General features: G+C 46.4%; 120 protein-coding genes and 2 pseudogenes (2 of these 122 running past the window's edge). 106 read left to right on the top strand and 16 right to left on the bottom strand.

All coding sequences use genetic code 11. From position 1 onward, the window contains the following. From glmM to V7R82_RS08210, 6 genes are all read left to right on the top strand, one after another. Window positions 1-1,165, top strand: the 3' portion of a protein-coding gene (glmM, locus tag V7R82_RS08235) for a phosphoglucosamine mutase (RefSeq protein ID WP_070756244.1). Its footprint begins 191 nt before the window's first position; only the last 1,165 of its 1,356 coding nucleotides appear in the window; its start codon lies off the left edge, out of view; the stop codon is at window positions 1,163-1,165. Between the two features lie 135 nt (window positions 1,166-1,300). Continuing rightward, on the top strand, window positions 1,301-2,194 hold the full coding sequence (locus V7R82_RS08230) for a methyltransferase domain-containing protein (protein WP_314393792.1): 894 nt from the start codon (window positions 1,301-1,303) through the stop codon (window positions 2,192-2,194). Window positions 2,195-2,334: 140 nt separating this feature from the next. Beyond that, complete coding sequence (locus V7R82_RS08225) at window positions 2,335-2,967, top strand: GTP pyrophosphokinase (protein WP_291427342.1); 633 nt, start codon at window positions 2,335-2,337, stop codon at window positions 2,965-2,967. A gap of 17 nt (window positions 2,968-2,984) precedes the next feature. Next, window positions 2,985-3,821 carry an NAD kinase gene (locus V7R82_RS08220; protein WP_338542477.1) on the top strand — a complete coding sequence of 279 codons (837 nt, stop codon included), beginning with the start codon at window positions 2,985-2,987 and terminating at the stop codon, window positions 3,819-3,821. 32 nt (window positions 3,822-3,853) lie between these two features. Next, window positions 3,854-4,462 carry a thioredoxin family protein gene (locus V7R82_RS08215; protein WP_338542475.1) on the top strand — a complete coding sequence of 203 codons (609 nt, stop codon included), beginning with the start codon at window positions 3,854-3,856 and terminating at the stop codon, window positions 4,460-4,462. A 2-nt stretch (window positions 4,463-4,464) separates the two neighbouring features. After that, window positions 4,465-5,394, top strand: coding sequence for an RluA family pseudouridine synthase (locus V7R82_RS08210; protein ID WP_338542473.1), 930 nt, complete (start codon window positions 4,465-4,467; stop codon window positions 5,392-5,394). A gap of 48 nt (window positions 5,395-5,442) precedes the next feature. On the opposite strand, the gene cbpA is transcribed toward V7R82_RS08210, so the two are convergent. After that, a complete protein-coding gene (gene cbpA / locus V7R82_RS08205) occupies window positions 5,443-6,078 on the bottom strand; it encodes a cyclic di-AMP binding protein CbpA (protein ID WP_338542471.1) in 636 nt (211 codons plus the stop codon). 228 nt (window positions 6,079-6,306) lie between these two features. On the opposite strand from cbpA, the gene V7R82_RS08200 reads away from it, so the two are divergent. The 3 genes and pseudogenes from V7R82_RS08200 (at window position 6,307) to V7R82_RS08190 (ending at window position 8,768) form a co-directional block, all read left to right on the top strand. Continuing rightward, complete coding sequence (locus tag V7R82_RS08200; protein ID WP_338542469.1) at window positions 6,307-7,683, top strand: hemolysin family protein; 1,377 nt, start codon at window positions 6,307-6,309, stop codon at window positions 7,681-7,683. Between the two features lie 69 nt (window positions 7,684-7,752). After that, a pseudogene (locus tag V7R82_RS08195) lies at window positions 7,753-8,268 on the top strand (zeta toxin family protein). Window positions 8,269-8,381: 113 nt separating this feature from the next. Next, window positions 8,382-8,768: a hypothetical protein gene (locus tag V7R82_RS08190; protein WP_314211472.1), complete on the top strand. Its 387-nt coding sequence runs from the start codon at window positions 8,382-8,384 to the stop codon at window positions 8,766-8,768. Between the two features lie 268 nt (window positions 8,769-9,036). On the opposite strand, the gene V7R82_RS08185 is transcribed toward V7R82_RS08190, so the two are convergent. From V7R82_RS08185 to V7R82_RS08175, 4 genes are all read right to left on the bottom strand, one after another. Further along, window positions 9,037-9,516 carry a hypothetical protein gene (locus V7R82_RS08185; RefSeq protein WP_338542465.1) on the bottom strand — a complete coding sequence of 160 codons (480 nt, stop codon included), beginning with the start codon at window positions 9,514-9,516 and terminating at the stop codon, window positions 9,037-9,039. Then, window positions 9,509-9,832 carry an ImmA/IrrE family metallo-endopeptidase gene (locus V7R82_RS09630; RefSeq protein ID WP_422388394.1) on the bottom strand — a complete coding sequence of 108 codons (324 nt, stop codon included), beginning with the start codon at window positions 9,830-9,832 and terminating at the stop codon, window positions 9,509-9,511. Before V7R82_RS09630 ends, V7R82_RS08185 begins: the two co-directional genes overlap by 8 nt. 92 nt (window positions 9,833-9,924) lie before the next feature. Further along, window positions 9,925-10,347 (bottom strand): helix-turn-helix transcriptional regulator, encoded by a 423-nt coding sequence (locus V7R82_RS08180; RefSeq protein ID WP_338542463.1) that lies wholly within the window; start codon window positions 10,345-10,347, stop codon window positions 9,925-9,927. A gap of 280 nt (window positions 10,348-10,627) precedes the next feature. After that, on the bottom strand, window positions 10,628-11,299 hold the full coding sequence (locus V7R82_RS08175; protein ID WP_338542461.1) for a hypothetical protein: 672 nt from the start codon (window positions 11,297-11,299) through the stop codon (window positions 10,628-10,630). Between the two features lie 150 nt (window positions 11,300-11,449). Here V7R82_RS08175 and V7R82_RS08170 point away from each other — a divergent pair. Beyond that, window positions 11,450-12,136: pseudogene (locus V7R82_RS08170) on the top strand (DEAD/DEAH box helicase); the annotation flags it as partial. A 110-nt stretch (window positions 12,137-12,246) separates the two neighbouring features. Here the strand turns inward: V7R82_RS08170 and V7R82_RS08165 are convergent. Further along, a complete protein-coding gene (locus tag V7R82_RS08165; RefSeq protein ID WP_338542458.1) occupies window positions 12,247-13,038 on the bottom strand; it encodes a DUF4393 domain-containing protein in 792 nt (263 codons plus the stop codon). 66 nt (window positions 13,039-13,104) lie between these two features. Between V7R82_RS08165 and V7R82_RS08160 the strand changes: the two genes are divergently transcribed. Both V7R82_RS08160 and V7R82_RS08155 read left to right on the top strand, forming a co-directional pair. Next, window positions 13,105-13,323, top strand: coding sequence for a PriCT-2 domain-containing protein (locus V7R82_RS08160; RefSeq protein WP_338542456.1), 219 nt, complete (start codon window positions 13,105-13,107; stop codon window positions 13,321-13,323). A gap of 13 nt (window positions 13,324-13,336) precedes the next feature. After that, window positions 13,337-13,531 carry a hypothetical protein gene (locus V7R82_RS08155; RefSeq protein ID WP_338542454.1) on the top strand — a complete coding sequence of 65 codons (195 nt, stop codon included), beginning with the start codon at window positions 13,337-13,339 and terminating at the stop codon, window positions 13,529-13,531. A gap of 138 nt (window positions 13,532-13,669) precedes the next feature. On the opposite strand, the gene V7R82_RS08150 is transcribed toward V7R82_RS08155, so the two are convergent. Both V7R82_RS08150 and V7R82_RS08145 read right to left on the bottom strand, forming a co-directional pair. Then, window positions 13,670-14,761 (bottom strand): site-specific integrase, encoded by a 1,092-nt coding sequence (locus tag V7R82_RS08150; protein WP_314330566.1) that lies wholly within the window; start codon window positions 14,759-14,761, stop codon window positions 13,670-13,672. A gap of 473 nt (window positions 14,762-15,234) precedes the next feature. Beyond that, a complete protein-coding gene (locus tag V7R82_RS08145) occupies window positions 15,235-15,891 on the bottom strand; it encodes an XRE family transcriptional regulator (RefSeq protein ID WP_338543768.1) in 657 nt (218 codons plus the stop codon). A 178-nt stretch (window positions 15,892-16,069) separates the two neighbouring features. Here V7R82_RS08145 and V7R82_RS08140 point away from each other — a divergent pair, with 178 nt between their 5' ends. Together V7R82_RS08140 and V7R82_RS08135 are read left to right on the top strand one after the other, a co-directional pair. Next, on the top strand, window positions 16,070-16,291 hold the full coding sequence (locus V7R82_RS08140) for a hypothetical protein (protein ID WP_338542449.1): 222 nt from the start codon (window positions 16,070-16,072) through the stop codon (window positions 16,289-16,291). Window positions 16,292-16,320: 29 nt separating this feature from the next. Next, complete coding sequence (locus V7R82_RS08135) at window positions 16,321-16,467, top strand: hypothetical protein (protein ID WP_338542448.1); 147 nt, start codon at window positions 16,321-16,323, stop codon at window positions 16,465-16,467. Here the strand turns inward: V7R82_RS08135 and V7R82_RS08130 are convergent. Next, window positions 16,464-16,910, bottom strand: a complete 447-nt coding sequence (locus V7R82_RS08130; protein ID WP_338542447.1) for a hypothetical protein — start codon at window positions 16,908-16,910, stop codon at window positions 16,464-16,466. The genes V7R82_RS08135 and V7R82_RS08130 overlap by 4 nt on opposite strands. A gap of 282 nt (window positions 16,911-17,192) precedes the next feature. Here V7R82_RS08130 and V7R82_RS08125 point away from each other — a divergent pair, with 282 nt between their 5' ends. The 10 genes from V7R82_RS08125 to V7R82_RS08080 are packed head-to-tail and all read left to right on the top strand — an operon-like array spanning window position 17,193 to window position 23,929. After that, on the top strand, window positions 17,193-17,384 hold the full coding sequence (locus V7R82_RS08125; RefSeq protein WP_338542445.1) for a helix-turn-helix domain-containing protein: 192 nt from the start codon (window positions 17,193-17,195) through the stop codon (window positions 17,382-17,384). Next, window positions 17,381-17,578, top strand: coding sequence for a hypothetical protein (locus V7R82_RS08120; RefSeq protein ID WP_338542443.1), 198 nt, complete (start codon window positions 17,381-17,383; stop codon window positions 17,576-17,578). Before V7R82_RS08125 ends, V7R82_RS08120 begins: the two co-directional genes overlap by 4 nt. Then, entirely contained in the window at window positions 17,578-17,823 is a 246-nt protein-coding gene (locus V7R82_RS08115) for a hypothetical protein (protein WP_314196762.1), read from the top strand. The genes V7R82_RS08120 and V7R82_RS08115 overlap by 1 nt, the downstream gene beginning before the upstream one ends. Before the next feature lie 29 nt (window positions 17,824-17,852). After that, window positions 17,853-18,095, top strand: a complete 243-nt coding sequence (locus V7R82_RS08110; protein ID WP_314196758.1) for a hypothetical protein — start codon at window positions 17,853-17,855, stop codon at window positions 18,093-18,095. Continuing rightward, complete coding sequence (locus tag V7R82_RS08105; protein ID WP_338542438.1) at window positions 18,095-19,390, top strand: AAA family ATPase; 1,296 nt, start codon at window positions 18,095-18,097, stop codon at window positions 19,388-19,390. The genes V7R82_RS08110 and V7R82_RS08105 overlap by 1 nt, the downstream gene beginning before the upstream one ends. A 14-nt stretch (window positions 19,391-19,404) precedes the next feature. Next, complete coding sequence (locus V7R82_RS08100; protein ID WP_338542436.1) at window positions 19,405-20,532, top strand: ATP-binding protein; 1,128 nt, start codon at window positions 19,405-19,407, stop codon at window positions 20,530-20,532. A gap of 11 nt (window positions 20,533-20,543) precedes the next feature. Then, on the top strand, window positions 20,544-20,960 hold the full coding sequence (locus V7R82_RS08095) for a hypothetical protein (protein WP_338542434.1): 417 nt from the start codon (window positions 20,544-20,546) through the stop codon (window positions 20,958-20,960). Between the two features lie 17 nt (window positions 20,961-20,977). Beyond that, a complete protein-coding gene (locus V7R82_RS08090) occupies window positions 20,978-21,724 on the top strand; it encodes a hypothetical protein (RefSeq protein WP_338542432.1) in 747 nt (248 codons plus the stop codon). An 18-nt stretch (window positions 21,725-21,742) separates the two neighbouring features. After that, window positions 21,743-22,336 carry a hypothetical protein gene (locus tag V7R82_RS08085; protein WP_338542430.1) on the top strand — a complete coding sequence of 198 codons (594 nt, stop codon included), beginning with the start codon at window positions 21,743-21,745 and terminating at the stop codon, window positions 22,334-22,336. A gap of 12 nt (window positions 22,337-22,348) precedes the next feature. Further along, the gene (locus V7R82_RS08080; protein WP_338542428.1) at window positions 22,349-23,929 is read left to right on the top strand and encodes a DEAD/DEAH box helicase; all 1,581 of its coding nucleotides are present in this window, start codon (window positions 22,349-22,351) and stop codon (window positions 23,927-23,929) included. 134 nt (window positions 23,930-24,063) lie between these two features. Here V7R82_RS08080 and V7R82_RS08075 read toward each other — a convergent pair whose 3' ends face one another. Then, window positions 24,064-24,894 (bottom strand): DUF4393 domain-containing protein, encoded by an 831-nt coding sequence (locus tag V7R82_RS08075; protein ID WP_338542426.1) that lies wholly within the window; start codon window positions 24,892-24,894, stop codon window positions 24,064-24,066. Between the two features lie 65 nt (window positions 24,895-24,959). Here V7R82_RS08075 and V7R82_RS08070 point away from each other — a divergent pair, with 65 nt between their 5' ends. The 43 genes from V7R82_RS08070 (at window position 24,960) to V7R82_RS07860 (ending at window position 60,492) form a co-directional block, all read left to right on the top strand. After that, a complete protein-coding gene (locus tag V7R82_RS08070; protein WP_338542424.1) occupies window positions 24,960-27,182 on the top strand; it encodes an AAA family ATPase in 2,223 nt (740 codons plus the stop codon). Between the two features lie 306 nt (window positions 27,183-27,488). Continuing rightward, window positions 27,489-27,713, top strand: coding sequence for a hypothetical protein (locus V7R82_RS08065; RefSeq protein WP_338542422.1), 225 nt, complete (start codon window positions 27,489-27,491; stop codon window positions 27,711-27,713). Continuing rightward, complete coding sequence (locus V7R82_RS08060; RefSeq protein WP_338542420.1) at window positions 27,707-28,120, top strand: RusA family crossover junction endodeoxyribonuclease; 414 nt, start codon at window positions 27,707-27,709, stop codon at window positions 28,118-28,120. The genes V7R82_RS08065 and V7R82_RS08060 overlap by 7 nt, the downstream gene beginning before the upstream one ends. Further along, the gene (locus V7R82_RS08055) at window positions 28,117-28,308 is read left to right on the top strand and encodes a hypothetical protein (protein ID WP_338542418.1); all 192 of its coding nucleotides are present in this window, start codon (window positions 28,117-28,119) and stop codon (window positions 28,306-28,308) included. Before V7R82_RS08060 ends, V7R82_RS08055 begins: the two co-directional genes overlap by 4 nt. Continuing rightward, window positions 28,301-28,594 (top strand): MazG-like family protein, encoded by a 294-nt coding sequence (locus tag V7R82_RS08050; RefSeq protein WP_338542416.1) that lies wholly within the window; start codon window positions 28,301-28,303, stop codon window positions 28,592-28,594. The genes V7R82_RS08055 and V7R82_RS08050 overlap by 8 nt, the downstream gene beginning before the upstream one ends. Then, on the top strand, window positions 28,587-28,823 hold the full coding sequence (nrdH, locus tag V7R82_RS08045; RefSeq protein ID WP_338542414.1) for a glutaredoxin-like protein NrdH: 237 nt from the start codon (window positions 28,587-28,589) through the stop codon (window positions 28,821-28,823). Before V7R82_RS08050 ends, nrdH begins: the two co-directional genes overlap by 8 nt. Window positions 28,824-28,825: 2 nt before the next feature. Continuing rightward, window positions 28,826-29,335 carry a DUF3310 domain-containing protein gene (locus V7R82_RS08040; RefSeq protein ID WP_338542413.1) on the top strand — a complete coding sequence of 170 codons (510 nt, stop codon included), beginning with the start codon at window positions 28,826-28,828 and terminating at the stop codon, window positions 29,333-29,335. Beyond that, entirely contained in the window at window positions 29,325-29,513 is a 189-nt protein-coding gene (locus V7R82_RS08035; RefSeq protein WP_338542411.1) for a hypothetical protein, read from the top strand. Before V7R82_RS08040 ends, V7R82_RS08035 begins: the two co-directional genes overlap by 11 nt. Beyond that, the gene (locus V7R82_RS08030) at window positions 29,513-30,019 is read left to right on the top strand and encodes a hypothetical protein (protein WP_338542410.1); all 507 of its coding nucleotides are present in this window, start codon (window positions 29,513-29,515) and stop codon (window positions 30,017-30,019) included. The genes V7R82_RS08035 and V7R82_RS08030 overlap by 1 nt, the downstream gene beginning before the upstream one ends. 188 nt (window positions 30,020-30,207) lie before the next feature. After that, window positions 30,208-30,684, top strand: a complete 477-nt coding sequence (locus V7R82_RS08025; protein ID WP_338542409.1) for a terminase small subunit — start codon at window positions 30,208-30,210, stop codon at window positions 30,682-30,684. Continuing rightward, entirely contained in the window at window positions 30,668-31,942 is a 1,275-nt protein-coding gene (locus V7R82_RS08020; protein ID WP_422388382.1) for a PBSX family phage terminase large subunit, read from the top strand. Before V7R82_RS08025 ends, V7R82_RS08020 begins: the two co-directional genes overlap by 17 nt. A 16-nt stretch (window positions 31,943-31,958) precedes the next feature. After that, complete coding sequence (locus V7R82_RS08015) at window positions 31,959-33,413, top strand: phage portal protein (protein ID WP_338542408.1); 1,455 nt, start codon at window positions 31,959-31,961, stop codon at window positions 33,411-33,413. Between the two features lie 6 nt (window positions 33,414-33,419). Next, window positions 33,420-35,141, top strand: coding sequence for a minor capsid protein (locus tag V7R82_RS08010; RefSeq protein ID WP_338542406.1), 1,722 nt, complete (start codon window positions 33,420-33,422; stop codon window positions 35,139-35,141). 371 nt (window positions 35,142-35,512) lie between these two features. Next, window positions 35,513-36,094, top strand: a complete 582-nt coding sequence (locus V7R82_RS08005; protein ID WP_338542404.1) for a phage scaffolding protein — start codon at window positions 35,513-35,515, stop codon at window positions 36,092-36,094. 21 nt (window positions 36,095-36,115) lie between these two features. Continuing rightward, window positions 36,116-37,024, top strand: coding sequence for a capsid protein (locus V7R82_RS08000; protein WP_303885439.1), 909 nt, complete (start codon window positions 36,116-36,118; stop codon window positions 37,022-37,024). Window positions 37,025-37,034: 10 nt separating this feature from the next. Beyond that, window positions 37,035-37,337: a hypothetical protein gene (locus tag V7R82_RS07995; protein WP_338542400.1), complete on the top strand. Its 303-nt coding sequence runs from the start codon at window positions 37,035-37,037 to the stop codon at window positions 37,335-37,337. Between the two features lie 61 nt (window positions 37,338-37,398). Continuing rightward, entirely contained in the window at window positions 37,399-37,632 is a 234-nt protein-coding gene (locus tag V7R82_RS07990) for a hypothetical protein (RefSeq protein WP_338542398.1), read from the top strand. 2 nt (window positions 37,633-37,634) lie between these two features. Continuing rightward, window positions 37,635-38,000 (top strand): hypothetical protein, encoded by a 366-nt coding sequence (locus V7R82_RS07985; RefSeq protein WP_338542396.1) that lies wholly within the window; start codon window positions 37,635-37,637, stop codon window positions 37,998-38,000. Then, the gene (locus V7R82_RS07980; RefSeq protein WP_338542395.1) at window positions 37,984-38,418 is read left to right on the top strand and encodes an HK97 gp10 family phage protein; all 435 of its coding nucleotides are present in this window, start codon (window positions 37,984-37,986) and stop codon (window positions 38,416-38,418) included. The genes V7R82_RS07985 and V7R82_RS07980 overlap by 17 nt, the downstream gene beginning before the upstream one ends. Further along, window positions 38,411-38,878, top strand: a complete 468-nt coding sequence (locus V7R82_RS07975) for a phage tail terminator family protein (RefSeq protein WP_338542393.1) — start codon at window positions 38,411-38,413, stop codon at window positions 38,876-38,878. Before V7R82_RS07980 ends, V7R82_RS07975 begins: the two co-directional genes overlap by 8 nt. A 21-nt stretch (window positions 38,879-38,899) precedes the next feature. Further along, window positions 38,900-40,186 carry a phage tail sheath subtilisin-like domain-containing protein gene (locus V7R82_RS07970; protein WP_338542391.1) on the top strand — a complete coding sequence of 429 codons (1,287 nt, stop codon included), beginning with the start codon at window positions 38,900-38,902 and terminating at the stop codon, window positions 40,184-40,186. A gap of 10 nt (window positions 40,187-40,196) precedes the next feature. Then, the gene (locus tag V7R82_RS07965; RefSeq protein WP_338542389.1) at window positions 40,197-40,655 is read left to right on the top strand and encodes a phage tail tube protein; all 459 of its coding nucleotides are present in this window, start codon (window positions 40,197-40,199) and stop codon (window positions 40,653-40,655) included. Window positions 40,656-40,682: 27 nt separating this feature from the next. Next, window positions 40,683-41,081, top strand: coding sequence for a phage tail assembly chaperone (locus V7R82_RS07960; RefSeq protein WP_338542387.1), 399 nt, complete (start codon window positions 40,683-40,685; stop codon window positions 41,079-41,081). 282 nt (window positions 41,082-41,363) lie between these two features. Further along, a complete protein-coding gene (locus V7R82_RS07955; RefSeq protein WP_338543764.1) occupies window positions 41,364-43,565 on the top strand; it encodes a tape measure protein in 2,202 nt (733 codons plus the stop codon). A gap of 12 nt (window positions 43,566-43,577) precedes the next feature. Then, complete coding sequence (locus V7R82_RS07950; protein ID WP_338542380.1) at window positions 43,578-44,282, top strand: LysM peptidoglycan-binding domain-containing protein; 705 nt, start codon at window positions 43,578-43,580, stop codon at window positions 44,280-44,282. Continuing rightward, complete coding sequence (locus V7R82_RS07945; protein ID WP_338542378.1) at window positions 44,279-45,259, top strand: XkdQ/YqbQ family protein; 981 nt, start codon at window positions 44,279-44,281, stop codon at window positions 45,257-45,259. Before V7R82_RS07950 ends, V7R82_RS07945 begins: the two co-directional genes overlap by 4 nt. Continuing rightward, window positions 45,259-46,488 (top strand): peptidoglycan amidohydrolase family protein, encoded by a 1,230-nt coding sequence (locus V7R82_RS07940; protein ID WP_338542376.1) that lies wholly within the window; start codon window positions 45,259-45,261, stop codon window positions 46,486-46,488. Before V7R82_RS07945 ends, V7R82_RS07940 begins: the two co-directional genes overlap by 1 nt. A gap of 10 nt (window positions 46,489-46,498) precedes the next feature. Then, window positions 46,499-46,903: a DUF2634 domain-containing protein gene (locus tag V7R82_RS07935; RefSeq protein WP_338542374.1), complete on the top strand. Its 405-nt coding sequence runs from the start codon at window positions 46,499-46,501 to the stop codon at window positions 46,901-46,903. Further along, window positions 46,890-47,942, top strand: a complete 1,053-nt coding sequence (locus V7R82_RS07930; protein WP_338542372.1) for a baseplate J/gp47 family protein — start codon at window positions 46,890-46,892, stop codon at window positions 47,940-47,942. Before V7R82_RS07935 ends, V7R82_RS07930 begins: the two co-directional genes overlap by 14 nt. Window positions 47,943-48,009: 67 nt before the next feature. Continuing rightward, on the top strand, window positions 48,010-48,453 hold the full coding sequence (locus V7R82_RS07925; RefSeq protein WP_338542370.1) for a hypothetical protein: 444 nt from the start codon (window positions 48,010-48,012) through the stop codon (window positions 48,451-48,453). 15 nt (window positions 48,454-48,468) lie between these two features. Beyond that, window positions 48,469-50,181: a gp53-like domain-containing protein gene (locus V7R82_RS07920; protein ID WP_338542368.1), complete on the top strand. Its 1,713-nt coding sequence runs from the start codon at window positions 48,469-48,471 to the stop codon at window positions 50,179-50,181. Then, the gene (locus tag V7R82_RS07915) at window positions 50,181-50,663 is read left to right on the top strand and encodes a hypothetical protein (protein WP_338542366.1); all 483 of its coding nucleotides are present in this window, start codon (window positions 50,181-50,183) and stop codon (window positions 50,661-50,663) included. Before V7R82_RS07920 ends, V7R82_RS07915 begins: the two co-directional genes overlap by 1 nt. 52 nt (window positions 50,664-50,715) lie before the next feature. Then, entirely contained in the window at window positions 50,716-50,937 is a 222-nt protein-coding gene (locus V7R82_RS07910; RefSeq protein WP_338542364.1) for a hypothetical protein, read from the top strand. Window positions 50,938-50,989: 52 nt separating this feature from the next. Then, on the top strand, window positions 50,990-51,271 hold the full coding sequence (locus V7R82_RS07905; RefSeq protein ID WP_338542362.1) for a DUF7365 family protein: 282 nt from the start codon (window positions 50,990-50,992) through the stop codon (window positions 51,269-51,271). A 12-nt stretch (window positions 51,272-51,283) separates the two neighbouring features. Then, a complete protein-coding gene (locus V7R82_RS07900) occupies window positions 51,284-51,523 on the top strand; it encodes a phage holin (protein ID WP_338542359.1) in 240 nt (79 codons plus the stop codon). After that, complete coding sequence (locus V7R82_RS07895; RefSeq protein ID WP_338542356.1) at window positions 51,523-53,016, top strand: glucosaminidase domain-containing protein; 1,494 nt, start codon at window positions 51,523-51,525, stop codon at window positions 53,014-53,016. The genes V7R82_RS07900 and V7R82_RS07895 overlap by 1 nt, the downstream gene beginning before the upstream one ends. 571 nt (window positions 53,017-53,587) lie before the next feature. Continuing rightward, entirely contained in the window at window positions 53,588-53,815 is a 228-nt protein-coding gene (locus tag V7R82_RS07890; protein ID WP_338542354.1) for a hypothetical protein, read from the top strand. Further along, entirely contained in the window at window positions 53,781-54,551 is a 771-nt protein-coding gene (locus tag V7R82_RS07885) for a hypothetical protein (RefSeq protein WP_338542352.1), read from the top strand. The genes V7R82_RS07890 and V7R82_RS07885 overlap by 35 nt, the downstream gene beginning before the upstream one ends. Window positions 54,552-54,711: 160 nt before the next feature. Further along, complete coding sequence (locus V7R82_RS07880; protein ID WP_298077864.1) at window positions 54,712-55,509, top strand: epoxyqueuosine reductase QueH; 798 nt, start codon at window positions 54,712-54,714, stop codon at window positions 55,507-55,509. Next, a complete protein-coding gene (locus tag V7R82_RS07875; RefSeq protein ID WP_338542348.1) occupies window positions 55,502-56,101 on the top strand; it encodes a GNAT family protein in 600 nt (199 codons plus the stop codon). Before V7R82_RS07880 ends, V7R82_RS07875 begins: the two co-directional genes overlap by 8 nt. Before the next feature lie 210 nt (window positions 56,102-56,311). Beyond that, a complete protein-coding gene (locus tag V7R82_RS07870; RefSeq protein ID WP_291454773.1) occupies window positions 56,312-57,361 on the top strand; it encodes a Gfo/Idh/MocA family oxidoreductase in 1,050 nt (349 codons plus the stop codon). A 42-nt stretch (window positions 57,362-57,403) separates the two neighbouring features. Then, window positions 57,404-58,879 carry an HAD-IA family hydrolase gene (locus V7R82_RS07865; protein WP_338542345.1) on the top strand — a complete coding sequence of 492 codons (1,476 nt, stop codon included), beginning with the start codon at window positions 57,404-57,406 and terminating at the stop codon, window positions 58,877-58,879. Window positions 58,880-58,935: 56 nt separating this feature from the next. Next, window positions 58,936-60,492: a ClC family H(+)/Cl(-) exchange transporter gene (locus V7R82_RS07860; protein ID WP_338542343.1), complete on the top strand. Its 1,557-nt coding sequence runs from the start codon at window positions 58,936-58,938 to the stop codon at window positions 60,490-60,492. A 37-nt stretch (window positions 60,493-60,529) separates the two neighbouring features. Here the strand turns inward: V7R82_RS07860 and V7R82_RS07855 are convergent, their stop codons facing one another. Next, window positions 60,530-61,873, bottom strand: coding sequence for an APC family permease (locus V7R82_RS07855; protein ID WP_311467316.1), 1,344 nt, complete (start codon window positions 61,871-61,873; stop codon window positions 60,530-60,532). A 295-nt stretch (window positions 61,874-62,168) separates the two neighbouring features. Here V7R82_RS07855 and V7R82_RS07850 point away from each other — a divergent pair, with 295 nt between their 5' ends. Further along, window positions 62,169-64,136, top strand: coding sequence for an alpha-N-acetylgalactosaminidase (locus V7R82_RS07850; RefSeq protein WP_338542340.1), 1,968 nt, complete (start codon window positions 62,169-62,171; stop codon window positions 64,134-64,136). 57 nt (window positions 64,137-64,193) lie between these two features. On the opposite strand, the gene V7R82_RS07845 is transcribed toward V7R82_RS07850, so the two are convergent. Next, window positions 64,194-65,027: an AraC family transcriptional regulator gene (locus V7R82_RS07845; protein WP_338542338.1), complete on the bottom strand. Its 834-nt coding sequence runs from the start codon at window positions 65,025-65,027 to the stop codon at window positions 64,194-64,196. Window positions 65,028-65,234: 207 nt separating this feature from the next. Between V7R82_RS07845 and V7R82_RS07840 the strand changes: the two genes are divergently transcribed. The 11 genes from V7R82_RS07840 (at window position 65,235) to V7R82_RS07790 (ending at window position 77,477) form a co-directional block, all read left to right on the top strand. After that, window positions 65,235-66,497, top strand: a complete 1,263-nt coding sequence (locus tag V7R82_RS07840) for a sugar ABC transporter substrate-binding protein (protein WP_338542336.1) — start codon at window positions 65,235-65,237, stop codon at window positions 66,495-66,497. A 101-nt stretch (window positions 66,498-66,598) separates the two neighbouring features. Then, entirely contained in the window at window positions 66,599-67,495 is an 897-nt protein-coding gene (locus V7R82_RS07835; RefSeq protein ID WP_268442224.1) for a carbohydrate ABC transporter permease, read from the top strand. A 2-nt stretch (window positions 67,496-67,497) separates the two neighbouring features. Further along, complete coding sequence (locus tag V7R82_RS07830; RefSeq protein WP_268442222.1) at window positions 67,498-68,325, top strand: carbohydrate ABC transporter permease; 828 nt, start codon at window positions 67,498-67,500, stop codon at window positions 68,323-68,325. Between the two features lie 12 nt (window positions 68,326-68,337). After that, on the top strand, window positions 68,338-70,677 hold the full coding sequence (locus V7R82_RS07825) for an alpha-galactosidase (RefSeq protein ID WP_338542331.1): 2,340 nt from the start codon (window positions 68,338-68,340) through the stop codon (window positions 70,675-70,677). Between the two features lie 455 nt (window positions 70,678-71,132). Then, window positions 71,133-71,534, top strand: coding sequence for a hypothetical protein (locus V7R82_RS07820; RefSeq protein ID WP_338542329.1), 402 nt, complete (start codon window positions 71,133-71,135; stop codon window positions 71,532-71,534). A gap of 38 nt (window positions 71,535-71,572) precedes the next feature. After that, complete coding sequence (locus V7R82_RS07815; protein WP_338542327.1) at window positions 71,573-72,013, top strand: hypothetical protein; 441 nt, start codon at window positions 71,573-71,575, stop codon at window positions 72,011-72,013. A gap of 205 nt (window positions 72,014-72,218) precedes the next feature. After that, on the top strand, window positions 72,219-73,445 hold the full coding sequence (locus V7R82_RS07810; protein ID WP_338542325.1) for a hypothetical protein: 1,227 nt from the start codon (window positions 72,219-72,221) through the stop codon (window positions 73,443-73,445). A gap of 114 nt (window positions 73,446-73,559) precedes the next feature. Next, the gene (locus V7R82_RS07805; protein WP_338542323.1) at window positions 73,560-74,381 is read left to right on the top strand and encodes a hypothetical protein; all 822 of its coding nucleotides are present in this window, start codon (window positions 73,560-73,562) and stop codon (window positions 74,379-74,381) included. Between the two features lie 230 nt (window positions 74,382-74,611). Continuing rightward, window positions 74,612-75,454, top strand: a complete 843-nt coding sequence (locus tag V7R82_RS07800) for a MurR/RpiR family transcriptional regulator (RefSeq protein ID WP_338542321.1) — start codon at window positions 74,612-74,614, stop codon at window positions 75,452-75,454. Between the two features lie 226 nt (window positions 75,455-75,680). Then, the gene (locus V7R82_RS07795; RefSeq protein WP_338542319.1) at window positions 75,681-76,454 is read left to right on the top strand and encodes a hypothetical protein; all 774 of its coding nucleotides are present in this window, start codon (window positions 75,681-75,683) and stop codon (window positions 76,452-76,454) included. A 123-nt stretch (window positions 76,455-76,577) separates the two neighbouring features. Then, window positions 76,578-77,477, top strand: a complete 900-nt coding sequence (locus V7R82_RS07790; protein ID WP_338542317.1) for a haloacid dehalogenase-like hydrolase — start codon at window positions 76,578-76,580, stop codon at window positions 77,475-77,477. A gap of 59 nt (window positions 77,478-77,536) precedes the next feature. Here the strand turns inward: V7R82_RS07790 and V7R82_RS07785 are convergent, their stop codons facing one another. Continuing rightward, window positions 77,537-78,724, bottom strand: coding sequence for an ROK family transcriptional regulator (locus V7R82_RS07785; protein ID WP_338542315.1), 1,188 nt, complete (start codon window positions 78,722-78,724; stop codon window positions 77,537-77,539). A gap of 210 nt (window positions 78,725-78,934) precedes the next feature. On the opposite strand from V7R82_RS07785, the gene V7R82_RS07780 reads away from it, so the two are divergent. From V7R82_RS07780 to V7R82_RS07690, 19 genes are all read left to right on the top strand, one after another. Continuing rightward, window positions 78,935-79,252 carry a PTS sugar transporter subunit IIB gene (locus tag V7R82_RS07780; protein ID WP_306486464.1) on the top strand — a complete coding sequence of 106 codons (318 nt, stop codon included), beginning with the start codon at window positions 78,935-78,937 and terminating at the stop codon, window positions 79,250-79,252. Between the two features lie 12 nt (window positions 79,253-79,264). Then, window positions 79,265-79,582, top strand: a complete 318-nt coding sequence (locus V7R82_RS07775; RefSeq protein ID WP_306486465.1) for a PTS lactose/cellobiose transporter subunit IIA — start codon at window positions 79,265-79,267, stop codon at window positions 79,580-79,582. An 88-nt stretch (window positions 79,583-79,670) separates the two neighbouring features. Further along, window positions 79,671-81,035 carry a PTS sugar transporter subunit IIC gene (locus V7R82_RS07770; protein WP_023391244.1) on the top strand — a complete coding sequence of 455 codons (1,365 nt, stop codon included), beginning with the start codon at window positions 79,671-79,673 and terminating at the stop codon, window positions 81,033-81,035. Then, window positions 81,032-82,834, top strand: a complete 1,803-nt coding sequence (locus tag V7R82_RS07765) for a beta-galactosidase (RefSeq protein WP_338542308.1) — start codon at window positions 81,032-81,034, stop codon at window positions 82,832-82,834. Before V7R82_RS07770 ends, V7R82_RS07765 begins: the two co-directional genes overlap by 4 nt. Beyond that, a complete protein-coding gene (locus tag V7R82_RS07760; RefSeq protein ID WP_338542306.1) occupies window positions 82,831-83,760 on the top strand; it encodes an aldo/keto reductase in 930 nt (309 codons plus the stop codon). The genes V7R82_RS07765 and V7R82_RS07760 overlap by 4 nt, the downstream gene beginning before the upstream one ends. A gap of 155 nt (window positions 83,761-83,915) precedes the next feature. Further along, on the top strand, window positions 83,916-85,094 hold the full coding sequence (locus V7R82_RS07755) for a nucleotide disphospho-sugar-binding domain-containing protein (protein WP_338542304.1): 1,179 nt from the start codon (window positions 83,916-83,918) through the stop codon (window positions 85,092-85,094). 171 nt (window positions 85,095-85,265) lie between these two features. After that, window positions 85,266-86,348: an ABC transporter substrate-binding protein gene (locus V7R82_RS07750; RefSeq protein ID WP_070756275.1), complete on the top strand. Its 1,083-nt coding sequence runs from the start codon at window positions 85,266-85,268 to the stop codon at window positions 86,346-86,348. Between the two features lie 9 nt (window positions 86,349-86,357). Continuing rightward, the gene (locus V7R82_RS07745; RefSeq protein WP_338542301.1) at window positions 86,358-87,980 is read left to right on the top strand and encodes an amidohydrolase; all 1,623 of its coding nucleotides are present in this window, start codon (window positions 86,358-86,360) and stop codon (window positions 87,978-87,980) included. Window positions 87,981-88,226: 246 nt separating this feature from the next. Next, complete coding sequence (locus V7R82_RS07740; protein ID WP_338542299.1) at window positions 88,227-89,078, top strand: PRD domain-containing protein; 852 nt, start codon at window positions 88,227-88,229, stop codon at window positions 89,076-89,078. Window positions 89,079-89,083: 5 nt separating this feature from the next. Further along, window positions 89,084-89,545 carry a PTS sugar transporter subunit IIA gene (locus V7R82_RS07735; protein WP_338542297.1) on the top strand — a complete coding sequence of 154 codons (462 nt, stop codon included), beginning with the start codon at window positions 89,084-89,086 and terminating at the stop codon, window positions 89,543-89,545. A gap of 15 nt (window positions 89,546-89,560) precedes the next feature. Continuing rightward, a complete protein-coding gene (locus tag V7R82_RS07730; protein ID WP_338542295.1) occupies window positions 89,561-89,839 on the top strand; it encodes a PTS sugar transporter subunit IIB in 279 nt (92 codons plus the stop codon). Window positions 89,840-89,889: 50 nt separating this feature from the next. Continuing rightward, window positions 89,890-91,242 carry a PTS galactitol transporter subunit IIC gene (locus V7R82_RS07725; RefSeq protein ID WP_070756280.1) on the top strand — a complete coding sequence of 451 codons (1,353 nt, stop codon included), beginning with the start codon at window positions 89,890-89,892 and terminating at the stop codon, window positions 91,240-91,242. Between the two features lie 3 nt (window positions 91,243-91,245). Then, a complete protein-coding gene (rhaD, locus tag V7R82_RS07720; protein ID WP_338542293.1) occupies window positions 91,246-92,046 on the top strand; it encodes a rhamnulose-1-phosphate aldolase in 801 nt (266 codons plus the stop codon). A gap of 150 nt (window positions 92,047-92,196) precedes the next feature. Then, entirely contained in the window at window positions 92,197-93,303 is a 1,107-nt protein-coding gene (locus V7R82_RS07715; RefSeq protein ID WP_338542291.1) for a competence protein CoiA, read from the top strand. 142 nt (window positions 93,304-93,445) lie between these two features. Beyond that, entirely contained in the window at window positions 93,446-95,257 is a 1,812-nt protein-coding gene (gene pepF / locus V7R82_RS07710; protein WP_338542289.1) for an oligoendopeptidase F, read from the top strand. Window positions 95,258-95,414: 157 nt separating this feature from the next. After that, entirely contained in the window at window positions 95,415-96,107 is a 693-nt protein-coding gene (locus V7R82_RS07705; RefSeq protein WP_338542287.1) for a sugar transferase, read from the top strand. Between the two features lie 13 nt (window positions 96,108-96,120). Further along, window positions 96,121-97,350: a DegT/DnrJ/EryC1/StrS aminotransferase family protein gene (locus tag V7R82_RS07700; RefSeq protein ID WP_338542285.1), complete on the top strand. Its 1,230-nt coding sequence runs from the start codon at window positions 96,121-96,123 to the stop codon at window positions 97,348-97,350. Then, the gene (locus V7R82_RS07695; RefSeq protein WP_422388381.1) at window positions 97,334-98,392 is read left to right on the top strand and encodes a glycosyltransferase; all 1,059 of its coding nucleotides are present in this window, start codon (window positions 97,334-97,336) and stop codon (window positions 98,390-98,392) included. Before V7R82_RS07700 ends, V7R82_RS07695 begins: the two co-directional genes overlap by 17 nt. A 22-nt stretch (window positions 98,393-98,414) precedes the next feature. Further along, window positions 98,415-99,608: a pyridoxal phosphate-dependent aminotransferase gene (locus V7R82_RS07690; RefSeq protein WP_338542282.1), complete on the top strand. Its 1,194-nt coding sequence runs from the start codon at window positions 98,415-98,417 to the stop codon at window positions 99,606-99,608. Between the two features lie 99 nt (window positions 99,609-99,707). Here the strand turns inward: V7R82_RS07690 and galT are convergent, their stop codons facing one another. Further along, window positions 99,708-101,207 carry a UDP-glucose--hexose-1-phosphate uridylyltransferase gene (gene galT / locus V7R82_RS07685; RefSeq protein ID WP_338543762.1) on the bottom strand — a complete coding sequence of 500 codons (1,500 nt, stop codon included), beginning with the start codon at window positions 101,205-101,207 and terminating at the stop codon, window positions 99,708-99,710. 57 nt (window positions 101,208-101,264) lie between these two features. Then, complete coding sequence (locus V7R82_RS07680; protein ID WP_338542280.1) at window positions 101,265-102,440, bottom strand: galactokinase; 1,176 nt, start codon at window positions 102,438-102,440, stop codon at window positions 101,265-101,267. A 190-nt stretch (window positions 102,441-102,630) separates the two neighbouring features. Here V7R82_RS07680 and V7R82_RS07675 point away from each other — a divergent pair, with 190 nt between their 5' ends. The 4 genes from V7R82_RS07675 (at window position 102,631) to V7R82_RS07660 (ending at window position 106,034) form a co-directional block, all read left to right on the top strand. Then, window positions 102,631-103,539 carry a magnesium transporter CorA family protein gene (locus tag V7R82_RS07675; protein ID WP_338542278.1) on the top strand — a complete coding sequence of 303 codons (909 nt, stop codon included), beginning with the start codon at window positions 102,631-102,633 and terminating at the stop codon, window positions 103,537-103,539. Window positions 103,540-103,554: 15 nt separating this feature from the next. Beyond that, window positions 103,555-104,466, top strand: a complete 912-nt coding sequence (locus tag V7R82_RS07670; RefSeq protein ID WP_070756297.1) for a magnesium transporter CorA family protein — start codon at window positions 103,555-103,557, stop codon at window positions 104,464-104,466. 27 nt (window positions 104,467-104,493) lie between these two features. Then, window positions 104,494-105,090, top strand: a complete 597-nt coding sequence (locus V7R82_RS07665; protein WP_338542275.1) for a CYTH domain-containing protein — start codon at window positions 104,494-104,496, stop codon at window positions 105,088-105,090. Window positions 105,091-105,365: 275 nt separating this feature from the next. Continuing rightward, window positions 105,366-106,034 carry a DsbA family protein gene (locus tag V7R82_RS07660; protein WP_338542273.1) on the top strand — a complete coding sequence of 223 codons (669 nt, stop codon included), beginning with the start codon at window positions 105,366-105,368 and terminating at the stop codon, window positions 106,032-106,034. A 615-nt stretch (window positions 106,035-106,649) separates the two neighbouring features. Here V7R82_RS07660 and V7R82_RS07655 read toward each other — a convergent pair. Continuing rightward, window positions 106,650-107,222: a CpXC domain-containing protein gene (locus V7R82_RS07655; protein WP_338542271.1), complete on the bottom strand. Its 573-nt coding sequence runs from the start codon at window positions 107,220-107,222 to the stop codon at window positions 106,650-106,652. Between the two features lie 222 nt (window positions 107,223-107,444). Here V7R82_RS07655 and V7R82_RS07650 point away from each other — a divergent pair, with 222 nt between their 5' ends. From V7R82_RS07650 to V7R82_RS07635, 4 genes are all read left to right on the top strand, one after another. Further along, complete coding sequence (locus tag V7R82_RS07650) at window positions 107,445-108,755, top strand: alpha-L-fucosidase (RefSeq protein ID WP_338542270.1); 1,311 nt, start codon at window positions 107,445-107,447, stop codon at window positions 108,753-108,755. A gap of 183 nt (window positions 108,756-108,938) precedes the next feature. Next, window positions 108,939-109,748 (top strand): MBL fold metallo-hydrolase, encoded by an 810-nt coding sequence (locus V7R82_RS07645; protein WP_303885549.1) that lies wholly within the window; start codon window positions 108,939-108,941, stop codon window positions 109,746-109,748. A 204-nt stretch (window positions 109,749-109,952) separates the two neighbouring features. Next, window positions 109,953-114,518, top strand: coding sequence for an endo-beta-N-acetylglucosaminidase (locus tag V7R82_RS07640; RefSeq protein ID WP_338542269.1), 4,566 nt, complete (start codon window positions 109,953-109,955; stop codon window positions 114,516-114,518). Between the two features lie 155 nt (window positions 114,519-114,673). Further along, on the top strand, window positions 114,674-115,343 hold the beginning of the coding sequence (locus tag V7R82_RS07635) for a glycoside hydrolase family 2 TIM barrel-domain containing protein (protein WP_338542267.1). 2,369 nt of this gene lie beyond the right edge of the window; 670 of the gene's 3,039 nt are visible here — the first part of the coding sequence; the start codon lies at window positions 114,674-114,676; the stop codon falls past the right edge of the window.

The raw sequence follows: 115,343 nt of genomic DNA, 5'->3' as shown, positions 1-115,343 counted from the left end.
AGCCGGCCTTTTATCAGTAGGGATTGAGGTTATGCAATTAGGCGTCATCTCGACGCCAGCAGTAGCCTACCTGACCCGTACGCAGAATGCGGCAGCAGGGGTTATGATTTCTGCTTCCCACAACCCAGCCTTGGATAATGGGATTAAATTCTTTGGTTCTGACGGTTTCAAACTTTCTGATCAACAGGAAGAAGAAATCGAAGCCTTAATTGATGCGCCAGAAGATACCTTGCCACGGCCAAGTACAGACGGTCTTGGTACCATCGATGAGTTCCCAGAAGGGGCTATCAAATACTTGCAGTTCCTGCAATCGACTATTTCGGGCGATTTGGAAGGCATTCGTGTCTGCATCGATGCAGCTAACGGGGCAACAGCACCTCTAGTTAACCAACTTTTCGCTGATTTGGAGACCGACTTCTACACCATGGGCGACCGTCCTAACGGCATTAACATCAATGATGGCGTAGGTTCTACTCATCCAGAAGGTCTGCAAGCCTTCGTCAAAGAAAAAGGCGCCATGGTTGGTTTGGCCTTCGATGGAGATGGCGACCGTCTGATTGCAGTAGATGAGAATGGTGAATTGGTTGACGGTGACAAAATTATGTTCATCTGTGGCCAACACCTTAAATCTAAAGGCCGCCTAGAAAAAGACACCATCGTATCGACGGTTATGTCCAACATTGGCTTCCACAAGGCCATTGAAGAACATGGCATGGTCGCACTGAAAGCCCAAGTGGGTGACCGTTACGTAGTAGAAGCCATGCGTGAAGGTGGTTATGTCCTTGGGGGCGAACAATCTGGCCACATCGTCTTCCTTAACTTGAATACAACTGGGGATGGCCTCTTAAGTGCCGTTCAACTCCTAGCCGTAATGAAGGAAACAGGTAAGAGCCTGTCTGAATTAGCGGCTCAAGTGACCATCTTCCCGCAAAAACTAGTTAACATTCGCGTACGAGACAAACACACCGTTATGGATGAGCCTGCTGTTAAGGCAGTGATTGAAGCGGTTGAAGCTGAAATGAACGGTGACGGACGTATCTTGGTTCGTCCAAGTGGGACTGAGCCTCTCTTACGGGTTATGGCAGAAGCCTCAACCGACGAGAAGGTTTCCCGCTATGTGGATACCATTGCCGATGTCATTCGTGCTGAACGCGGAATCGAATAAGCCTAGTATTAGGTTGGGACCTTAGGGTGCCAACCTTTCTTGTTGTTATTGACTAGCCCGATTGAAAATTCAGCGGATAAGGGCTATAATGTCCAATGACGATCATGCAATAGTATAGTGCGGAAGGAGCCTATCATGACGGAATTAAAAAGCAAGAAAGACCGGACCCAGGACTGGCTCCAAGCGCATTTGGGGCATCTAAGCTTACGCTGCCATCACTGCCATCAAGCCTTGAGCCTGGAGGGCTATAGTTTGGTTTGTCCTCAGGGACACCGAGTAGATAGCCATAAACAAGGTACCTATTTTTTGAGCAATAAGTCAGTTGATGACCATTATGACCGCCAACTATTCCAAGCAAGACGGCGGTTTATTCAAGAATCTGCTTATTACGCTCCCTTGCAGGACCTGCTAAACCAATTAGTAAGCGACCATCAAGCCAGCCTAGGACAATCAGACTTACCCTATCGTATTCTAGATGCAGGTTCGGGCGAAGGGAGTCACTTGGACTGGCTCTTGGCTCAAGATCCGAACCACCGGATTGGACTTGGTGTGGATTTGGCGCGGGCAGGTATTGCCCTGGCTACCGATTTTAATGGGCAACAACTCAATTTAGTAGGGGACTTGGCCCAGCTACCTATTGGCGACCAGACCATCGATGGCCTATTGTCCATCTTGTCGCCTTCCAATTATCAGGAATTCGACCGGGTCTTGGCTCCGGGCGGACGGGTCTTCAAGGTTATTCCAAATGCCGGATATTTGGCAGAAATCCGCCGGGCCTTAGGGCAAGAGGCGGTTAAACAAACTTACGACAACCAAGCAACGCGACAAGTCTTTGAAAGCCACTACCGCCATCATCAAACCTATCTAGTACAGGAAAAGCGTCTGCTCACAGACCAAGCCAAGGCTGACTTAGTGGCGATGACACCTTTGACTTGGCACCTAGATGCAAGTCAGGCCAGCCAATTAGTGGAGTCTCTACCGGCTGAATTCCTACTTGATGTGACGGTCTTAGTAGGTTGGAAGGAATAAGGTTTTACTTAAGGGGTTAGCCTGAGAGAGCTAGCTCCTTTTTCTATGGCATCTAGTCGCATATTAGCTTAGGTTTCTAGTAGCCGAAGGGGCTTCAAATATGATAAAATGAAGGGTGTGAGTATCAGGAGGTGGGTTGCATGATCGCGGATGATTTTATCGATGATTGGCAATTATTTTTGGCACCCTATGAGCAGGCAGTGGATGAGCTTAAGCTCAAACTTAAAAACCTGCGCAAGGAGTTTCGTATCGAGCATCGTCGGGCGCCTATCGAGTTTGTAACCGGACGGGTCAAAACGCGGGAGAGCATCTTAGAGAAGATGGAAGTGCGCAAGATTGCGCCAGAAGATGTGCTAGTAGGGGTGCAGGATATTGCCGGTGTTCGAATTATGTGTCAGTTCGTAGAAGATATCTATGAAGTGGCCAATATTTTGAAGAATCGTCAGGACTTCAAAGTACTCTTAATTCGCGATTATATTCAAAATCGTAAGCCGAGCGGTTATCGCTCCTATCATATGGTTTTGGAGTATCCTGTCCAGCTGGCTTCCGGCGAAGTCAAGCAACTCATTGTTGAGGTGCAGATTCGGACCTTGGCCATGAACTTCTGGGCAACCATTGAGCACTCGCTCAACTACAAATACCAAGGCGAATACCCACAAGAAATCTTAGAACGGCTAGAGCGCGCCTCGGAGGCAGCCTTTCGCCTGGACGAAGAGATGTCGGAGATTCGCGATGAAATTCGTGAAGCCCTCTTGCTCTTCGACAAACGCTAAGGAAGGACGGTTGACGGATGAAACAAGCAATTATGATTTATACCAATCAGCAGCCCCAATCCTTAGAAATTGAGGCCAGCCTCAAGGATAAATTGGAGCTTGCAGGCTTCCGATTGGTGGAATCTGGCCAGGTGCCTGATTACCTGATTACCATTGGCGGTGATGGCACGCTCCTAGCGGCCTTCCACGATTATCAGGACTGGTTGGATTGTGTCATCTTTATCGGGATTCACACCGGCCATTTGGGTTTTTATGCTGATTGGCTTCCACATGAAATAGACGAGTTAGTCGACAGTTTGGCTCGTTCTGGCGGGCAAGGCCATGTTAGCTATCCTTTACTTAAGGTAGAGGCTGCTTGCAAAGACGGCAAAATTCATGAATGGCTGGCCCTCAATGAATGTTCCCTGCGGACCATGGCTGGCACCATGGTGGCCGAGATTCAGATTAACGAGAAGTTCTTTGCGACCTTCCGTGGTGATGGTCTCTGTATCGCAACACCAACCGGGTCCACCGGCCTTAACAAGTCACTAGGTGGGGCTGTCATGCATCCACGCGTAGACGCCTTGCAACTAACAGAGATGGCTGCCCTTAATAATCGGGTCTATCGGACGCTAGGTGCACCTATGATTATTCCGCGTGATGAATACCTAACCTTGCTAATTCAAGAAGAAGCTCAGACCATGCTCATGATTGACCATCTCACTTGCGAGACTAAGGGCATCCAGTCAGTCAAATTCCAGTTGGCTGATACAAGGATTAAGTTTGCCAGCTTCCGCCACACCCATTTCTGGGACCGCGTAGAGAATTCTTTTATCGGCCATAAGCAGGAACGGGATGCAAATATCAAACACTAACAAGTCAGTAAAATAGAAAAAGAGGGAAACACATGCGTTTTAACCTACAAGCAATCATCAAATTCAGTCTTTTAGGACTAACAAGCTTGAGCCTAGCAGCTTGTAATTTAGGACCAGAGGCGAGTCAGCCTTCAAACAGCTCCGTGGCTAATGTGCCGGTTTCAGAAGTTGATAGAAAGGTCGAGATTCCTGAAGATACTAATATCGCGACCATGTCTGAATCTGATAAGGCGAGTTTTTACGCTAGTTTAGATCAAATTACCTTAGATACGAGCGAGGGCCATAAGGCCTCCAATTATTCCAACTTTAAGGAGATTATAAGCGAACAGGATTATAACGACTTAATTTTGTCAACGGCAGATGGGGCTAAGATTATCTATCTGGGCTTTGACGAGTGTCCTTACTGCCATGCCTTCTCTCCTAAGTTAAACCAACTGGCCAAGGAAAAGGGCGTGACCGTTTATTACTACAATACGCGTAAACACGCTAATGACAGTAACTTCGAATCTGCTATGCAAGTCTATGGTGTGAATAAAGTGCCTAATGCCTTTATTGTTAAAGGGGGCAAGCCAGGAATCAATGTTAACCACGCTAGTAAGATGGCGGAGCTAGAAGCTTTTATCAATGAGGCGGCGAAATAAGCGTGGTTCAGTTTCAATGGCACTATGAGGGGGACCATCCAGTACGGATTAAGGACTACCTTAAGCATCTGGGCATCCCTCGCAAGTTCGTATCACATGTCAAATTCGAAGGCGGTAACATCTTACTGAACGGACAAGAAGTCAATGTCCTTGCCAAATTAGAAGCAGGCGATGTCCTGACCTTGGTGGCGGCCGACGAGGGCACACATGAGACGGTGCCGCCTTCACATGTTCCCATCCAGGTCATCTACGAAGATCGGGACCTACTGATTGTCAATAAGCCGACTGACGTAGTCTCTATCCCTTCCAAACGGATTCCAGATTCCGCCATGGCCAATCGGGTTAAAGGCTATTATCAGCGCCAAGGCTACGCAGACCAGGTCATCCATATTGTCACCCGTTTGGACCGCCAGACCACCGGCCTTATGTTGATAGCTAAGCACCGTTTGGCTCACGCCATGTTGGATAAGCAGGTCCAAGGTGGACAAGTTGAGAAGTATTATTTGGCCATTTCAACAAAATCAGACTGGCCGGCTCACGGCGTCATTGATTGCCCTATTGCGCGCACAGAAGATTCAATTATCACGCGACGGGTCCATGAAAGTGGCCAGCGGGCAGTCACCGAATATTGGCTTAAGCAAGGTTTTGCTGATAGCAGTCTACTCAAGCTTCGGCTTCATACCGGACGTACTCACCAGATTCGGGTCCATATGCAAGATGCAGGTGGGGTGCTAGTTGGAGATGACCTTTATGGTGGCCCGCATTTGGAAGAGCTTAGTCGCCAGGCCCTACACTGCGGTGAACTACGTTTCACCCAGCCCTTCACTGGCCAGCGCCTAGTGCTATCGGCCCCTCTACCTGAGGATATGGCCGCCTGGCTAGCCAAAAGGGAAAGTAACTTAGAACAAAAAGAGAGCTCGATAGCTGACTAATCGAGCTCTTTTCTTATAGAAAAAGGTTGGAGTTAACTCCAACCTTACTTAATGTATACGGTAGCTTCGAATGCGGTAGCCCCGTCGCTCTAATTGCTTGACCAATTGGTTAAACTCAACGGGGTCTAGACTGCTTGGCAGAGCATAGAGGATTTGGCCCTTGGTATCCATATCGGTTTTCTCCAGGGTGGTAGCAGAGATAATGTCGCTAAAGCGATTGATTAACTTGCTGACTTGAGCCAGTTCTCCACGACTACCTAGGGTCTCGACTGATAGGGCAAAGCCTGCATTCGGCATGGCCCAGGCTTGAGCTAGCCACTGCAACATGGTGTTATGGCGAATAATACCGCTAAAGCGATTGTCACGGTCCAGAACAGCTACGTAAGGTAGGTCATTGAGGGTAAAGACCATATGATAGAAGGAGTCCTGCTCGTGCACTACGCGAGTCGTGTTTTTGAGGAAGTGAGTGACCGGCAGGCAACTCAAATCTTCATCAGGGTGATGATAGGCATATTGATAGATGTGATAGCGATAGAGATTACCGCGGTAGAGGGTCTGGGTGGCGTCTAGGACGGGCACACAGCGTAGTCCCTGATCTTCTAATAAATCCAAGGCGCTTGCGCAGTTATCGGCTTCGGTTAGATAGGTAATCTGCTGTTTGGGGACGACTAGTTGTTCAATCATAGCGGCACTCCTTTCCGGGGAACTTTTGCCCCCTAAAATGGGGCCTAATCTCATATAGTGTATCAAAAATAAGGGCAAAACACAATATTTTCTCATGGATATCTCATATAATATTAAAAATATCTAAAAGAAAACGTATTATTGGTCCCTAGCTCTTGCAATTTGAACCATTTTTACCTATTATTAAAGTTAACATTATATTGTAAAAGCAAAAGGAGATTGACGACAATGGACCCCTCGGGGAATTTAAGTACACAAATCTTATTAATCTTAGTACTGACCTTTATTAATGCGATTTTCTCGGCATCAGAGATTGCCTTCGTCTCGCTCAACCAACAAAAGATGACCCAACTGGCGGAATCAGGCAATGTCAAAGCCCAACGCGTGATGAAATTGTTGGATAAGTCGGACGACTTTTTGGCTACTATTCAAGTTGCCATCACCTTAGCAGGCTTCTTCTCTAGTGCGTCGGCTGCAACCACCTTTGCAGATCGAATTATGACTTGGTTGCCAAGTTTGCCGGGCGGAAAAGCAGTCGCGATTTTGATTGTCACCTTTGTTTTATCTTATTTAACCCTGGTTTTAGGGGAACTATATCCTAAGCAGGTCGCCCTTCAGATGCCTGAAGAGATTGCCTTAGGCACGGCGGGCTTTATCTCTGTTACTCAGTGGTTAGCCAAGCCTTTTGTGGGCTTGCTGACGGCTTCAACAGGGCTTTTGAAGCGATTGACGCCAATTGATTTTACCAAAGAAGAAGAAAAGTTCACCCGTAGTGAGATGAAGGCTCTCTTGGCCAACAGCCGCAACGATGGGGCCATTGACACGGATGAGTTTGCTATGATGCAGGGTGTGCTATCGCTTGATAGCAAGTTGGCCCGTGAGGTCATGGTGCCTCGGACAGACACCCAGATGATTGATATTGAAGATCCGCTAGAAGAAAATATCAATGCCTTATTAGATAGTCCTTTCTCGCGGATTCCACTCTATGAAGGTGATAAGGACAATGTGATCGGCGTGATTCACGTTAAAAACCTCTTGCGCGCCTCACGCCAACATGGATTTGATAACTTAGACTTACGTGAGATTGCCAATGAGCCAATGTTTGTGCCCGATACCATCTACACAGATGACCTACTCTTAGAGTTCCGTCGCGAACAAACCCATTTGGCCATCCTTAAGGATGAATATGGCGGTGTCGAAGGGATTGTCACCCTAGAAGACTTAATTGAAGAAATTGTCGGGGAAATCGAAGACGAGTCCGACATCAATAGCGAGTCCTTCCAGGCTATTGACGATACCCACTGGGAAGTTGACGGCGGGGTTACCCTAGATAAGTTTAATGCGACCTTCAATGAGTCTGTGCGATCAGAGGACGTGGAAACCATTGCCGGCCTCATGATTCAAATTATCGGCTATGTGCCAGATGATGATGAGCGTTTGTCGGTGCGGGTTAACGACTATGTCCTGACCACCACGCAAATTGAAAATGGCCGTATTCGTTGGGTGCTGCTGACACTAGATGCAGAGCGCACACTGGCAGCTGATTTTGACTACCAAGACTTCGAAGAAGAAGAATTTGGTGACGAAGAAAACGAAGAAAACTAGACTTTTAAAGGGGTAGAGACGGAGCGTCTCTGCCTCTTCTGCTATAGAATTTGAGAGGAAGGAAAGAGTATGATTATCTTAATTACGGGGGCGTCTCATACAGGAAAAACACTACTCGCGCAGAGACTATTGGAAAAATATCATTATCCCTACCTATCCATCGACCATCTCAAAATGGGCTTGATTCGGAGTGGGCATAGTCCCCATCATGCCATGACGGATGATCAGACCTTGACCGAATTTCTCTGGCCGATTGTGCGGGAGATGATTAAAACAGCCATTGAGAATGGGCAGAATTTGATAGTAGAAGGCTGCTATATCCCTTTTGATTGGGCCAAGGACTTTGAAGCAGACGAACTTAGCTAGATTAAGTATTATTGCCTAATCATGAGTGAGGATTATATTAGAAAGCACTTTGCCGATATCAAAGCACATGCCAATGCCATTGAACAAAGGGTAGATGACACTTGGTGTACCCTTGACAGCGTCTTGAGGGACAATGCAAGGCAGCTAGCTCAGGCTAAGCAAGCAGGCGCCAACTATCTTCTGATTCAAGACGGCTACCAAGTAGAAATCGACTTATAAAAGTTATGGGGCACTGCTGACGCGGTGCCTTTTACTGTGTCTTGCTTTCGCTAAACTCGCAATGTTTGAAGGTAATCTTTATGATATAATAGGCTTAATTAAGGAGCGATAGCATGGATTATCAACTTAAAATACCCGATTCTATTTTAGCGATGGCGCAGCTAGAGCCTAGTTCTAAAACCCTGACAGTGTCCGAAAAGGCCCTACGTAAGCATATGCATAAGCATCATCATGCCAATTGTCTAGATTATGTGACTCGTATTCCAGAGATGATTGCCCATCCAGATTTTGTCGGGCGCAATAGGCGAGTGGACCAACCAAGTTTTGAGTGCATCAAGTGCTATCGGGACAATATCCTACTAGCAGTCAAACTTGCCAAAAAGGAAGGTCACTACTATGTTGCTTCTCTCTATGAGGTCACAGACGACAAGCTAGAAAGTATGCAACGAAGTGGCCGCATTCGAAGGCTTGACAGCCCTTCTTCGAGAGTGGTAAAATAATAGTGTAGAATAACAACGAGGTCAGAAAGGCACCTGACGCACCTCTTAGAGGTAACTGAGATGTTGGATACGCCGCCCAACCGTTTGTTATGATATACCCGTCGAGACATCGGTTTACCGGTGTCTTTTCTTATATATTGGACCTGTTAGATGGGCATGATGAACGATAAAAATAAGAGCCAAGTCTTTGAACTGCACCCCATAAGTTGGATTTTTATTGTCCAACTTATGGGGTGCAGTTTACTTCAGGACGTTTTTTTATTTTCCACTAATCTCTGTAGATATATTCAATCGTTCCATCCCTACCAACTAGCATGACGGATTTATGCTTCCTCACAATGTCTTGGTGGCTATCGATAATGGTGCGACCGGCATCAGTCAAAGAGTTATCCTCTGATAAGTATCCTCGCTCTATGAGCCGACGTCGACTGACTTCGGCGTTCAGGCCATACTTCCTTTGATAATAAAGAGGGTATGGGAAGATATTCTTACGACTTGTTAGCCACCAAAGCAGTACCACCTCTCCAAACATCAAAGGGGTGTGATCATCCACTTGTGCCTTCATGTATACCTTAGGAACAAGCACAGCAGGGAAGGAACTTGCGTTTTCGATGACGTATCTAGCCCCTTCCTCGTCAGGCAACTCTGGTAGAACTTCATAACCTCTGTTCTCATAAAGCGTAGCAAGCCGATCTAGGTAGGTCCCGTGGTCAGGACCTGGGTCTCCATCAGCAAGTGAATTAAACATTGATATTTACCTCCTTATGTATAAATCGCTCCATCCCAGTTGGAAGTCCATAGTACTTCAGTACACCGCCAACGGTTTCGATTGAGTATTCTTTGTGGCTATCATCAATCAATAAGTGTGTGGCGAATTCATTAGCCTCTCGTTCAATCTTGAGTTTGGATGTCAGACTTAATGTGGACAGCCTTGGCGCCTTCTCATCTGGGTGGAGCAGAGCGCGTCCCAATTCATGCGCGCAAGTAAAGCGGTGTTTATGGGAGCACAGGTTTCGATTAAGAACAATCAATTTAATTCGTCTGACTCTGGTGTAATAGCCCATGACTTCTCCCAAGTCAGTTTCTAATATGTAAATTCCCTTGGACTCATCAATCTTAAATAGAGTTCTCGACTTCAAGGATCTAATAAAGCGTTTTAACGCCAATCATGATCAATCTCGATATTTCTTAGGCGTATACTTACGTTTAGCTTCATTTTAGCAATACGTACAGCCTGTTCTAATGATGCAATTAGTAGCTCTTTGGGTTCCTCACTAAACTCTGCCATTTTCTTTGAGTATTTGAAGCCATCCAGCTCTTCTATCAAGCGTTCAAGGTCTGCCTGGATAGATGGTTCGTCTTTTTCCTTAAGAGCATAGTATGGCGTTTCTGTTCGTCCTAGCAAATAGTCAGTACTGACCTGGAAGTGGTCAGCAACTTTTTGAAGACGTTCGCTGGATGGGGATGAGGCATCCCATTTTCTAATAGAGCTGTTAGCCAGACCAAGCGCTCGTTCCAATTCTGCAAAGGTCATCTTTTTGCTGACAGCAAGGCTTTTTATTCGTTCTACTAAAGACATCCGTATCAACTCCTAAGAGCTTACCAAAAAATAAAGAGAAAAATTTCCGTTCGATGTCAACAAGAACGGAACCTAAACTCAGAATATTTTCTATAGAAAAGGCGGGTGAATCATGAAATAAGTACTAAAAGAACTCCTCGCAGAAATTAAAATCATCAGCGATAAGTTGGAAAGGATTGAGAAACATGTGGAACCAATTAGCTTCAAAGTAGATGTCACTACTGAGTTAGCCGAAATCAATGCTAAGAAATATCTCCATGAAGGCCAACCAAGGATAAGGTTAATCTCTACCAAGAAGTAACTTTATGCCGAATATAACAGGGCCTAAAATGGCTTTTACTGGGTCTGACTCAATTTGACCGCTAGCAAAATACCAAAGTACTCCTAGAACGATATTAATCAACATATCGGCAATGTACGTTCGGATTGCCTCCGGAACCTTTTCAATATATGACTTAATTACAGAAGGAGACACGCCATCGTCAATATCATCAAAAAATTTCTCAATAAGCTTTTCAGATTCTTCCTTATAAGCGTCGTTTTCATTTTCATCTATGTATGTATGGTTTTGATAATTTTCTTCAACTTCAAGCACGACGTTGCTCGCGAGATTATAAAACAGCTCGGGCTCGATTTCACTGTTGAAGACAGACAGAAATTTCTCAGTGTTGGGGAGATTAGCGAGGATGCTGCTGATACCGTTCAATTTTTCATTTATCTCAAGAGACATTTTTCCAACTAAGTATAGTGACGGTTGAGCTGCCTCGTATAAGCGTTCAGATGCAGTTGCAATTACTCGTGAAGCTTCGTAAAATCTATCGAAAATTTCATTTTGTTTTTGGTAGATAGGCTCTGCAATCTTACTAATCCGAACCATAGAATCTGTTATCTCTTTAGTAAGTTGGTTAAGACGATACACAGATTCTGATAGGTTAATGTTTTCATCTGACATTATTATCACCTCCCACCGACTAAGATTCCCGAATGAGGGTACAGTCATCGTTATTCTAACAGTTCGGCTGGTGGGGGGATATATAGAAATCGAAATTCAGCAAGAAACCTAAAACATATAACAAGAATCTTAAACTTTAGAAAAGAGGATGACTGTGTTGTGGTCCTCAGATCGACAAAGGTTAGAGCCCTCTATAGCCAAATGGTAGGGCGTGGCACTCGGTTATTTCCAGGAAAAGAAGAGTTACTGTTACTAGACTTCCTGTGGCACACAGAACGTCACGATTTATGCCGGCCAGCAAGTATTATTGCAACCGACGAAGCCGTTGCTAAAGCGATGACTAAACGTTCAGAAGAAGCAGCTAACGTGGCCCTGGACATCATGGACTTAGAAGAAGTAGCAGTTAAGGATGCAGTCGCAGAACGTGAAGAAGCACTTGCTAAGAAATTATCTGAGATGCGTAAACGTAAGCGGTCCTTGGTCGACCCGCTCCAGTTCGAAATGAGTATCCAAGCAGAAGACTTGGCCAATTATGTTCCCGCCTTTGGCTGGGAAGCTGGTCCACCGTCTGAAAAACAACTGAAGGCACTAGAGAAATCCGGTATCTTCCCAGATGAAGTAGAAAATGCCGGTAAAGCCAAGCTTATCCTTGATCGCCTCGACAAGAGACGAAGCGAAGGCCTAGCTACACCAAAACAAATAAGATGCCTAGAGCGGTACGGATTCCGCAACGTAGGCATCTGGAAATTCGATAATGCTAAGCGACTGATTGACCGGATTGCAGCCAACAACTGGCGTGTTCCTCGTGGTGTCGATGTCGCTAGTTATGAGGGGTGAGAATTATGTTATTAGTATCAGTAATCATCAACCTGGTAATCCTATATTTTTACTCATATTACCTAGCGATAGAACTGGGTAAGATGGAAGATAGGCTAGACGAGAAGCTTTTATTGCTCAAAGACTATATCACAAAAAACTTTCCCAATGGGAGTTAACTCGTAAATACTCCGAACGAATCTTATCTCTTGATCTGCGTTTATTTTCAAAGATGAGACATCAGGATTCTGATCAACTATTTGAGATAAGATTCTTTCACCTGTTTCATACCGACTAACAAAGTACTCGGAACTTAAAGATGAGTCAGTGGTGTGCTTGATTAGATTTTCTGATTCAAGAAGGGATAAATCTAATTCCGCTCCTTGAGTATTCGATTCATCTAGTAATAAAAGCGCGAGACCAGGGGCGTTGGTAACACCCGAAATTTTATTAACTATTGTCAGTTCTACGTATGGAGTTAGTGACAATTTATTTGTGTATAGTACCTTCAGAAGTTTTGCTTCTGAAGAAGTCATATTCGAAATGATTGTACTAAATATCGGCAGCACTTTACTATTTTTCCGATTATCTAAGGTGGAAGTAATCAGCGTGGTGAACATATCACGAATTTCTTCTTCGTTTATCTGGTATCTTAAATCCTCAATCGCCTTAATCGTCAGATTGATTTTAGAATCATCGCGATTTGCCTCTGGTATATCATTAAAGTTTTTATAGAGGTCCTCTTGAAACTTCTCAAGGTTAAAATTTCGTTGAATATTAAATTTTCTAAGTGGATCTAAAAAATAATGGAATATTGCTTCAACGATATCTTTTCCTGCATTCCCAACTGATTCAGCAATAGGTTTGGCTAACGCATCGCCTGTCTCTGAAGAGATTGGAAGTTGTGGGAGATTTGAATCCATACAAGACACATCCTTATACGTGTATTTTTAATCACATTATATCACACAGAGAAAGAAGGTGATACCTTGTCAGAAATTAAATTAACTGAGCTACTCGAATATGTCGACCCTGCACTATGCTCCTATCAAGAATGGGTCAACGTCGGGATGGCACTCAAACATGTAGGCTACACAGCCATGGACTGGGACTCATGGTCCAAAGGAGACCACGCTCGCTATCACGCAGGTGAATGTTTTAAGGAATGGGCCTTCTTCGAAGGCAGCAACACCCCAGTTAACCGGTAGGCCCATTTATCAAATGGCAGTCGATGGTGGCTATGAACCGCCGCGGTCATATGATGATGGCCGAGAAGAACTCAACTGGGACGGTATAATCAAGTATGACAACGACTATAAAATAATCGATAAAGGCTGGGTAGAAGCCAAAGAAATTAAAGAGTCTGATCATTGGAACCCAGTGGAGGTCTTTTTAATTTTTACTTCTGCCCCCTAAAATTCAGAAAGAGGCCAGAACGGAGTCTTTTTTTGCGCAATATGAATAATAGGAATAACGTAAAATAGCCAATGCTATTTATTCGGCATTTATGGTATAACCAATAATTATGCCAAAAAACACCGTCAAAACGGTGTTCTAGTTTTCTTGTGACCCCCGAATGACCCCTTCCAATTTATCAGCTATATCGCCATGACGGCTAGGGTATAGGTGGCTATAAATATTGAGGGTAGTATCCACTCGCTCGTGGCCTAATCTCTCACTAATGGCCAAAGGTGAGACGCCTAATTCAATCAGCATAGAGGCGTGACTATGGCGAAGGTCGTGGACCCTAATCCTTGGTAGCCCAGCCTTGTCTGCTCCCGTTCTAAGCGTCTTACCATAACTATATACCCCTAGGGTAAATAATCGCTCTGTAGGCTTGTAATAGGGCAATTTAGAGGTGTAGTCATTCAGTAGTTCGAATATTGAAGGGGGCAAGGTAATGATGCGATTAGATTTAGGCGTCTTTGGCTCGGTGATCATATCGACGCCGTCAATCTTAACATAGGTCTTAGATATGCTGACAGTCTTTGATTCCTGGTCGAAGTCCGATAAGGTCAAGGCCTGCAGCTCTCCAATCCGCATGCCGGAATAAAATAAAAGAGAGAACGCCAGCTGGTAGTAGATATTGTCCTCTACGGTGGATAGGAAGGTATCGAATTGGTCCTTGGTCCAGAATGCTACCTCACCGTTCCTGGTGCTCTTACCAATAGTCCCTGCCACTCTGACAGGGTTATTTTTTATGCCATGGAATTTGAGTGCATAGTTAAAGATAGCGGATAGGTTGGCATTGACTGTCCTTAAGGTGGTCTGGGCTATCTTTTCGCCTCGGTTAGTTGGTTGATTCATAAGCCAGTTTTGCCAGCGTCTGACTGTCTTAGCATCTATATCAAGCATGGATTGATGTCCGAAAAATGGGACCATCAGCCGATAGATTATCTTACGCTTGTTTAGCATGGTGACTGGCTTCAATCGATGAGAGCAGTCTTCCAGGTAAAGTTCGACGAAAGACTCGAAGGTCATATCAGAAGCGCCAGATACCTTCTTCTTATATTCTTGTTCGAATGCCATGGCCTCTCGTTTGGTCTTAAAGCCCCGCTTTGTCTTATAGCGTCTTACGCCAAGGTCGTCCATATAGCTAACCTTGGCCATCCAGGTCTTCCTGGCTTTATCCTGTCTTACGCTCATTGTAGTACCTCCTTCGTTGTGGTACAATAAGGGCATAGCAAATAGCCCCATTGTGGGTGTTTTGTGGTAGCTCCACCCTGGCTCGCCAAAGTTCAGGGGTGGGGCTTTTATTTTTTTCTAACCGATTGGAATTCCAACTGTTTTAAATCACCAGCTTTTCTTTTCCAAGTAAATTACGGTGCTTATAAAAACGTCGTCACGTAGGGATTAGTTTATTTTCCTCTGTTTATACAAAAATGGACGGATACAAAGTACCCGCCCTAGCCCTATAGGCAATATCTGATAAATAGTCCTAAAGACTCTACATATATATTATCAGATTTGGGTACTTTAGTCAAAATACATAAAGCACAAAAGACCGCAGATACTAACATCTACGGTCTTTCGGTTGGCAGAACCTCTGCCCTTCAAAGATTAACCGTAGTATAGTACTATTTTTTAGGTTTGTCAATCAATCCCCGCTAGTTTCTCCTCTACAAATCCACACTCACCTGAACGGCCTTTCCGATGATCCGTGCGGGGTTGTCGTCGGTAATGATATAAGGCGGATAGTCCGGATTGTCAGCAATCAACATGACGATGTCACCTTGTTTCTTAACCCTCTTTAGTGTTGCCTCAGTGTCACCGTTAACGAGCACCGCCGCTACTTCGCCATACTCAACTGTTGGCTGCTCACGAATGAGTACCAGACTCCCCTCTGGGATAGTAGGAACCATTGAATCACCTTGGGACTTCAAGTAGAAAAGATTCCCAGACGGTAAACGGTCCGATAGTTCCTCACGGTAACCGGTGATGTTATCCTCTGCTAGGATTGGTTGGCCGCATTTGATGGTTCCTAGGATGGGAACCCGGACAATCGATGTTCGGTCTACTTTGATGAGGTTGGTGGGGTGGTCTGATATCCCTATAAGAGTATTAGGTGATACGCCAAATGTGGCGGCAATAAGTCGGACTGTATCCATCCGAGGCTCTGCTTTTCCATTCTCCCACTTAGAAATGTTTGTCTTATTAAACCCGTCCGGGTAATCAGTATCAGAGGACGAGGCGAAGCGGTTCATCCGCTCTGCGAATTCTTCCTGGCTAAGTCCTAGCTCCAGTCTTAACCCTTTGATTATAGTTGCGAAGCTCATTGCTCTCACGCCTTCCTTCATATTATGTAACCTCATTATACCGCTACGTTGCGAAAGGAACAACAGAAAAACTAAAAAAGTTTATCTTTTTTCGCTTTTTTTGTTGACACTGAAAATTCAAAGGTGTATTATATGGTTACGGTTGAAACAAGATAAACCGAGAGAGGAGGATTAAGTAATGGCAACGGTTAGAAAACGACCACCTTACAAAGGCTTCATGGCCTGGATGCTAGTCAATGACGTGAGTCGGAAGGACATTATCGAACTACTATCTCTTAGCGATTCGACACTCAGTCATCGACTCAACGGAACAGGAGCAGACTTTAGTATTGAAGAAGTGCGGAAGCTCATCGCCACATACGGTGACAGCATCAGCGAATTTTTTTTGATTCAAGAGTAGAAAAAAGATAAACACAGGAGGGAGCACCAATGAACGAATTGGAGCTAAAAGAAAACGACAGACTAATTTTGAATGGCCTGCCGTTGGATGGAGTTGAGAAGTACAGTATCGAGAAAAGTGGAGCAGATGACTTCACTCGCCTCAATGTGACGCTTCTCGTTAAAACTAAAGGCTAGTTGAATATCAAGTCAATTGCTGTGAGTATCACTCGCACACCAATTAACATCGCATCGTACTCTACATGACCAGTACAAAGTTGATAGATTTTGGAAACCAATGCATAGCAAAGTATGGTTCCAGCATACTTTAGGACTGGTTCAGGTATTTTATAGACATAAGATTTAACAACATCAAAGGGGGTAACATTTTGAATATCATTAAAAACTTTTTCTATAAGATTCTCTGCTTCTTGGGCTTCACTGTCATTTCCATAATCCTCTATATCTGGCAGTCCTTGACAATACTCTTCGGTCTCAAGAATGACCGCATTTATAAGATCGTCAGAATATTCGGGAAGGGCCTCGCCGTCGAGAAGAGAGAGAAATCGGCTGGTAGCGGGAAGATTAGCGAAGATAGAACCGAATCGATTTAGTTTATATGTACTATTCGCCAATGCCATCGATACTGCAACAAAATCGGGCCCATTTTCTCATTAAGTCGGCTCACAACCTCTGCTAATTTCTGGGAGGTTTGACTATGACGATATAGGGCCTCTGGAGGTGTTGGAATTTCATTTGACACTTAACTCACCTCCCACCGACTAAGATTCCCGAATGAGGGTACAGTCATCGTCATTCTACCACCTAGGTAGGCTGGAGGGGATAGAGGAATCGCAACTTAGCAAGAAACCTAAAACATTTAGCAAGAATCTTAAACTTCAGAAGAAAGAGGAGGAATCACAATGTCAACAGTAGTCAAAAGCCAAAATTACACAGTGCAAGAAGTGGCTGACTTGCTCGGATGCAGCAAAAGCCACGCTTACAAGCTAGTACGCCAAATTAACAAAGACTTGAAAGAGAAGAATTTCTTGGTGCTATCAGGAAAAGTAAACAAGCTAGCGTTCCATGCAGTAGCGGGAGGAGCACCGGAATGAAATTATCAATGAGAAACATACATATATATGCCTGTATCTTCTTGTATATCATGTGCTTCTTCACCGCTATCTGGGCGTGGTGGTGCAACGGCTGTCAGCCAGGTGGAGATCCAGTGGCTAATGGAGTCATCATCATCGCAATGATAATTGGTGGTATTGCAACAGGACTGTATGAAGAAGGGATGAAAAAATAGTGCATTATGATGATTTGCCACGTTTCGCAAAATTGAACGCGATTAAGCAGGTGCCAAACGGCTATAGCGTGTACGACTATCGTTACACAGAGGAAGGTTTAATTATGACCTGCATCCGAGAGAAACGACATGAGACGGCGCTAGAGCAGTTGGAGCATTCTGTTGAAGAATACAAAAAGTCCCGCGAACACACGCATATTAAGGACATCGTGGAGTTCGCGAGACTATTAGAGAAGACCTTATAAAGGTCACCCATAGATAAGGAGATTGTAACATGAAATGTGTAAAAAAAGAAGAAAGAATTTATGTCGGAGAATACACTACAGCCAAGTACCCACGGGTCCGCATTGAACGTGAAGCCTACGAAAAATTGTGCTTCATTGCAAACGAGACCGACCGTACATTGAATGATATCGTGACGACCTGCATCGATTTCGCTATTAGCCAAATGTCTTGCGAAGTTGAAGAAATCAAAGTCGAGCGTCGTGTGTTCCGATTAGCTGGGGAGGAAGTCTAATGACAATTAAAATTGCATCACTCACTACCGAAAATGTAAAGCGCGTTAAATCCGTACACATTGAGCCTAGTCCAAATGGATTAACAATTATCGGTGGTAATAACAACAATGGTAAAACGAGTATTTTAGACTCAATCGCTTGGGCCCTTGGCGGCAACAAATACCGTCCTAGCAAAGCGCAACGTGAGGGGTCAGTAGTTCCACCAACAATTAACCTTAAGCTATCGAACGGACTTATCGTTGAGCGAAAAGGAAAGAACAGCGACCTGAAGGTGACAGACCCAACTGGCAACAAAGCAGGTCAAAACTTATTGGATAGCTTTGTCGAAGAACTGGCTATCAATCTGCCTAAGTTCATTAACTCTAGCGATAAGGAGAAGGCTAACACCTTGCTCGAAATCATTGGAGTTGGCCAACAATTGTACGAGTTAGAATGCCAAGAAAAAGAAAAATACAACATGAGACGGTCAATTGGTCAAATAGCCGACCAAAAAGAAAAGTTTGCGAAAGAGCAGCCGTTCTATCCGGAGGCTCCGAAGACCTTAGTTTCTATTACGGACCTCATCACGCAACAACAAGATATTCTGGCCAAGAACGGCGAGAATCAACGTAAGCGTGATATGACCGACCAGCTTCATCGCCAAGCTACTCAATTGATGGCAGAAATTGAGCGGCAAGAAGCTACCTTAGCTAATCTCAAAGAACAATACCAAAACGTCCTACGAGATTACGACGTGGCGCAGAAGACATCCGAGCAACTCCAAGATGAATCAACCGAGGAACTCGAAGAGTCCATCGCAAATATTGAAGCTATCAACATTAAAGTCCGAGCTAACCTGGACAGAGAGAAAGCCGAACAGGATGCCGCAGAGTATCGCACGCAATACAGTAGCTTGACCACAGAGATTGAATCGCTTCGCAAACAACGTATGGATCTATTGCAAAACGCAGACCTACCGCTAAAAGGCCTCTCGGTTGAAGATGGCGAGTTACTTTACAACGGACAACGTTGGGATAACATGTCAGGTTCTCAGCAACTCATGGTATCAACCGCTATTGTCCGTAAGCTGAAACCAGAATGTGGTTTCGTCCTAATCGACAAGCTCGAACAGATGGATATGCAGACGCTCAATGAGTTTGGCGCATGGCTCGAACAAGAGGGTCTTCAAGCCATCGCAACAAGAGTATCCACTGGCGATGAGTGCTCTATCATCATCGAAGATGGATATGTTAAGAATTCGGAATCAGCACCTGCTGCCCCACCTACACCTAAGTGGGAAGCCGGTAAATTTTAGAAAGGGGAATGACAATGAATATTACAAGAGGAGTTCAAGCTAGAGCCCAGAAGACAGTTATCTACGGTCCCGAAGGGGTCGGTAAATCAAAATTAGCAAGTCAGTTTCCAGAGCCTCTCTTCATCGATACAGAAGGGTCCACAGGCAACATGGATGTGGCACGATTGGATAAGCCAACAAGCTGGACAATGTTAATGAATCAGATTGCTTTTGTCAAAAGTAATCCGACAGTTTGTAGGTCACTAGTTATCGATACAATCGACTGGGCAGAGCGTCTTTGCATCGAGCACATCTGCGCTAGCCATAACAAGAAAGGGATTGAAGACTTCGGTTACGGCAATGGCTACACCTATGTATCAGAAGAGTTTGGTCGCTTGCTGAATCGGCTTCAGGAGTTAGTAGACATCGGTGTGAACGTGGTTTTAACAGCGCATGCCCAAATTAAAAAATTTGAGCAGCCAGATGAAATGGGAGCCTATGATCGCTGGGAATTGAAACTAGGTAAGAAGACCACCTCTCAAACAGCGCCGTTAGTGAAAGAATGGTGCGACTTACTTCTATTCTGTAACTACAAAACGCATGTTGTGGCTTCTGACGACAAAGGCAAGAAGCATAAGGCCCAAGGTGGGACCAGGGTCATGTACACTGAGCACCATCCAGCGTGGGATGCTAAGAACCGCCACGGATTACCATTCGAAGTCCCTTTGGCATATGGTTCAATCGCCCACATCTTCGAACGTCAAGCGCAATCGCCACAGTCAAATCCAACGCCTGTACAACCGGCTCCTAAGCCAGCACAAACTGTACAAGTAGTGCAACAAACACCGCCTGTCGCTCAACCACAACCAGTACCTATGCAAGCTCCTACTGCGGAACCTGTATTAGCTCAAGCAGTGGCCGAGGCTCACGAAGCAGAGCAAACAGCACTCTTTGGCGAAGGCATCCCAGATGCTCTCCGAGATCTAATGAGAGCTAATGCAGTAACCTCTCAAGAGATTGAACGTGCGGTGGCTGAAAAAGGCTTCTACCCATTGGGGACGCCGATTGCTAATTATGACCCTGGCTTTATCGAAGGTGTCTTAGTAGCAGCATGGGACCAAGTATTTGAACACATCAAGAAAGATAGAAAATTACCATTTTAGGAGGAAGTGTAATGAGCCAAATCAACTTAAATCTATCTCAGTTAGCAAACGGAGGTATTCAGGAGAAGATAAACTCCGAATTAGAAAAAGTTTTAGATAACATCATGGACCCAAATACTAGCCCTAAAGAAAAACGAAAGCTTGTCATCACCTTAACCTTTTCGCCTAACGAAGACCGCTCACTCATCACAACGGAAGCTAATATCAAGCCTAGCCTGGCAGCGCAGACCAATGTATCTACGATGATCATGGCTGAGAAAGATTGGAAAACAGGTGAAATATACGCTAATGAACTTCAAAGTGGAGCGAAGGGCCAAACTTTCTTCGATAATGACGGTTACCTTCGGACCGACACCGGCGAGTTAATCGAGGATAAGGCGGAAAATTCAACAATCGTAGACTTTAATAAAAAACGTGCCTCTAACTAAGAAAGGAAGTAAAAATCATGTCAGAAAATATTAAAGAAGCTTTAGAATACGCAGTTGACTTATCAAGAGATGCTGAACCTATTTTAGTAGATGACGCAGGCGATGAGTGGTACGACGGAAATCGCTATAACATGAAACCATTGGAGTCGCCGGTTTACCTACCTAAAACAATGGAGCTTAGCACATTGACTGGTTTGGTAGACTATATCAAATCAGGGCTCAATGAACTCAGCGAGCAAAATCTAATTGTTCAAGTCGCGGGGCCTCGCCTGGTTAATGTTTATGCAGAAGATGAATGCATGTATAAAAAACGAGCTCATCTTGTTGAGGTATCTGCAATTGGCTTGATTCCAAACCTTACACTGGACTATTACATGGATCAAGAGACATTCAACATTGAACTGCAATCTAAGTATGAAGATGCGAACGACCGTAACCTGCTCCTTGAATTCACCTCTAAAGTAAAAGTTGAATCAGGAAGCGAAACGACCGACAATGGCGTGTCTCAAATCACGACAATTAAGAATGGCGCTGCCAGCTTAACAAAAGCCGTAGTTCCTAATCCAGTTAACTTGAAGCCTCGACGGACTTTCTTGGAAGTAGAACAACCAGCTAGCTTATTCGTTTTCCGCATGAATAAGCAAGGCGAGCTAGGTTTATTCGAGGCAGATGGCGGAGCATGGCGCTTAGAAGCAATTCAAAACATTGCTAACTATCTCAAAGAACAATTAAAAGACCACGAAAATGTCACTATCTTAGCTTAATAACAGGAGGAAATAAAAATGACAGAACAATACAACAACTTCGAGCGTGAATTAGATTGGAACGACCAAATTACCCAGGACAGCGAATTCGTTATCCTAGAGCCAGGCGAGTATTGGTTCAAAGTTGAAAAGTTTGAACGCGGCCGACACACCCCTAACCCTCAAAACCCAGGTAAATTACCTGCCTGCAACAAGGCAGTCCTGACCTTGGAAATCGCAACAAATGATGGACAAACCAAGAAGTTGACCCACAACCTATTCTTACACTCACGCACAGAGGGGATGTTATCAGCCTTCTTCGGCGCAATCGGCCAGAAGAAACACAAGGAACCTCTCCAAATGAACTGGAACCTAGTCCCTGGCGCTATCGGCGTTTGCTCCATTAAGAAAGGCCTATCTCGCAATGGCAACGAGTTTAACGAAGTCGGCTACATGATTTATCAAGACGATGTCGACCCAACTAAACAGTTAAACCAACGACCAGGGATGGCAGCAGCACAACCTATGATGCAAGTACAGCCTCAATTCCAACAACAACCACCTGTGCAGCAATATCAGCAACAACCATTACCTACCCCTCAGCCTCAACAATGGCAACAAGGTAGCTTCTAATAGGTGACTCGAATGGAATTACGACCTTATCAACAAGAAGCCCGTGAGTCCATTCAAAAAGAATGGGAGAACGGCAATAAGAAAACCCTGCTGGTATTACCGACAGGGTGTGGGAAGACAATCGTCTTCTCCAAAGTAATCGAAGACCGAGTGAGAAAGGGCGAGCGAGTGCTCGTCCTAGCTCATAGGTCAGAGTTGCTAGAACAGGCAAGCGACAAGCTTAAACAATCAACAGGCCTCAATACGGCCACAGAAAAAGCAGAAGAAACAAGTATCGGTAGCTGGTTCCGCGTAGTAGTTGGTTCAGTCCAAACGCTCCAGCGTGACAAAAGGCTTAGAAAATTCGCCAAGGACCATTTCGACACGATTGTGGTTGACGAAGCGCATCACTGCATATCAGACGGCTATCAACGTGTGCTCGGACATTTTGACCAAGCGAATGTGCTAGGCGTGACAGCAACGCCTGACCGTGGAGATATGCGTAACCTAGGGACCTATTTCGAATCATTGGCTTACGAATACACCTTGCCCAAGGCGATAAAGGAAGGGTACCTGTCTAAGATTAAGGCACTCACAATTCCTTTGACCTTGGACCTTTCAGGTGTAGGTACGCAAGCTGGGGACTTCAAATCAAGTGACCTAGGCTCTGCGTTAGATCCATACCTTTACCAAATCGCCGATGAGATGGCTAAGCAATGCCAGGATCGCAAGACGGTGGTATTCCTACCGCTCGTTAAAACGAGCCAAAAATTCCGCGATATTCTCAACGAACGTGGCTTTAAGGCTGCAGAGGTGAACGGTGAGTCCAAAGACCGGGCAGAGGTCCTAAAAGACTTCGAAGATGGCAAATACAATGTGCTTTGCAATTCGATGCTGCTAACTGAAGGTTGGGATTGTCCATCAGTCGACTGTGTGGTGGTCTTACGGCCTACAAAGGTTAGAGCCCTCTACAGCCAAATGGTCGGGCGGGGAACTCGATTATTTCCAGGTAAAGAAGAGTTACTGTTACTAGACTTCCTGTGGCACACAGAACGTCACGATTTATGCCGGCCAGCAAGTATTATTGCAACTGACGAAGCCGTTGCTAAAGCGATGACCAAACGTTCAGAGGAAGCAGCTAACGTGGCCGTAGACATCATGGAACTAGAAGAGGTAGCTGTTAAGGATGCAGTCGCAGAACGTGAAGAAGCACTGGCTAAGAAATTATCTGAGATGCGTAAACGTAAGCGGTCGTTGGTAGACCCTTTGCAGTTCGAAATGAGTATCCAAGCAGAAGACTTGGCCAATTATGTTCCCGCATTTGGCTGGGAAGCTGGTCCGCCGTCTGAAAAGCAACTCAAGGCACTAGAAAAATCCGGTATCTTCCCAGACGAGGTAGAAAACGCCGGTAAAGCTAAGCTAATCCTTGATCGCCTCGACAAGAGACGACATGAAGGCCTAGCTACGCCAAAACAAATAAGATGCCTAGAGCGGTACGGATTCCGCAACGTAGGCATCTGGAAATTCGATAATGCTAAGCGACTGATTGACCGGATTGCAGCCAATAACTGGCGTGTACCTCGTGGTGTCGATGTCGCTAGTTATGAGGGGTGAGAATTATGGAAATCATCTTACTATCAATCATCACATCTGGCATCGTATCGTTTCTGATGATGAGATTTCAGATGAAGATGATAGAAATTTGGATGGATAGATTTTTCGAAGAAGAGTCCAGAAGAATAAAAAGATTACTCAGATAAGCAGATTTGACAAAAGTGATTCCCTAGGCTAGTCAATTCGATTTTTCCTCTATCAAGCTCAATTTTATCAGGTGTTAGTATTTGATACGCTAGCCGTCTGGCTGCAATTTCTTCTTGAGAACTAGCGTTCTCCTCAGGATTTTCGAGAACTTCAAGTAGTTTTTGGTAACTAATGAACTGGTTGGATGAGTATATCTTATCATAAGCGTTCTCGTGTGTTAAAAATCTGTCGAATGATATCGTCACTAAATTTAGTCTTGCTAAATTATCTATTGAAGAGGCAAGTGAACTTGCAGTAGCCTCAACTTCATCGTTGATGAATATAAAATCTGATACAAGACGAAATTCCCCTAATTTATTTATCTGCATCACTCGTCCAATAACTTGATTTCCTAAAAAAACAGATTTTAAATTGGCTGCATCTAGAGGTGTCATTTGTTTTACTATATCAACAAATGCTGGATGCAAAGTTTCTGTTTTGGATTTATCCATGGAAGAAGCCATTAACTTAGCGAACATTTCTCTAAGTGATTCCTCTTCTATATAAAAGTTAGTTGCTTCTAAAGCTGGACCTAAAATTTGTAGCTTCGGTTTCTGTATATTTTCTGGCTCAATTTTGGATACATGATTAAGAGTTCTGTCTCTTAGATCTGAAATTTTAGCTTCTTGCTGAACACGAAGCATCTCAGCTTGTTCAGAAGCATGATGGCCAAAATGTATATACCAATAATCTTGAAGAGTCTGGACGGGGCCTTTGAAAAGCCCTGCTGCAGCAGCACCGCTTATAGCACCTGTAATCATTGGAAGGAAGTCTTGCATGTCAATTACTCCTTATACGTGTATTTTTAATCACATTATATCACACAGAGAAAGAAGGTGATACCTTGTCAGAAATTAAATTAACTGAGCTACTCGAATATGTCGACCCTGCATTGTGCTCTTACCAAGAATGGGTCAACGTCGGGATGGCACTCAAACACGAAGGCTACACGGCCATGGACTGGGACTCATGGTCCAAAGGAGACCATGCCCGCTATCACGCAGGTGAATGTTTTAGAAAATGGGACTCCTTCGAAGGCAGCAACACTCCAGTTACCGGTGGGACCATTTACCAAATGGCAGTCGATGGCGGCTATGAACCACCAAGGTCATACGACGATGGCCGAGGAGAACTCGACTGGGACAGTACAATCAAGTATGACAACGACTATAAAATCATCGATAAAGACTGGGTAGAAGCCAAAGAAATTAAAGAACCTGATCACTGGAACCCAGTGGCAGAAATTACCAGATACCTCGAAATCTTATTCGATAGTACCGAAAACGTCGGTTATGTGACTGAGACCTGGGAGAAAGATGGCAAGCATCTACCGACCTCTGGTTCATACGACCGAACAGCAGGTGAGCTAATCCAACTCCTAAATCGATGTGAGGGGGACCTAGGAAGAGTATTCGGGGACCCGAAAGAAGAAGCCGGTGCTTGGATTCGATTCAACCCATTGGATGGTAAAGGCGTCAAAAATGACAACGTGACCGATTATCGGTACGCCCTGGTCGAGTCAGACAGTACCGACCTAGCAAAACAAAACGCCATCATCCGAGAGCTAGAGCTCCCTGTTGCCTGCTTGGTCTATAGCGGTGGTAAGTCCGTACACGCAATCGTCAGAGTCGAGGCAAAAGACTACAACGAATACCGGACTCGTGTTGATTATCTGTATAGCATCTGTAAGAAGAACGGCCTAGCGGTCGACTCTCAAAACAAGAACCCTAGCCGACTTAGTCGTATGCCAGGGGTTATCCGGAATGGCCACAAGCAATTCCTTATCGATACCAACATCGGTAAAGCAAGTTGGGATGAATGGTACAAGCACATCGAAGACTTAAACGATGATTTGCCGGACCCAGAGGGGCTAGAAGATTTCTGGAATAACATGCCAGACCTTGCACCGGAGTTAATCCATGGCGTATTACGTCAAGGACACAAGATGCTAATGGCGGGGCCGTCTAAGGCTGGTAAGTCATTCGCGCTCATCGAGTTATCCATCGCTATCGCAGAAGGTAGCAAATGGCTTGGATGGCAGTGTGAAAAAGGGCGCGTCCTCTATGTCAACCTAGAGCTGGACCGAGCATCTTGCTTACACCGGTTCAAAGACGTTTATCAAGGCCTAGGAGTTGCGCCGCATAATCTAGGCAACATCGATGTTTGGAACCTCCGGGGTAAGACCGTGCCAATGGATAAATTGGCACCTAAGCTTATCCGGCGAGCAGCTAAAAAGCATTACACAGCGGTCATCATTGACCCGATTTATAAAGTCCTGACAGGCGACGAGAACAGTGCTGATCAGATGGCACACTTTACCAACCAGTTTGACAAAGTGGCCACAGAGTTAGGCGCATCCGTTATCTACTGCCACCATCACTCAAAAGGGTCGCAAGGTGGGAAAAAGTCCATGGACCGTGCAAGTGGTTCTGGGGTATTTGCCCGCGACCCAGACGCCCTAATTGACCTGGTAGAACTTGAAATCAACGAAAGTCTAGCTACTCAACAGTTAGATAAGGCCAAATGCCAAATCTACAAAGAGAGCATCTTAGATCTCAATAAGCGATACTACGAGAAGTATATCGGCCTGGATGACCTAGAGTCGGCTTATCAGATGAAAGAACACGCGCTCAAGGCAATCACCACTTCTCAATACTACGACGTCAACCAACGCATTAAGGCAGCTGAACGTGAGCAGAAACAACGGACTGCATGGCGTGTGGAAGGTACACTCCGAGAGTTCGCGAAGTTTGAGCCAGTCAATATCTGGTTCGGTTATCCAGTGCACACAGTCGATGATTCAGGCGTCCTAAATGATGTCGAGCCAGAGGATGCTCAACCGACCTGGAAGAAGAATTTCGACAAGAGAAAGTCTCCTGATGAGAAGAAGGAAGAGCGCAAGCATTCGTTCGATACGGCTTATAGCGCACTCAATGATGGCATCGAACCGGTCACGATTGACGGCCTGGCAGAGTACCTAGGTATCTCAGATAAGACAGTTAGACGTCGTGTGAAGGAAGCAGGTAGTTATAAAATTGAAGGAAATTCAGTTATCAAAGTAGACTAGAAAAAACAGGCATGGACAAGACAAAATCGAGGACATTTTTCGAGGACGTCCTCGATGGACATTTTCGATTTTGTCCGTGTCCGAAGCTCGAAAATGACCTTTGGACAAACTCGAGACATTTTCGATTTTGTCTCCGGGACAGACACGCTATACCTCTTTCGAGGGTAAATAAGCGGGTGTCCCTGGCAGGTCCAAGGCAAGAACAGGAACAGGAACAGGGGGCTAAGGCTCCGCCCCCTGTAACCCTGTCCGTGTCTGTCCTTGCCAAAGCGCGAGAAAAAGAGAAAAAAATTTGAGGTGAAAAATATGCGGAAGAAAAAACAACGTTCAAAAAAACTGGATGTGGCGAAAAAAATGCCGCCACTTTATCACACCCTTCCAGGCAAGCCGTTCTCGCTGGAAGAATCCGAGGTACTAGAGTGGCTATCGAGTCAAGGCGAGTTGCAACTGTGGTTATTCAATCAGCTGAGCTATGCTGGATACATCGAATACGACCCAGAGACTGGACTATGGAGTGGTATCGAATGCTAGAGTTCTTCATACCGCTCAAAAAGATTCCGACTGTCACTCATCAGCAAAAGAAGGCAGCAGTCAAAAACGGCAAGCCTTTCTTCTACGAGGACGAAAAGCTCAAGCAGGCAAGAGAGTTATTCATGGCCCATCTGTCGAACTACAGGCCTGATACAAAATTAGAGGGGGCTATTCGGCTCACGACTAAGTGGCTATTCCCTCTGACTAAAGGTAAACGGAATGGCGAGTATAAAGTTACTAAGCCAGACACCGATAATCTCATCAAACTCTTTAAGGATTGCATGACGAAGCTTGGCTATTGGCATGACGATGCTCAGGTGGCTAGCGATATCATCGAGAAGTTCCACAGTGAGGTGGTTGGGATCTATGTAAAAATTGAATCATTGGAGATGGGGACATGGACATGAACACGACCATTCGGATAATTATAAACACTGTTATTTGGGCAACCACCTGGACAGTAGTGGAAATGATGATTAAAAAAATCATCAAACGAAGACGCGAGAAAAGACATCTTGGAGATCAAATTGATGAGTTAATTAAAGGTCTTCATAAATTAAACGAAATCTTAGAAGAGGAGATTGACAATGAATGATTTAATCGAAAAAGTGAATCAATGGTTCTTTGACCGAGACCTTGCCGAAGGAGATGGCTTAGGTCAACTACAAAAACTGCATGAAGAGATCTATGAGCTGGCCGAAGCTCGTATAGTCAATGATTTCTCTGCTGAGGTGGATGCAGTTGGAGACATCACTGTCGTGCTAATTGGTTACTGTTTACAACGTGGTCTGACCTTGGAGCAATGCCTGGCATCGGCTTATGACGAGATTAAGAACCGTACCGGCAAAGTAGTGGATGGGGTGTTCGTTAAAGATGAGTAATATTACCGTATATTCAAAGCCAAACTGCATGCAGTGCGAGTTTACTAAGCGCTGGTTACATGAAAACGGCATTCCGTATACCGCCTATGACGTCACGAAAGACGAGCTTAGCTTGGATTATATCAAGCGCCTAGGCTATCAAAATCTACCTGTGGTAGTAGTGGACGATGGCGACAAGCACTGGTTCGGATTCCGACCAGATCTGTTAGAAGAATTGAAGGAGAGATAAAAATGGCTGAATATAAAATTTGGTATTGCGAAAACTTTGAACAGTATACATATTTGATGCAACGTCTTGAAGAGAGGGGTTGGATTTGGAACAACCGTAATCTTCCTACTGAATGGACTCCTAGAATCGTCGTCGACGTAACAAAAGAACCTGTCTACATTGTTGGGAATACCGGCTATAAGTGCATCTCGTTCTCTGAATCGTTGGAATCCATTGGCTTGGCAGTTGATGTCATTCGTGTGAAGATACCTAAGGCTGATAAGGTGGATGAGGAAGCAAAGACTGAATCCGACGTAATCCAGCCAGGACATTACAACCAAGGTGACATGGACCTTTTCGAGATTTTCTATCACCAGTATCCGTTCAACGAGTTTAGAACAGGTATGCGGATGATTGCTGCTCGTTACTATCACAGATACCCTGACAAGAACGGACTGCAAGACTACGACAAAGGCGATGAAGTGATGCGCCGACTACGCGAATACGAGGAGCGTGAAGCAAATGGCAGATAAGTTAGAAACTAAGGTCCGTAAAGAGCATCGAGACTTCCTTAAGAGAAAGGCTCAACAGTACCGTAGACAAGCGATGAAGCACGCCTATGATAATCCTAAGCGGTATAATGAGCTGGTATACGAAGCCCGCCAATTCGACCTCTGTGCTGGGTTGATTTATAGCGAGGAGGATGATTGATGGAGCATCTTACTAAAGAACAGCTTACCGTCATCTCTCAGGTAGTTAAATCTGAACTCGATAAGGACCAGAAACGTAAAGCCAAAGAGTTGAAAGATTACCGCTTACGGAATACAACGCTATTAGTCAAGAACTATCGCATGCTGAGAGTGCACTGCGATACAATCGTGGAAGATTTAGAAGTCTATGAGGATTCCGTCTATGATCCACAGGAGCTGACACTGAACACTCTGATGAAGTACAAGGCCCGGACAGCTAAAATGCTGGACTACTTCGATAGCATCTTCCGGGCCTATCACGAACTGGCTGAACGAGATACCGAAATGATGCTAAGACGATGGAAGACCGTCTATCAAATGTATGTCGGATCAGATAAGCACACTGCAGTCGATATGGCTGAATATTACGGTGTGGACGAGCGGACAGTATATCGCTATCTCAATAAAGCTTTCGATGAGCTATCGACGCTGCTATGGGGCATCACTTCATTCGATGATTTTGAATGAGGGGTGTCAAAAAGGTGTCTTGAAGCTGTCATCCTAAAGGTGATAGAATGATAGTGTGATAAATTGGAAGTTAGCCTACTTGATTCTAATTTGTCTTCCTTTTTCTTCAAGGAGAATTCCTGACGCAGAAAGCCGAGCTGACCCCTATCAGCTGGGCTTTTTGTTTATAAATTCGGAGGTGATGGAAAATGACGGAATTATCGCTTAGGCAAAAGAAATTCGCCGATGAGTACATCATCAGTGGTAATGCTACTAAATCGGCTATTGAGGCTGGTTATTCGAAGAAAACCGCCGAGAGTATCGGAAGCAGATTGTTGAGAAATGTTAAGGTTTCTGAATACATCAGCAAGCGAGCTCAAGAAGTCTTCGAAGAACGAGCAATGAGTGTCGCCGAGGCCTTGGCTATTTCTGCCAGTATTGCCCGAGGGGAAATTCAGCAAGGGCAGACTAAGAAGAACGTGAAGGTGTATGTTGGTGACCAGGTCGAAGAAGAGACCGTCACGGAGACAGTATATGAATTCACACCGACGATTGAAGAACGTCAACGGTCGCTAGATCATATTCTCAAGGTCAACGGGGCTTACCTAGACCGGAAAGAGATTGACGTTACTGGCATGGTTCAATTCATCGACGACATTGGAATCGGTGATGATGATGGCGAATAAAAAGCGGATGAGCGACTTTATCCCAAAAGCCTTTCATTCGGTTTGGCGTGCGGCCTTTGACCCTGCCAAGCTACACGTTGTGTGTAAGGGTGGTCGTGGCTCCGGTAAGTCGTCTGACATTGCGCATATCATCGTCCAAATGATAATGCGATACGCGGTGAACGCCGTCTGTATTCGTAAGGTGGACCGCGACCTGCAAGAATCTGTGTTCGAGCAAATCATGTGGGCCATTGAAGAACAGGGCGTGAGACACCTGTTCAAAATCAACAAGTCCCCGCTCAAAATAACTTATGTACCTCGCGGGAATCAAATTATCTTCCGAGGCTTGCAAGATCCTAACCGGCTCAAGTCCTTGAAGTCCAGCCGTTTTCCTTACGCCATTGCTTGGGTGGAAGAGTTGGCCGAGTTTAAGGCTGAGGATGAAATTAAAATTGTGACTAACTCTATCCTTCGTGGCGAATTGCCTGAAGGTCTTTTTTATAAGTTTTTTTACACGTACAATCCGCCCAAACGAAAACAATCCTGGGTTAACAAGAAATACAACACCGCGCTGCTGCCTAGCAATACGTTCGTGCACCACTCGACCTACCTGGACAATCCTTGGATAAGCCAAGCCTTTATCGAGGAAGCGGAGGCCACAAAGGAACGCTCGCAACGTGCCTATGACTGGGAGTATGGTGGAGAGGCAGTCGGGTCAGGGGTATCACCATTCGAGAACTTGGTATTCCAAACCATATCCGACGAGCTATACAATTCGTTTGATAATATCCGCCAAGGTGTGGACTTTGGTTATGCTAACGACCCTCTGGCCTTTGTAAGGTGGCACTACGACAAGAAGAAGCGTCGTATCTATGCCATGGACGAACATTATGGCGTTAAGATTAGCAACCGTGCTCTTGGTGAGTGGCTGAAGAGCAAAGGCTACAACCAGGTCGAAATAACTGCGGATAGTGCCGAGCCAAAGTCCATAGATGAGTTAATCTATGAGCACGGCATATCGCGCGTCAGAGGTGCTAAAAAAGGGCCAGATAGTCGAGAGTATGGTGAACGCTGGCTTGATGATCTGTACGAAATTATCATCGACCCAAAACGCACACCAAACCTCGCAAGAGAGTTTGAGTCTGCTGATTACGCAGTCGACCGAGACGGTAATCCTAAATCTAAACTAGAAGAAGTAAACGACCACACGATTGATGCCACAAGATACGCATTCGAAAACGATATGCGCCAACCTAGCATCTCGACCTCGTGGGATTAAGTAAAGGAGTGAAATAATGGCGAAATGGTTTGACTGGCTCAAGGAGCGAATGTTAATTGCACTTGATGTGGATGAGAAATCCATCTTAGAAATAGAGGTCAATCGTCACCTTGGTAGCGAACGGTATAGATTGCTGCACAAAGCGAATGAATACTATCGCAATCACACCGACATCGAGCGGAAGATGCAGGATGTGTCTTGGAAATCGAACAGTAGACTGCGCCTGGGGCTTTTTAGAAAACTGGTGGACCAAAAGGTTGGCTACTTGCTTTCGAAAGCACCTAGCGTAATGTACGGCAACGATTCGGAAGAAGAATTGAAGGTCAAAGAGTTTATTGACGAGTTCTTCGATGAGCACTTCCTTCGTAACCTAAAATCAGTGGGACGCGATGCTGTTATTAAAGGTGTATCTTACGGCCTGGTCTATTATGACGAGGAAGGCTCACTTCGTATGACTAAGATTCCTGGTGAACAGGTGATTCCTTTCTACGCTGATGAAAGGCGAGAGGTAGTGGACGCTTTCTTGCGAATCTACAATCAAGAGGTCTACACCTTGCTAGGTAAGAAACAAGAGATTCACGTTGAGTATTGGGATACCGAGGGTATCACCTATTACAAATGGGAGTCAGGGCATTTGCAACCTAACAAGGCGTATGACGGCATTCAGCCTCATTTTCGCTACATGGATGAAACTGGACAGGTTCATAATTACAACTGGGAACGAGTGCCGCTCATCGTGTTCAAATACAACGAGAACGAGCAATCGTTCTTGGACCAAGTCAAGTCTATCATCGACAACCTAGAGCTGCAGGCGTCGGTCAATGCGGACTTGCTAGCGGATATTCCTAAATTCATTTATGTGCTAAGAGGCTATTCTGGTGAGCCTTTGAAAGAGTTTCTTTCTAACCTCAATATATACAAAACTATCAAAGTTTTAGACAAAGGCGGTGTTGATAAACTCCAAGCAGACATTAACACAGAGGCCGTTGAGTCAGAAATCGCGCGTAGTCGTAAGATGCTATACGAGGCCGGTCGGGCTATCGACACTCAAGACGAGAACTTAGGTAACGCTAGTGGCCAGGCTCTAAAATGGCGATTTACAGACCTTGATTTAGATGCTAACGATTTTGAGAATGGTCTGCAGAGTGCGATTATTCATTTGATGTGGTTCGTGGTGAATCATATCAAGAACCGGACAGGGCTAGTAGTGGATATGAAGTTGTTCCATTACACCTTCAACCGAGATGTGATCACAAACGAGTCAGAGGCTATTCAAGACGCACAAAACTCTGTTGGTATCTTAGACGCTCGCACGATTCGAGAGCAGCATCCATGGTACACGCCTGAAGTTGAGGCACGACTGGAAGAAGAGAATAAGCAGAATGCTGAGAAGCAGGACGATTATAATTTCAATAGCCATGGACACGACCACCCGCCGGAAGAGGACGAGAAGTCAAAAGAAAAGGAGTGATAATCGATGGTTAGCCATAATTACTGGCTGAAACGAGCGTCACTCCAAGACTCTCTTATGCGAGCAACCGAAGACGAAACGATTAAGCGAATCAATGATCAGCTGGCCATCCTTGAAGATGACCTGGTCAAAGAGATTCACACTTTCTATTCACGGTATGCTCAAGATAACCGGATGACTCAAGCAGATGCGATGAAGTATCTGACAGATGACGAACTGAAAGAATTTCAGAACGTCAACCTGGCACGGTTCAGAGAAATGGCCTTAGATCCAAAGACTGACCCTGCGTTATTAGACGCCTTATCTTATCGTCACCGCATCTCTCGCAAGCAAGCGATGATTCACGAGATACAGCGCAAGACGAGGGAAGTTTATTCTAGCTCTGGGGCAATCTCAGCAACGGTTGGAAAAGGGCTCGCTAGTGGCTATATCAAGACCTCTGCTCAGGTGGGTAAGGATATGGCGCAAGCTGGCATATTATCTATCAAACCTGCTATCAAACTTAATGATGACCTGATTCTTCGTCGGATGTCGTCTAAATGGTCAGGGAAAGAGTTTTCTAGCCGGGTATGGACCCAAGGGCAAGAACACTTTAATTCAATTCGAGAAACATTGGATAAGGCGTTCACTGGTGGCTGGAGTCTCGATAAGACGGTCCTGGAACTTCGCAAACGGACAGGTGTAGCAAGACATAATGCTGAGCGCCTGGTGCGAACTGAAATGACTGCTTACAACACCATGGCGAACTATGACATGTATAAGGCGCTAGGAGCCAAGACATACAAGATTGAAGCTATCCTGGACTCCAAGACGTCAGCTATTTGCCGACATCAAAACAACAAAGTCTATCTCATGGATGATTTTGCACCAGGCACCACCGCACCGCCTTTCCATGTGCACTGCCGGAGCAAGATTATACCGACAACTCCTGAGGAAGAGACAAAATTCTTGGAATCTCACGGCTATGGTTCGCCTGATGATTCTAGCAGCGATGCAGACCAGGATGGTCAATCTGCCTCTGGTCGCAAGCCGTCTCTTGACGAGGTCGTGCAAATGTATGCAGACCGGGCTAGAGAGTTAAGCGAGAAGTATGGTCTACAAACCGTGGAACAGGTGCAGGCTATACGTAATTCGCCATCCGAACCCGACAAACACCAAGCGGATTCCTTGAGTAAAGAAAAATTGGCTGAGATAGCTAAGGTTGAGAGGGCCATAACTAAAGATATGAAAAGGATGGCCAAGGAGTCTGATGGTTATCTGGCCGGGCTCGAATTTCGTCTGAAGTCGCAGGAATCACTGGCTCGTAAAATTATTTCTGATTCAATAAGCGAAGGAATAAGTTTGAGAAGAGCTGCTGATAAAATAAATGATATCCTAAGGTATACCACTATTTTTGATGATGAATCGTTTGTAGAAAACTATGAAACGATGAATAAGCTTTTAAATTCTGGAGAATATGGTATAATCAAAGTGAAAAATACTTGGCCTCTGCCAGTCCCTTATAAGGGGGTCAATACGACCCTGGAAAAGGATGGAGTTTCGTTTGAGATGCAATACCATACCAAGGAAAGTTTCGACCTGAAGAACGGTGAATTGCATAAGCTTTATGAAAAATCTCGAAGAGATGGAATCAGCGAGGAAGAGAAGCTGAAGATTGATAAGGAAATGTTTGAACTTAGCAAAAAACTCAAACCGCCTAAGGGCATAGATAGAATCAAATCGAAATAAGGTGATTTAAGTGAAAGCATACTATGTAACCACAACTGAAAATCCTAAGGTACTCAAATTTGATGTTGATACTATGTACGTTTATGAGAATGGATGGAAGCCAAGCATATACTGGAGAGACAAGATTCTAGTAAGTGACTATGTCCATTTTGAAGAAATAACAGAAGAAAAGGCCTACGAACTCATTGGTCGTATGGTCGCCTAATTCTAGCACCTTTCGAGGTGCTTTTTCTTTGCCCCAAAAACGGAGGTGATCCAATATCTCGCAGACCAGCGTTACGGTCAACCGTCCTGAGCATGACGGCATAAACTGCTTATTTTTTATTTCTCCGGTGCCGTAACACCGAATAAAAACGAAGGGAAGATGTTTTATGAAGCGTGAAGAATTACGCGCTCTAGGCTTGACCGAAGAGCAGATTGAGAAAGTAATGGCCGAGCATGGCAAATCACTAACCGAGGTAAATGCTAAACTGTCCGCTGCAGAGGAGAGCAAGAAAGCATTAGAGACCCAGTTGGCGGCCCGCGACAAGGACATTAAAGAGCTCAAGAAAGGCTCGGAAGACAATGCCGAATTAACTAAGAAGTACGAGGAATTAGAGTCCAAGTACAAACAAGAGAAAGCTGACTATGAGCAGCAAATCAAGGACACAAACCTAAATCATGCAGTAGACCTGGCCCTTGCTGGCAAGGTGCATGACACCAACATTGTCCGTGGCTTGTTAGACCGTACAAAGCTGACTATCGATGACAAAGGCACACTTGGTGGCTTAGAAGAGCAGCTAAAGGGCCTGCAAGAATCTAAATCGTTCTTGTTCGTATCAGAGCCAAGTCCGGCTACCAAACAAGAACCGTCGTTCAGTGGAGCCACTCCGTCAGGCACAGGTGGAACAACTCCTTCAAGCGGGCAAGCGTTCATTGACGCATTCACCGCGGACCTGCCTACCACTAAATAATAAGAATTGAGGTAAAAATTTATGGCAATTAACTACGCAACAGACTATCAACAAGCCCTACAAGCACGATACGCGCAAAACGGCTTGTTATATACTCAAAAACTTTGGAATTCCCCAAGCAACTCTCTTTTGAAATGGGTTGGCCACAAGACAGTCAAAGTACCTAAATTGACTATCACTGAAGGCCGTCAAGACCGTGCTCGTCGTACCATCACAAACGTAACTGCGAACTACGAGAACGAATGGGAAACTTACGAACTCACCAACGAACGTTACTGGAGTACATTAGTTGACCCATCCGACATCGACGAAACAAACTACGTATTGTCTATCGCGAACATCACTCGCACCTTCAACGACCAAGAGAAGATTCCAGAAATGGACAAATTCATGATTTCTAAACTCTTCAGTCGCAAGTCTGCTTTGGATACTCAGAAGAACCAAATCAAGGAAGTTGAATTGACCGAAGACAACTTCTTGGCAACATTCGACGCTCTTATGGAACAAATGGACGAAGCTGGTGTGCCTGCAGAAGGTCGTGTATTGTATGTGACCCCTGCGGTAAAACGTATCATCAAGAACATCAAGCAATTCGGTCGTACCGTAAACATTCATGGCCAAGGTCAAGTAATTGACCGTAGCATCGGTCGTTTAGACGACGTAACAATTGAGCCTGCTGTTCCTTCTGACCGCATGAAGACAGCCTTCAATTTTACCAAGGGCGCTAAAGCTGAGTCTACTGCTAAGCAAATCCAAATGTTCTTGATTCACATCCCATGTATGGCTGCACCACAAAAGTATAGCTTCGTTGGGTTAGATCAACCGAATGCAGCAAACAGCGGCAACTTCTTGTACTACGAACAATCACACGACGACGTGTTACTCTTCAATGTTAAGCACGAAGGGTTAGCATTCGTAACTAAGCCTTAGGAGGTAAATTATGGTTAAAGTTAGGAAAGAAAACCGTGTCCTGGACGTCTTCGAAGACGAAAAGGAAGTCTACAAAGCTAAAGGTTATGACGTCATCGACTCAGTGACCGGTGAGGTTTTGGAACACGCTACGGGCGGCCGTACATTCACGACAGAAGAGTACAATGCTATTTTGATAGAGTTGGCTCAAGTCAAAAAAGAATTAGACGAAACCAAAGCTGCGTTAGAGTCAGCAACGAAAGGCAAGGGTGGTAAGAATGGAAAAGCTAGCGACCCTAAAGGCGCTGACGCAGAGACGCCTGAGGCTGAATAACAATTTAGACTTAGCAGACAACGAGCACCTGGACTATCTCCTCGAAGAGGTAGTCCGCAGGGTGCTTAATTATTGTAATTTGGATGCTATCCCAGACGAACTCGATTATACGATTGCCCGCATGACAGACTTGGCACTCAAGCAAGCACTGGGTCAACTCGATGGCGAGGCAAAAACAATCAAAGTTGGCGACACGTCTGTTAGCTTTGATACCGACGCTGCGACCAAGGCACTTAATAATCTCATGGGAGATTTTGAGGGCGAGCTTAACGAGTTCCGTCGATTGAGGTGGTAGCCATGGCTAAGATTAACCATGTCTTATCCAAGGCGCGAGGCTCTATCGAGTGGACCTATGACAAGCTAATGTCGGTAATGGAACAGACGTCTTATCGCAAGCCGAATGGCGCCACAGGCTCTAAATTCGGACCAGTACAAGGCAAGGCCAACATACCTTGCCGAGTATCTGTCCAAAGGCTAAATAACACGACGACCGAGGAGGCTAATAAGCTTGAAGTAGTCGAGAAGTTGTTCTGCCAGCCAGATGTCGAAATCAAAGCCGGAAGCCAGCTATTGATTGGCGACGTTAAGTACACCGCCACAAACGAGCCTTTCGTCTATCCAACTCATCAGGAAGTGGTGATAGAGCGTGCCAGATGGGTATGATTATTCAGAAATCATAGAATTCAACAATCGAGTAGATAGAGCGCAAGAAATTGTGGACGAACTTATCCGAGAAACTATAAAGGAGATTGCGTTAGATTTTCTCACAGTAGTAAAGGGAAAGACGCCTGAAAAAACTGGGTTGCTCAAAGATCGTTGGAAATTTGGTGAAATACAAAGAAAAGGCGACGATTACGTGATTGAGGTATTCGATAGCGTAGATTATGCCAGCTTTGTTGAAGATGGACACCGAACCCGGAAAGGGCAAGGCAAAAAGAGTTCTCGTATTAACTCAAAATTTTGGGTCGAGGGACGCTTTATGATGAAGCTGACCGAGGACGACATAAGGGAGAAGATGCCGAGATATCTTCAAAAAATGGAAAAAAAACTAGCAGAGGAGTTGTTTAAGAACCTTGGATAATGTAAAGAGACTCTTAATCGCTCAACTGCGCGAGCGATTTTCAGAAACGGAGGTATACGATGAGCCAGTACAACAAGGCTTGTCGTTACCTTGTTTTATTATCAATGCAAAAAAAGCCACTCACAAGCGCCTGGTGGGCGACCAAATGCTAACCCATCTATTCCTATTCCTTACCTACTATCCGCGTCAGAGCGAGGATAAGAGAGCGGAAATGGAAGGCGTTATGGCAGAGTTCTATTCTGGAGCGTGGAAGTATCTCCAAGGCAAGCACCATATCCACAACCTGGACATGGAGCACAACGACGAGGTGCTAACCATTAGCTTTACCATTGACGTTCATCACTCCATGGCTAAACCAGACGGAGCGAAAATGGACGCCTTGGCCGGTACGGTGGCAGTTAAAGCAGAGGGTGACAGCCCTCAAATCAAGAACCTGGAGCGAAAACTCAAGGTCAAATAAACAATAAAGGAGTAATGATAAATGACGTGGACAACACAAAATAAGCGTCTGCCTGGCGCATACGTCAATTTTAAGGCTCGCAAGGAGCAAAAGGCCCTTGTATCGGGCGAGGGTATCCCGGCCTTAATGCTGCAAGGTCAAACTTTAGCAGCGCCTGGCTTCCACACAGTGGCACAAGGCACAGACCTAGCTAAGTTATTCGGTACGACTGCTAAGATTGGCTTGGTAGCCGAGGCATTGGCAGTGGCTAGCAAAGTCTTAGTATATGTACCTGCTAGCACAGGCGGTACAAAAGCGACCGGCACAGAGGGCGGCTTAACCGTAACTGCGGTCAAAGAGGGGGCAGAGGGCAACAAGTTGGTTGTCAAAATTATCAACAATGGTCCAAACGTGACCGTGACAACAGTCCTGGACAATGCTCAAGTTGATAGCCAAGACGTGCAAGCTAACCAGTTGCCAGCAGCTAACGACTACGTGACTTTCTCCGGTACGCTTCCTAGCGGTGGTGGCTCACAAGAGCAAATTCAACTGTCCGGCGGTGCTGACGGCTCTATCGACAACTCTGTTGATAAGTTTGTCGCCGAGCTATCCAAGCAAGACTTCCGAGTTGTGGCCTACGGAACTGACGTGGCCGACGACAAGAAGAAACTTGTAGCGGCAGTCAAAGAATGGCGTAACGAGGGTCGCGCGATCGTGGCGGTAATTAACAACTATGCGGAAGCAAACAATGAGGGTGTTATCTCTGTTGATAATGGCGTAACCTTGGCCGACGGTACTAAGCTAACCGCCAAGGAGGCTATCTATCGAGTGGCTGCTTTATCTGCCACTGCCGGTTCTAAGAGCCTCACACACGCGGAGTATGTAGGGGCTATCGACTGCGACGCTAAGACACCGCAAGAAATTGCTCAAGCTATCGAAAAGGGCAACATTGTATTCCGAGTGTTCCGCGGTCGCGTATTGATTGCTCAAGACGTCAACACGCTTGTAACGCCTGCGGACGGTCAAAACGACGACTTCAAAAAGAACAAACTAGTTCGGACCATGGACATTATCGGCGAGGCCATCCAAGCAGTATTCGTCGAAAACTTCGTCGGTCAAGTAGTCAATGACATTGACGGACGCGAGTTATTCAAGCAGCACCTGATCGTGCGAGTACTTGACCCGCTCGTGGCACAAAGTGCATTGACATATAGCGCGGACGACATCAAGGTAACCGAGGGGAGCCAAAAAGAGGCTATCCTGGTAACTCTTGGCGTCAAATTAGCCGATGCTATGGAAAAACTCTATGTCACAGTAGAAGTAAAATAGGAGGTAAACTATGCCAAATTTAATGAACCAAAACGACACTATCTCTTCCAAGGAAGGGACAGTGTTCGTTACCGTTGATGGTAAGAACATTCCATTCGCCGAAATTATCGAAATGGAAGCCAAGGTTGAGTTAAAAACAACCGACGTTACACCGCTCGGGCAACGTATGACGAGCAAAAAGGTAACTGGGGCAGAGGGTACAGGGAGCGTTAAGTTCTACTATCAAAACCCAGCGGTACGCAATATCGTCGCGAACTATGTCAAAGAGGGTAAAATTCCGGAGGTATCTATCAAGTATGCCAACGACGACCCAACTTCTCACGCTGGCAGAAACTCGGGTGTTCTTAAAGGCGTCATCTTCGAGAAAGCCTTGTTATTTAAGGCGTCAGGCGAAAACAACGTCCTAGAAGATGAAACTGACTTTAGCTTCAACGACATCGAGATTTTAGAGACATTTAAGCAAGCCTAGACTAACCGAAAAAGGAGATAATCAATCATGACATCTATCAAGTCATTCTTGAAAAAGAACAAGAAGAAAACCGAAAACATCAAACTGAAGCTAGAAAGCTTTGATGAGCATATCGAGCTTCGTATCATTTCGGGCCGAGAGTACGACGCTATCCAGGACAAATGCTATGTCAACAAGCCAGGACGTAAAGGACGTCAAGAGCGCGTGCTTGATATGTCCAAGTTTAACAACCTGCTATGTAGCGCGTCCGTTGTCGTTCCTGACTTGCAAAATGCGGAGCTACAAGAGTCTTATGGGGTCCGTGGCGAACAGGACCTCTACGGCGAAATGTTCACTTTCGCGGATCACCTGAAAATCTTAGAGGCAATCTCTAACGCTAGTGGCCTAGATAACTTTGACGATTTGGTGGATGAGGCAAAAAACTAATCAGAGAGGACAGTGAGAGCGGCCTAGCTCATGCTGCCCTCCATAAATTTCATGTGTTGCCTAGTCGATGGGTGTCAATGAGCCGTGAGGAAAAAGCATTCCTCGCGGCTTCTTTGGTTATCTACGGTGAAAGTCTGGACGAACAAAGAAAAGACATCGAAAGAAAGAGGAGGTGAGTAAGTGGCCGGTATCAATACAGCAATTAGTCTTACGGACCGCATAACTGGGACGCTCAATAAGGTAGCTACTACACAAGAGCGCGTAGCTAGGACTGCTGAGAGAATGAACCAAAACACGCGAAGAATCGCACCAGCGCAAATCGAGATGGGGAACTCCGCTCAGACGGCCGGAGGTAAAGTCGCCAATATGTGGAACAAATTCAAAGGCTATGTCATTGCCCTGTTCGCAATACAGGCGGTCACTAGGGCGCTTAGAGCGCTATTCGGGGCCTCCGATACTTTCTCAAGTATCCAGGCCAGGTTAAACCTCATAAACGACGGTTCACAGACAACCGCACAACTGAACGAAAAGATATACAGGACCGCGCAAAGGTCGCGAGCCGAGTATACTGCTATGGCGTCCTCGGTCGCCAAGCTAAACATGCTAACTAATGGCGTGTTTAAGAATAATGACGAATCTATCCGATTCTTGGAGTTAGTCAACAAGTCGTTTACTGTTGCCGGGGCTAGTGCCGAGGAACAAAAGAGCGCAATGCTACAGCTCACACAGGCCATGGCTAGTGGTCGCTTGCAAGGTGACGAACTCCGGTCTATTTCCGAAAACTCGCCAATGATTCTCCAAGCCATTGAGAAGTACGCCGGCATTAGTCGAGCGGAACTACGGAAGATGGCCGCTGAAGGCAAGATTACCTCGGAATTGATTAAAAACTCTATCTTTGCTGCCGCCGAGGATATCGAAAGCAAATTCTCTAAAGTGCCTATGACAATAGGACAGGCATGGACGACGTTCTTAAACTACTTGCAAATGAGATTGCAACCTATCTTCCAAATGCTCCAGGATGCTTTGCGGTCTGACGAGTTTAAGCAATTCGCTGCTGCCGCTACAGTAGCGATTGACGCGCTAGTTTGGAGCGTCATGTTCTTAGCACAGTTGCTTGGTATTGTTTGGAACACAGTCGTTAGCATTTACCAATTCTTCGCTAACAACTGGAGCACGATTGGACCAATCGTAACCGGTATTGCTGCGGCTTTAGCGGTCGTATATGGCTATATGCTAGCTATGCGGATAATCGAGGCTATTAGAGCCGCCTGGGAAGCATTAAATGCGACAGTACAGATATTCAACATGCTAGTTGCGGCTAACCCTATCGTCGCTATCGGTATGATCGTCATAGCAATTCTGATTGGCATTGCGGTCGCAACTATCGGAGTTGGTGAGACAGTCGAGTTAGTATTCGGCATTATCGGCGCTGCCTTATATGGTCTAGCGGCGATAGCCTTTAACATCTTTGTCGCTATCTGGAATATCGTCATGACGGTAGTCGAGGCCATTGTCAATGCCTTTATCATGGGCGTTGACTTTATCAAAACATTGTGGTGGGGCTTCTTGGTCGTCATAGGCACGATAGCCGAGACGATAGCCAACATCTTTATTGACGTTATTAACTTTCTGCTTGAGAAGTGGAACGACTTTGGCCATGGTATGAACGAGCTATGGTACAACATAGGCAAAGGCGTTGCGAAGATGGCCGAGGCTGCCGGAGGTGTCGTTGACGGTCTGATTAACGCGGTCCTTGGTGGTATCGAGGACATGATTAACAAGGCTCTCGGCGGTATCAATAGCATGATTGAGGCGGTCAATAAGATACCTGGCGTAAACATCGGAACGCTATCCAACGTGACACTAGGTCGGTCTAATATCGCCGGTGCTGCTAAGGCGTGGGGCGATAGCATGGCTGCTCCAGTTAAAGGGGCAGTTGCTAAGCTAGAGCGTATGCAAGGCCTAGCCAAGGGCCTAGCTGGCGACAAGCCACAAGGCTCGCAATTATGGACCGCTCCAAGAGGCTCGTTTGCCGACGTGGGTGCTGCGGTCACTGACGGTTACAATGCCGGTAAAGGATTCGGAAAAGGTATTGTAAATGGCGTCCAAGGTATCTTGGATAAGGTTAACAACGCCATGAATATCGGCGCTCACAACCCGCTTAACCCAGGCGACCCTGGGCTCGGTGGTATTGGTGGAGCGACACCATTCGACCCGTCTATGTTAGGCGGAGGCGGTGGCAAAGGTCCTAAAGGTGGTAAGCTCGATAAGGTCGACGAGGTTGGCCTAAGCGACGAGTACATGAAACTGATTAGGGACGTTGCTGCTATGAAGTGGCAGCAGACCTTTGTAACCCTTAAGCCGGAAATCGTCAATAACCTGGAGGTTAAAGACGACCGCGACACGCAAGACTTTATTGCTAAGTTCAACGACCAACTGCTTGACGTTGTTGAAAACCAAGCGAGCGGTCTGCTTCATAATTAAGGGAGGTAGGCCATGAAACTATACATTAAAGGCGAGGACGGAACACTCTTTGAGTTGCCTGTCCTCCCCGAAGAAATCGAAGTGGACGAGAATCAAAAGATAGAGACCGTCGAGGTATTGAGTGCCGGTGAGATTCCTATCCCTGGCTATCAAAGTCTTGTAAAGTTCTCTATCTCGTCATTCTTGCCAACGGTCAAGGACGGTAACTATATCTCTAACGGAGTAGACGCCTTGACAATCATTGACAAGCTACGACGTTGGAAAAAGTCGAATACTCCGGTGAGGGTTGTCCTTACCGGCCTATTCGGCGCCAACATGAAGAACGCCAATGTCAACGAGTTATACTTGATATCTGACTTTAAGACGTCCTCCGCTTTCGGATATGAGACAGATATCAAATACTCAATTACATTTATCGAGTGGAAGAAGCTAGCACCTCGAAAACTCGAAGTGCCAAAGCCTAAACCTACTGAACCGGAGAAGAAACCGCCGGCTATTGTGACGCCTCCGCAACCACAACGGCCGCCAACTACTCCGCCAAAGCCAAAAGAAGCGCCTAAACGCTATCATACCGTAATCTGGGGCGACTGCCTCTGGAAGATAGCGCGCAAGTATTATGGCGACGGTGCACAATGGCGAAAAATCTATGAGGCTAACAAGTCCAAGATTAAGAACCCTCACTGGATCTATCCTGGACAGGTGTTCTTGATACCATGACGGCATCCGAAAAGATTAGCCTAGTCACTCAAAACATAAGCGGAGGCGAAATTTACGACTTAGCACCGGTCACTAAGTCTATCAACTGGAAAACCAAGCGAGCCGGAGCACCGGCAAGCCTGGAGTTGGAAGTTATCACTGATATTCCATTTGATTATGGCTCGGTCATTGTCTATATGGCAGATGACTATAAGCTATTTGCCGGTAAGCTATTCAAAATCAAAAAGGCCAAGAATAAACAAGTAACCTATGTCTTTTACGACCAGTTAAAGTACTTGCTCCGCAATAACTCCTACGTTATCAAGGACAAGACCTTAGCCGACGTCGTTAAGATGATAGCGAATGATTACAGCCTGGACATTGGCGCGCTCAATGCGCCTAATATCAAGCTGCCTACTCTGCTTAAAGAAGATAAGTCGGCGATTGATATTATCCAAGAATGCCAGGACCAAATCATGGTAAACACTGGCCGATTGACTGTATTCTGGGACGACGTTGGCAAGCTCCGGCTAGATATACCGGAGAATTTACGCATACGGACCGTCCTGGCCGACGCCTCGATTATCTCCGACTTTTCATGGGAGGGGTCTATCGAGGACTCCGCCAACCTGGTTAAACTGGTCCAGGACAACAAGCAAGCCGGTCGGCGTGACGTCTATATCCAGTACGATTCCAACCTTCAAAAGAAATGGGGTATTCTCCAATTCTACAAGAAGGTTGACGAGAAGATGAACGAGGCACAGATTAAGCAAATGGCCGAAATGTACCTTAAGCTAAAGTCCAAGCCGGCCGAAACGGTCACGCTATCGTTTTCAGTCGGGGACTACGACTTTAGAGCCGGTCGAGCAGTCTATGTGGATGTCAAGGAAATCAATTTACATGGTTGGTATCTACTAGACGAGGTAACGCATAAGGTAGACGCTACCGGACATAGCATGGAATGTAAGCTATTTATTCCAAGGGAGGGGGCTAGCTAATGGCAGAGTTCGATATTGAGTTACTCAAGAAACTCATTGAAAAGACGGTTGCTAATATGCAGCCGGCTTCTATGGCTACTGGCACAGTGGTTAGTATCAACCCTCCTAGAATAGCTATCGACAACAAGAATAACCTTGTGATACCAGAGGAGCTATTTACGATTACCTGGGGAGGCAAGCTGACCTCCGAGTATCTGAATAAAAAGGTCTTTATGATGCGCCAAGACGGAGGGGGTCACTACTACGTTTTAAGCGGTGGCTACGAATACCAGAAAGTGGGTCAAACCATTTACGGTAACTTAGGCACGACAGTTAACTTTGACGTGCCGGACCGCCTTAAGTTTATGGAGCAGATGATTAGGCTCTGTGTCAAGTACGCGCGTAATCTAAAGGCCTCGGTATCTATCGCCCAGGCCATGCTTGAGAGTGGCCTAAGCCCTACTAATAAAGGTAGCGGCCTAGCCCTCAAGTATAATAACTGGTTCGGTATCAAGGCCGGCAGTTCTTGGACTGGTAAAGTGACGACCCTATCGACGCAAGAGGACAATGGGAGCGGTGGCCTCTATACCATACAGGCCGGTTTCCGTTGGTATGACTCAATGGAGGACTCCGTAAAGGACCATGAGGCGATTTTCGACTCCGCCTGGGCCAAGAGCCATTATGCTCGCGTGCTATCCGCTACGACCGCGGAGGCTCAATGCTATGGCCTCCAGGGGACCTACGCAACCGACACCGCCTACGCCGGCAAGTTGATTAGGATAATCAACTCCTACGACCTTAAGAAGTTTGACGACCTCAAGCCAGCCAATGCCACAGGCACGAATGAGAAGCTAGAGGCCATGATTGCTTGGTTCCAGTCGAAGCTAGGCAAGGTGTCTTACTCCATGGCCGCGCGAGGTGGCCCTTACTCCTATGATTGCTCTAGCGCGGTATTCAGTGCCATGAAGCATGCCGGTATCGTGCCGGCCGGTACGCCATTAGGCTCGACCGAAACGCTATTCGGTATGAGAGGGCGACTACTAAAGGAAATTAGCCGGTCAGAGGTTCGCCGAGGCGATATATTCGTCTCCGGTGTACCTGGTTACTCCTCCTATGCCGCCGGCCATACTGGCGTGTTTATCGACAACCAAAGAATTATCCACTGCACCTATTCAAAAAACGGTATCGCAATCACGCCGGCCGCCGGTTGGATGGGTTCGCCACCTCATTATTACCGGCTTCAAATTTAGGAGGTGCACAATGGCAAATGATATTAACCGATTGCTTAGTCAAGTGACCGAAGTAATCAATGAAAAGCCGATAGAACCGTCTTTGACTCTTGACGAGACTAATATCTTTAGAGAGCTAGACGGCCTGGAGGCTTTGCAGCAAACAATCAATCATATCTTAACCACAGAGCGGTATTCGCTATCTATCTATGATCATAGATACGGCGTCGAGTTCGACCAGTACATCGGCCAGCCAATGGACTTTGTAAAGGCCGATATCAACCGGACAATCAAAGAGGCGCTTATGGAGGACGATCGAATTAACGACGTCCATAGCTTCGAGCATGACGTGCAGGGAGCCGAGCTGCGCGTTTCTTTCGTGGTTGAGAGCAAATTAGGAACTTTAACTGGGGAGGTGCAACTTGCTAAAGATTAAGACTTATGACGACATTATGGCGGACGTCCTCGGCAGATTTCCGGATAAATTCGACAAGCGCCAAGGCTCAACACTTTGGAACTTATGCGCTCCTCTAGCGCAAGAACTAGCTATTCAGTACGCGCAACTAGAGGACATGGAGCGCCAGTTCTTTCTAGATACCTCAGAGGGCGACTTCTTGACACGTCTAGCGGCTCAGTTTGGCGTGACTCGCTTGCCGGCTACATCGGCCATTAGAGAGGTCCACTTCCAGGAGCCAGTGCCAATTGGTACGCGCTTCTCAGTGGTAGACAGTACGCACAACTTCCGCGTCTTAGAGCACAAGCCAAGCGGTGAGTACCTGCTAATTGCAGAAACGCCTGGCAAGGAGGCTAATAGCGTGGATGGGTCGCTTATTAACATTGACGTGCTCCAGGAGTTCTCCGGCGCCATTCTTGGCAACGTGGTCGTGCCTGGTGAGGATATCGAGAGCGACGACGCCTTAAGAGTTCGAGCGACCAAGTACATTAAGACGCCAACTCTGAATGGTAATCTAGCCCAGTACGAGAAATGGGCTGACGAGTTCGAGGGCGTCGGCTCCGTATTTATGCAGCCACTCCATGCCGGACCGAACACGCTCAAGCTATCCATTACAAATGCCAATGGCGAGGAAGCTAGTCCAGAGTTAGTTAAGAGGTTTCAGGACTTCTTGGACCCAGAGCCTAAAGGCCATGGCAAGGGTGTCGCGCCAATCGGTGCTTATGTAACCGTCGAGTCAGTTGCTGGCCTTGGCGTTCGTATCGTTGCGGACATCAAGATTAGAGATGATGCGGACATTGAGGCTATCCGAGGGGCTGCACGTAAGGCGCTAGCCGAGTACCTCAAGACCGAGGCATTTCAAGAAAAAGAACTTCGCCATTACAAGATTGCGACCATTATTGACCGCTTAGACGGAGTTAAGGACGTAGACAATCTGACCATCAACGGTTCTAATACCTCAGTCGAATTACAAGCCGAAATCTTGCCGAAATTAAGCGAGGTGGTCCTCAATGTCGGATAGCAAACTTGTCAAGGATAGGATGCTAAACGCTAGTCCTATCCGAGATTCTAAAGTGGAGGCTCTTATCATGGCTCAAGTGCCAGAAGCGGAGCTTATCACTGACATAATTGAGGCCGAGCAGACGCTCTTATTTCTGCCATATGCAGACGAGGGCCATATTGCTCGTTGGGAGGCCTCGCTTGGCATGAAAGCCGTATCTATCGACCTTGAGGAACGACGCCGGTATCTAATGACGATTATCGGCTCGAAGCTAAAGGTATCGACAGACACGCTATCCGAACTATCCAAGCGGTTTACAGGCGTTCAGTCGTTTGTGACCGTTGAGGGGTCTAATATCAAGATACGGTTCCTGGGCGAATTACCAAAGGTATCGCTTAACCGATTCACTAACTACATTAAGACCATGGTGCCGGCCCACTTAGGCGTTGGCATGAATGTCGAGGCTCCGATGCAGAGCCATGTATACACGTATGCTAGCGTGCCAAGCCACAATAGCACACTCAAACTTTAAGAAAGGAGCCAATCAATGAGTAAATACTTTATTCAACCGGTCATTACAAAAGCCGGAAATGACGAGCTTGCGGCCGCTATCGGTAGCAACTCGCCTATCACTTTTACGCGTGTCGTCCTCGGCTCTGGACGCCACACAGGCGACCTAAAGGCTATTACCAATGTCAAGACGCCGGCTATTACTTTGCCGGCCTTACAGTCGGTATTAGCCGGAGCAACTGGCTTTCATGTCCTCGGTCGCTTAGATAACTCAAACGTCACTGCCGAGACTACCATAACCGAAATTGGCGTCTTTGCTAAAGTTGGATCGCGAGCGGAAGTGCTCTATATGTACACGAGCGCTGAGGCCGGAGACCTTATTCCACCTCGCCGTGAGGCTGTCCTGGTCCGAGACTACGAATTTGACGTTCGTATCGCCGACAATGGACAGCTAACAGTCCAATACTCCAATGACACACAAGCTATTTATGCCAAGCGCGCTGAATTAGACGCGGTAAGAGAAAAGGTTGACGAGGTAGCCAAGGCGTCTTATGGCAAGGCGGAGGGCCAGGCCTTAGCTGCTAAAGCTGAAAAAGTCGGCCAAGACCTAACGACCCACAAAGGCGATAAGTCTAACCCTCATGGCGTGACTAAATCGCAAGTAGGCCTAGGCAACGTGGATAACGTCAAACAGGCTAGCAAAGCCGAGTTTGATAGCCATGTTCTTAGTGCCGGTATTCACGTCACGACCTCGGATAAGGCTTTTTGGAATAGCAAGGCCAATGGAGCAGACCTTGACGGCCATACCAACAACAAGAACAACCCTCACGAGGTCACTAAATCTCAAGTGGGCCTATCTAATGTCGATAACGTTAAACAAGCGAGCAAGGCAGATTTTGACGCTCACGCCGGCGACAATAACCGCCACGTGACAACTGCCGAAAAGGCGAATTGGAATAGTAAGGCTAGCGGCATACACTCGCACCCTACTAACCAAATTGTCGGATTAGACCAAAAGCTAGCTGGCTACGACGGTCACATTGGCAACAAAAACAACCCTCATGGCATAACCAAGGCTCATGTAGGACTTGGCAACGTGGCGAACGTCGAACAAGCGTCTAAAGTGGACTTTAACGCCCTCAAGGCTAACTATGACCGCGAGGTTGGTTCACTCAATCGATACCGTATCAACAATGGTGGTGCTGCCAGATACGAGTGTCCTAAAGGAACTGACCTAGGCGCGTTTCTCAAAGGTTCGACCATCCCTGTTGGTCTATATGTCATTAAGGACCTCAACACGAACCGCTATCTGCGAGTAGTGAAGCAAGACGCATCTAACATCTATTGTGACTCCATCATGGGAGAGGGTCATTACATCTACGTAATCCACAACAACCAGGTGCTAGGCTGGCAACAAGACGGACCGGTTTCAGGCGAAAACAGCAATGGATACTGGACCAAGTTCCCAGACGGCACTTTGATTTGCTGGGGTCTGCCTCGTATTGATTATGGTGGTGCAGTCTACTCACCAATCAATACGATTACCTTCCCTGTGGCATTCGTAAAGCACCCAGGAATTAGCGTGACGCCTTATTTGCAACCGGCGTCAGAGTCGTACAAACGTTTACCGGGGGTCAACTTGGTAGACCAAAATTACAGGAACTTTAGCTTCACTGTAGGGGATAACTCCGGCGGTCGTGCCGGCTCTTACATGTGGGCCTATTGGATAGCAGTCGGGAGATGGAAATAATGAAGATTAGATTTACAGAGCAAATCGGCAATGGCGAGCGTGTTGCCTACGAGATTAACAACGCGCATGTCCTAAAGGTCTCTATCGCTTTGCCAGGGCAAGAGACGAGCGTCCAATTTATTGATTTATCCAAGATTGACCTGGATAAGAAGTGGTACTGCTCGGAGTTAATCCAGTCGGTCGAAAAAGTGGGGGACGACATTGGTGTGATACTTGTTCATGTCATGGCTGAGACGGACCCACCGCTTGAGAAAGCTATGACGGAATGGCACGAAGCTAAGACGTCAGACTTCGTTATCGACCAGCCTGTTAAAGAATTACAAGGACAGACCCAGGGTACGGAGGAGAGCCAAAGCGCCGGCCTCGTCACCGTCGAAGAAATGGAGCGACAAATCGCCATGGCGGTTGCTCGCTCTACTAAAGATATCTTAGAAACGGTGAACGCCATGATAGGAGAGGATAAAGATGAAGAAACTGCTTAAAGTCCTCTCTCTGCCAACCCTTGCTTATTTAATTGGAAAGGGGGTGAAAACTATGGCTAAAACACGTAAGAAATACCGTCTCACAGCAGATAGTCCTAATGTCAAAGGTTGGGTTTTTATGATTCAATCTGGGCTAGCGACTATCGACGACGTGCCGGACATGCTCAACTTGATTGAGTTAGTTGCTTCTATCTTGAAGTTGGAAGAAGTTAACGAACCAGTAGCAGAACCAGGCACAGAGCCAGGCCAAGAGGCTCCACAGCCTAACATCTAATTATTAAGGGGCCTATATGGCCCCTTTTAATTTTTAAGGAAGGGGGAAAAGTATGCCTGGGAGCACAAGTATCAGCTCTGAGGTGTTAGGATACATCATTGGCGTGCTAATTCCGGTTGCGGGTCTGTATCTGAACAACAAAAGCAAAATCACTGAACAGGAACACCGCATGACGATGATAGAAGCTGGTCAGAATTACATCCAAAAACTATCAGAACAAAACAGTCGTCGTCTCGATGATCATGATGAGCAGAACAAAATTACTTATCAACTAGTCGAGCAGATGAAAGCAATGAAAGAAGATTTAACTGAAATCAAGCAAAAGTTAAACTAGGAGGAATTTTTTATGAACATCAATCTAAAACTACGTTTGCAGCATAAGGCTTTTTGGGTCGCTTTAGTCGGCCTAGTTGTCTTATTAAGCCAACAATTAGGCGTTAAGATTTTCCCAGACAACATCGCAGACATCACGAACACAATCCTTGCAATTGGGGTGTTAGTTGGCGTTATCAATGACCCAACCACTGCCGGCCTTGGCGACAGTAACCAGGCTCTAGGCTATGACAAGCCAAAGGAGGATAACTAATGGCTAACTCGTTTATCGAGCAAATCGCGCCATTAGTCCAAAAATATCCGTCTAAGATATTCAATAGCATCACGATTGCCCAGGCTTGCCTTGAGTCGGCCTGGGGCCAATCTGACCTGGCGCGAGGCGGTAATAACTTATTTGGTATCAAGGCTAGCGCGCCTTGGACAGGGCCGGTATTCAACAAGGATAGCCTGGAGGAGCGGTCTGGCGTACTCAAGCCGGAGAACTCCGACTTTCGTTCTTATGCCACAATCGAGGACTCTATCGCGGATCATGCTAGCTTCTTCGAGAGTACTCCGCACCGTAAGGACTACTATAAAAAAGTCCTCAACGCGACAACGCCGGAGGAGCAAGCGCGCGCTCTTACAGGTACTTACGCAACGGACTCACGCTATGGCGACAAGCTCATTAAATTTATCAACGATTACGACCTTAAGCAATACGACGAGGCAAAGCCGGCCGTTGCGCCACAGGTCCAAGGAGGTTATACAAACATGCCAACTATCTTATTTGTAGCCGGTCATGGCGAAAAGCCAGACGGTAATTTCGACACAGGGGCCATTGGCTATATCGCACGAGGCGAGCATAAATACATGGAGGATATCTTCTTTCCGGCCATTAAAAACGCTCTGCCAAGCGGTGCTAATGTAGCGTTCTTCTCCGAGCATGACTGCTACACTTATGGCGATATCGCCAACCAAGCGGCTAAATATGGCTCTGATACCATTGTCGTTGAGTGCCACTATGACGCGGCTAATAGTAGTAGCGCGACCGGCGGACATGTCATTGTCTATAAAGGCTTTGACCCAGACGAGTATGACATTAAGCTCCGCGACGCATTGGCCGAGACTATCGGCGTGTTTCCTTACAATCATAAAGGATACAAAGGTATCTCCGGCCGCGACGACTTAGCCAATGCTAACCGGACCGCTAACTCTGGCACTAACTGGCGCCTAATCGAGCTTGGCTTTGGTACTAACCCAGACGACGCCGACTACATGATGAACCATGCGGACGAATTGGCCGGCGCTATCGTTAAGCACTTACTCGGCTCTACTAGCGGCGCAACTGCAGAAAAGCAACCAACCGGCTGGATCAGCAAGATTGAAAACGGCGTTAAGCGTTGGTGGTTCCGGAATGATGGCGGTTCTTACAAAAAGTCCGAGTGGTATGAAGAATACGGCAACGAATATTACTTCGACGAAGAGGGTTGGGCCGCTCAAGACGGTATTAAGGAAATCAAAGGTAAGAAGTACCACTTCAAGCCAAACTGCGTAATGTCAACTGGCTGGGTCCAAGTCGACGGCAAGTGGTATCACTTTAACGGTCGTGACGGTTACATGGAAACTAAGACCATGGTTGAGGGCAAAGACGGCCGCCTCTATTACTTAACCGAGGACGGTTCTATGTTGTCTAATACCGACGTCAAAGTTGCCGAGGACGGTTCGCTTATCGAGTCTGCTACCGGAAAACCAATCGGCACAATGTAGGTCTGGTATTTTGGACCAAACTAAATAAGTCCGGAAAACCGGACTCTCTTTTTATGACACCTCCCTAGGCTTCGGCCTGGGGGCTTTTTTTATTTGTCTTCAACCATTGCATATTTTGCAACAGTTGATTTAGTTTCTATTTTCGGTTTTGGGACGAAAAGTGTATTTTCATGTCAAAAAAAGTCGGCTAAATACATAAAAAAAGTGAATAAAAGTGTTGACTACCGCATAATAATGCGGTATAATTAAAACATAGAAAGGAGGAAAACGATATGGAAAGAAAGGAGGAGCCTGATGGCTAAGCACGACAAAAAGCCACTTGATAAAAAGTACGAGGTAACCATTGAACTAAACCTATACATACTTAAAATCAAGTGGACCATAAAGTGGGAAGCGTAAGCTTCCTACACCCCTCCGGGGGTTATGCTTAGTATATCATAAAAAACAGCGAAAATGAAGAACTTCAAAGTAGAATTCAAGATAGAGCGCACGAAGCCAGATTGGAAGGCTCTAATCGGATGGATTATCGTTATCGGCGCTTTGTGGCTAACGTTTAAGTAGGAGGTACAAAATGAAAGCAGAGCTGGAAAAAATCGAGTGGTTATTAGCTAACCACTCGGCCTATTCCATCAGCAAGGCGACAGGGATAGGCGACACTACCATCAGCCGATGGGTTACAGGTAAAACGCCTGTTGACGGAATGAGCTTAAGGCACGCAATAAAATTGACAGAGTACGCCAATCAATTATTAGGAGATGACAACAATGTGGACGACAGAGGAGCAAGCAAGACTAACTAAATACATGGATGGCGACTACGCTGACATATGCGAATGGTCCGCTTATATAGCTACTCCTAACGCGTTCAAATTGCCACATCCGGATTGGACTGTAGATAGCGTGAGCAGCGACGATAAAGCACTTGTGGCTAAAATCCATGATGCTATTGCTAGCCAACCAGTCTCAACGTCTCCGCTCTATCGTTTTGAGCGAGCATTCCACAACGAAGACTTATACACCGGAGGCCAAGAAGGTGACCTCATCACATTGCCCATCCGCTCAACTTCTCGCATTGACTTAATGGCCAAGATTGACCGTCAAGAAGGCGTTCAAGGACTGGAAAAGGACGACTACTACACGAATCCAAACGGAAACGACTATCGATTCATCGAGTACCGTTTCTTATCGTCTAAGAGCTTGGACATCTCAGCATACGCGCCGGAGGTTTATGCTGATCAGGCGGAAGAGTTAGTGGCTGGCACATACCGAATTGTAAAAATAGAAAATAAAGCGCGTCGTTACGGCGAGTTCGAAGAAACTCGTGTAAGCTATTCTGAGCTTGTTGAGCGCGAAGGTCTAACAGTTGAACATCGTGTGAGCAAGAAGGGAAACGAGATTGCCGCTTTCGAATACAACGGCAAGCCAATGACATGTCCTGCAGATAAGATGGACACAACCTTCGTGACTGAAGTAAAGGCTATCCCTAACCAGTTGCCACGCAAGGTCTTTTATCTCGAGTGGGTAAGTGACCTATAATAATATGACCCCATTTTGACCCCTGAAATTTAGAAAGAGGTCAGAATGGGGTCTTTTTTTGCGCATTATGAATAATAGGAATAACGTAAAATAGCCAATGCTATTTATTCGGCATTTATGGTATACTATAGGTAGATAAAGGCGGAAAGGAGATGAGGCCATGCACGCTAAGATTAACGCAGAAGAAGTCTTACGACGTCTGAAGAATCAGACCATTAACTATGACAAGGTCTTACGCAAAATGATTGTTAAATGGGAGGCCCAAGAAGACAAGCCAACCATTCTCTTGCATTCTTGCTGTGCACCTTGTTCGACTTCCACCCTAGAATTCCTCTGCCAACACGCGGAGGTGACCATCTTCTTCTCTAACTCCAATATTCATCCTAAGTCTGAGTATCAGCGCCGGGCCCATGAGCAGAAGCGCTTCATTGATCAATTCAATGAACGGACTGGCCATCAGGCGGGCTTTATTGAAGATGAATATCGGCCAGAAGTCTTTACGCGTATGGTCATGTTCCATCAATTGGCTGAAGAAGAAGAGGGGGGCGAGCGTTGCTCGGCTTGCTTTAATATGCGACTAGACCGGGTAGCTCAAGTGGCCCAAGAATTGGGCTTTGACTACTTTGGTTCGGCTCTGACCCTATCCCCTAAGAAAAACAGTCAGCTCATTAATGAATTGGGGCTAGAGGTTCAACAACTCTATGATGTTAACTACTTACCAAGCGACTTTAAGAAAAATAAAGGCTATGAGCGTTCAATCGTCATGTGCCGCGAATACGATGTCTATCGCCAGTGTTACTGTGGCTGTGTCTTTGCAGCCAAGCAACAAGGGGTGGACTTACGGGAGGTGAATAAGGAAGCCTTGGCTTATCTCAAGGATAAGCACGAGAATTGGGACAAGATTTCATTTAACTTTGGCAGGAGCAAGGCGAAGGAGGCCAAAGAAAACCATGATTAAGATATTTGGTGGCGTGGTGGACAACCACTTGCCGCGCGTGGAGACCAATCGCCTAGTCCTGCGCAAGCGGACCTTGGCGGACGCGGAAGACATGTTTGCATACGCCCACTTGGATAGTGTGGCTCAGGCGGCGGGGTTCCCGCGCATTCGGAGTCTAGAACAAGAAATTACCTACTTTACCCAAGTTTTTCCTCAAGAAATGAGTTATCGCAGGGTGCCGATTGGTTATGGCATTACCCTCAAGGGCATTGACCGAGTGATTGGCTCCATTGATTTTATTAATCGTCTGGGGCCAGATATCTTAGAGATTGGCTATGTACTGCATCCCACTTATTGGGGGCGGGGCATTGCACCAGAAGCTGTTTCGGCCTTTATCGAGGTGGCTTTTGGCCTACTGGATCTCTACAAATTAGAGGCATCCTGCTATAGCAGTAATGAACAGAGTCAGTCGGTTCTACGCAAATGTGGCTTTTCCCTAGAAGCATGTTTGCGGGGCAGACATCAGTTGGATGATGTCCGTATCGATGATTTACGTTATGGCCTACTTAAGTCAGACTGGGCTCGTCGTCGCGAGCGCGCTTCTTATGCATAGGCTAAAATGGAACCGGTACTGTCTGGTGGCGCGTTACCAGACAGGAAAACCAGGCTAGAGTTCAAGCTCTAGCCTGGTTTTTGTCTTTTGGGACAGAGAATAGAAAGCGCTTGTCGGTAGCCCCAATCATTGCGTATAATAGAAGTAATTAGCAACTTATGTCAGCTTAGAAAATACTATTTCTCGTCACTAGCAAAAGGAGGCAATGCTATGACCACTCAGCCCCTCACTCTGGCCTATATCGGCAATGGCAAGAGCACCAACCGCTATCACCTACCCTTTGTCGATCAACTGCCCCATTTGTTTCGGGTCAAAAGCGTCTATGTTCGGCACTTTAATTTTGCTTGGCCTAAGCGTCAAGGTATCCACTATAGTCAAGACTTAGCGGCTATTTTAGCAGACCCTGAAGTGGACTTAGTAGTCATCACGACGCCCTTGGACTCCCACTATGACTATATTAAACAAGCTCTCCTAGCAGGCAAACACGTTCTGTGTGAGAAGCCCTTTTTAGCGACCGCCCAAGAGGCGCGCGAGCTCTTTGGCTTGGCGGAAGCATTAGGCCTACACCTAGAGTGCTATCAAAATCGTCGCTATGATTCGGACTACCTCACTAGCCTAGCGGTCATCGAGTCGGGCAAGTTGGGTGATTTGCTGGAAGTTGAAATGCACTTTGATTACTATCGACCAGAAGTTCCGCAAGGGCAGGAAACCTTTACTCTCAATTCGAGTTTTCTCTACAGTCATGCCTGCCATACCTTAGATCAAGTGATTGCTTATTTTGGTCGACCTGACCGGGTGGTCTACGATGTTCGATCTCTTTTAGGCCCCAATCGGATGAATGATTACTTCGACCTGGATCTCTATTATGGTCCCCTCAAGGTTTCTGTTAAATCCTCCTACTTCCGCCTAGAGGAACGGCCTTCCTTCCAACTTTATGGTAGTAAGGGCTCCTTTATCAAGGCAAGCAAGGACCGCCAGGAGGAAGACCTCAAGGCCTTCTATATGCCAGACCAGCCTGATTTTGGTTTGGATAGGCCTGAGCACTATGGCATTCTGTCTAGTCTCAATCAAGAGGGGCACCTAGTCCAACAAGCCATTCAGAGCCAAAGGGGCGATTATGGTCGCGTCTATCAGGCCCTCTATGCCACACTCAGAGAAGGAGCCCCCCGTCGCGTTCAACCGCAAGAGACCCTGCTGCAGTTAGAAATACTAGAGTCTGGTATTGCCAGTCTGAAGGCCAGTTGGCAAGCAGCCCCTTAGTATTCAGCAAATGACTTAATTTAAGAAAAGGAGTTGACGCGCATGGCCAACTTTATCTGGGACCTGGACGGGACCCTCATTAATTCCTATCCCCATACCATAGAGGCGCTAGCTCAAACCTATCAAGACTTTGGACTCAGTTTCGATCGAGACATGGTAGCATCCTATATTATTGATTATTCCATTCGTGACCTCATTGCCAATTTAGTGGCATCAGGCCAGGTGGACCGCGACCCTTTTGTGGCCAGACTTAAACAAGCGACCGCTGCTCGGGACGGGCAGATAGGTCCCATGGAAGGGGCGGATGCCACGCTAGCTGGCTTGAAGCAAGCAGGCCATCGGCATTTTGTCTACACCCATAAGGACAAGGCAGCCTTCCAAGTTCTGGAACGATTGGGGTGGTCTGACTATTTCGATGAGGTCATTACCATTGAAGCAGGTTTTAAGCGTAAGCCTGACCCTCAAGGGGTGCATTATCTCTTAGCTAAATATCAATTGGATCCGGCTCAAACCTACTATGTTGGTGACCGCGACCTAGATATTGAGTGTGCGCTGGCTGCCGGTGTAGGAAGCATTAACTTTATCGGAGCAGAGACTAGTCAGCAACGCGTCATGACGCAGTTAAAGGATATTCTAGATTGGTTTGTGCCTAGTTATGGCCCTGTTACACCGGAATTTCAGGCTAAGTTAGCGGCCTCTTTGTCAGCTCATTTGACACCCTTGGACCATCTGTCACTTAACGCGGTATTCCGGGCCGACTTGCCTCAGTATCAACGGCGCTATTTCGTCAAGGTGTATGCGGAAGTAGACAAGTTTAATCGGGATAAGCTAGGTCTTCTGGCTATCTGGCCCGATTGGTATGTTGCGGATCTGGTCTTAGAAGGACGCCATGTTCTCATTCAAGACTGGCAGGAACTAGACCCAGTGGGGACGCCAAGCCTTGAAGATTTGGGTAAGCTAGGGGAGCTCTTAGCCCAAACACATTTGAAGCTCGCGCCTTTAGCTGATCATTTGCGGCGGCAACCGCCTCTTAGTCAGCAAGTAAATAGCTGGCACCAGGATTTACTAGGCAGCTCTGAAGCGTCAAGGCTGGCACCCCTCTATGACTTTTTCAAAGCTCGTTTTGACCAAATCGATGCGGAGTATGCCAACCTTCCGCAAGCTGTTCTACATGGGGACTACTCTTGGCGTAACCTCAAGCGTAGGGGAGATGAGTGGGCGGTTATTGACTTTGAACGTCTTGTAGTCGATATTCCCTGGCGTGAATTAGGTAAGCTCTGGCTACGTGAAGTCAAGTCGACAGAAGAACGCCAAGCCTTTCTAGCGGGCTACCGCAAGATTCTGCCCCTGCAAGAGCCAAGCCCCCTGCTAGATGCCTGCCTATCCTTCCAATTGGCCCAAGGCATCTACCGTTATGTTCTCAAGGTCGATGATTGGGAGTTCCGTCAGATGGCGGATGAGGTGATTGAGGATGTTCAAGCCTGGTGCGTGAGTCAAGGATTGGATATGAGTAATTAATTTTTTACCACAGCTCTCAATTTTTTGCTATAATATTCACTAGAAGAGGTGATGGTATGCGTAGTAGATTTCAAGAATTTGCGGCTCGCCGCAATAAGACACGCTATGTCTTGGCGGGACTCTTAGTCGGGGTCTTAGTCGGGCTGATTGTGTCGGCCTTCCGCTTCCTGATAGGTTTTGTCCTGTCTTGGGTGTTATCGGCTTATCAGGCCATGCAGGCCAACCCTTGGCTGATTTTGCCTTATATTGCGGGGACCATAGTGCTAGGCTATATTCTAGGCTTGATTGTCCGAAGTGAACCCTATATCAAGGGGAGCGGGATTCCACAGGTAGAGCTCCAGCTTCAAGGGCATCTAAGCCTTAACTGGTGGTCTATTCTCTGGAAGAAATTTGTGGCAGGCGGTATTGCTATTGGGTCCGGACTCTTCCTAGGCCGTGAAGGGCCCTCTATTCAATTGGGATCAGCAGTCGGTCAAGGGGTCGCTAAGGTAACCAAGAGCAATCGTGTCCAAGAAAATATCCTGATTTCCAGTGGGGCAGGGGCCGGACTAGCGGCAGCCTTTAATGCCCCTATTGCGGGCTTGCTCTTTGTCTTGGAGGAGGTCCACCATAGCTTTAGCCCGACTGTTGCCTTGACGACTTTGACGGCAACAGTGACGGCCAACTTTATTTCCCTTCATGCTTTTGGCAATCATCCAGCTCTTGATTTAGGCAATCATCTTAAATTCCCAGTCGCCTATTACGGCTATTTGGTAGTCTTGGGGATTTTCTTAGCACTTTTTGGCTGGTGCTACCAACGCGTCACCTTTGCTTTGCCAAGGCTTTATGCAAAATTAGTGCCTTGGGTTAAACCACCATTTTATGGCATTGTGGCTGGCTTGCTTATCATTCCAATTGGATTGGTGGCACCCCACATTCTAGGCGGGGGTGGTGAGTTGATTTTAGAATTAGCTCACACTAAGACGCCACTCTTAGTGCTAGCCCTTATTCTCCTAGTGCGTTTTGTATTTTCCATGGTTTCTTATGGGACTGGCCTGCCAGGTGGGATTTTCCTGCCTATCCTGTCCCTAGGTGCCTTAGTAGGCGCCTTATACGGTCAGTTCATTATCAATGTCACCGGCATGGATCAGGAACTCTTGCTCTGCTTTATTTTCTTCGCTATGGCAGGAGGCTTTGCTGCCATCGGGAAAGCTCCACTGACTGCTCTGCTTCTAGTTAGCGAAATGGTAGGCGGCCTCAACCAACTCATGCCGCTAGCGGTAGTGGTCTTATCAGCCTTCCTTCTTGCAGAAGCCCTTAAGATGCCACCAATTTATGAGGCATTAGCTGAAAAAATGCTGCACCAAGAGGACCTAGCCAAGACAGGTCGACGGACAACCTTTGAAGTGCCAATTTTCGTTGATAGCCCATTGGTAGGCCAAAAGGTAGCCGCTATTAAGTGGCCTGAAGATGTCTTAATCGCTACTATCCGTCGAGGTGAGAAGGAATACATTACCAAAGGCAAAATGGTCCTGCAAGCAGGCGATATTCTAATTGCGTTGACGGACGAAGGCATTCTAGGCCATATGCATCAAGCTATGAACCAACTAGCTATGCCAGCGCAAGATTCATGATAATAAAAAGGCTGAGACAGCGTCTCAGCCTTTTTTGTTAGTTTTGCATTTGGCGTTTAGAGTAAAACCACCCGATTAAAATCACTAGGGCGCAGAGTAAACTGAAAACCAAAGTAGTTTGAAGGGAAGAAATCAAACTCCCACCAATGACCAGAGCAGCCCCGATAATCCCCATCACTGGAGCAAAGAGACTGGTCAGACGATTGCTAGCCAAGCCCTCGCGATTGAGTTTGATGACGCGAAGATAGAGGATGATATAGAAGATGTAGTTGAAGACAATGGTAATTTCGCTGACATCGCCCTTGCCCATAATCCCGAATTTTTGTGTTAGGTAATGAATCAAGAGCCAAACTAGCGTAATAGCAGTGAAGAGGATGGCGGAAGGTACGGATACCTGATATTTAGGGTGAATCTCTTCCAAGCGACCTTTTGGTAACATGCCTTTTTCAGCATAGGCCTGTGGTAGACGCATCCCAGCTAAGAGGAGGCCGTTGAGAACCCCTAGCATGGAGATAATCACCACGACTAGGATTAGGTTACCAGCGCGTTCACCTAAGAGTGAAGTAAGGGCGTAGGTGATGGCTTGGTCACCAGTTGATAGCACGAAAGTTGCCCCCAGAATGCGGACCATGCCATAGAAGAAGAGCAAGTAAGTCAAGAGAATAATGAGCGGTCCAATAATGAAGGCACGAATCAAATCACGTTTTGGATGTTTGAGCTCGGGTGCAATAGTCACGACATAGTTCCAACCTTCATAGGTGAAGGCCAGAGGAACTAGGGCCGATAGCCAACCTAAGCCCACATTGCTCGGTTCAATTGCGGAAATACCAGCCGGAAGATTTGGCGCGGGTGCTGACCAGAAGAGACCAGCAAAGACAATCAGGGCCAAGGGCACCATCTTGACGAACATGGTTAGGGTTTGGAAGTAACCCCCGAGGACACGAGAGAGGACATTCAAGGCCATGAAGAAGAGGGTATAGGCCATACCTAAGAGCACTTGCTGACCTAGGTTAAGGTCAAGATTGAAGAGTAAGCCAGTGTAGATGGCAGATGCCCAAGACACAACAGCAACCACACTTGGAATCATGACGAAGGCTAAGAACCAACCATAGCCAGTCGCTAAGCGAGAAGAAATAAAGCGGTCTAAGTAAGCCACAACCCCACCACTTGAAGTCTCTAATTTAGCAAATTCTGACAAGGATAGGGAACCAAAGACGATATTGCTGGCCCCAATGGATAGGACCAGTAAGCCTAAGGCTAGGCTACCACCCGTATAGGTCAGGATGTCATCAGCCTTGAAGTAAATCCCCGAACCGACCACAATCCCAATGATCATCGCTACAGCTGTTAAGAGGCCGTAGGCTTTTTTTGGTTGATTCATATATAATACCTCCTAATATCAAAGATGAATTACTCTACATTATACGCTTTTAGGCCTTGGCGCACAAGAAGAATTTGAATAAAGTGGCAAAAAAATGAGAATCAGATGAGTTTCACTCGGTTCTGAGCGTTTTTTATACTGGAAATATGTGTAAAATCTACTATAAATATGACAAAAGTCCCTTAGTGATTAATCAGCACATAGAGAAGGTAGCAAAATAAGATAGTAAAATATTTGCTAGGCGCTTACAATTATATTAGGTAAGTATGATTACTTTTATGAGGAGGAGAGGCGTATGGAACTCCAAAGCCAAACGCTTATCGGACATTTTGTCTGCAATCATCAACAGTTTTACTTAGACCGGCTGACCAATAGACAGACGGGAAAGACCTATGCATTAAGTGAGAGTGAGCCCTTTGTCATCCATTGGCAGGAGGGCGGGCAACTAGCTGCTAGCCAGATGCAAGTTCAGCTTGAGAAAGAGACCGCAGAAGCCATTCAGGTAGATTGCCAAGACGACCTAGCGCGAGTCAAGGTAGTCTATGAGCTAACAGACGGTTACCTCAAATGCAAGGTTAGCCTCTTAGAGGCTAAACAGGCGATTAATTTTCTAGACTTATCGTCCATGACCTTCCAGGAGGATGCCAAGTTTTATCCACCAAAGCAACAAGAGGCAATTCCTGAGATGGCAGGATTTAGTGGTTATTATGTGGCCTGTGGCCAGCCAGTCTACGCCAATAGTTTCTTCTTAGGGATGGAATTTCCCCTAGCAGAGAACCGCCTAGAAGAAGGGCGCTATTGGTCCCGCTACTATCTAGGGCGAAAGGTGACTTCAGATCAGCCAGTGACTTTGCATGCGACGGTTATAGGGTCAGCAGCAAGCCCTGAATTTTCAAGCATCCAACAAGCCTTTTTCGCTTATATCGATAGCATTGCATTACCCAACCACTTCCGCCTACAATATAATTCCTGGTACGACCATATGCTGGACATCGACGAGGACAAGATTATGACTTCCTTTGCTGCCATACGAGCAGGTTTCAGTGATTATGGGGTGCCACTGGATACCTATGTGGTGGATGACGGCTGGGCCAATTATGAGAGCTTTTGGGAATTCAACGAGAAATTTCCGCTTGGCCTCTCACGTATCAAGGACCAAGTAGCTAGCTATGGCGGCCAGCTTGGCCTTTGGATGGGGCCGCGGGGTGGCTATGGTGGCACGCAGCTGACCATGAGCAATTGGCTCAAGGCTCATCCAGAATTAGGACTAGGGACTAAAAATGAGCGGACTCAAGACGTCAATGTGGGCGACCCGGCCTATTTGGATGCCTTAGAAGCTAAGCTTCTAGCCTATCAGGACCAGTATGACCTGTCTTATTGGAAGCTAGACGGCTTTTTGATTGAGCCTGCTCAGGATGATGCCTCTGGTCCCCATGGCATGCACCAGATGACCGCAACCTACGAACGTTTGATTAAGCTCTTCCAGAACTTACGGTCCGCCTATCGTCAAAAACATGCCCAAGACCGTGATGAAGAAGGGGCGCAGCGAGACCTATGGCTGAATTTAACTTCTTACGTCAATCCAAGCCCATGGTGGCTAGCCTATGTCAATAGCCTTTGGATTCAAGTTTCTCAGGATACAGGCTATGATTCACTTGGGGAGACCGATTTGGCTCGCATGATGACCTATCGGGATGATCGTTATCACGCCTTCATTCGCGGGCGAGCTATCCAAGTACCACAGAAATATTTCTATAACCATGAGCCAATCTTTGCTCATCGGGCGACTGCAGGGCTCTTAGACCACCCAATTCAGGCCAGTGTCAGTGAATTCCGCGACTATCTCTACTTTATTGGGACGCGCGGCAATGCCTTCTGGGAGTGCTATTACTCCTACGACCTCTTCGACCATGAGCGTTGGCGTGCCAATGCTGAGGCTATTCGCTGGGTACAGGATAACTATGATGACTGCCTTAAGAATAGTCGCTTTATCGGCCATAAGCCGGCTGACCATACGGGGCTGTATGGCTACCGCTGCTTGAGCGATGACGGGCGTCGCGTCATTCTGTCGCTACGTAATCCGACAGCTCAACCTCAAACCTATGTTTTAGGGGATGGCGAGCTCCAGACCCTCATGCAAGTTGCAGGACGAGCAAGCTTGGAACGGACGGAAAAGCATATTTGGCAGGCTACTTTAGCGCCTCAGGAACTGGTCATCTATCAACTGACCTATGCTGATCCCATGGTTGGCTCAAGAACTTAGAATGTAAAAAATCCGCACTAATTGAGTGCGGATTTTTTTATGTTATCATACCCTCAGTTAACGATAGCGCCGACGCCATTCCATAGGTGTCATTCCCTTGACACGTTTGAAGGCCGAAGAGAAGTTGAACTGATTGCTGTAGCCGATTTGCTCGGCAATGTCGCGAATGGAACGATTGGTTGAAGCCAAGAGCTCGCAGGATTGGTTGATACGATAGGTCAAGATAAACTGCGAAGGTGTCATGTGGAGCTCTTGCTTGAAGAGACGGGTGAAGTAATTGCGGTTGAGATGGCAGATGTCTGCCAGTTGATCCACGCTGGGGTTGTCCGTATAGTGGTCCTGGATATAGTGGATGGCCTCTCTAATATAGAAGGAATGAATCTCGTTAGGACGCTGCTGAGGACTGTGCTTGGAAAAGCGAATCAGATGATCAACTAAGAGATAGAGCTGGGCAATCAGAAAGGACTCATGCTGGGAGTGGTTACGGATGATGGTCTCCAAGGTGTCTTTGATGCTAGAGATAATCATGGGCTTATGAGGCGTAAAGATTAGGTTGTTAGCATTCAAACCTGCCTGACGCATGAAATTAGCAGCCTTGAGGCCATTGAACTCAATCCAGCAATAGGTCCAGGGATCGTCTTGGTCAGCCGTATAGGAACAGACCGTGTTAGGGGGCATAAGAAAGCCTTGGCCTGGTCCCAGTTGAATGGCCTCGTGTCTCTCATTCTCAAGAAAGCTCCCCCGCCCCGACAGGATATAGTGGAAGAGGTAATTATGGGTCAGGGTGGGCCCATAATGATGCCAGGGGTCACACTTCTCCTTGCCAAACTGAATGGGGTAGAGATCAACAGAAGATATATTATGGAAAACGTAAAACTCTTGCTCGGACATGGATATCACCTCGTCTGATAGAAGTTGTAATACTATTATAATGCTAGTTAGCTCAGATAGTCAATTTAGATATGTTGAAAAGAGACAAAATATATGTTGTACGTACATGATGCGTCATTCTTAAATAAAAAACTAGGCATTATAAGATATGAAACCGCTATCTACCAGTGTATAATTTAAATATCAAATAAATAAGGAGTGTTCATCATGTTATCAGCACATAAACGTCGTTGGCCAAGCTTTATATTCAGCCTATTATTGGTATTGGGTGTAGTAACTCCAACACTATTTGTACATGATTCTGTGGCCGCACAAGGGCAGACAACAATTACTTACGGTATTTGGGACTCACGTCAAGAACCGGGGTTAAGACAGATTGCAGATGATTTTGAAAAAGCCAATCCTGATATCAAGGTTGATATACAGGTAACTGGATGGGAAGGCTATTGGACAATGTTAGAGGCTGCTGCGACAGGTGGATCACTACCTGATGTATTCTGGATGCATTCAAATGAAATCTATAAATACGGTGCTAATGATCAATTGTTGCCACTAGATGATTTAATCAAGGAATCTGACTTAGATCTTAGCAAATTCCCTCAAGGTCTAGTTGATATTTATAAGGTCAACGGTCATCAGTATGGTATTCCAAAAGACTTTGACACTATCGCATTATGGTATAACAAGAAGTTATTTGATGAAGCTGGTGTTGCCTATCCGACTGATAAGTGGACCTGGGATGACTTAAAAGAAGCTGCTAAGAAATTAACCAATAAGGATAAGGGAATTTATGGTATTGCCACAATGCTAGCAAACCAAGAAGGTTTTTATAATTTTATGTATACCAATGGTGGGACTGCTTTAACATCTGACAATAAGTCTGGTTACACGGATCCAAAGACAATTGAAGCGTTAGAATATTATTTTAGTTTTGGACGAGAAGGCCTAAGCCCAACTACAGGGGATGCGATGGATTATTTCGCCAATGATAAGGCAGCTATGGCCCTCTTTGGTTCATGGCGAATTGGGAGCATTATCAGCAATGAAGGTCTTAAAGATAAGGTGGATGTAGTGCCATTGCCTAGCAAAGATGGTAAGAGAGTATCTATTTATAATGGGTTAGCAAACGCTATCTCTGCAAAGACAGAGCATAAAGAAGCGGCTTGGAAATTTGTTAATTATCTGTCCAGCAAAGAGGTGCAAGAAAAGGCTTCTAAACTAGGGGTTGCAATCTCCGCCTATGAAGGTGCTTCTGATGTTTGGGTGGATACTAACAAGCAATTTAACCTTAAGTCATACATAGAAGAAATCAAAGACGCTCAAATCCGTCCATATACACACGAAACCACAAAATGGGAAGAAAAAGTATATGAAATTCTTAAGCCAGCATATCTAGGTGAAAAACCTGTGAAAGAAGCTGCAGAAGAAGCAGCTAAAGCCATGAACGAGCTTATAGAAGAGGAAGAGTAGTGCTTAATAAGTAATGTTTGTGTGGGGCTATCTTGAAAGGTTAGGTAGCCCCGCTCTTCAGATATGAAGATATTATAAAGGCAAGCAAGGCGGTGAAATCAATGTCAAACTCGTTTAAAAAGAAAGATTGGATATGGGCATATGGCTTTGTTGCGCCGACCATTCTGGGGCTCCTTATTCTCAATATCATTCCAATTTTTCAAACTTTTTATTTGAGCTTTCATAAGTCAGGCGCATTTGGAAAGGGCGATAAATTTATTGGCCTTAAAAATTATGCGAAGTTATTTTCGGATCCCCAAGTCTGGCAAGCAACGTGGAACACTTTACGCTATATGCTACTTGTCGTTCCACCGACTATCGTTATTTCCTTAATTCTAGCGGTTATTCTGAATAGTAAAATTAAAGGGCGAAATTTCTATCGCTCAGTTTACTTCTTGCCTATGGTTGCCGCGCCGGCTGCTATTACCATGGTATGGAAATGGCTATACAATACCCAGTTTGGTTTAATAAACCATGTATTAGGTTATTTTGGAGTTGGTCCGATTGCCTGGATTGATGATCCGCAATTTGCTATGTACTCTGTTGCCATCATTGGCATTTGGGGAAGCATTGGTTACAACATGATACTTTTGTTAGCTGGTTTACAAGAAATCCCTAAAGATTATTACGAAGCAGCCACAATGGATGGAGCAACGCCCATTAAAAAGTTATTTTCGATTACCTTGCCGCTCTTGTCACCACAGATATTCTTTGTTTTGGTAACAAGTATTATTTCATCTTTACAGGTTTTCGATACTATCTATATGATGATACTTAACACCAGTCCAGCCTATGACTCAACAGTTTCTTTAGTTTACCTTTTCTATAATAATACCTTTAAGTACAGTGATAAAGGCTATGGATCGACTATTGTCATATTGTTATTGGCGATTATTATGCTAATTACCGTGATACAAGTGCGGCTCCAGAAGAAATGGGTTAATTATATGGAGGGATAATTATGTCAAAACCGATGGTATCAAAAGGTCTAGTTCATTTATTTTTGATTCTAGTAGCTCTATCTATGTTGTTACCCTTCTTATGGATGGTTCTGACTTCCTTCAAGACGGTAACGGAATCTACTCAATTAGATCCATTTGTCTTCTGGCCCAGCCAGTGGCATTTTGAGAATTATACGCAAGTAATTCGAGATAATAACTTTGCAGTTCTATATTTTAATACACTAGCTATGATGTTTTTTAGACTAGTATGTGGCTTGCTATTTTCAGCGATGGCTGCCTATGCCTTTGCACGACTGCAATTTCCAGGCAGAGATTTGTTATTTGGATTGGTGCTTTTCCAAATGATGATTCCCTCTCAAATTTTCATTATTCCGCAATACCTGATGGTAGATGCTATGGGCATGCGTAACACGATTTTTGCGCTTGTTTTCCCTGGGATTGTCTCAGCATTCGGTACTTTTCTCTTGAGACAGTTCTTTATGGGGCTACCACGATCCTTAGAAGAATCTGCCATTCTTGATGGGGCCAATGTGGGACAAATATTCTTTTCCATCATGCTACCATTGGCAAAATCTGGTCTGGTTGCCTTAGGTATCTTCACAGCGCTATTCGCTTTTAAGGATTTAATGTGGCCACTAATCATTAATCCACAGGTAGATAAAGCGACCCTTTCATCTGCTTTATCCAAGATACAAGGCGCCTACACAGTCAACTATCCGCATTTGATGGCCGCATCAGTACTTGCAATATGGCCAATGGCGCTAATTTATGTCTTCTTCCAACGACAATTTATTCAAGGTATTGCAACAACTGGTAGCAAATTATAAGGAGGGGTTTAGATGATACATTACAACGACAAAAATAAGACCTTTCATCTTCAAAATGACCAAATTTCTTATGTCATGAAAGTTGATGAATATGGTGTGTTAAGTCATTGCTATTTTGGCTCACGATTGCCACGATATTCTAACTACTTGTCTTACCCAGTCATTCATAGGGACTTTGAAGTTGACTTTGTTGATCAAAATCAAAAGACTAAACGAGATTGGTCATTAGGAAATATCTTACAGGAATTTCCGGGGTATAATCACGGTGATTATCGTCACCCGGCTTTAATCTTACGGCAAATGGACGGAAGTAGTGTAACAGACTTTAGGTATCATTCATATGAAATTATAAAAGGGGCTTCATCTATAGATGGCCTACCGCATGCTTATGTCGATTCAAGCGAATTGGCTGAAACACTGAAAGTTCGTTTGGTTGATCCAATCCACTTATGGTTTGTAGATCTCTACTATACAGTTTTCAGGAATCATCCGATTATTACTCGCTGGGCAGTCTTTCGAAATGAAAGTGAAGAACCGGTAACGATAGAGCGTATGGCTAGTTTTAGTTTAGATCTATCACCTCGTCCATCTGAAATCATTCAACTTAATGGAGCTTGGGGAAGAGAAAGAATGCTTGAGAGAGAAGCTGTTCACCGAGGCCGTAAGGTGTATGATAGTAAGCGGGGGACTAGTAGTCACCAGCAAACACCGTTTATGGCTTTGGTATCGCCAAACACAACGGAAAATCAAGGGACAGCCCTTGGGGTTCAGTTGGTATATAGTGGTAGCCACGAACTTAGTGTAGAACAGGATCCCTATCAACAAATACGATTACAAGCAGGAATCCAATCGACAGGTTTTCACTGGAAAGTAGAGCCCGACCAAGAATTTGCTACACCACAAGTTGTGCTAGCTTATAGTGAAGATGGCCTAAATGGTATGTCACAAGCATTCCATCATTTCCTTAAAAATCATCTCATCCCAGCTCGCTTCCGAGATAAAGAACGTCCTGTACTTATTAATAATTGGGAAGGCACCTATTTTGCCTTTACTGAAGAACGTCTGCATGCAATGGTGGACTCTGCTTCAGATTTAGGTGTTGAGCTTTTTGTTTTGGATGATGGGTGGTTTGGCAAACGAGATTGGGACGATTCGTCATTGGGTGACTGGTTTGAATATAAGACTAAGTTGCCTCATGGACTTAAAGGTTTAGCGGATTATGTTCACAGTAAAGGGATGCAGTTTGGACTTTGGTTTGAACCTGAGATGATCTCAGAAGATTCTGAGCTCTATCGGCAACACCCTGACTTTGCACTCCATACACCAGGACGTGCTAAGTCCTATGGTAGAAACCAATACGTTCTAGATATGTCTCGTTCGGATGTACAAGACCATATATACCATCAAATGGTAGCTGTTATCGAGCAGACTGGATTGAATTATATTAAATGGGATATGAATCGACATTTAAGTGAAGTTTATTCAAGTGCTTTTCCTTATGATCAACAGGGAGAGATAGCTCATCGATATATGCTAGGGGTTTATGCCTTAATGTCACGTATTACTTCTCGATATCCAGAAATACTATTTGAAAGTTGTTCTGGTGGTGGCGGGCGCTTTGATTTAGGGATATTAGCTTATATGCCGCAAGTATGGACTAGTGACAATTCGGATGCGGTAGCTAGATTGAAAATTCAGTATGGAACTTCTCTTATGGTACCTACTAATGCGATGGGGGCACACGTCTCGGCTGTACCAAATCACCAAACAGGGCGTAAGACACCGCTAGCATCACGAGCGGCAGTTGCTTTCTATGGAGCATTTGGCTATGAGCTAGATTTTACTAAGCTAACAAAATCTGAGCAATCCGAAATAAAGGACCAAGTTGCATTCTATAAAAACCATCGGACTCTTTTCCAACAAGGGACTTTCCATCGTTTACTTAGTCCTTTTGAATCGGATGGGAACCTTACTGCTTGGAGTTTGACCAATGATTCTCAGACAGAATCTATGGTCATGGTCTTCCAAGTATTAAGAAAGGCTTCGCAGCCATTGCAAGTACTGAAACTAGAAGGTCTGAAATCAGAATGTCAATATCGTGTGACCCAAGTACTAGGCGAAGGTGCTTGGGGTGCCACCCTTGCAAAAGAAGAAGGAGGTCCAGAAGCTGAAGCTATGGCTTTAACTGAATCGGCATGTGATGACTCAAATTCTAATAACAGTGGAGTAGAGTCAGGCTTCCAATCATTTGAAGCAAGTGGTGCAGAGTTAATGAAGGCAGGTTTTTATCTCTGCCCTCAAGTAACGAAGGATTTTGTAGGTAGGCTCTTCTATGTAGAGGCTATAAAATAATTTAACCGAGGCTAAATTACATTGAATTTAGCCTCGGTTATTATTTTTAAGGGGTGTTTTGATGGACGAAACATTCAAAATCCGAAAGTCAGCAGAAAATTGACAAAAAGTAAGATGGGGATAGATAAAATGTTGGTTTATCAGCTTTTTTATCGGATATATAAGATGAATTCTAGCAAGAATGAATGAGGCGAAAGCTTTACCAAGCTTTGAGAACTTTGGTATAATGATGCTATATTAATAGTCTATTAATTAAAGGCCTAACGGCATTAGGTTGGTTAGGACAGACTGTAAGGTAAGGAGAATGACAGAATAAGTCAAGCAAAGCCACCAACCAGGCTTTGAAAGATACATGTCTATTTATACCGCATTAAGAGTCATTACTTTTGTGACTGGTATTATTATGCTAGTTAACTTAAATCGATACCCAGACGGAAAAGTAGGAGGTAGTCCTAATGTCAGAGAAAAAGAAGCATCATCATAAACCGCACTTTTATGATTTTATGTTTTGGTATACTATCATGAGAATCCTGACTTTTATGACAGGACATCTTTTATTCACTTTTCATCCCTTTGTTCCACTTTTTGCGACTATCTATTTTGGTAGGCTACTAGCTTTCTATTTGTTAATGAGAGGTTGGATAGGCAATAAGGATATCCATTTCAAGGCAGGCTTTCTGATAGATACGATACTGACTGGGATTGAACTTTTACCTTGGTTATTAGGATTCTTAATAATATGGCCATATGCGCTTGGAGCATTAATATCATCCTGGCAGATGCCTCTGATATTTGTGGTTCCAATCGTTATCTGGCTCGTTTTATTTGGAGCCAAGCGTCGCTTTGATTCAGACTAATAATATAAGCTTAATTGTAAGTTAAGGAGGCACATACATTGATTGACGAGAGTAAAAAGGGGCGCCAGTCCGAATTTAACCTTTACATGACCTTGTACACTGTTTTGCGAGTATTAACGCTGATAACAGGCTTAGCTTTAATGTCGATCTCATTTTTACTTGGATTTGTATATGTTGGACGCCTGTTGGCTTTCTATTGGTTGATGATTGCGTGGAAAGATCATGATACGACAATCTTCAAAAGAGGCTACCGACTGGATTTTGTTTTGACCAGTCTAGAAGTAGGCTTAGGGGTGTTTGGAATCTTATTTTTCCCATATATTTTATGGATAAGTCAAGGCCTTGTCCTGATACTATTGATCATCCCTATCATAATCTGCCTAGTACTCCTAGGTGCCAAGAACCGCTTCGAGGAAGCCAGGGCTACTTGGTTACATGAACTAGAAACTAAGAGATACAGGCATCAATCGCAAGATTAGGAGGGGCCTAATGACAGAAGAAAACAAGAAGGATCACCAAGCTGATTTCGAAGGTTTCATGATAATTCCGTTTTAAGAATTCTATCTGTCGTGCTAGTCACTTTTTATTAGAGCTACCGCAGTCTACATACAGTGCGGTCTTGCCTAGCTAGTTCTAACTAGGCAAAGCCAGTAAGATTGAATATCCCTAAGAGGAGGAAAATATATGCAAGTTAATAGGTCAGTATCTAATCAGCAACGTTGGTTACTAGAATGTCAACTGGTTTATCTTTTATTCCGGCTTAGCCCCATTATTTTTGGTTTTGCCATATTTAGTTGGGTAAGTCAGACTATTTTTGGGCACTTATTGTTAGAAGAAGCAATCTTTTTATTACCACTAGTACTGACTTGGTTAGGCTATAAGTCAAAGCAAGCCTGGTGTCATTATCTAGCTGGCGCGTTTAATACCGGTATTGTCATCTATGTCTTGGTAAGTTTAGATTTTCAAAACTTATTGGCCTTTTCGCCACTTATCGCTTTATCAAATCTCATCCCAAAACTCTTTGTATCAGTAGTTCCTATGGTTTATTGTGCCTATCAGCAATTTTTGGTCGGGCGACAATTGAATAAGCAAGGAAATCAATTAAAGCAAGTTTCAACTGAGGGGAGTAAGGCACTTAATCGTGCGTTGTTAGGCTATCTCTTCATTAAAGGATGGCAAATGCTCGTTTTACACCTGAATTATTCTCATGAGCCCCTTTACCTATTAGCTATAATCTTATGTCTTGCTACTACCTACTTAGCTTGGTGGGGTTACCGAAATCATCGCCCAAACTTGCTCAAGATAGCCTGGAACTTAGATCTAGTTTATCTCGTAATGGCTATCTTGTTTCTTATCGTTTATAGAATCGCTCTTTTGGTGATAGGGACGGTTATTTTTCAATTTCTTAATCAGGTGAGAGATTCCGAGACGTTAGCAAATGTTATCTTTAGCATGGGCTTATCTGCCCTACTCTTGATAGGGTTACCAACACTCCCCTTATTTTTCTTACGTAAGCTTAAAGCGGGTGTTCAAGGCTATGTCTTTGGCGTCACTTCCCGCTACCAAGGGGAAGAAGCCTATCAATTACAAGATTTAGACCAAGTATTGACCCAAACAGAGACCTTAAAAGACCAATCGATTGAATGTCGAATGATCATCGATGAGAAGGGCTTTTTAGGACAAGTAGGGGATGCTTACTGGTTTGCTTTCAGTCAGTCTACTGGTGGGGACGTCTCAGCTAAAGTTTTGCGAGTGCGCGTTCAGGGGAAAGTCCCACAGGCTATCAGCAGTTGGCAGGGAGTCCTAACGCTTCGTGGACAAGTAGGTTATCATGAAACAGACAGTCAGGCCATCCCAGATGGCTGGTATTTGGATGCAGATTGGCTTGCATTTGTGCCAGACAAGAATTAAGAACTGATATGAGAAAAGTGCGGGCGAGTCCGCACTTTTTTGAGCTAGTCGGTTAATGACGCCTTTTGGGGAGTCTGTTATAATAAAGAAGACTAGAGGAAAGGAGAGCCTGCCATGGAACCCATAGTAGATAAAGCACGCCAGGACCGTGCCTTTGCCTTATTTTTAGTCTTTAAGGTGCTGGCCGGTTTATGGATATACCAGAACATCTTTAACTGGGACTTCATTAACTTGCCTTTTGCTGCCTGGCTACTAGCTATGGCAGTCATCTGGCTGGCTTGGTTATACCAATCTGGGTCCAGTATGAGATGGGCCTATCGATTGGAGTGGCTAGGGCTAGTGGTGCTTTGGGGGCGTCTGCTGATGGGGTTGCTTGTGCCAGGACAAGGAAGCACAAAACTAAGGACTGCCTACGAAATCGACTTGATGATTCGGTCAGGTGTCTTCTTCCTAGCTTCACTATTTTGGAGCCATCGCCTTAAGAACTTCGCCCAAGCTTGGCCTAAACCAGAAGGGGCTCGAAACAAGAAGCAAGTAGCCTTGGAACGTCATCAGTTGGGCTTGGCTTACTTACAGACGGGGATGTTGCTCTATTTCCTAGTCCCTTTATTGAATAATTTGCGTTTTGGCTTTAACAATTTGGATTGGCGTGAAGCAGCGGTTCTCAATAGCCTATTATTCTTGGGCGCGATTCTAGCGACAGTAGCTCGTCATCGTCAGACTTGGCGACTTTATTTTGGGCTCGCCGGAGTCAATCTTCTGCTCTTCTGCTATCCTTTTCTCTATTGGCTCATGATGCGAGGCGGTGTGGGCGTCGGTCCTGCTTATTGGCGAAGCCTGGTCTTGTACTTGCCTTTTGCCTATTTGTCGGCGCAAAGCCTATGGCTAGCGAAATGTCTGGGTAAAAAGGCGCTACAAAATAAACAGTGTGGATAGAGAAGAATGCAAAGTATGTCTATGATGTAAAATTAGTCAGCTAAAAACAGGCTATTAGAGCCTGTTTTCTTTTGGATAATGACAAAAATCTCTCTCTGTTTGTGAATAAACATAGGGAAAGCTAGTTGCTGTAAGCGATTTATTGTGATATACTGTAGGCGAAAATGGGCTAGGCGTGGCTATCATGGAAAGTAGGATTCAGTGTTTGGTATAACAAAGGAGAGAATCGTATGAGTTGTATTACCAAGATCAAAAGTGCCCTAGGATCAATGACAGCGACTGAACAGATGATCGGTCGCTATATACTGGAGCACCGGCATGAAGTGTTAGATATGAATACTGTAGAGTTAGGTTTTGCTTCTGGAACATCGGGGGCGGCCTGGACTCGCTTTGCTAAGAAGATTGGTTATAAAGGCCTGCCTGCCTTAAAATTGGACTTGGCACAGGACCGGACTGATGAGGAGATGCCTGAAGTGGATCTCTTTTTAGATCCTAAAGATTGTTTGTCTAAGCTCATCCATAAGACCCAAAGTATCTTAGAACAGAATCTACGTCAGACCTATGAGCTCATAGATGAAACAGATCTTGCGCAAGCCATTGATTGGATGGCTAGCGCCCATCGTCTCTTTCTCTGTGGAATTGGAGGCAGTGGTGTAGTCTGCATGGACTTAGTTCATAAGTTGACGCGAATTAATCGTCCAGTCACCTATGATCGTGACACTCATATACTAATGGCGCAAATGGCGCACTGTATGCCTGGCGATGTGGTGCTAGTAGTCAGTTATAGTGGCAGCACCCATAGTGTCAATCAAATGGCCTATCTTGCTAAGGAGCAGGGTGCCAAAATAATCGCTATCACGGGACATAATCTCAAGGCGCCCCTCGTCAGTCTTGCTGATATTTGCCTTTTCATCCCCCAAGACGAAAAAGAAATTCGCCTAGGCTCGGTTACTTCCCGAGATGGATCTTTGATTATTACCGATTTGCTCTACTATGGGGTGGCTCAACGCCAATTCCATGCAACCAAGGAGCATTTGGTTAAAACTCGGAAGATGATTCGAAAGATGGATTAATTAGAAAGTGCGGTTCATATTGAACTGCACTTTTTTAATTAATATTAGAGAGTTGTTTTATCGCTTATAGTCTAAGCATATTTTATTATGCGAAAACATATATATGATAAATACAGCAAGAATTCTAAACTATTCAGCAAGATTGTGCAATGACTTCCAAACATGTGCATGGTACAATGCATGTCATATACTATTACTATCTAGTAAAAATAGGGGGAAGTTATTAATGGAAAATTTATTGAATTTATCGTATATCGTGATTGCGCTGGTTTTTGCAGCAACTGCTTGGGTCTGGAAAAATAAGCCTGAACTAAAAAAATATGCAATTATAGCGGTGGTAACTTCATTTGCATTTCTACTTGTAGCAAATAATATGCATGCTGCAGAAGTAAAAAGATTGGAAGAACAGTCCCGAATGGAGTCGGAATCCATAGCATTAGCAGAGTCAGAATCAGAGTCTATTCGACAATCGGAGGAAGAAAGTTCGCGGATTCTGTCAGAATCAATCAGTGAATCGAAGGTGGCTGAAAGTAAGTCGCAGGAAGAATCTCGTAGAAAAGCAGAATCAGAGAGCAAAGCCGAAGCAATAAAAAATGCGAGAGAGAAGTCCATTGCTGAGTCTAAGGCAAAAGAAGAATCTGAATCAATTGAAGAATCAAAAAACCAAGATCCTAGCAATTATTATGATGCTACTTTTGAGGAACTAATGCGTGATGAATCCGCTTGGAAAGGCTATAAGGTTAAATTTTATGGAAAGGTTCTACAAGTTCAAACAGAAGATAAATTCATAGTGTACCGTATCGGAACTGAAGGTAGCTATTATAGTCAAGGAGACTTTTATGTAGTTCTGCCAAAAGATAAAATGACTGGTAAAAGAATTTTAGAAGATGATAGAGTGACTGTCTATGGAACTTTTGTAAATGTGACAAGCTACAAGACTGTATTGAAAGCGACTAGAGAAGTTCCTTTAGTTCTTGCTCACCATATTGATATTGAATAAAGTTGAATTCGTTTACAAATGGACGCTTTCGTGCTATACTAATTAATAACAAAATGTAAACAAAAGGGCGTAATCAAAGGGTAGTCTTATCTTTATTATTATCAAAAAGAAAGAAGGATTCACATGGTAAAACGTTTGATTAGTGCCAACACGTCGGAAATTCTGGCCATGTCAGCAGCAGAACTAAAACAGAGTATTAAGGCTAGTGAAGGGCGAGTGATTTTGTCTGAGAATGTGGGCTTTAAGGAGTCCTACATTGGGGATATTACTAACTCAGAGATGGCTCGCGCTTTTGGGGCGGATCTCATTTTACTAAATGGGGTAGACTTACTAAACCCTGTTATATTTGCTATTGATCCTGATGCACCCAATTTTGTCGCAGAGCTCCATCGACTGGTGGGCCGCCCGATTGGCGTCAATTTGGAGCCTGTCGATCTTAACGCTAAGATGAATGAAGAACGGCAAGAATTAGTGACTGGGCGCCAGGTCAATGTGGCATCGCTAGAGGCGGCCGAAGCTTTTGGTCTTGATTTTATCTGTTTGACGGGTAATCCTGGGACTGGTGTGACCAATCATACCATAGCGGAGGCCATCCGACTAACCAAGCAGCACTTCTCTGGCTTGGTTATTGCGGGGAAGATGCATGGGGCAGGTGTTGACGAGCCTGTTGCAGACTTAGAAGCGGTCAGCCAATTCATTGAGGCTGGAGCCGATATTATTTTGGCGCCGGCTGTAGGCAGTGTGCCAGGCTTCGATGAGGCGGATCTCAAGGCCATTGTTCAGCGAGCCCATCAAGCAGGGGCTCTAGTGATGAGCGCCATTGGAACTAGCCAAGAAAGTTCGGATACCGACACCATTAAGCAGATGGCTATCCGCAATAAGATTTGTGGGGTAGACATCCAGCACATTGGGGACTCTGGCTATGGTTGTTTGGCTCCTGTAGAGAACATTTTTGCCCTCAGCAAGGCAATTCGCGGTCAACGACATACCATTTCCATGATTGCGCGTTCCATTAACCGCTAATTAAGGTAATAAAAAGAGCGGACCTTCTACTAGCTTAAGTAGAAGGTCCTTTTTTATTTTTATGCTGACAAGAAGCTGGCTTTGACACAGAGGCTAGTGGCTGCCCGCGCAATATTGAGTGGGCTATAGGCCAGGGGAATGAGCCGTATTTTCTTTTGCTTATGGAAGAGCGGGGTGGTAGCCGCTAGCTCCTGGTGCAAGAGGGTGTCGACTAGTGGATAGGAGAAGAACTGGCCGTCAAGGTAGATGGCGTCACTGTCAATCAGCTGACTGAGATTGGATAGGGCGATTGACAGGTAGTGACAGGCCTGCTGAATCAATTGGAGACAGCTAGTATCGCCTAAGGCGCAGGCATCCATAATGGTAGCCAGGGTGATTGCCTCTGCTTCTGCTACTAGGCTAGGCAGGAAGGTGGATTGAGCTACCCGATAGAGGGTTTGGGCCTTAGCGATTAGACTAGATTCGCTAGCATAGACTTGCAGGCAACCCCGTTTACCACAGGTGCAGGCTTCCCCTTGTGGATTTAAAATCGTATGGCCGATTTCGCCAATCAGGAAGTTCTGACGCCCGTAGATTTGCCCTTGATACATATAGGAACAATGAATACCGTTAGCGACATGGAAGACGATAAAATTATGATCGTTTTTGTCATCTTGGCCATAAAGTCTTTGGGCCAGGGTCAAGCAATGAGACTTATTGTCAAAATAAAGCGGCAGGCTAAAGGCCTGGGCTAGCTCTTCCAGATGGAGATTCTGCCAATGCTGATTGTTGGATTGAATATAGGGACTCAAGTCAAAGTCCACGTGGCCCGGTAGCCCGACGCCAATGGCGGTCAAGGGAAAGTCAGGATGTTGCGCTATAAATTGATGAATGAAGTCAGCTAAGTCAGCGCTAGTCGGGTAGTTACCTAATCGTTGAAAGGTCATGCTATAGTCGCTAGCTTGAATTTCGCCAAGATTATCTGTAATGACCAAGGCTAAGTATTTTTCAGAGATTTCGACACCTAGATAGTAGGCACGATGGGGCATAAGACTAAGTAAGGTTTTTTTCCGGCCTACAGTATCATCTTCAGCTTCCCCAACTTCATATACGAGTTCTTGGCGAATTAAATCCCCGATAATAGCCCCCGTGGTAGCAGGCGTTATGCCTGTTTCTTTGGCAATATCAATACGTGATAGTGGTGCTTTTGCATATAGTTTATCTAAGATGGTGGCCCTTAAGGCGGCTTGTTTTTTAGTTAACGTCATGGATAATCACTCCCTCTCGAATATCATAACAAAAAACAAGCATGTCCTCAAATGTAAACGTTGACAAAAAGCCCTTTCAACCCTATAATAGTAATAGAAAGTAAATAATAAATTAAGAATCGGTTTCCGTTCACGCCTGCTTGTTTACATTTTCAAAATAATAGGAACCGATTATTTTTTCTTTCGAATTATAAGGAAAGGGTGTTGTAAATGGAAACCAAGCAAATCATGTTAGTCTGTGCCGCTGGCATGTCGACTAGCCTCATGGTATCCAAGATGGAAAAGGCCGCGCAAGATCAAGGGTTAGATGCCCATATCTTTGCAGTGCCAGTGCCAGAAGCCAAGGAATATCTCCAGAACAATGCAGTAGATGTCTTATTGTTAGGCCCCCAAGTCCGCTATTTGAAGAACGAGTTTTCCGCTGACTTGTCAGCCCGTGGCATCCCAGTGGAAGTCATCCCCATGACAGATTATGGCATGATGAAAGGCGATAAGGTCCTGGCCTTAGCCGTAAGTCTCATGGAATAAAGGAGCCAGCCTATGTCACAAGAAGCCGCATTAGAAGTAGCCATGCAGTTAATTATGTATGGCGGTGAAGCCAAGTCCTGTGCCATCGAAGCCATGGCAGCAGCTAAGAAGCGAGATTTCCAGGGCGCGACGGAGCGAATGGCAGCGGCTCGAGCAGCCCTCTTAGAAGCCCATCACGCCCAGGCCGGAGTCTTGGCTCAAGAAGCGCAAGGGATTGAGCAGCCCCTCAGTCTCTTCATGATTCATGGTCAGGATCATCTCATGACCAGTATCGCCTTTGTCGATTTAGCTCAGGAATTAATCGAAGTCTACCAAGTCTTAGCCCAATAAGTGGCTGAGGAGCTGTCCGAGCTAGGTTGGTAGACATCCAAACCGTGGTTTTAATTAATTTATGTAAAAATTTTAAGGAGGAATTATCATGGCAAGTTTAGTCGATCGTTGGCAAGAGCGTCTGATGCCTATCGCCAACAAAGTCGGGAACCAACGGTTCCTTGTTGCACTTCGGGATTCCTTTATTGGGACCATGCCGGTTATTATGGCCGGATCATTCGCTCTCATGATTAATGCCTTTTTGGCGGATTTACCTGGCCAATTTGGCAATACCTTCATCCCGCAGACTTTTGGTTGGTTGATTGATATCAACTACATTCTCTTCAAAGGGTCTATCCCAATTGTTGTCTTCCTCTTTCTCTTTAACTTTGGTGTTAATATCGCCAAGATTTACAAGGTGGATACAGTCTCCGCTGGTTTGGTGGCTGTTGCTTCCTACGTCATTACCATTGCCAATACGGTAACGCAGAACTTTAAGCTAGAAAATGTTGACTCTAAGGCCTTAGCTGGACTTCTGGGCGATAAGCTACAAGGTGTAGCAGTTCAAGGGGAGGAATTAGCGGTTACGGTACGTAATGCCATTCCGCTTGACCAAATCGGGGCCAAGGGTTACTTTACAGGGATTATCATTGGTTTCGTATCGGTCATCATCTTCTGTAAGGTCATGAATCGGAACTGGACCATTAAGTTGCCAGATTCAGTACCACCTGCTATCGTTAAGCCATTCCTATCCATCATTCCGGCAGCCATTGCCATGTATGTAGTCGCCATTGCCACCTATGCCTTCAATCAATTGACCGGTGAATTGATGATTACCTGGGTTTATAAGGTCTTACAAGCGCCACTGCTTAATATGTCGCAAAGCTTCTTGGCTGTCCTCATTATTGTCATCTTAAACAAGATTTTCTGGTTCTTCGGCCTCCACGGCGGCAATGTCTTGGCGCCTGTTATGTCCAGTCTCTTCGGGGTGACCATGCTAGCCAACTTAGAAGCCTACCGCGCTGGTACCACTATTCCTTATCTATGGACAGATAACTCCTTCGGTGCCTTTGTCTGGTTTGATGCCATTGGCTTAGCTATCTCCATTCTCTGGATGGCACGTAGTCGTCATTTGCGTGAAGTGGCTAAGTTAGGGATCTTCCCTATGGTCTTTAACATTGGGGAACCTGTCATGTACGGGGTGCCAATCGTTCTTAACCCAATTATGTTCATCCCATTTGTCCTCAGCCCAGTGCTGATGGTAACAGTGGCTTATTTTGCGACAACGATGGGCTTGGTAGCACCGGTTACTCAGAACGTAACTTGGGTAATGCCACCTGTCCTCTATGGTTTCTTCGCAACAGCCTTTGACTGGCGGGCTATTGTCCTGTCCTTGATTAATATCGGGATTTCCACTGCCGTCTACTATCCATTCGTTAAGATTGCTGATAAACAACAGGAGATGGGCGCATGACACAGTTCGAAATTCGTGACCAATTCTATTTAGACGGTCAGCCCTTCAAAATCTTGTCAGGAGCAATCCAGTATTTTCGTCTGCATCCAGATCAATGGGAAGACACCCTCTACAATCTCAAGGCGCTAGGTTACAATACCGTCGAGACTTACATCCCTTGGAATTTGCATGAGCCTCATGAAGGGGTCTTTGAAGACAGCGGTTTACTGGATTTCAAAGCCTACTTTGACCTAGTCAGCCGTATGGGACTTCACTTGATTGTCCGCCCCTGTCCCTATATTTGTGCGGAGTTTGATTTTGGGGGCCTGCCGGCTTGGTTGCTCAACTATCCCGGCATGCGATATCGCACCTATGATCAGGCCTTTCTGTCCAAGGTAGCGGCTTATTATGATTGGCTTCTACCACAGCTAGTACCTTATCAGTTCACTCATGGGGGCCCCATCTTGATGATGCAAGTCGAAAACGAGTATGGTTCCTATGCAGAAGACAAAGACTATTTACGGGCAGTGGCCCAAATGATGCGTGACCGGGGGATAGATGTGCCACTCTTTACCTCCGATGGCACCTGGATTGAAGCGCTAGAGTCCGGCACCTTGATTGAAGATGATATCTTTGTCACCGGTAACTTCGGCTCGGATGCACCGGGCAATACCCAAGCCCTCCAAGCCTTCTTCGACCGTCATGGCAAGCAATGGCCACTTATGTGCACGGAGTTCTGGGATGGTTGGTTCAACCGTTGGAATGAGCCTATTGTCCGCCGTGACCCAGAGGACTTGGCCCATGATGTTAAGGAAATGATGGCTGTCGGCAGTGTCAACCTCTTCCTCTTGCGAGGCGGGACCAACTTTGGCTTTATTAATGGCTGTTCTGCGCGCAAGCATCGGGATCTCCCGCAGGTCACTTCCTATGATTTCGATGCCCCAATTAATGAATGGGGCCAACCAACTGCCAAATATTATGCAGTTCAGCGGGTGACCCATGAGCTTTTCCCAGACTTACCTCAGTTTGAGCCGCGTAGCCGCCAGGCTAGAGCCTATGGCACCTATCCAGTGCTTGGCTGGGCCGACTTGTTAGAAGTCGCCGACCAGTTAGGAACCGGCCAAGAAGTGGACTACCCGCTAGCCATGGAAGCCTTGGGCCAACACTATGGTTATACTCTCTATCGGACGCGGGTCGCTCACCATGGCCATCCGGAACGACTTAAAATCATCAATGCTCATGACCGGGTTCAAGTCTTTATCCAAGGCAAGCATCTCGTGACCCAATACCGAGAAGACATTGGTGATGAAGTGCTCTTTGATACCGACCAGGCCACTGCTCAAGTTGATGTCTTGGTAGAAAATATGGGGCGCGTCAATTACGGCTTCAAACTCAATAGTCCAACCCAATCTAAGGGTATTAAGGGCGGAGTTATGATTAACCACCAGTTCCGCAAAGGCTTCAGACAATATGCTCTAGAATTCAAGCCAGACATGCTAGCAGCGGTTAGCTACCATGAAGGTCCGCGACCTACACAAGCAGAGAGTCCCCATTTCTATCGCTTCGAGGTTGAGATGGATCAGATTCAGGATACCTTTATTGATTGCTCTGCCTATGGTAAGGGTTGCGTCTGTGTCAATGGCTTCAACCTTGGCCGTTACTGGTCTCAGGGGCCTATCCAATACCTCTATGTTCCGTCAGGCTTCCTCAAGGCTCACAACGAGTTCGTGGTCTTTGAGACGGAGTCGGTGCCAGTAGAGAGCTTGAATTTAGTAGATCAGCCTGTTTATCGTCCAGAAGAAGGGGAGGCTGAGGCATGAAGACCTTAAACTTAGGAGGTCAGCTAGCAGGGGCAAGTGCCATTGCCTTAGGTTGTATGCGTATGGATAGCCTAAGCTTGGCTGACAGCCAAAAGGTCCTAGCAACCTGCCAGGACCTAGGGATTAATTTCTTCGACCATGCTGATATTTATGGCAAGGGTCAATCTGAATCACGTTTTGGCCAAGCCTGGACAGGCCTCGGCCTAGCTCGCCAGGACCTCTTAATCCAATCCAAATGTGGCTTGGCCGATGTCTGGTCTAACTACCATTTCGATTTCTCCAAAGCCCACATTATCCAAGCGGTGGAAGGCAGCCTCAAGCGACTTCAAACAGATTACCTAGACGTCTTGGCCCTGCATCGGCCAGATGCCTTGATGGAACCGGAAGAAGTAGCCGAGGCCTTCCATGACCTTCATCAGGCGGGTAAAGTCCGCTACTTTGGCGTCAGCAACCAGAATCCAGGACAAATAAGTCTCTTGTCTTCTTACTTAGATCAATCCCTCATTGTCAATCAGTTGGAATTTGGGCCAGCCCACACGGTGCTTTTAGATGCTAGCTTGAATGTCAACACCAAAGACTCGGAAAGTATCAATCGTGATGGTGATGTCCTCAATTATTGTCGCCTTCATCAGGTAACCGTTCAGGCTTGGTCGCCTTTCCAAGTGGATTTACACCAAGGCCCCTATATGTTACATCCAGACTATCAGGACTTAAGGGATTGTTTAGCTAGCTTGGCTTTAAGCTATGGTGTCAGCTCGGATGCCTTGGCTCTAGCTTGGATTCTACGCCATCCTGCTAAAATGCAAGTCTTAGTAGGTTCCATGCAGCCTTGGCGCTTAGTGGATTTGGCGCAAGCCTGTCGCATTGACGTCAGTCGTGAGGACTGGTATCGTATCTATAAAGCGGGGGGCAATCGGCTCCCATAAGTAAGTCAGTCACCATCCTATGCAGCCTAGCATAGGGTGGTGTTTGTCTATTTTGGATAGAGTATTTTATTGGGGTTTAGTGGGGCACCATGTTATAATAGGATTAATATATTGTCTCTATTATTTGCTCTTGTCTTGTAAATGAGGTGATAAGAATGAAAATTGCATGGTTCTGTATACCAGCTCAAGGCCATACCAATCCAACTCTAGGTTTGGTGCGCTATGTAGTGGAAGCCGGGCACCAGGTAACTTATTTTTCCTTTGAGCGCTTCAGACAAGCCATTCAGGCGACAGGTGCTCAATTTGTGGCTTGCGATGACTATGGGGATTTCGACTTGGGGCTAGATGAGCGTGAGAGCTCAGACCGCTCGGGCAAGGACTTAGCTTTTGCCACACATTTGTTAGTCCAATCTACCTTGGCGCTTGAAGGGCCAACTCTCGAGGCCTTGAAAGAACTCCAACCGGATCTAGTTGTGGGGGACTCGATGGCAACCTGGGCCAAGCTCTTGGCTAAGAAATTGGGTCTACCTTATGTTTGCTCCAATACGACCTTTGCCTTCAATAAGGAGTCCTCACGTTATATGAGGCAGAGTATCTGGGCCTTATTGAAATTGCTCTGGTCCACGCCAAGTATTAATCGCGAGCTCAATCGCTTGCGGGAGCGAGGCTATGAAATTGGTAGTGTCCTAGACCTAATTCAAAATGATGAGGCAACGCCTACCATGGTCTATACTTCCCCTTACTTTCAACCATGTTGGGATAGTTTTGGCTCCAACTATCGCTTTATTGGGCCATCAATTCGACCGGTTGAAAAACCTTATCCTAAGACACGAGCCAAGACCATCTACGTGTCCTTGGGGACAGTCGTTCATAATGAGGACTTCTATCATGCCGTAATAGAAGCCTTCAGGGATTTGCCGGACTATCAAGTCATCATAGCTTTAGGCCAGAGTGAGCTTAGTGACTGGCAGGACCTACCTGACCATATCGAAATTCACGATCGAGTCGATCAAATGGCAGTATTGGCCATTGCGGATGTCTTTATGACCCACTGTGGCATGAACTCTGCCTCAGAAGGACTCTATCATCAGGTACCCCTTATTCTCTGCCCCCAAACGCCTGAACAAGGAGCCGTAGCCAAACGGACTGCTGAATTGGGAGCCGGTTACTGGCTCAAGCTCATGACACCAGCCACCATTCGGCATGCCGTCCTAACCGTTTTGGAAGAGCCTCATTATCGTGATGCAGCGGGACGTGTGGCCAAGAGTTTTAAGGCCAGTGGTGGTTATCAAGAAGCCCTTGCCTTTATGGAGCAAGTGGCCCAAAACACTTAAGTACCAGGTGCTCTACTGAATGGTAGGGCGCCTTTTTTGATAGCTTAGCTAGGAAAAGCCGAACGTTTAAGGCCTCCGCTACTAAGACCGGCAAACAGGGCTAGTAGCTGACTGGCGACTATGATAGAATGAAAGAAGTGAATGAATCCGGTTTAGAAAGGGGGACGCGCAGTGCGGCGTTTGGTACAAGGATTAGTAATTTTGGTAGGGGTAATGGCTGCTCTGTGGGGGATACGCCATCATTTGGAGCAGTCCCTTCAAACAACCGCCCAAGGGGTGGAACGTCAGCCCCTCTATATCTTTAACTGGGGGGATTATATTGACCCTGAACTGATTACTGCCTTCGAAGAAGAAAGCAATTATCGGGTTATCTACGAGACCTTTGATTCCAATGACGCTATGGAAGCCAAGCTTAAGCAAGGCGGAACACCCTATGATTTAGTCTTTCCTAGTGAGTCCATTGTTGCGCGTCTTAAAAACCAGAACTTACTTAAACCGCTAGATTATAGCCGCTTAGAAGGGACAGAGCACCTAACACCTTGGTTGCTCAACCATGCTTTTGATCCAGGTAACCAGTATAGCTTGCCTTATTTCTGGGGGACCTTTGGGATTATGGTGAATACAGAGCAAGTGGACCCAGCCACTATTGAGAATTGGTCGGATTTATGGAAACCAGAATTTAAGAATTCTATCCTAGTCCTAGATGGCCATCGCGAGACTCTGGGGATGGCCTTGCAGGCGCGCGGCTATTCGCTTAACAGCCAAGATCCAGGGGAGTTAGCCATTGCCGGCACCTACCTCAAGGCATTGGCTCCTAATGTTCGAGCAGTCTTGACCGATGAAATCAAACCACTCATGCGCCTAGGCGAAGCGCCGATTGGTATGGGTTATTCCGGCGATGCTGCCAGTGTCATAGCGGATAATCCTAATATTGTTTATATCGTGCCAAAAGACGGCTCGGCTGTATGGACAGATAATTTCGCTATTCCTAGCACCAGTAAAAATGAAGCAGGGGCCTATGCCTTCATTAATTTTATGCTACGACCAGAAAATGCCGCTAAAAACGCAGAATATGTAGGTTACGCCACGCCAAACGAGTCAGCCAAGGCTCTACTGCCTCAAGAGACGCTGGACAACCCCGCCTTCAATCCGCCTGCTGAGATCTTGCAACAACTCGAACATTACGAGTTCCTACCAGCGGATGTCATTAAGGAATTTAACGAACAATTCTTAGGCTTTAAGATGGCCTTATAGGAGGAAATCATGCACTATCTATTGAAGACACAGGCCCTCTATAACCCGACTAAGGGGACCATCGGGCCAGCCCTTGTGGAAATTCGTGACCAACGAATTGCGGCTGTCTATGAGCCGGATAATCAAGAAGCGATGGGAAGCCATGCTAATCTTGCGGCTCTAGTGCCAGAAGCACTCAAGCACTTGCCGCTCAAGGACCTGGGTCAGCAAATGTTGCTACCTGGTTTTATTGATGCGCATGTCCACTTCTATCCTTCTAGCTTGATTCAAGCGGGCATTTTGGGGCAAGTAGGGGGGGCGACTCCTGAAATAGTCGCGCGCCAAGCCCAGGACCTGCCCTTACGCCAGGGCTGGCGTTTAGGCATTGGTTGGTATGCTAGCGAGTTTCAACCGTCTCAGCAACCCCATCGTCGCACGCTTGACCGTTACTGTTCGGAGCCTACCATGCTCTTGTCCGGAGATGCCCACTCTATTTGGCTCAATACCGCAGCCTTGGAGGCTTTGGGCTTGAATCCTGATAATGTTGTGACCCTGTCAGGCCAGGCTCTAGTTGATGAGGCAGATGGCCAATTAACGGGCACCTTCCTAGAAGCTGCTGCAGTCTACTATCAGACGGAGGTCTTCCGACGCTTCCATGAAGAAGCAGTTCTAGCAATGCAAGATTTTAGTCGTCACCTTCATGCCATGGGGGTAACGGCGGTAGGCGATGTCGCCATTACAGGTGAGAGTCCGGATGATATGGTCTATCCGGAACTCTATGAACGCGCCTTGGCCCAGGTTCCTCTGCGTCTCAGCTTCTTCCCAGCTATGCGGGCCAATCGTGAGCCCCTGCGTCAACTCTATCAGCGCTATCGTGGCCCTTGGCTACAAATGGGTGGGGTCAAGCAGTTTTTTGACGGCGTGACTTCTTCTCATACAGCCTATCTCAAGTCAGAGTATCCTGAGCCCTATTACCCAGGAGATGTGGGTGGTCCCCTAATCCCGATTGAGACCCAGCATGACTTTATCTTAGCTGCTAGCCAAGAAGATTGGCCGATGCGGATCCATGCCATTGGTGACCGGGCCATTGAGTTGACCTTGACCTATTACAAAGAAGCCCTAGCCCAATTTCCCCTCAGTCTAGGTAAATTCCACACCATTGAGCACCTAGAAGTAATGGATTGGGCAGATTTAGACCTAGTGGCCCAAGAGCAGCTAGTGGTTTCTGTTCAACCAAGCCACCTGATGGTAGGCTATGATAGCTTGGATGAAGAAGTAGGACCTGAACGTGCTAAGCACATGTTTCCTTTTAAAGAATTCTTGAAGCAAGGTGCAACTCTGGCCTTTGGAACCGACACGCCCGTAGTGGTCAATGTAACACCATTGGAGAGTCTGCATTACGCAGTCCACCGCCAGACCTGGGATGGGCTACCGCCTCAAGGCTTGATGCCAGAACAACGCTTGACACTTGAAGAGTCCCTCTATGCCCATACACTTGGGGCAGCTAAGGCCTTAAGTCGAACCGATATTGGGGGAATGGAAGCCGGTATGTGGGCAGACCTAGTTGTCCTGTCCCATGATTTGCGAAGCGTCAAGGACTGGCGGCAAGTCAAAGTGACCGCCACCTATTTGGCCGGTCAGCAAGTTTATTAAGATTATAGAAACTGAGGCTTGATTAAGTCTCAGTTTTGCTTTTAAGAATGGCTTAGCAAAGGGATTTTGGTGGAACCAGTTCTGCATATTGTAGGCAAAAAGATGGATTTGTAAAGAAAATGCCCTTGAATTTAGGTAGCGCATACATTATAATGTAGATAATAAGTGGTGTAACTATTAGATTAGGCATAACTTTCCCATATAGGGAGAGTTGTGCCTATTTTTTGTCGAAAGGGGAGGTGCGCAGTGAAAGTCATTCAATCACTCAACCAAAATGCTGTCTTAGTCGCCAGAGATGATGGGGCGGAATTGGTAGCATTAGGGAAAGGTGTAGGGTTTGGCAAGAAGAAAGGGGACACCATTGACCCAACTGCTGTGACCAGGGTCTTTAGTTTAGCGTCTAGTTACCGTCAGGAACAGTTGCTAGGCTTAATCAAGGAACTGGAACCATGGGTGTTCGAACTAGCTCAAGACATTACCATCATCGCTGAGGCCTGTTTGAAGAAATCCTTGATGGACACCTTCATTTTTACCATTGCTAAACATTTGCAATATGCCTTGGACCGGGAGCCTAACGAAGGGGGCGATTACGACCCTTTCCAGTATCAGCTCCATTATCTTTATCCGGATGAGTATCAGGCGGCGGCCGAGGCTATTGTTCAGGTCAATGCCAAGTATCAACTTCGACTGGCCCAGGAAGAGGTTTCCTTCCTGACCTTGCATCTGGTCAATGGCCAGATTGATCAGGCGGGCTTCCATAATGTGGTAGAACTGAGCGAAATCCTTAATCGTTTGATTCAAGTGATTGAGACTAAGACGGGAGAGCCCCTTGATAAGGAGTCACCCGACTATGGGCGCTTCGTGGTTCATATCCGCTACTTCCTGATTCGGACTTTGAGTCATCAGCCAGGCCAAGAGGCCGTCTCACCGGAAAAAATCGAGACTGTCTTAGAGACGACTGCAGGCGTCTTTCCCCGGGAATGGGACCTAGTGAAGGTCTTAAAGGAGACCCTGCAAGAGGAATTCAATCTAAGCTTTGGCCAGGATGAAGATTTTTATCTCTTATTGCACCTTGTACGTATTCTAGGAAGGAAGTGACCCGAATGGGGGTTGTAGCAAGTTTAATTCAGTCGGAATTGATTGATTTGGCGTGTGAGGAGACAGACCAAGCCCTCTTCTTTGCCCACCAGGCTGCCAAGTTGCAAGACATAGGTTATGTGGCTGATAGCTTCGGTCAGGCTTTGGCGGAGCGCGAGGCAGAGTTCCCGACAGGATTGGCCTTGGAACATGTGACAGTGGCTATTCCCCATACCTATGTTGAACATGTCAAACGTCCCTTTATCGCCTTTTACCGCCTGGTAGAGCCGGTAATGCCTTTTATTCAGATGGGGACCGATGATTTGGTAGTTTATCCGCGTTATATCATGATTTTGGGCATAAAAGAAGCCAAGGCTCAGGTGGATCTCCTAGCAGAGCTCATGGCACTTTTAAGCCAGGAGGACTTGGTAGCCAAACTAGAAGCTGCCCAGTCGCCAGAAGCAATTGTAGACTTATTAAGCCATTAGAAAGGATGATTGATTATGAAAAAGATTATTGTTGCCTGTGGTTCTGGGGTTGCGACCTCTCAAACAGTGGCGTCCAAGTTAGATAAGTTGCTCAAAGGTAAGGGCATGCCTGCTCAAGTCGAAGCAGTGGACATTAAATCACTCAAACATCATGTCAAAGATGCGGATGCCTATGTCTCCATCGTTAAAACTAAGGATCAAATCGACATCCCAACCTTTAACGGCATAGCCTTCCTGACAGGTATGGGGCAAGATGCTGAGTTACAAAAGATTATTGATTTCTTGAAGGCCTAGGACCTAGCTTCCTAGCAACGACGACCGTGTGAATCAAGGAGGAATGACACATGGATATCTTACAAACAGTTGTCAATTATGTCTTAAATGATTTGGGAGCAGCCGTTTTTGTTCCCCTCTTAATGTTGATTATCGGGCTTCTTATGAAGATGAAATTCTCCGAAGCTTTCCATTCAGCGCTGACCTTAGGGGTAGCCTTCTCTGGGATGGGGTTATTGATTGGTTACATGATGACCTCTATGGGGGATGCAGCTGCCTCTATGGCTACGAGAACAGGCTTCTCCTTGCCAGCCGTAGACGGGGGCTGGCCTGGTATGGCGGCCATCTCTTGGGCTTGGCCATATGCCTTTCTCATGTTCCCTCTGACCATTGGGGTCAACATTGTCATGCTGATGCTCAAACAAACCAAGACCGTCAACGTGGACATGTGGAATGTCTGGGGTAAAATCTTTACCGCCGTTATGGTTTCCTATATTACCGGCAATGTCATCATGGGCTTTGTTGCAGCAACTATTCAAATTATTTTCGAGCTCAAGGCGGGCGATATGTACGGACCTGAAGTGGAACGTTTGACCGGGATTCCAGGGGTAACCGTGCCGCACTTTATTGTCTTAATCTCCGTTATTCTCTATCCAATTGATGAGTTGCTGAAGAAGATTCCTTTCTTCAACAAGCCAATGGATGCCGATGCCCTTAAGGAAAAAATCGGGATTTTTGGCGAAAACTCCGTTATGGGCGCCATTATTGGCTTCGTCTTGGGTTTGGCAGCCGGTTACGGCCTATCAGGGTCCCTCAAGTTAGCCGTCCAAGCAGCGACCGCTATGACCCTCTTCCCAATGATTTCTAAGCTCTTCTCTCAGGCCCTATCGCCTGTATCTGAAGCCATCTCTGAATTTATGCGGACGAAGTTTAGCGACCGTGAAGTCTTCATCGGTTTGGACTGGCCTATCTTGGCAGGGCGTAACGAACTATGGGTAGCCGTGATTATTACCATCCCAGTGCTCTTGATTATGTCTGTTATCTTACCTGGTAACATCGTCTTACCATTTGCGGGGATTATCAACTTGTCCTTCGTTGTAGGGGCCTTGCTCCTAACCAACGGGAACTTGGCGCGGATGATTTTCCATGGGGTGGTGTCTGCACCGCTCTTCCTCTACGGGGCAACTTTCTTCGCTACTTATATTACCCGTTTGGCTAATGAAACAGGGGCTGCGGTAGTAGAAGCTGGGAAGCTCTTGTCCTGGTCAACCTTTGAAGGGCCGGACTTCCGTTATCTCTTATCTACTGGTTTGTCTGGCAATATTGTCAGCATCCTACTCTTCGTCTTATGGGCTGGCCTCTTCTATGTGCTCTATCGCGCACGTATGGCCTACAACAAAAAAATGGAAGAGGCAGGTGAATAGAAGATGTTCCAAAACAGCACCATCGTTGCGGAATTTGCAGATATTACCCATGTCATGTGGTCAATGGGTTGGGATGAGAAGAATGGGGGCAATATCTCGGCTATTCTTACTGAAGAGCAATTAGCACAAGTTGAGCAAGTGGCATCCCCGCGTTTTGTTCCTTTGGAACATGTGCCTGAAAATATGGTGGGGCGTCATGTCTTAATTACGGCCTCAGGTTCAGAATTCCGTCGAGTGCGGGACTCTCTAAGGGAGACCTTAGGCGTCATTCGAGTAGAGGCCAATGGTTACGCCATTCTCTGGGGCTTTGAAGGAGGCAATAAACCAACTTCAGAAATCTATATGCACCTGCTCAGCCATAGTACCCGACTAGCAGTAGACCCTCATCATCGGATTGTCCTCCACAACCATGCAACTGAAGTTTCCGCCCTTAATTTCATTCTGGATCAGACAGACCAAGCCTTCACTCAGACCCTTTGGCGTATGATTACCGAGTGTTTGATTGTCTTCCCTGATGGTATCGGGGTCGTGCCTTGGATGGTCTGCGGGACCGAAGCCATTGGTCAGGCGACAGCAGCCAAACTCAAGGACAGCCGCATCGTCGTCTGGGCTTATCATGGCATCTTAGCCACTGGCTCAAGCATTGCGGACTGCTTTGGCCTCATTGAGACCGTCAACAAGGCAGCCAAGGTCTACCTCAGCATCGCTCACTTGCCACATCAAGATGGCATTAGCGATAGCCAGTTATATGACCTAGCTGACTTCTTCAAAGTAACCCCACGTTGGGAACTACTAGAAAAATAGCCCACTAGTAGGTTGTCAGAATAAATCCCCGGTAGCTAGATAGCTGCCGGGGATTTTGCATGAAAATAACCCTACTCTGTAACCAAATTGTAAGCCACCAAAAAATGCGAGAGGCAGTTGTTTGGGCTATATATAGAGGGAGGGGTCTTTATGTATGCGGCTTTGAACGGAGCAGGTAAGTTGGTCTATGCTAGTCAGGTGGCGGGATTAGTGGGTGAGGGGCCCTGGTTTTGTCCACGTTGTCATCGGCCGCTTAAATTGCGGTCGGGGAGACGGGTTAGACCCCATTTTGTTCATATGGATGGTGTTTGTGGGCAAAGTAAATTAAGTAAGCGCCAGGTCATGGAGTCGGAGCGGCATCAAGCGGCCAAGCGCCTTTTAGGTCAGACCTTCCAAGCCCAAGGCGAGCGTGTTAATTTGGAGTATTATTTGCCTTCTTCGGGGCAATTTGCGGACCTCTACCTGCCCCGGCGTCAGTGGGTGGCGGAGTATCAACAATCGATTATTTCTGCTCAGCTTCTAGCTAGTCGGCAGGCGGATTATCAAGCCTTGGGTCAGACAGTGGTTTGGCTATTATCAGCTGACGTCCTAAGGGGTAAGTTCAAGACCCGTTGGAAACAAACTTGCCTACACTATGCTCCTGGTTGGGGTTATTATTGGCTAGCCCTGGATGTGGAGGGTACCTGCCTAGTTCAGGATTTTCATCTGCCTTTAGTCTATTCCCGCCTGTCCTATACTTACCAAAGTCGTACCCTCTTACTGAGGACTTTGTCTCAGCAGGCTTGGCAGGCGGATTGTCTGGCTTATGGTGCTTGGTTGGGACCAAGGGCTTGTCACTGCCAAGAAGGCCAACTTACTAGCCAGGTACGCAGCCATTTGGTGGCTGGCCATCAATCTTATTGGCGTCAACTCTATCAGGAGGGGATTCAGGTGGGCTCTCTGCCGGCTTGGTGTCTACAGGGCCGCTATCAGGTTCTAGTCAGCCCTGAGCCTGGCTGGGTCTGGTTGGCCTATCAGGCTACTTTTTTGAAGGAGGTTAAGGAAGCCAAGCAAGGATTTACAGACCAGGACTGGTTGCTTTTCCATGAAAGGCTAGTGCGGTCTGGCAAAGTTCATCTTGTTCCAACACCTTTATTAGGCGAGGAGGGGCGAGCTAAACTGCTGCCTGAAATTTGCCAATCATTCCTTCGGCTGTGGCAGTGGCAAGGCCACCTAGCCTTTGATCGAGATTGGGAGCTTTATCGTGTCGTCAGCTAAGAATTGGGAGGTCAAACATGATCGAAGTGACTAAAAGGACACTTCTTCCTCTTCCTCAAGGGCTTTCAATTCAATTCACAAGTGAATTGTGCTAAAATTTATGATGTCTAACTATTTACTAAATTTAAGATGAGGTGACCTTATGTCAGAAGAAACATTACGCACGCGTGAACAACAACCTGAAGCCTTTACCTGGGACCTGACTTCGCTCTATGCGGACGCAGAACAATGGCAGGCTGAGTATGACAAGGCAGAAGCCATGGTGGTGGACTTAGCATCATTCAAAGGCACCCTGAATCAAGGTGGCGCCCACTTAGTGACTGTTATTGAGGCTATTCAAGCGGCTTGCTTAGTGGTTGAGCGTCTCTACGCCTATGCCCACCTAACTTATGATCAAGATTCAACCAATAGTGCCTCTCAAGTTCTCAATGCTCGAGCTATGCAACTATACAGTAAGTTGGCAGAAGCCATTGCCTTCTTCGACCCTGAACTTTTGAGCTTGCCATCCGAAACCCTAGAGGCTTACTTCCAAGAAACACCTGAATTAGATTTCTACCGTCAGTACTTGGATGATATTACCCGTGGGCGTGCCCACACCTTGTCGGCTTCCGAGGAGACCCTCTTAGCGCAACTAGGTGAGATTTTCAGCAGCTCTTATTCTACTTTCTCCTTGTTGGACAATGCTGACTTTGTCTTCCCAACCATTGAAGGGCCGGAAGGGCAAGCGGTACAATTAACACACGGGACCTATGGTCGTCTCTTGGAAAGCACTGACCGCCGTGTGCGCCGCGATACTTTCCAACAGTACTACACGGTCTACAACCAGTTCAAGAATACCTTGGCCAATGTCTTATCTACCAATATTAAGACTGACAACTACAAGGCCAAAGTCCGTCACTACCCGTCTGCACGGGCTGCTGCCCTCTTCCGCAATAATGTGCCGGAATCCGTCTATGATACCTTGTTAGAGACAGTGGGCGACCACTTGGGCTTACTCCACCGTTATACCGCCTTGCGTAAGGATCTCTTAGGTCTAGATTCGCTAGAAATGTATGACCTTTATACGCCGCTTCTTGGGGATGCCCCAATCAAGTTCAGCCAAACGGAAGCGCGGGATATCGTGATGGAAGCTCTGGCGCCAATGGGACCAGATTATTTGGAAATCATGGCTAAGGCCTTCGACGAACGCTGGATTGACTGGTATGAGAACAAGGGTAAACGCTCAGGCGCATACTCAGGCGGGATGTATGACAGCAAGCCTTATGTCCTACTCAACTGGCAAGACAATATTAATTGGCTCTTCACTTTGGTTCATGAGTTGGGTCACAGTGCTCATTCTTACTTATCTCGCACCAACCAACCTTATGTTTACAGTGATTATTCGATTTTCTTGGCTGAGATTGCCTCAACTACTAATGAAAATCTCTTGACGGACTACCTCTTGAAGAAATATCAAGATCCTCAAATCCGTCTCTATGTCCTTAACCACTTCTTAGATGGGGTTAAGGGAACGGTCTTCCGTCAAACCCAATTTGCGGAATTCGAGCACTTCATGCACCAAGCAGATGCCGAAGGAACCCCATTAACTCACGAATTCTTGACGGAGAACTACCGCAAACTGAATGCTAAGTACTACGGACCAAGCGTTAACTCTGACTCTGAAATTGGGCTAGAGTGGGCTCGAATTCCACACTTCTATTACAACTATTATGTCTTCCAATATGCGACTGGCTTCTCTGCGGCTACCTTCTTCGCAGACAAGATTGCCGCTGGCGACAGTGCTTTACTTGAGGCCTACAAGGGCTTCCTTAAGTCAGGCTGCAGCCTCTATCCAATCGACACCATGAAGAAGGCTGGGTTGGATATGACGCAACGTGACTATATCGAAGCAACACTCAAGGTCTTCGAAGCACGCTTGAACGAGTTTGAAGCCCTCTTGGCAGAAACTAAATAATCCAATAAACTGGGGAAGCGAGCCTTCCCCAGTTTTTTCTTAGCTATGGGGTTTAGGGCTGAGCACTACTTTTATTTTCCCACCGCAACTGCTAGAAATCTTGCGCTATCCGTGATAAAATTTAGGTATGCGACTTTCTATGAATATGAGGGATTGAATGAAAAAATTTGAATCATTACCGGTGGAACTGCAGACCGAGCAGGTGCGCCCATATTACGAGGCCTTGGCCGCTAAGCGCGGACAATTATTTTTGAAACGGGCCTTCGATATCTTGGTGAGTGCTATCTTGCTACTCTTACTCTCGCCAATTTTACTCTTCTTCGCTATTTGGATTAAGCTGGACTCACCAGGCCCGGTCTTCTATCGCCAGGAACGGGTGACAACCTACGGTAGAATCTTCCGGATTTTCAAGTTCCGGACGATGAAGGTGGATGCGGACAAGATGGGGTCCTTAGTGACTCTCAAGAATGATGACCGTATTACCCGCGTGGGTCATGTCATTCGCCGTTATCGCTTAGATGAACTACCTCAATTGTTGAACATCTTAACAGGGGATATGAGTCTAGTCGGTACGCGACCTGAAGTAGCCAAGTACGTGGCTGCTTATACGCCTGAGATGAAGGCTACCTTGCTCTTGCCAGCAGGGGTAACCTCTACGGCCAGCATCCTCTTCAAGGACGAGGAAGAATTGATTGCTAAGTTCATCTTGGAGGGGATGGAAGTGGATAATATCTACATCACCAAGGTCCTACCAGAGAAGATGCATTATAACTTATCTTATCTTAAGAATTATAGCTTTCTAGGCGATTTGAAACTCATGGTTCGAACTGTCTTGAAGGTCTTCAAATAAAGGAGCGTTCGCTATGAAAAAATGGAATATTCCCTTCTCACCACCTGACTTAAGCCAGGAAGAAATTGATGAGGTAGTGGATACCCTCAAATCCGGTTGGATTACCACCGGACCTAAGACTAAGAAATTAGAAGTAGAGCTTTCCAGCTATACTCAGACGCCACGGACAGTCTGCTTAAACTCAGCTACTGCAGCTCTGGAATTAATTTTACGTGTATTAGGCATTGGGCCTGGCGATGAAGTCATTGTGCCAGCCTTTACCTATACGGCTTCCTGTGCGGTAATCGAGCACGTAGGAGCGACGCCAGTCTTAGTTGACTTGCAGTCGAGTGGCTTTGAGATGGATTACGACTTATTGGCAGCTAGCTTAACGGCTAAGACCAAGGCGGTAATCCCGGTTGAAATCGCTGGGATTCCTTGTGACTATGACAAACTCATGTCAGTCCTAGAAGCCAAGAAGGATCTCTACCAAGCTAATCCTGAGCATGCGATCCAAGCGCTCTTTGATCGCGTGATTGTGATTTCGGACTCTGCTCACGCCCTAGGGGCAACTTATAAGGGCCAACCAGCAGGGACTTGGGCGGATTTCACTTCCTTCTCCTTCCATGCTGTTAAGAATTTTACGACTGCAGAAGGCGGAAGCGTGACCTGGAAGGCTCATCCAGGCCTTGATGATGACGAACTTTACCGTCTCTTCCAAGTCTTCTCCCTACATGGCCAAACCAAGGATGCCTTGGCTAAGACCCAGCTAGGGGCGTGGGAATATGACATTGTCATCCCAGGTTTCAAATGCAACATGACCGATATCATGGCCAGCATCGGCTTGGTACAATTACAACGTTATCCAGGTCTCTTGGCGCGTCGTCAAGAATTAGTGGCACAATATGATCAAGGTTTTGCTGGCACAGCGATTAAGCCTTTGCCTCATCAAGGCGCGGATTATGAATCTTCTCGCCACCTCTACATTACTCATATTGAAGGGGCTAGTCTGGAAGACCGTAACCGCATCATCAACTTGATGGCGGAGCGGGGCATTGCGACCAATGTCCACTACAAACCACTGCCACTGCTCACCGCTTATGCTAATATGGGCTTTAAGATGGCGGACTATCCAAATGCCTACGCTTATTATGAAAATGAAATTACCTTGCCTCTACATACCCGTTTGACGGATGAAGAGGTAGCCTACATTATTGAAAGTTTCCGTGAGGTTGTGACCCAAGTCCTTGAGGAAGGAGCCTAGTCCTATGTTAGTATCAATTATCACGACAGCAATGAACGAAGAGTCCTATTTGCCAGGCCTCTTCTCAGATTTCCTCAACCAGACCTATCCCCACGATCAAATTGAAATTATCCTCATGAATTCCATGTCGACCGATAAGACCCGAGATTTGATGCTAGATTTTCAAGCTCAGTTCCGCGATGAATTCTACGATATCCAAGTCCATAACAACCTACGCAAATCACTGGCGGCCGGCTTGAACGAAGGCATTAAGGTGGCGCGCGGGGAATGTGTCCTTAAGGTAGATGCCCACGCTACCATTCCTGAAGACTTTGTGGAACAGAACGTGGCGGTTATCTCTCAGGGGGAATTCATCTGTGGCGGTAAGCGCCCGACCATCATTGAATCAGACGATCCATGGAGCAAGACCCTGCACCAGGTGGAAGAAGCCATGCTAGGAAGTAGCATTGCCTCATACCGTAAGGCCGATAGTCCTCGCTATGTCAAATCGATTTTCCATGGCATGTATAAGAAGTCTGTCTTTGACCATGTTGGGGAACTAGATGAGCGACTAGGCCGGACAGAGGATAATGAAATCCATGACCGTCTGCTCAAGGCTGGTTATCAAATTAAGTACGATCCTAGAATTGTCTCCTACCAATATATGAGACCTAACTTCCAGAAAATGGTGAAGCAAAAATACAGCAATGGCTACTGGATTGGCATGACCAGTCATGTTCGACCATCCTGCCTATCGCTCTATCATTTTGTACCATTTGTTTTCACCTTAGCGGTGATTTTCTCCATCCTTATGTTGCCTGTAACAGGATGGTTCTTAGGACTCTTGGCCCTGGCCTACTTTGGTGCTATGGCTGCTGTAACAGGTCTCACGATCCGTAAGGAAGGCTTCCTACCACACTATTTGGCCATGCCATTCCTCTTGTTGGCTGTCCACCTAGCCTATGGGGTAGGAACCATTGTAGGGCTCTTCAACGGTTTACGTTGGCGACAAGAATACTTTGCTGCTGAGCAAGACCAAGAAGAGACAAAGAAACCCGTCTAGCCCTTATGAAAGGAAGATATCTATGTATTCAAAACAAATCGTAAAGAACTGTGCTAATGCAAGTTTTATCCGTAAGATGTTCGAGAAAGGCTTGGAATTAGCCAAGCAATATGGCCCAGAGAATGTCTATGACTTCTCCATCGGTAACCCTTTTGCTGAACCACCAGTAGACTTACGTGAACGCATGAAGGAATTGGTTGACCAACCAGGTGTACACCGCTATATGCCAAACGCTGGTTTCCCAGATGTACGCGAGAAGGTGGCTGCTTATTATAGTGCACGCTCTGAAAAGCCAATCCCTGCTAGCCATATTGTCATGACGACCGGGGCAGCAGGTGCTCTTAACGTCTTGTTCAAGGCTATCTTGAACCCAGGCGAGCGCATCGTAACTTTTGCGCCTTACTTTGTTGAGTATGGCTTTTACGCTCAAAACGTGGGGGCTCATTTGGATACAGTAGAAACTGAATCAACTGACTTCTTACCAAACATTGAAGGCTTGCGCCAAGCGATTAAGCCCGATACCCGGATTCTCTTGTTGAACTCTCCTAACAATCCAACCGGTCGCATCTATTCACGTCAAGACTTAGAAGCAGTAGCTGGGGTATTACGCGAAAAGTCAGCAGAATTCGGCCAACCAATTTTCTTAGTATCGGATGAACCTTATGCAACCATTACTTATGATGGCCATCAAGTTCCGAATGTTCTCGATATTTATGAACATGCAATTGTGGTGAACTCCTTCTCCAAGTCCCTAGGCTTGGCGGGTGAGCGGATTGGTTACATCGCGGTTGGCGCGGATGTACCAGAAGTGGATACTTTAATGGATGCCCTTATCTTCTGTAACCGGACATTAGGCTTCAACAATGCGCCAGCCTTGGCTCAAAAGGTCGTAGCAGAGTACTTGGATGTCTTGCCTGATGTAGCAGACTATCAAGCTAAACGTGACCTACTCTATAAGGAACTAACAGCCCTTGGTTTCGAGACCAACTTGCCAGAAGGAGCCTTCTACTTCTTCATGAAGGTACCAGCTGGCTTCGAAAGTTCCGTAGACTTTGCTAACTATGTAGCGGATAAACACCAAATTCTGGTCGTGCCAGGTTCTGGTTTTGGCTGCGAAGGCTATGTACGTCTGTCTTACTGTGTCAAGATGGAAGTAGTTGAGCGCTCGCTCAAGGCTTGGCAGGCTCTAGCGGCTGAGTTAGGCTTGAAGAAATAAGTCACAACATTTAAAACTCCTCCTTGTATCGACAAGGAGGAGTCTTTTTGCATAAAGTAAATCCCAAGTGACATTGAGCCACTTGGGATAATCATTGCTTTAAGCCTGGTTAAAGGCCTCTAAGAAGCGACGGAGTCCGGCGCGACCTTCTGAGGTTTGCTTATAGACCCCTGCGTCTTCAAGGACGCGGGCGAATTTAGCGCCGACAGCTGCTTGGAGTAGACGATCGACTTGGTCAGCGGTCACCTGAGGGTGATTAGCAGCCAATTCTTGCGTCCAACTTTGATGATAGTCAGTTACCTGATCCAAGGAGGCTTGGCCTAGTAAGAAGTCCTTGATTGTGGCCAGCTCGCCCACTAGACGTGGTGGCAGGATAGCTAAGCCCATGACTTCAATTAGGCCGATATTTTCCTTTTTAATGTGTTGAACATCAGGATGTGGATGGAAGAGACCATCTGGATAGGTATCAGTAGTCCGGTTGTTACGCAGCACCAAGTCCAATTCGTAGGCGCCATCTCGACGTCTAGCAATTGGCGTAATGGTGTTGTGCGGAGTCTCCCCACTAAAGGCCAGGATGTCACAGGCTTCATCACTGTAACCTCGCCAGAAGTCGAGGAGCGCTGTCGCTGCATCCGCCAGTGGCGCCTTATCTTGGCTACGTAATCGAATAACAGAGAGGGGCCATTTGACTAACTCAACGCTTAAATCTGGAAAGGCGCTTAGGCTAGCGGTCTCATAAGCTGGCGCCTGATCCATAGGGAAGGTGTGACGCCCGCCCTGATAGTGGTCGTGGGAGAGAATAGAACCGCCCACAATTGGTAAGTCGGCATTGGAACCGGCGAAATAATGCGGTAGTACCTCGATGATGTCTAGCAGATGCTCGAAGCAAGCGCGGTCGACCTTCATGGGTACATGCTCCTGGTTGAGGAAGATGCTGTGCTCGTTATAGTAGACATAAGGCGAGTACTGCATGCCATAGTTTCCGCCACCTAGCGATAGGCGAATTAGGCGGTGGTTTTGACGCGCCGGATGATTGGTACGGCCTCGGTAGCCTTCGTTCTGCATGCAGAGCAGGCACTTAGGATAGTGGCTTGGCTTAGCTAATTTAGCTGCGGCAATATCCTTGGGATCTTTCTCAGGCTTGGAAAGGTTGATGGTAATCTGCAAGTCACCGTAGTCGCTGGCCGCGCTAAAGGCAATATTCTTGGCAATGTGGCGGGTCTTGATATAATCATTAGCCCGCGACAGGGCATAGAAATAATCTGTGGCCCGCTCTGGTGACTCCTGGTAAAGGGCCCAGAAACGTTGATTGAGCACAGAAGGTAGAGGCGTCAACAAATCCATAATAGCCGCCTCAAAGGCCTCGCGGCCGAAGGCAGAGTCTGCAATTAAGCCTTGTTCCAGAGCATAAGCCTCTAGTTGATCTAGATAGTCTAGGAGGGTTAGCTCAGGGGCTAGGGCTTGTTCACAAGAATCAAGACCATCTAATGCTAGACGTGCTAAGAGCTGGTTGACGGTGTAATCGTAATCTAAGGGGTCTAGCCAGCCATCTTGGATGGCGAGGCTGACAAAATGGTGAATGGTTTGGTCAATAGGAATAGTCACAGCGTTCGTCCTCTCTGCTTGCCTGATTTTTTGGCAAGCATTCATCATGATTTAGTCAGCTAGAGCGTGGGCACCAGCGCCAACTTGGGCAATATAGAAGCTAGCAGGGTAGCCGATGCTTGCCTCATAAGCTTGGCCAATGGCTGCTTGAACAGCCTCAACGGCATCTTTAGCCACTAAGGCAATGGCACATCCTCCCATGCCGGCACCTGTCATGCGAGCGCCTAGGACGCCTTCTTGTTGCCAGGCCGTGTGAACCAGGGTGTCGAGCTCACGGCCCGTCACTTCATAGTCTTCCTGTAAGCTCATATGGGAAGCATTAAGGAGTTGACCGAAAGTCTTCAAATCACCAGCAGTCAAGGCTTCTTTGGCTTGGACCGTCCGTTGATTCTCGTAGACTGCGTGTTTAGCCCGACGTTCTAAGACTTCGTCATTAATCAGATGACGGCTAGTTTCAAAGCCATCAGGGCTCAATTGGCCCAGGCTTTGGATTTGCATGCCACCTGCTTGCAGACGGCGCAGGGCTTCTTCGCATTGGCTGCGACGTTCGTTATACTTAGAATCTGCTAACTCGCGGCGTTTGTTGGTGTTCATAATGAGTACTAGGTGTTCGCCAAAAGCCGCAGGGACTAGTTGGTAATCTAGGCTATTGGTATCCAAATAGATAGCCATGTCTTTGGCCCCCATACCAATAGCAAACTGGTCCATAATACCGGAATTAACGCCAATGAAGTGGTTCTCGACTTGTTGGCCAATCTTGACTAAATCCAGACGGGTCAAGCTTAAGTCAAAGAGGGATTCCAAGGTAATACCTACCAATAATTCCAAGGAAGCAGAACTTGAGAGACCTGCCCCGTTAGGGATATTGCCGTAAACCAAGAGGTCGAAGCCTTGGTCGATGGTGTGGCCAGCTTGGCGCAAGAATTTGACTTCGCCTTTGACAAAGTTAGTCCAGCTATCTTCTGGGCGATTGACTAGCTCTTGCGATAAATCAAAACTGATAAGACCCGCCTCTTCGAAGTTGAGCGAATAGCAACGCACCAAGCTATCTTGACGTCGACGGGCAATGCCATAGGTCCCTTGGGTGATGGCACAGGGGAAGACCCGCCCACCGTTATAGTCGGTGTGCTCACCAATCAGATTAATTCGCCCAGGCGCGAAGAAGGCCCGGCCGGGTTCAGATTCAAAAACTTCTTGAAATCGAGTGTGTAAAGCAGATAATTCCATACAAGTTCCTCCTAGTACTAGCTAGATAATTGAGTAATATAGTTCTATTATACGACTAAATGTAAGGGTGTTCAATGTTATTTCTAACAGAATTTTTATCCTTTTTGGGTAAGGACCCTTTACGTTTACTTTTTAAGTCCAATTTCGGTATAATAAGGAGGTGAGAAAAATAGGAAAGGAGGGTGGCGCCATGATTCGCAGTGTCCCCCTGAACGCCCAGGATGTCTGGATTAATATTGAAGCGGATGCCTTAGAAAAACATCCCGAGTGGATCGAGGAGTTCGACTTGGACGATGAGATAATCGAATATGCGGCCGACCGTAATGAGTGGGCTCGGGTGGATTATGATCGCCAGAGCCATACCTTCGTCCTGATATTTAATGTGCCTAATCGCATTAAGCAGACCCGACACTATGAGACCGTACCGATGACCTTCATCGTTCAAAAGCATCGTCTAATTACAATCAGTAACGAGGAAAATGCCTATATTCTGCAACGTATGCATCGCAACCTAGAGTTAGAGCCAGATCAAAGCCTCTTCGGCTTTCTATTCGAAGCCCTCTATCGGGTGACGGATGAGTACTTCCCTTTAGTTGAAGAAATCAACCGTGAACGAGATCAATTGACCCGGCTCTTGCGTGACAAGACCACACGAGAGAATCTCCTGGCCTTATCGGATATGGAGACTGGCATGGTCTATTTCATCACTGCCAGCAAGCAGAATACCGTCCTCTTGGAGCAATTGCGGACCTTATTGGTTTTCCGCTCGCTAACGGAAGTGGAGCGGGAGCAATTGGAAGATGCCCTGATTGAAGCACGCCAGTTAGTGGAAATGACCCAGTTGACAGGCCAAACCCTACAACAACTGTCAGACACCTATAACAATGTCTTGAATAATAACTTGAACGATATTTTTCGAATTCTGACCACGCTAGAGATTATCCTCATGGTACCGACCTTTGTGACCGGCTTCTTTGGTATGAACGTGCCAATTCCCTTTGCCAATCATCCTCTGGGCTGGTTGATTACCTTGATTATTAGTGTTGCTGGATGCTTAGTAATTAATGGCGTCCTCAAAAATCTCTTGGCCCGAAAATAAGAAAGGAGGCTCCCCATGATTAGCATGCGACCAATCAACGAGACAGATAGCTGGCTCAATATTGACGTGGACACCATTGCCTCCCGGCCGGACCTTCTCAGTCAATATGGCTTAGATGAAGAGATTGTCGAATACGCCCTGGACCGTAATGAACGTGCCCGGACCGAGTACGACCGTGAACGCAACACCTTTATCATCATCTATAATGTCCCTAATCCCATTAAACAGGATTACCACTATGAGACGGTGCCCATGACCTTTATTGTTCAGCCCAACCGACTTATTACGATCAGCAATGAGGCCAATGCTTACCTGATACCAGAATTCAGCCGTTATCTAGATGCCAACCCTGGGGTTTCGGTCTTTACCTTCCTCTTCGCTTCACTCTATACCGTGTCTGAACAGTATTTCCCTTTGGTTGAGAAAATCAACCAGGAGCGCGACCAACTTAACCAGGTTCTCAGACAGAAGACCACCAAGCAGAACCTCTTCGCCTTGTCAGACTTGGCCACTGGGGTTGTTTACTTCGTCTCAGCCACCAAGCAGAATGTGGTATTGTTGGAACAACTGCGGACCCAGTTTATGTCTCGTCTGCTGGATGAGACGGCGCGCGAGGAGTTGGAAGACTCCTTGATTGAAGCCAAGCAATTGGTGGAAATGACCCAGTTGACCTCGACTATTTTGCATCAACTGTCGGGCACCTATAACAACGTCTTGAACAACAACCTGAATGACACCATGAAACTCTTAACCATTGTGTCCATTCTCCTGACGATTCCAGATATTATCACCTCCTTCTTCGGGATGAATATGCCCCTACCTTTTGAGCAAGATGCCATGGGTTGGGTTTATATCTTGTTGATCTCGGCAGTTGGCTGGGTGATTGGCCTAAGAATCCTCAACTATCTCATGGATAAGAAACAATAGCGATTAAGAAAGGGGGGGAGGCGCCGTATGGCCTTGATTGAACAAGAAGTAAAAATTGCCTTGGAGGCTGGGAGCTTTGCTCGACTTAAGGCGGGTTTGGGGCTAGATGGGGTGGCTCCGCGCCAACAGGTTAACCACTATTACGATAGTAAGCAGAGCGCCCTTAAGGATGCCCGAGCTGCCTTGCGCCTACGGCAATATGACCAAGTGAGTGAGTGGACCTTCAAGCAGGCTTTGGATCAGTTCCAGGCGCTGGAAATCACACAAACTAATGTGGGGCGTCTAGATTCGGTGCCTGCCAGCCTGGCTGACGCTTGGATTCAGGATGAGGACCTCTTAGCCGCCTTAGCCAAAGTAGGGATAGAGCCCCAGGACTTAGTTCTGAGCTATGGTTTTCAGACTCATCGCTGGACCCTAGACTTAGGCTGGGGTGAGTTGGTGCTAGACCAGACTCTTTATGGTGATCAGGTCGACTATGAGCTAGAGTTAGAGGCTCAAGACCTGCCCCAGGCTCAAGACTATATAGCCAAATTAAGCCAGGCCTACGATTTTCCACTTCTAGCAGCAGACAAGAAAATTGCCAGAGTAAGCGCCTATTACGCCAAATTAGAGAAGAATAAATGAGCTAGTGGTCGACTTTAAAGAGTGGACCACTAGCTGCATGGGAAAAGGACGAAAAGGGCCCAAAATGCTGAGAAAGCTGAGATCCAGTGGCCCACTTTGAAGAGTGGACCACTAGCTAGCCGAGAAATAGAGGAGAACAGTCCGCTTCATCCCAACCGAGCAAGATTCCGGCCGCAATGTCTTTTAGCCGGGCTATAAGGCATTTCATTAGAACTTGTCTATTCTTTGTGTTAAGATAAATTTAAGAAATCCAGTCGGAGAGGAGGGAATGTCGCATGCCACAAGAGCAAGTGGCCTATCAAGTATCAGGCCATGGTCAGGCTAGATTATTTGAGTTGTATCTCTTTGTTAACCCCCTAGGGCAAGATTGCCGCAGAGTTGAGCGCGAACTCAGCCGTGCGATTAAGCAAATGCCGGCCAAGACGGATGTGCATATTCTCTGCTTTACCAGTCAACCCCTCATTGCTCGTTACATGATGCAGTTGGGTTATGAACCTCAAGATTTGCGTCATCGCAACGAAATTTTCCAGAAGATTTATTCTGCCACCTTGGCTTACCGGGCAGCGGGTCTGCAAGGCAAGCGTCGTGGCCGTCAATACCTCTACGAAATGCAAAGTCGCATTAATTCTGATTTAGAACGGCTGACGGATGACTTTTTGGCCAACTTAGCCTGTGATATTGGCTTGGATTTGGCCCTCTTCGAGAGTGACCGACGTTCTCAATACGTCAAGGAACTCTACTATCGTGATCAAAAGATTGCGCTCGAGATGAAAGTACAAGATACACCGTCACTCATTATTTTTGAACAGTGTTCCGGGGACTCCGGCATCCTCTTACAAGGACCGATGGAGTGCCAACACATTCTGGAACAAGTGGACTTATTAATGGATAAAACTTGCTGCCCTCGACCTACTCGGTTGAAGCTGGTCGCAACAAAAAGATAATAAGAGAGAGGCTAGAACTTGGTTCTAGCCTCTTTTTTGGTGATATGGAGTGGGCAGCGTGCTGATTAGGCAACTGAATGTGACAAAATGATCAAAAACAGCAAGAATCCTAAACGTTTCAGCAAGAATGTGCAAGAATTATTAGGGAGATTTTAGTAAAATAAAAGAGATATCTTCATATTCAAGGGAAGTGCCTTGCGTTAATCAAAGAGTCTAAATGCAAAAAAATAGCACCGAATCGGTGCTCACTCATCAGAGTTGATTGCGGATAAAACCTTATTTTAACGCGCTGTGTTGTTTTGAATGCTTACCAAACTGGCAACTACGCTCTGACCGGTGGCGAGTGGTTTTAGAGCTATGTTGTTTTGAATGCTTATCAAACAGGTGAAGTGCAAAATCTGCACATCACCTCGTTTTAGAGCTATGTTGTTTTGAATGCTTACCAAACAGGTGAAGTGCAAAATCTGCACATCACCTCATTTAAGAGCTGTGTTGTTTTGAATGCTTAACTACAAAAAAAAGAGACTGGATTCATTAAACATCCAGTCTCTTTTTTGATTTCTAAATCCAAGTTTCTTGAGCTATCCACTCTTGATCGACCACAAAAACCTGTTCTTACTTGAATTCAGGAGCCCGCTCAGCCACTTGCTGGTAGAGTGCCTCATCAAAGTCTAGTCCCAGCAAGCCGGAAGGGGTGTAGAGATAGAACAATTTATCTCCTTCAGGGTTAAGTCCGAAGTAGAGGTCGACTAGGTCATGAGGTAGGCCGTCGGCTTGTTTTAAGGCCTGTTTGACTGCTTCCATGATACGGTCATCATAGCCGGCAGTGAAGATGGCTACCTTTTCCATGAAGTCCAAGGGATGGGTCACTAGGCGGATTTGGTAGTCGGCATAGTCAGGACCGTAAGAGTCAACCATGTCGGGTAGTTGCTTGAGGAGTTGAGCGGCTTCTGCTTCATTTGGCTGATAGTGTATTCTGACCTTAGCAACGCGGTCTTCGTAGAGGGTAGGGTAGATGATGCGCTCCTGCTTTTGACACTGCTGACAGCTAAAGGTCGCCCAATCGCCTGAAATGATGCGGTCACGCAACGGGGGCTCCATATCGCCAGTCACAAGCAAGAGAACTTCGAAGTCTTGGACATGCTGGCAATGAGGGCAGGTCATTTGGACAGTATCACGAACAATCATAAGGACAACTCCTTCGAATTTAGTTTAGCAAGATTACTTTATACTTACTAGTTTACACCTGAATGATGGGGCTTACAAGTGTTGTATTTATTGGAATAATAGGAAAATCTAGCAAGTTATTGTAAACGCTGTCTTTTGGAGCTATAATAGATGTGCAATCGACATTATTTTAGGAGGACACAAAATGAAGTTTTCATCTATCAACCCAGGAGGTGGGCGCTCATGACCCAGACTCTGGCTCAAATTATGGAACGGACGCAATGGTTCCGTCAGGCGCGTTTTGGCATGTTTCTACACTGGGGGCTTTACAGCATTCCCGCCCGAGGTGAGTGGGTATACAGTCATGACCCAGGAATCGTGGAAAGATACCCTAGCTACCTAGACTGCTTCAATCCCGAGGGCTACCAGCCCCAGGAATGGGCGCGACAGGCTAAGGCGGCAGGCATGCAGTATATGATTTTGACGGCTAAGCACCACGACGGTTTCTGCCTCTTTGATAGTCAGTGGACGGACTATAAGGCGACTAATACCCCTTGTGGCCGGGACTTGGTAGGGGAATTTGTCGACGCTGCACGTGCTGAAGGACTCAAGGTTGGCCTCTATTACAGTCTCTTAGACTGGCACCATCCTGACTATCCACATGCAGGCGACCCTTATCATCCCCGTAAGCAAGAGGCGGCTGACCCTGGCCAAGATTTCAATCGTTATGTCGATTATATGCACCGCCAGGTCGAAGAATTAGTGACCCAGTATGGCCGATTGGATATCCTCTGGTTTGACTTCTCTTATGGCAAAATGTATGGTCAGGCTTGGCGGGCCCAAGAATTGATTGAGCTCGTTCGGGGCCATCAGCCTTGGATTTTGATTGATAATCGTCTGGAGACATCTGGCGAGGGCTTTGGCAGTATTATAACTGAGACTATTAGCGACTATGCTGGGGATTTTGTCAGTCCTGAGCAAGTGGTACCACATGAGGGCATCCGCAACGAAGCCGGAAACTTTGTCCCTTGGGAACTCTGCTTGACCATGAATAATAACTGGGCCTATCACGCTAGAGACCATCACTATAAATCATCGGCAACGCTCATTCATAAGTTAGTGGAGTGCGTGGCCAAGGAGGGTAACATGCTGCTCAATATTGGGCCAACCGCTCAAGGTCGCTTCCCAGCCGAAAGTCAGGCCATTCTGCGTGATTTTTCTGACTGGATGGATTTACATGCGGAGAGTATCTATGGCTGTGGCTATGCAGACCTGCCAAAACCTGACTGGGGCTATTATACGCGCAAAGGCCAGACCATCTACGCCCATCTCTTCGAGCAACCGATTGGGCCCCTTTATTTGCCAGGCATTGACCGCGATCAAATCAAACGTATTTCTTGGTTGAATGATGGCTCAGAGCTCCAGGTTTCGGACAGTTGGAATATCAAGGCCTTTCCAGGCTTGACCTTCGTCCAAATGGGGGAAGTAGAGCACTATACTTATCTCCTACCTAACCAAGTTGATGCCGTGCTGAAGATTGAATTGAAGGATTAAATGGACATAGAGGCTAGGTAAAACTGGCCTCTTTTTTATGCGCATATCACTAGCACTGAAGGGCCCTTTTGCGTATACTAGACAGTGGAGATGAGACTAGGTGAAAAATTCCAGAGGGTCTTAGATAGCGTGTGATTTGAAGATAGGGAAGTAGGCGAGTGTGTGATAGTAAGAGTGCAGGAAATGAGCCAGAATGCCAATGGCTTAAGATTTTCAATCTTGGCGTCTGGTAGTAGCGGCAATGTCACCTATGTGGAGTCAGACCGCCAACGACTCTTGGTCGATGCGGGTTTGAGTGGCAAGAAAATAGAATCTTTGATGGCCCAGATTGACCGCAGTGTGGCCGATGTGGATGCCATTTTGGTGACGCATGAACATAAGGACCATATTCATGGGGTAGGCGTTCTATCCCGCAAATATAATTTGCCAGTTTATGCTAATAAGGCAACCTGGCAAGCCATGGATGGGATGCTGGGGGCTATTGACCCTGACAACCGTCGCGAGTTAGAACCAGATCAGTTGGTGACCTTCGGGGACTTGGATGTCTTAACCTATCAAGTCAGCCATGATGCGGCCATGCCTCAATTCTATGCCTTCCAACAGGGAGATAAGCAGTTCGTCATGTTGACGGACTCAGGCTATGTCAGCGAAAGACTTCGTAGCCTCTTGCAGAATGCCAACGCCTATCTGATTGAATCTAACCACGAGATTGAAATGTTGCGCTATGGCGCCTATCCTTGGTCGCTTAAGCAACGGATTTTGGGCGATAAGGGCCATTTGTCTAACGAAGATGGGGCCCTGGCCATGGTCGATATGTTAGGGACCAGCACCCAAGATATTTATTTGGGCCACTTGAGCAAGGAAAATAACACCAAGGAATTAGCCCTCTCTACCTGTACGGGTATTCTAGAACAACATGATATTGAAGTCGGTCGTCGGCTCAAGGTTCATATGACCGATCCAGAACTAGCGACGCCGCTTAAGTACCTTTAATTAATCACCTGAATTTAAACCCGCCTTTTGGCGGGTTTTTTATCTTATGTAGAGGCTGATAAGAACAAGTATTCTCTAGTCAAGAGGGGAGCCCGCAACAGCCATAATTTCTGATAATTTATCTATAGTTTTGAGATAGTTATTGTGTAAGCGCAGTCATATAATGGGGGTAAAGCAAGACCAAATATGAAAGGAGTTAGAAGTATGAGCAAGACAAGTGTTTCCCCCCATTGGCAGATGAAGGCAGCCCTAGCCTCTTCCCTGACCATTGGTTTGTTGTTGGCCGGAGCCCCTCGGGTAGCGGCAGAAGAAGTGGTGACTTCAGATACAGAGGCTTCCTTAGACCAGCTTAGTCCCAAAACCGAGGTCAGCCAAGCTGCCACGCCCCCTAGTGACAGTTCGAGCCTAAGTGAAGAGCCAGCCCCAAGCCCTGCTAGCAGTGAGTCAGATCAGACCAGTCAAGCGAGTGCAGAAAGCAACCAAGCCAGCGCTAATCCTGCCCCGGCTCAAGAAGTGCCTGACACACCGCAAAAGCAAGGTGGAGAGGTCAAGCCAAAGGAAGTGAAGTTCCAAAACTGGCAAGAACTCCTAGATTGGCAACCGGGAGCGCGTCAGGATGATGAAATTAACCGGGCCAGTGTCCCCCTCGCTTCACGTTATCAAGGACATGTGGTCAACCCAACGGCTAACCCTGATGCTAAGGTTCAAGCCTTATCGAATATGAATGCTAAGGCAGAAGACCATGCCTCTGTTGGGGGCGAGGAGTTTAAGACCTATGCCTTCGACCACTGGCAATACCTTGATTCCATGGTCTTTTGGGATGGGTTAGTGCCAAGCCCTGATGTCATTGATGCTGGCCACCGCAATGGGGTGCCAGTCTATGGGACCCTCTTCTTCAACTGGTCCACGAGTCGTGCCGACCGCAAACGTTTCTTGGAATTCTTGCAAGAAGATCAAGAAGGCTCTAACACCTTCCCGCTCGCGCGCAAGCTGGTTGACGTAGCCAAATACTATGGCTATGATGGCTACTTTATTAACCAAGAAACCACCGGCCATGGCCTCTATGGCAAGGGTGAGAAGATGCGGCAGTTCATGCTCTATGCTAAACAATATGCAGCCGAGCAAAAAGTGAATCTCAAATTTTCTTGGTATGATGCCTTTGATATTAACGGCCAACGTAATCACCAAAACGCCCTAACAGAAGTTAACCGCGATTACATGAAGGCAGAAAAACCACAAGGTCCTGTCCCAGTCGACGAATTCTTCGCCAACTTCAACTGGGGTAAGGCATCGGTGGATGAATCGGTCAATAGCGCTAAGGCGGTCAATCGCTCCCAGTATGATGTCTATATGGGCTTTGAATTACAGAAGAACTCTTATAAGACCCAGGTGCCATTCTGGGACTTGCTAGATGACCAAGGCAAGCTTCGGACTTCCTTAGGACTCTTTGCACCGGATTCCATTCTTGGCATTGGGACCACCGGGGAAAGTTATCACCGGGAAGAAAATAACTTCTGGACGGGCTTGCAACAAGACCCAACCAAGCCAAAACCAGAAGATAGCACTTGGTATGGCTTGTCTGGCTACATCGCTGACAAAACGGCCATTCTAGGCGACCAATTCCACACCAGCTTCAATACGGGTCACGGTAAACGTTGGTATATAGATGGCAAAGTCTCTAAAGACTCTGAATGGAACTATCGGTCGGTGTCTGGTATTTTACCAACCTGGCGTTGGTGGATTCGCTCTAAGAATGGGGAGGCCGGCCTTAAGGGTGACTATGACTTTGAAGATGCCTATAACGGCGGGAACTCGCTTCAATTTTCAGGTCGATTAGGAGCTAAGAACCCAGAAGAAGCCATGCTTTACGCCACCAAATTAGCTGTGGGTGAGACTACGCAGTTGAAGCTAGCCCACAAAGGTGGCCTAGGAAGCCGTGTCCGGGTCGGCTTAGCCACTCAGGCTAACTATAGTGCTGATAGCTTCCATTACTTTGACTTAAGGCCAGGCAAAGACTGGCACCAAGATACTTTGGACCTATCTAGCTTGAAGGGCAAGACTATCTATGCCATTAAGTTTGCCTTTGAAAGTGAGACGGATCAAGCTGCTTATCGCTTCAACCTAGGGCAAATCGACCTCTTGAAGACGGCAACAGCCCCTGTGGCCCCAAGCCAAGTCCAAGTAGTATCCAAGCAACTCAGCTCTAGCCGTCAGGCCCAAGCCCATCTAGCCTTTACGCCAAGTGCCAATGCGGATTACTATGAAGTCTATCAAGAAGTCGCACCTAATAAATGGCATTTACTGACAGGTTCATCTAACCACCATATTTATTTGGCTAAAGTGTCTCGACCACAGGATGCTAGTGGGACGACCCAACGGCTCAAGGTAGTAGCGGTGGGCAAGAATGGCTTGCGGTCTGAAGCCGGCTATGCGACTTTTGACTGGCAAATGACCACGTCTGATACGACCCAACCACAAGAGCAGGCACCTAATATTGTGCCAGGAGCTACTGTGACCTTTGCTTCCGGTCCTAGCGATGGTTCTGAGCCAGCTGACGCCATGTTGAACGGGACCATTACCTCTAATGCCGACAAATGGTGTATTCTAGATCCTCAAGGCCATGTCGACATTAAACTTAGCCAGGTCAGAACGGTCCGCCGATGGGTGGTTGAACATGCTGGGGCTGGTGGCGAGTCTGTCAATGATGGTCTCATGAATACCCGCGACTTTGACCTCTACTACAAGGATATGACCACCGGGGAATGGTTATTGGCTAAATCAATTCGTGGCAACCGCGCTCATGTAACGGATGTGGACCTAGATCGACCAATCACTGCTCAAGAATGGCGTTTGGATGTGGTAACTTCCCATAACGGAACGCCTTGGGGGGCCATTCGTATCTATAACTGGAAGATGTATGAACAAGCTGCTTCCAAAGAATCCACCAACCTGCCAATGGCTAATGTGGCCGCTCAATCTTTGGGAAATGGCTATGTCCAAGTTGGTTTGAACAAGGTGCCTGCCAAGGCCACAGTAAGACTCTATGCTGACCGGGAAGCGACTCAGCTATTAGGGGAAGTAAGGGCTGATCAAGCGGGAGACTACAGTTTCCAACCAGTTCGTTTAGCAGAAGGCAGCCATTTGCTCTACTATAAGACCTGGGAAGAAGGCAAGGAAGCTAGCAACCTATCCGCAGTCTTGGTAGATGCCACTAGCGCCCATCAAAAGATTCAAGCAGTCAGCCTGGAACAAGGCTTAGAGCAAACGGTCTATCATGTCAAGGATGGCTTGAATCTAGCGGGCGGTAAATTGCGGGTTCGTCTAGAAGGAGCCAAGGAGGATCAACTCGTTAACCTGACCCACCCTGGGGTGACAGTCAGCGGTTATGACGCGACTAAGCTGGGTGCTCAAGATCTAGTTGTCAGCTACCTGGGCCAAACTCTGGATCAAAAGCTGAGAGTCTACGTGGCTAAGGCCGACTCGAACGATGACAGTAAGGAAATTACCCATCTGGCTATTACGACTCTGCCAAATCAACACTATCGTCCTGGCCAAGACTTGGATTTATCCAAGGGCAGATTCCAAGTAGTGTATTCAGACCAAAGCCACCACACCTATACCTTCCAAGATTCAGGTGTTACAGTCTCTGGTTATGACCCTCAACGATTAGGTGAGCAGAAAGTAACTCTGCACTATCAAGACTTTAGCGTGGACTTCTCTGTTTGGGTGGAAAAAGAAGAAGCTAACTTCGAATATCTCAACCAGAAATTAGCTGAAGTTGAGCGCCTTCTTCCACACTATCGCTATCAATTTGCGACCCCAGAAGAGCAGGAGGCCCTTAAGGATAGTGTCAGCAAGGCTCAGGACTTAGTCAAGGCAGCGCAGACTGCTGAGCAAGCTCAGGTAGATGCGGCACTCGCTAATTTGAATAAGGCCCTAGGCAATCTATCCGGTCAGAAAGGGCACGACGAGGCGCGCCTGGTTCTAGGGGCAGTGGCCTCATTAGGTCAGGACTGGGCGAATCGTCTACAAGATCCTGAATTAAAGGACAAACTAAGCAAACAAGTCAGTCAGGCACGGACCTTGATGGACCAAGACTTGGTAAGTCCGGCAGACTTTGCAGCAGCTAAGGCGCAACTTGAAGAATCTATCTTAGCAGCTAAGAAAGTGACGCCAACCGTCTTGCATGACCCAGGTCACGATGTGACCGTGGCCTTCTCAGGGCTGGAGCCAAGTCATATTACAGGTCTCAAGGTCGGTAAGCTAGGGCCAGAAGACCTGACGGAAGCCGAAAAACAAGCTTTGGCAGGACGGCAGGCCCTTGTCTACGATATTGAAGGCCAAGACGCTCAGGGTCAAGATGTGGATACGCAATACCCTGCTAAGGTCAGTCTACCATCGCCTCAAGATCAAACAGTAGAGCAAGTACTCTTCTTGCCTGAGGACGGGCCAGCCCAAAGCTTGCCTTTCCAAGTTCAAGATGGCCGGGTTGTCTTTGAGGGGCCACACTTTACCCACTACGCCTTAGTATTCGCTAAGGCAGAACAAAGTCAAGAACCGAGTCAACCAGGACAAAGTGATCCGGTTGGGCCAGAAGACCAAACACATGCAAGCCAAACTAGACCTGCTGGTGACAAGGTGTTAGCAGCGGCTAGCCATGAGGACCGCCTGCCCGAGACGGGTGAGAGCCCATCTGGCTTTGTCCTAGGTGGACTAGTCCTCTCCTTCTTAGGAATCTTAGGTCTTCGTCCTAAACGTGAAAGAGAGTAAGAAGGCAAAACTGCCCCTTAGGGGCAGTTTTTTGTGGGGAAATGATAACAAGTTTGGGGTGCGTGGGTTCCTGATCAAGAGACTTATGCTATAATAGAAAAGAAGGAAGCGCATCCAGGTGTCTCGACCTGATTATGCGCTGAAGGGGGATAGCCATGTTAATCAGTAACTTTTTTGAAGACCTAAGTCTTCAGTCTGTTGGCCAAATGCCACAGGCGGCCTACTTCATTCCCTATGGGAATTTAGAAGAGGCCAAGCAAGCCAAGCGGAGACAGGAATCGTCTCGTTTTGTGGACTTGAATGGGGACTGGAATTTCCATTATTTTGATAATGTCCGCTTGATTGAATCGCCTTATTGGTTGACGACTCACCAAGAGGACTTGGATTGGACCACGATGCCGGTGCCCAGTTGTTGGCAATATCAGGGATTTGATAACTTTCAATATACCAATACGGAATACCCTATTCCTTTTAATCCACCTTATGTGCCCTATGCCAACCCTGCCGGGCTTTATAAACGAAGCTTTGAGATTAGGGATTTGGCGGATCTGCCTGGGACAGAACTGGTGCTAGAAGGGGTAGACTCAGCAGCCTATGTCTGGGTCAATGATCACTTTGTTGGCTACGGGCAAATTTCGCACAGCCTACAAGTCTATGATTTAACCCCTTATATCAAAGAGGGGAAGAACCAGCTAGCAGTGCTGGTTCTCAAATGGTGTGATGGGACTTATCTGGAAGATCAGGACAAATTCCGGATGAGTGGTATTTTCCGCGATGTCTATCTGAGACGGCGGTCTGCTCAGGGACTGGTTGATTTTCATCTGC

The organism is Abiotrophia defectiva ATCC 49176 (assembly GCF_037041345.1).
Taxonomy (GTDB): domain Bacteria; phylum Bacillota; class Bacilli; order Lactobacillales; family Aerococcaceae; genus Abiotrophia.
Note: the sequence above shows the minus strand (reverse complement) of the source record. Positions and strands in the feature narration are given on the sequence as shown.

Coding starts and splice junctions, on each gene's coding strand:
- V7R82_RS07945 (WP_338542378.1), top strand. CDS start 44,279: ATGACGGCATCCGAAAAGATTAGCCTAGTCACTCAAAACATAAGCGGA.
- V7R82_RS07925 (WP_338542370.1), top strand. CDS start 48,010: ATGGCTCAAGTGCCAGAAGCGGAGCTTATCACTGACATAATTGAGGCC.
- V7R82_RS07860 (WP_338542343.1), top strand. CDS start 58,936: ATGCGTAGTAGATTTCAAGAATTTGCGGCTCGCCGCAATAAGACACGC.
- V7R82_RS08145 (WP_338543768.1), bottom strand. CDS start 15,891: ATGAGCTTCGCAACTATAATCAAAGGGTTAAGACTGGAGCTAGGACTT.
- V7R82_RS08040 (WP_338542413.1), top strand. CDS start 28,826: ATGGCTGAATATAAAATTTGGTATTGCGAAAACTTTGAACAGTATACA.
- V7R82_RS07735 (WP_338542297.1), top strand. CDS start 89,084: ATGGGGGTTGTAGCAAGTTTAATTCAGTCGGAATTGATTGATTTGGCG.
- V7R82_RS08065 (WP_338542422.1), top strand. CDS start 27,489: ATGCGGAAGAAAAAACAACGTTCAAAAAAACTGGATGTGGCGAAAAAA.
- V7R82_RS07680 (WP_338542280.1), bottom strand. CDS start 102,440: ATGGAATTATCTGCTTTACACACTCGATTTCAAGAAGTTTTTGAATCT.
- V7R82_RS07650 (WP_338542270.1), top strand. CDS start 107,445: ATGACCCAGACTCTGGCTCAAATTATGGAACGGACGCAATGGTTCCGT.
- V7R82_RS08130 (WP_338542447.1), bottom strand. CDS start 16,910: ATGGCATTGGCGAATAGTACATATAAACTAAATCGATTCGGTTCTATC.
- V7R82_RS07900 (WP_338542359.1), top strand. CDS start 51,284: ATGAACATCAATCTAAAACTACGTTTGCAGCATAAGGCTTTTTGGGTC.
- V7R82_RS07765 (WP_338542308.1), top strand. CDS start 81,032: ATGACACAGTTCGAAATTCGTGACCAATTCTATTTAGACGGTCAGCCC.
- V7R82_RS07715 (WP_338542291.1), top strand. CDS start 92,197: ATGTATGCGGCTTTGAACGGAGCAGGTAAGTTGGTCTATGCTAGTCAG.
- V7R82_RS07810 (WP_338542325.1), top strand. CDS start 72,219: ATGCAAGTTAATAGGTCAGTATCTAATCAGCAACGTTGGTTACTAGAA.
- V7R82_RS07995 (WP_338542400.1), top strand. CDS start 37,035: ATGGTTAAAGTTAGGAAAGAAAACCGTGTCCTGGACGTCTTCGAAGAC.
- V7R82_RS08050 (WP_338542416.1), top strand. CDS start 28,301: ATGAATGATTTAATCGAAAAAGTGAATCAATGGTTCTTTGACCGAGAC.
- V7R82_RS08025 (WP_338542409.1), top strand. CDS start 30,208: ATGACGGAATTATCGCTTAGGCAAAAGAAATTCGCCGATGAGTACATC.
- V7R82_RS08095 (WP_338542434.1), top strand. CDS start 20,544: ATGAGCCAAATCAACTTAAATCTATCTCAGTTAGCAAACGGAGGTATT.
- V7R82_RS07985 (WP_338542396.1), top strand. CDS start 37,635: ATGGCTAAGATTAACCATGTCTTATCCAAGGCGCGAGGCTCTATCGAG.
- V7R82_RS07645 (WP_303885549.1), top strand. CDS start 108,939: ATGAGCCAGAATGCCAATGGCTTAAGATTTTCAATCTTGGCGTCTGGT.
- V7R82_RS07825 (WP_338542331.1), top strand. CDS start 68,338: ATGATACATTACAACGACAAAAATAAGACCTTTCATCTTCAAAATGAC.
- V7R82_RS07905 (WP_338542362.1), top strand. CDS start 50,990: ATGCCTGGGAGCACAAGTATCAGCTCTGAGGTGTTAGGATACATCATT.
- V7R82_RS08105 (WP_338542438.1), top strand. CDS start 18,095: ATGACAATTAAAATTGCATCACTCACTACCGAAAATGTAAAGCGCGTT.
- V7R82_RS08125 (WP_338542445.1), top strand. CDS start 17,193: ATGTCAACAGTAGTCAAAAGCCAAAATTACACAGTGCAAGAAGTGGCT.
- V7R82_RS07885 (WP_338542352.1), top strand. CDS start 53,781: ATGTGGACGACAGAGGAGCAAGCAAGACTAACTAAATACATGGATGGC.
- V7R82_RS07675 (WP_338542278.1), top strand. CDS start 102,631: ATGATTCGCAGTGTCCCCCTGAACGCCCAGGATGTCTGGATTAATATT.
- V7R82_RS07955 (WP_338543764.1), top strand. CDS start 41,364: ATGAACCAAAACACGCGAAGAATCGCACCAGCGCAAATCGAGATGGGG.
- rhaD (WP_338542293.1), top strand. CDS start 91,246: ATGTTCCAAAACAGCACCATCGTTGCGGAATTTGCAGATATTACCCAT.
- V7R82_RS07700 (WP_338542285.1), top strand. CDS start 96,121: ATGAAAAAATGGAATATTCCCTTCTCACCACCTGACTTAAGCCAGGAA.
- V7R82_RS08180 (WP_338542463.1), bottom strand. CDS start 10,347: ATGTCTTTAGTAGAACGAATAAAAAGCCTTGCTGTCAGCAAAAAGATG.
- V7R82_RS08060 (WP_338542420.1), top strand. CDS start 27,707: ATGCTAGAGTTCTTCATACCGCTCAAAAAGATTCCGACTGTCACTCAT.
- V7R82_RS07850 (WP_338542340.1), top strand. CDS start 62,169: ATGGAACTCCAAAGCCAAACGCTTATCGGACATTTTGTCTGCAATCAT.
- V7R82_RS07970 (WP_338542391.1), top strand. CDS start 38,900: ATGACGTGGACAACACAAAATAAGCGTCTGCCTGGCGCATACGTCAAT.
- V7R82_RS08015 (WP_338542408.1), top strand. CDS start 31,959: ATGGCGAAATGGTTTGACTGGCTCAAGGAGCGAATGTTAATTGCACTT.
- V7R82_RS07830 (WP_268442222.1), top strand. CDS start 67,498: ATGTCAAAACCGATGGTATCAAAAGGTCTAGTTCATTTATTTTTGATT.
- V7R82_RS08030 (WP_338542410.1), top strand. CDS start 29,513: ATGGAGCATCTTACTAAAGAACAGCTTACCGTCATCTCTCAGGTAGTT.
- V7R82_RS07855 (WP_311467316.1), bottom strand. CDS start 61,873: ATGAATCAACCAAAAAAAGCCTACGGCCTCTTAACAGCTGTAGCGATG.
- V7R82_RS08150 (WP_314330566.1), bottom strand. CDS start 14,761: ATGAGCGTAAGACAGGATAAAGCCAGGAAGACCTGGATGGCCAAGGTT.
- V7R82_RS08010 (WP_338542406.1), top strand. CDS start 33,420: ATGGTTAGCCATAATTACTGGCTGAAACGAGCGTCACTCCAAGACTCT.
- V7R82_RS07840 (WP_338542336.1), top strand. CDS start 65,235: ATGTTATCAGCACATAAACGTCGTTGGCCAAGCTTTATATTCAGCCTA.
- V7R82_RS08055 (WP_338542418.1), top strand. CDS start 28,117: ATGAACACGACCATTCGGATAATTATAAACACTGTTATTTGGGCAACC.
- V7R82_RS08185 (WP_338542465.1), bottom strand. CDS start 9,516: ATGTTTAATTCACTTGCTGATGGAGACCCAGGTCCTGACCACGGGACC.
- V7R82_RS08075 (WP_338542426.1), bottom strand. CDS start 24,894: ATGCAAGACTTCCTTCCAATGATTACAGGTGCTATAAGCGGTGCTGCT.
- V7R82_RS07880 (WP_298077864.1), top strand. CDS start 54,712: ATGCACGCTAAGATTAACGCAGAAGAAGTCTTACGACGTCTGAAGAAT.
- V7R82_RS07780 (WP_306486464.1), top strand. CDS start 78,935: ATGGAAACCAAGCAAATCATGTTAGTCTGTGCCGCTGGCATGTCGACT.
- V7R82_RS07640 (WP_338542269.1), top strand. CDS start 109,953: ATGAGCAAGACAAGTGTTTCCCCCCATTGGCAGATGAAGGCAGCCCTA.
- V7R82_RS08140 (WP_338542449.1), top strand. CDS start 16,070: ATGGCAACGGTTAGAAAACGACCACCTTACAAAGGCTTCATGGCCTGG.
- V7R82_RS07665 (WP_338542275.1), top strand. CDS start 104,494: ATGGCCTTGATTGAACAAGAAGTAAAAATTGCCTTGGAGGCTGGGAGC.
- V7R82_RS07725 (WP_070756280.1), top strand. CDS start 89,890: ATGGATATCTTACAAACAGTTGTCAATTATGTCTTAAATGATTTGGGA.
- V7R82_RS07935 (WP_338542374.1), top strand. CDS start 46,499: ATGGCAAATGATATTAACCGATTGCTTAGTCAAGTGACCGAAGTAATC.
- V7R82_RS08085 (WP_338542430.1), top strand. CDS start 21,743: ATGACAGAACAATACAACAACTTCGAGCGTGAATTAGATTGGAACGAC.
- V7R82_RS07760 (WP_338542306.1), top strand. CDS start 82,831: ATGAAGACCTTAAACTTAGGAGGTCAGCTAGCAGGGGCAAGTGCCATT.
- V7R82_RS07745 (WP_338542301.1), top strand. CDS start 86,358: ATGCACTATCTATTGAAGACACAGGCCCTCTATAACCCGACTAAGGGG.
- V7R82_RS08020 (WP_422388382.1), top strand. CDS start 30,668: ATGATGATGGCGAATAAAAAGCGGATGAGCGACTTTATCCCAAAAGCC.
- pepF (WP_338542289.1), top strand. CDS start 93,446: ATGTCAGAAGAAACATTACGCACGCGTGAACAACAACCTGAAGCCTTT.
- V7R82_RS07705 (WP_338542287.1), top strand. CDS start 95,415: ATGAAAAAATTTGAATCATTACCGGTGGAACTGCAGACCGAGCAGGTG.
- V7R82_RS07835 (WP_268442224.1), top strand. CDS start 66,599: ATGTCAAACTCGTTTAAAAAGAAAGATTGGATATGGGCATATGGCTTT.
- V7R82_RS07870 (WP_291454773.1), top strand. CDS start 56,312: ATGACCACTCAGCCCCTCACTCTGGCCTATATCGGCAATGGCAAGAGC.
- V7R82_RS07690 (WP_338542282.1), top strand. CDS start 98,415: ATGTATTCAAAACAAATCGTAAAGAACTGTGCTAATGCAAGTTTTATC.
- V7R82_RS07845 (WP_338542338.1), bottom strand. CDS start 65,027: ATGTCCGAGCAAGAGTTTTACGTTTTCCATAATATATCTTCTGTTGAT.
- V7R82_RS08230 (WP_314393792.1), top strand. CDS start 1,301: ATGACGGAATTAAAAAGCAAGAAAGACCGGACCCAGGACTGGCTCCAA.
- V7R82_RS07790 (WP_338542317.1), top strand. CDS start 76,578: ATGGTAAAACGTTTGATTAGTGCCAACACGTCGGAAATTCTGGCCATG.
- V7R82_RS07865 (WP_338542345.1), top strand. CDS start 57,404: ATGGCCAACTTTATCTGGGACCTGGACGGGACCCTCATTAATTCCTAT.
- V7R82_RS07965 (WP_338542389.1), top strand. CDS start 40,197: ATGCCAAATTTAATGAACCAAAACGACACTATCTCTTCCAAGGAAGGG.
- V7R82_RS08155 (WP_338542454.1), top strand. CDS start 13,337: ATGGCAGTCGATGGTGGCTATGAACCGCCGCGGTCATATGATGATGGC.
- V7R82_RS07655 (WP_338542271.1), bottom strand. CDS start 107,222: ATGATTGTTCGTGATACTGTCCAAATGACCTGCCCTCATTGCCAGCAT.
- V7R82_RS08035 (WP_338542411.1), top strand. CDS start 29,325: ATGGCAGATAAGTTAGAAACTAAGGTCCGTAAAGAGCATCGAGACTTC.
- V7R82_RS07890 (WP_338542354.1), top strand. CDS start 53,588: ATGAAAGCAGAGCTGGAAAAAATCGAGTGGTTATTAGCTAACCACTCG.
- V7R82_RS08120 (WP_338542443.1), top strand. CDS start 17,381: ATGAAATTATCAATGAGAAACATACATATATATGCCTGTATCTTCTTG.
- V7R82_RS08175 (WP_338542461.1), bottom strand. CDS start 11,299: ATGTCAGATGAAAACATTAACCTATCAGAATCTGTGTATCGTCTTAAC.
- V7R82_RS07875 (WP_338542348.1), top strand. CDS start 55,502: ATGATTAAGATATTTGGTGGCGTGGTGGACAACCACTTGCCGCGCGTG.
- V7R82_RS08110 (WP_314196758.1), top strand. CDS start 17,853: ATGAAATGTGTAAAAAAAGAAGAAAGAATTTATGTCGGAGAATACACT.
- V7R82_RS07805 (WP_338542323.1), top strand. CDS start 73,560: ATGGAACCCATAGTAGATAAAGCACGCCAGGACCGTGCCTTTGCCTTA.
- V7R82_RS07795 (WP_338542319.1), top strand. CDS start 75,681: ATGGAAAATTTATTGAATTTATCGTATATCGTGATTGCGCTGGTTTTT.
- cbpA (WP_338542471.1), bottom strand. CDS start 6,078: ATGATTGAACAACTAGTCGTCCCCAAACAGCAGATTACCTATCTAACC.
- V7R82_RS07660 (WP_338542273.1), top strand. CDS start 105,366: ATGCCACAAGAGCAAGTGGCCTATCAAGTATCAGGCCATGGTCAGGCT.
- nrdH (WP_338542414.1), top strand. CDS start 28,587: ATGAGTAATATTACCGTATATTCAAAGCCAAACTGCATGCAGTGCGAG.
- V7R82_RS07670 (WP_070756297.1), top strand. CDS start 103,555: ATGATTAGCATGCGACCAATCAACGAGACAGATAGCTGGCTCAATATT.
- V7R82_RS08135 (WP_338542448.1), top strand. CDS start 16,321: ATGAACGAATTGGAGCTAAAAGAAAACGACAGACTAATTTTGAATGGC.
- V7R82_RS07960 (WP_338542387.1), top strand. CDS start 40,683: ATGACATCTATCAAGTCATTCTTGAAAAAGAACAAGAAGAAAACCGAA.
- V7R82_RS07800 (WP_338542321.1), top strand. CDS start 74,612: ATGAGTTGTATTACCAAGATCAAAAGTGCCCTAGGATCAATGACAGCG.
- V7R82_RS07770 (WP_023391244.1), top strand. CDS start 79,671: ATGGCAAGTTTAGTCGATCGTTGGCAAGAGCGTCTGATGCCTATCGCC.
- V7R82_RS08080 (WP_338542428.1), top strand. CDS start 22,349: ATGGAATTACGACCTTATCAACAAGAAGCCCGTGAGTCCATTCAAAAA.
- V7R82_RS07950 (WP_338542380.1), top strand. CDS start 43,578: ATGAAACTATACATTAAAGGCGAGGACGGAACACTCTTTGAGTTGCCT.
- V7R82_RS08000 (WP_303885439.1), top strand. CDS start 36,116: ATGGCAATTAACTACGCAACAGACTATCAACAAGCCCTACAAGCACGA.
- V7R82_RS07940 (WP_338542376.1), top strand. CDS start 45,259: ATGGCAGAGTTCGATATTGAGTTACTCAAGAAACTCATTGAAAAGACG.
- V7R82_RS09630 (WP_422388394.1), bottom strand. CDS start 9,832: ATGGGCTATTACACCAGAGTCAGACGAATTAAATTGATTGTTCTTAAT.
- V7R82_RS07785 (WP_338542315.1), bottom strand. CDS start 78,724: ATGACGTTAACTAAAAAACAAGCCGCCTTAAGGGCCACCATCTTAGAT.
- V7R82_RS08190 (WP_314211472.1), top strand. CDS start 8,382: ATGGATTATCAACTTAAAATACCCGATTCTATTTTAGCGATGGCGCAG.
- V7R82_RS08220 (WP_338542477.1), top strand. CDS start 2,985: ATGAAACAAGCAATTATGATTTATACCAATCAGCAGCCCCAATCCTTA.
- V7R82_RS07920 (WP_338542368.1), top strand. CDS start 48,469: ATGAGTAAATACTTTATTCAACCGGTCATTACAAAAGCCGGAAATGAC.
- V7R82_RS08215 (WP_338542475.1), top strand. CDS start 3,854: ATGCGTTTTAACCTACAAGCAATCATCAAATTCAGTCTTTTAGGACTA.
- V7R82_RS08200 (WP_338542469.1), top strand. CDS start 6,307: ATGGACCCCTCGGGGAATTTAAGTACACAAATCTTATTAATCTTAGTA.
- V7R82_RS08165 (WP_338542458.1), bottom strand. CDS start 13,038: ATGGATTCAAATCTCCCACAACTTCCAATCTCTTCAGAGACAGGCGAT.
- V7R82_RS07755 (WP_338542304.1), top strand. CDS start 83,916: ATGAAAATTGCATGGTTCTGTATACCAGCTCAAGGCCATACCAATCCA.
- V7R82_RS08225 (WP_291427342.1), top strand. CDS start 2,335: ATGATCGCGGATGATTTTATCGATGATTGGCAATTATTTTTGGCACCC.
- V7R82_RS08100 (WP_338542436.1), top strand. CDS start 19,405: ATGAATATTACAAGAGGAGTTCAAGCTAGAGCCCAGAAGACAGTTATC.
- V7R82_RS08005 (WP_338542404.1), top strand. CDS start 35,513: ATGAAGCGTGAAGAATTACGCGCTCTAGGCTTGACCGAAGAGCAGATT.
- V7R82_RS08090 (WP_338542432.1), top strand. CDS start 20,978: ATGTCAGAAAATATTAAAGAAGCTTTAGAATACGCAGTTGACTTATCA.
- V7R82_RS07915 (WP_338542366.1), top strand. CDS start 50,181: ATGAAGATTAGATTTACAGAGCAAATCGGCAATGGCGAGCGTGTTGCC.
- V7R82_RS07895 (WP_338542356.1), top strand. CDS start 51,523: ATGGCTAACTCGTTTATCGAGCAAATCGCGCCATTAGTCCAAAAATAT.
- V7R82_RS07775 (WP_306486465.1), top strand. CDS start 79,265: ATGTCACAAGAAGCCGCATTAGAAGTAGCCATGCAGTTAATTATGTAT.
- V7R82_RS07730 (WP_338542295.1), top strand. CDS start 89,561: ATGAAAAAGATTATTGTTGCCTGTGGTTCTGGGGTTGCGACCTCTCAA.
- V7R82_RS07910 (WP_338542364.1), top strand. CDS start 50,716: ATGGCTAAAACACGTAAGAAATACCGTCTCACAGCAGATAGTCCTAAT.
- V7R82_RS07820 (WP_338542329.1), top strand. CDS start 71,133: ATGTCAGAGAAAAAGAAGCATCATCATAAACCGCACTTTTATGATTTT.